The following is a 115,017-nucleotide window of genomic DNA, read 5'->3' on the forward strand; positions in this document are numbered from 1 at the left end:
GTGGGCTCGGGGCGGGTCATGCCCAGGTCCCACGTGACGGGGGCCTGGCCGTACGGGCACATCGCGGGGACGGTCCACCGGGCGGGGAGGGGCTGGGTGGCGAGGTAGCGCTCGATCTCACGGACGAGTTCGCCGCCGTCGGCCACGAACGCGAGGTCCGGCAGGGCGAGCAGCGTGGCGGTGCGGGTGCGGGTCATCGGTTCGGTCCTCTCGTTCAGTGCAGGCCGGGAAGGGAGCGGAAGACGTCCGCGAGTGCCTGGTTGACGGCGGGCGCGACGCCGGTGGCGGCGAGGTAGAAGCCGAAGAGGGCGGCGACGAGGGCGCCGCCGGCACTGACGGCGCGAAGGCGGAGCATGACGACCAGCAGGACGCCGAAGAAGGTGGCGGCGGAGACGGTGAGCAGCACGGACGGGTCCCCTTTCAGGGAGGGTGCTTTGGGATGGTTTGGGTAGGTCGGGGCGCCTTGGCGGACCTTCGCCGCGCCGGGATATCCGCAGGTCACAGGGGTGCCGGTGTCCGGGGCGCCTCTGCCGACCTCCGCCCGGATGGGGCCTGCGACGGCAGGGGGCGGCAGGGGTCGTGACCGGAGGGGCGAGGCTGTGACCTGCGGTTTCCCGGCGCTGGCAGGGGTCCGTCAGGGGGACGAAATCGGGCGAACGGGGGCGCGGGTCAGGCGGCGGAGGTCAGGTTCGCGGCGGCGGTGCGCAGGTCCGCCAGGGTGTAGCCGTTGGGCCGGGAGCCGTCGGCGAGGGTGATCCGCACCGCCTCCAACTCCGCTCCTAGGGTGGCTAGTTCATTGCGCAGGGCCTTGCCCGCGCGGGACAGCCAGGCGGCGTCGGTCTCCTTGCCGACACGGCCGAAGCGGTCGGCGTCGGTGCGGGCGAGGTGGGCGAGCAGGTCGGAGCTGCTGATGACGGCGCCGTCGGCGGCCTCGGCAGCGGCGATCATGTGGTCGAGGACGGTGCGGCGGATGACGGAGCCGAGGCCGTCGGTGCCGCCGGCGGAGGCGCTGACGCCGGTCTGGCGGAGCATGGCGGCCTCGATCGGGTCGTCGTAGTGGCCGGGCAGGCACCCGGCGGCCTTGCGCAGCTGCACGCCGATTTCGATGAGGGGGAGGATCTCGCCTGCGGCTTCGTCGATGAACAGGGAGCGGACCTCGATGACGCCGGTGTCGGGGGTGGTCAGCCAGGCGCGGCCCCGGCTGGTCTTCTCGATCGGGATCTTGGAGGCGTCGTAGCCCTGGCCGACCATGCCGTCCCCGAGGACGACGTTGGACGCGCCCGGCGACTCGACGCGCATGGCCATGCGGGCGGAGAGGTTGCCGCGCAGGCGGGGGGTGACGATCTCGGCCTCGGGGTACTGGGTGGCCAGCGCCAGGACGATGCCGACGGCGGCGCCGACGGCGGCGATCTGCGCGAGGAGTTCGGTGATCTCCTCGGCGTACTTGCCGGAGGGTCCGTTCTTGGCGGTGTAGGTGGCGAGTTCGTCGATGATGACCAGCTCGATGCCGCCGAGCTTGTCGATCAGCTTCTCGTTCGCCTTGGAGAGGCCGGCCTCGACGAGGATCTCGGTGCGGCGGTTCATCTCCTCGACCATGAGGCGCAGGAACTTGACGAGCCGTCCGGGGTTGCGGCGCACGAACGTGGCGAGGGCGCGGGCGTGGGGGACGTACTCGCCGGCGCCCTTGCCGTCGAAGAGCCGGATCCGCACGCGGGGGTCGAGCATGGCGGCGGCGAGGAGGTTGGCGAGTCCCATGCCCTTGCCGGAGCGGGTGGCGCCGGCGAACAGGAACGAGTAGTCGGACAGGGTGGGGCGCAGGACGTTGCCGCGCTTGTCGAAGGCGAGGGGGAAGCCGTCGCGCCAGGTGTTGACCTGCTTGGTGCGGCCGGCCGCGAGGGGGTTGCGGCGGGTGGCGAGGAAGGGGTCCTGGCCGCAGGCCCAGATCGCCATGCGGCGGCCGTTGGAGCCGACCTGGCGGATGTCGAGGTTGGTGCGGTCGATGCCCATCGCGGCGGCGATCTCGTCGGCCTTGTCGCGGGCCTTCTTGACGGTGATGTCGGGCAGGTCGATGACGGCGTGCCAGGCGTTGGGCACGGCGGGGTCGATGGCGCAGGGGGTGACCATGGTCAGGCGCTGGCTCTCGCCGATGACCTTGGCGGCCTTGAACGCCCGGTCGAGCATGGACTCGGTGAGCGGGTCGCCGTCGGACAGGGCCCGCACGTCGGCGTCCCAGACGGTCTCGCGGTCGGGGCGGCGGCCGAGGAACGCCTCGAAGCCGAGGACTGCGGTCGCTCCGAGGAACAGGCCGGTGGAGCCGAGGGCGATGTAGGCGGTGAGGACGGCGGCGGCGGGGATGCCGTAGGCGACGAGGGCGCGGGCGAAGCGGATCCGGCGCCGGTTGGACTTGGCCTTCTTGTGGGCGGCGACCGCGGCGACGGCGACGGCGAGGGCGGCCTCGGACTGCTTCTGGGCGAGTGCCCGGTCGCCGGGCAGGAGGGTGAAGCGGGCGCGGCGGGCCTTGTCGCGGGCCTCGCGGGCGGCGATGTGGGCCTGGTGGCCGGCGGCCTGCACGTGGGCGCCCTCGAACCCGGCGGTCCACTGGTGGGATCGCCGTATGCCGCGCCAGGCCTGGGCGGCGTGCCCGCGGGTGGTGCTCTGGCGGGCCAGCCACCGCCGTGCGGAGCGCCGTACCTGCTTGGCGCGGGCGCGGGTCATCGTGCGCCGCCCTTCGCGGGTGCGGATCCACGCCGGGACGAGCGGCCGGTCCCCGGCCGGATCCTCCCGCCCGCTTGCCACCACCACCGGCGGCAGGTCGAGCGCGTCGGCGTCTTGCGGCAGGTACACCGAATCGTCGGCCGGGCTCACGGCCGGGGCCGCCACGGGGGCGGGGGCCGGAACAGCGGACGGGGCGGGTTTGGCGAAGCGGTCCGGGAACGGCAGCACCGCGCCGCCGTCGGCGTTCGTGGCGGGGTCGGGCAGGCCGATCGGGTTGGGGTCCTCGTGATTCACTGAGGTTCCTTCCTCACTGCTCAGTGGTGCGGAGAAGGGGCCCGGGGCGGTCGCCTGGCCGGCAAGCTGTCGGCCGCCCCGGGGCGAAATCAGGCGGACGCGATGACGGCGGCGGCCGTCTCGAAGACGTGGTGCCAGGCCTGGTCCAGGGCGTACGCGCCGTTCATGCCGTGGTCGGCGAGGCGGACGAAGTTGGCCTTGCCGGTGGCGTCGGCGAGGCGGCGCAGGGGCTCGCGCCGGTCGGCGACGTAGTGGGTGACGGCGGACAGGGCGAGGGCGGCGGCCACCGGTCCGGGCCGCAGGCGCACCCCGAGGACACGGGAGCCGAGCAGCAGGGCGGCGCCCTGGGTGGCGGTGTAGGTGGCGACGTGCGCGGCGCAGGCACGGCGGCCGGCCGCGCTGGACTGTCCGTCGTTGTGGTCGTGCTGGCCCTTGTTGGACGCCTGGTGGTCGGTCTGGATCCAGTGGTCCGCCACGTCGGCGGCGGTCCGGAGCAGGGCGTAGGCGGTGGCGAATCGAGCGGCTCGGTTGGACAGGGCGTCGGACACGGTTGGCCTCCTGGTCGGGATGTGTCGGTGGGTCGTGCGCGAGGTGGATCCGGTCAGCTCGCGGTGCGGGCGGGCTGCTGCTTCTTGGCGGCCAGCGACATCGCGCGGCGGGCGATCGGCGAGTACTTCGGGTGGCTGCCGGGCTTCTGCCGGGGCGGGGTCCCGCCGTTGTTGCGGCGCCCGTCCACGCCGGTCTTGCGCGGGGCGGCCACTTGGGATTCGACCTGCGGCTTTTCCACCCTTTCGACCGGGTTCGTCTGGTCCCTGGCGGCTTCCTTGCTGGCGGCCTTGGCAGCCACGCGGGCGGCGATGGACTCGGCCGTGTCGCCCAGCGGCCCGCCGGCGGTGTCGTCCCACGCGCGCTTCCACGTGGTCTCGCTCGGGTGCAGTTCGCCGACCGCCGCCGCGAGCGCCACGGCGCGCTCCCACGCCTGCGGCCACTGCACGGAGCGGGAGACCTCGACGGCCTCGCGGTCGTCGGCGAGCTTCTGCTCGGCGGCCAGCTTCTCGGCCGTTTCGGCGGCGGCCTGGCGGGCCTCGGCACGGCGCTGGCGGCGGGTCTTGCGGCCGTCGCGCTTGCGGATGCGGCCGTGCTCGTGCAGGTCCCAGACCAGCGGTCCGGCCAGCGAGCAGAACGCCCCGCCCAGACCGGTGCCGAGGCCGAACGCCGAGCTGCCGTGCAGGAAGTTCACCGTGGCGGCGAACAGGGCCACGGCCCCGGCCAGCGCCCGGTAGTGCCAGGACGGCCGGTGGTCGTCGATCGCAGCCTCGGCGCCCTTGAGCAGCGCCCACGCCAGGCCTTCCAGGACCAGCGGAGCGGCCAGCAGGAACCAGGCCTTCGGGGACCAGAACGCCATCATCTGCAGCGGCAGGGAGACGACGACGCAGATGACCGCGATGGTCTTGGCGTAGGTGCGCCACTGGGCGGCTGACCGCTCCGCCTTCTCGCGGGCGGCCGCGGCGTCGGCTCGCTGGCGGGCGGCCTCGCGTTGCTTGTCGGCGGTGGCCTCGCGGATCTCCTGGGCGTGGGCCTCGCCAGCGGCGATCTCGGCGGCGGCCTTCGCCGCTTTCAGCTGGTTGGCGATGTCCGCCGCGGCCTTGGCGGTCGCGGTCTTCGCCCGCAGGGCCTCGGCCTCGGCGGCGTCCTTCGTGGCCGGCTTCGCGGCCGGCCGGGTGCGGCTGTTGGGCCGCAGCTCGGTGATGCTCATCGGTCCCCCACAAAAGTCAGTCGAGACGAGGTCAGGGCGCCGAAGCGGACGGCGCGGTGCAGGTGCCACCGGTGGCGGATGCGGGCGGTGCGGCGGCGCAGGGCGGGCAGCGTGCTCGCGAGCAGCAGCCCGGCGACGAGAGTGCACGTGGTGCTCGGGTGGGCCAGCAGGACGGCCGCCACGGCGGTGAGCGCGGCGAGGACCGTGCGGGCGGCTGAGGGGAAGGCGACGGCGAGCAGCAGCGCCGCCCACCCGAGCCGCTTGAGGCCGGTCATTCAGGCCACCCCCGCACTGTCGTCAGCGGAGTGGACAGTGGTGGCTAGTCCGGCGGCCTTCCGGTCCTGCTCGCGCCGGGAGTCGAGGACGGCCCGCTGTCGGCGGACCTGCTCGGTGAGTTCCTCGACGAACGCGTGCACCCGGTGCATCGCCTCGACGGCCTCGGCCGAGGGCTCGACCGCCGCCGGGGCCGGGCGGGCGCTCCGGGCGGCGTCGTCGGTGTTCTTCCTCTTGGGCATGCCGCGCTCCTCGGCGCTGAGGCCACCGAAGATGCCGTAGGGCTCGGAGCGGTCGAGGGCACCCGCCAGGCACATCGCACGGACGGGGCATCCGGCGCAGATCATCTTGGCGCGGCGCTCACTCCACGTGTCGCCGTCCTCGGGGAAGAACAGGTCCGGGTCGGCGGTGGTGCAGGCGGCGCCGCGCAGGTCGCCGTCGGAGGCGGTGCGCAGGTCGGCGATCGTGGCGACAGCCGGGCGGTCGGTCAGGTGCGGGGTGATGGTTCCGGTGAGCCGCCGGACCGGGGTGGGGGCCATCAGGCGGCCCTCCAGGTGAGCAGCCGGCGGCGGTCCGCCGTGCGCATCAGGGCCTTCGCGTACTTGGCGGACTCGGGCGCCAGGTCCCGCAGGACCTCGTTCGCGACGGCCAGCCGGGCCCGCCGGGAGAGGGCGGACTCGCCGAAGGTCCCGGCGAACAGTTCAACGTCGATGCCGAGCGCCAGCTCGGCGAACTCGGAGGCCGTGGTGGCCTCCTGTCCTGCAACAATCAGTTTCACGGGTCTGCCTCGTCTGGTAGGTGAGTGGGCCCGTGAGGGGCTGCCGCGCGATCCTTGCCGGGAGCGCGGCAGCCCGACTCAACGGGCCGGATGACAACAGCCGGTCAGCGCACGGGGCGCTCGCCGGCTGTTCGTGGACGGGGAGGGAGTCGCACCCTCACCCCCGCAGGGGCCCGCTACGGGCCGTCCGCCTTTGGTCTGCCTCCGCCTCTCCCCAGACACCTCCTCTCGCGGGGTTCTCGGCGGGACCTATTCAGTTCTCAAGGAACGAGCGCTTCCTTCGGGGGGCTGTCACCCCACCCCTCCAGGCGCGTCTTGCGCAGGTCCGAGCAGCCCAAAGAAGGGCTGCCAGTTCGCCAGCCCCGTCGTGCGAGACATGTTGAACATGTCTCTTACGATGACGCTGAAGCGACGCTCCGTCAAGTCCTTGGTTGATGGCGTCGAGGGTGCCCCCGACCGCGCATCACTAGATTCGCGCGTCAGGGCATGTCGAGATACGGCGTCAGTGGACGGCCGTGAACCGACTTCGCTACGGTCAAGTCGTCCCGCATCGTCCAAGTGCCACCGCATCGTCCAGGGGAGGGCGGCATGGCCAATGAGCGGCTTCGAGGAGCGATCCTCACAAGCAAACTGACGGTCGACCAGATCGCAGAACGAATCGGTGTCAGCGCGCGCACGGTGGAGCGGTGGGTGGAGGCCAAGGACCAGCGCCGGCCGTACCGGCGCTTCCAGTACGCCTTGGCGAACCTCCTGCAGCGTGACCTGTCTGATCTCTGGTCCGACGAGCAGAGCCTCAGCGAGACCGCTGAGGCTGGCCGTGCTGAGCTGGTCAAGCTCTACCCGCACCGTGCTGTGGTGCCAAAGGAGTTGTGGACCACGATCTACTCGGGTGCCGTCCGGCACTTCGACCTGGTCGTCTACGCGGGCTTCTGGCTCTCTGAGGACCCGCTCTTCTTCCGCCTGATCAGGGAGAAGGCGAACGCAGGCGTGCCCGTTCGGATGATGCTCGGCGACCCGGACTCACCACAGGTCGCCCAGCGCGGCGAGGACGAGGCGATCGGCCCGGCGATGGCCGGCAAGGTCCGCAACGCGCTGGCCAACTACGGACCGCTCTTCAACGTGCCCGGAGTTGAGTTCCGCCTGCACTCAACCACGCTCTACAACTCGCTCTACCGAGCTGACGACGAGATGCTCGTCAACGGCCATGTCTACGGTGTCGGCGCCTACCTCGCGCCCGTACTGCACCTCTCGCAGGTGCCCGGTGGTGAGCTGTTCAGTACGTACGCGGCGAGCATTGAGCGCATCTGGGAGAGTTCCCGAAGGATCACTTCCCCGAGACTTGAAGGTGAGGCGGCATGAGCCGGATCGACTACATCAACGACCCCAACGCACCGGCGGCGAACTCGGTGGTGCCCTCGGTCGTCGCGGTCGTGCAGGATGAAGCCGGGCGGGTCCTGCTGATCCACAAGACGGACAACGGGCTGTGGGCGCTCCCCGGTGGGGGCCACGATGTCGGCGAGTTCGTCGCCGACACGGTTGTGCGCGAGGTGCGCGAGGAGACTGGTATTGACGTCGAGGTGGTGACGGTCACCGGGCTGTATACCGACCCGGGGCACCTCATGGCGTACGACGACGGTGAGGTCCGGCAGCAGTTCTCCATCTGCTTCCGAGCAAGGCCGCTTGGCGGAGACCTTCGGACGAGCGAGGAATCGAAAGAGGTCCGCTGGGTGGCCCCGGCGGACCTCGGTGACCTCGACATCCATCCGTCCATGCGGCTCCGGATCAAGCATGCGCTCGACCCGGATCGCATTCAGCCGTACATCGGTTAGGCCGCAGGACCAGCCAGCGTCACCCTCTGCTCCACGCGCTGAGCCGCCGCGTGGATCTCCGGCTCCGCCCGGCGAATGAACCGCCCGACGATGCTGTCCGGCCCGTACCGGCCCACGATCTCGGCGATCCTCGCCGGCGTCGTGGTCGGCGTACCGTCCGGCGTGGTGGTCATGTCGCAGTAGATCAACGCATCGACCAACCCGGGCTCCTCAAGCGGGAACTCGGCCTCCAACTCCTCGCGCAGACCCCGCTCTTCCGCCTCCAGCAATGCACACGAGTGGTGGGCGACGAGCCGTACGATCCGCTCGTCCACCCGCTCCACGTTGCGAAGGAACCGCGCGCCGTCGAGCGGGTGAAAGCCGGTGTCGGTGAGGCGAGGGGAGTACCCGATGTCGTGCAGTACGGCGGCGGATTCGAGCAGTTCGGCATCCGGCCCGAGAACCGGCGCCAGCATGCGAGCCCGGCCGGCCACTCCCTGGGAGTGGGCCCAGCGGCGGGGAAGGTCGTCGGAGAGAAGCGCTTCAGCCAGGTCATAGGCCCACACGGTGGCGTCCATTCCTAGGAGGGGGATGGTGCGGTGCTCGGGCCCGGCAGCGCGCGGACAAAGCGTCCTTTGCCCTGCCTGACTTCCAACACGCCAGCGCCTTCGAGTTGAGCCAGCGCGCGGCGTACGGTGCCCCGGGACGCGTCGGTCAGCTTGCAGAGCTCGCTCTCCGACGGGAACTCGTCGCCCGGTGTCAGCCCTTCCTCGGTGATTACACCCGCGATCCGGTCGTAGACCGTGGGCCCTGCCACCGCGGCCGCCACGGTCCGGCGAGCGCCCTGCCGGGAGCGGATCAGGCCTTCGTCCGTCAGAATCTTGAGCGCGCGCCCGACGGTGCTCCGGGCCACGCCGTACTGCGCCATTAGCTCGGCCTCGGACGGTAGGGCTGACAGCCCGGAACCGTCGCCGATCTCGACACGCAACGCCTCGGCGATCTGCAGGTACGTGCCGCGCGGACTTCGCTCGCTCACTGGCCGCCCCTTCCTCGTCCTTTGGTCTCCAGTCACGATGAAGGATGCCGCAGTGCGAAAGCCATCATCGTGGGGCGTGGTCAGTATGGCCGAGGTTGTCAGGTGACCTCGCGAGCCTCCAAACAGCGATGGTCCATCTCCGATGGCTCCCGGCAGCCGAGATCGTCTGAGAGGCCAGGACAGCCAGCGCCCTGGGGTCTACTGTCCGGGCTGTCCGACTGTCCGGTTAGCGGCTCTGAACTGTGAAGATTGACCGTCCTAGGCCCGGACAGGTCGGGGTGTCTTGTCCGGGCCTAGTGTCCTCGCTGGAACATCCGGGGGTTTCAGTCGAAGCCGAAACCTGGAGCCTGGTGGGCCTCCGATCGAAACTCCTAGTTCTCAGGCCCAAGCGTCCTACGACCTGGCCTTACTGCTCTCCACCCAAGGGTTCCCGCCGGACACGTAGTTGGGTCCACTACGTACCTTCGGAGCTAGCCTTAGGTCGCTACGATGCTGGGGGTTGGGAACCAGTCGAGGGGAGATCATCATCAAGACCGCAGTACTGAAGGACTTGGATTTCGGGGCGCGGGTCGCCGAGGAGGAGGCTCAGATCCTGGCCTCGTACTTTGTCGAGACGGAGCAGTGGAACCAGGTCTGGAACGACGAAGTCGACATCGTCTACGGCGCCAAGGGGGCTGGCAAGAGCGCGATCTACGCGACGCTCGTTGCTCGGGAGCCGCAGCTCCTCGACCGTGACATCATCATCAGCCCGGCAGAGAACCCCCAGGGGTCCCCCGCCTTCTCCTCCCTTCCCCGGGACGAGCAGATCACCGAAGATCAGTTCATCTTCCTGTGGAAGTTGTACTTCCTCTCAGTGATCGTGGATAAGTTCCAGGACCAGGGAGTCAACAACGCCGACGTCCGCGAGCTGGTCAAGACGCTCTCTGACACGGGTGTCCTGCCCGGTCGAAGGCTCTCGCTCAGGAGGAAACTGGCCAACGCTTTGGCCTATGTTCGGCTAAACGTCAGCGAGGTCGAGCCGAGCATCGACGGCGCGGGCATGGTCGGAGCCGGTCTTCGCATCCAGTTCCGCGAGCCCACCCCAGGGCAGCGGTCCCAGGGCGCGGTAGCCGTGGACGACCTCCTGGAGAAGGCCGACAACGCGCTCCGACTGGCCGACCTGAACCTGTGGCTGCTGATCGACCGCCTAGACGTTGCCTTCGCCGGAGACCCTGAGCTTGAGCAGCGTGCGCTGCGCGCCCTCTTCAAGGTCTACCTTGACATTGGCAGCATCGATCGGATCAAGCTGAAGATCTTCTTGCGCTCCGACATCTGGAAGGCGATCACTGAGAGCGGCTTCCGAGAGGCCAGCCACATCACTCGCGAGTTGACTCTTCAGTGGGACTACGACTCGCTGCTCCAACTGACTACGCAGCGCCTCATCCGTAGTCCCAAGCTGCGGGCGTTCTACACGGTGCCCGAGGAGGCAGTGCTGCCGACCGACGAGCAGCACGACCTCTTCCTACGTGTCTGCCCTGCCCAGGTGGAGAACGGGCCCAACAAGCCGATGACGTTCGCTTGGTGCCTCTCCCGCACCTGCGACGCGAGCCAGCAGACCGCCCCCCGCGAGCTGATCCACCTTCTCTCTGAGACCCGACTTGTCCAACTCCGCCGTCAGGAACTTGGGCAGGAGGAGCCAGCAGGCAGCCAGCTCTTCGACGGGATCTCGTTCAAGGACGCGCTCCCGGCCGTGTCGGAGGTGCGGGTGACAAAAACGATCTATGCCGAACACCCTGACTTGCGGGAGTACATCAAGGCCTTGGAGGGGCACAAGACCCACCACAACGCGCAGAGCCTCGCTGGTATCTGGGAAATCCCGGAAGAGCAGGCGAAAGCCATCGCGATGCGGCTGGTCGAGATCGGGTTCTTTGAGAAGAAGCCCCAGCAGGAGTTCTGGGTGCCGTTCCTCTATCGGCCCGCGCTGAGCCTCGTGCAGGGCAGGGCCGAGGGTGTCGGCCTTGGGGTCGGTTCGGACGAGTAGCGGAGGCCGCGCGACCTGCCCTTGCCGGTTGGGTTTCTGGGCCGTTCCGGGGCCGTGCGACGGTAGCCAGGGTGGGCCGGCAATGACATTCGACGACCGCTGAGCCGCAGGTCAGATGTGGCGCCCCCGGTGCTATCGCAGGCTGGCACTGCAAGGTGTCAGTTCCTGCGCAACAAGCGCCAGGAGTGGGAGGAGTACCGCTCCGAGGTCACCCCGTTCGAGCTGCGCAAGAACCTCCAGGTGCTGTAGGTCCCGGCGCTCGCGCCCCGACGGGGCCCCTTCTCCCACCGGGGGAAGGGGCCCCGTCGCATGCCGCCGGTGCGCGCGGCTACGGCCGGAGGATGGTCAGGTGGTCGACGCCGAGGGTGACCGGCTCGTCGGAGGACGGCGCGGCGTGGAAGTTGCCGTTGTTGATGGAGAGTCCGAGGACGGGGTAGGCCGCGAAGTCCGGGCCGACGCCGACGTGGTCCTCGTACGCGACGGTGAGGTTGTCCGGGTCCGTGCCGACGAGCCAGCGGACGTTGTCGGCGCCGAGTTCCGCGCCCACCCAGACCCACTGGCCGGGGCCGATCTCGGGTGCGGAGTAGAGCACGTTGCTGTGGCCGAGGTGGTTGGCGAACTCCAGGCTGTCGGTGCGGTCGCTGTGCCACTCGAAGACGTCGAGTTCGTTGCCGCCGTCCCGCCAGGTCCACAGGCCGGGCCAGGCCCCGGAGCCGGTGTCCGGCAGGCGCACGTGGGCGAGCAGGGTGTCGCCGGTGCGGACCTCGGCGAGGTTGCCGCCGGAGTCGCAGGAGTCGCCGGTGGTCAGCAGCCCGGTGTCCCAGTAGCCGTCCGGCCGCCGGGTGGCGGTGATGGTCAGGTGCCCGTCGTCGGTGCTCAGCGCGTCGGTGGTGAGGTGGTCGAGCTTGGCGTCGTTCGGATTGGTGACGCACTGCGCGTAGGCGGCGGTCTGCCAGCCCCAGTCGCGGCCCGGGCCGACCGAGAGCGCGTCGAAGGCGTCGCTGAAGACGACGCCCGAGCGGTGGTGTCCGGTGGCGTGGGCGACCGAGCCGGCCTGTGCGGCGGCGGTCGCGCCGATCAGCGCGATGGTCAGCAGCGGGTGGGTGAGCTTCATGTTCGTCAACCCCCGGTGGAGGCCTCGACGGAGACCTCTGCGTGGTCGGAGCGGGCCGGCGGCGGCCGGCGCGCGCCTCTCACGATCCATGACCGGGCGGCCGCGCGCTCCCGGTCTGGTCCGTCAGGACGAACCGGGGTCGGAGGATCGTTCGGGCCCGAATTCTTCGGTGATTTCCCGGCGAGACGCTACCAGTAAACATTGCTTCGCCCCCGATTCGACCATTCGGACTGGTGTTCCGATCTGTGTCCGGCCGGCCGCTCATATGGTATTAACGACACGTCGTATCCCCCACCGGAGTGAGAACACGAATCGATGGGGTGCAAATACGCGCCGGAAATGGATACTCGTACCTGAATTTGCCACTCTGCTCTCGCGGTGCTTTCGGCGCGCTTCGCCCTGACGGCAATCCACGGCGGAGCAGCCCTGTCACCCAGGAGGTCGAGTCCCCCATGAATCCCGGTGGTCCGGTGGCCGTCGTGCTCGGTACGCGGCCCGAGATCGTCAAACTGGCCCGGGTGGTCCTCGGACTCGGAGACCGCGGTCGCCTCGTCTACACCGGACAGCACTACGACGACACACTCTCCGGAAGTCACTTCCGCGGCATGGGTCTGCCGGAGCCGCGGCTCCGGCTCGCCGGAATCGGCGGAATGTCGCGCGGGCGGCAGATCGGCGCCATGATTTCCGCGCTCACGCAGGCGTTCGAGGCCGATCCACCGCGTGCGGTAATCGTCCAGGGAGACACCAACTCGACCTCGGCCGGCGCCCAGGCCGCGCAGTACTGCGGCATTCCGGTGGTCCATGTGGAGGCCGGGCTGCGCTCCCGCGACCGGGCGATGCCGGAGGAGATCAACCGGCAGGTGACCGGCGCGCTCGCCGACCTGCACTGCGCGCCGACCGCCGTCGCGGCGGACAACCTCCGCGCCGAGGGTGTGCCCGAGGAGCGCATCGCACTCACCGGCAACACCATCGTCGAGGCGGTCGCCGACTCGCTGCCCCGCCCCGAGCACTCCCGGGCACTGCTGCGCCGGTACGGCCTCACCGACGGCGGCTTCGTGCTGGCGACCCTGCACCGGCCGGAGAACACCGACGACCCCGCCCGGCTGGGAGCGATCCTGACCGAACTCGGCGGCCTCGGCCTGCCGGTGCTCTTCCCGGTCCACCCGCGCACCCTGCACCGCGCCGAGGAGTACGGGCTGCGGCGCCGGCTCGCCGCCCTCGGCGCGGTGGACCCGGTCGACCACTCGACCTTCCTCGGCCTCGCCCGGCACGCCCGGCTGCTCGTCTCCGACTCCGGCGGTGTCCAGGAGGAGTGCACCGTGCTGAAGAAGCCGCTGATCGTGCTGCGCAACAGCACCGAGCGGCCGGAGGCCGTGGACGCGGGGTTCGCGACCCTGCTGCGCCCGGGCCCCCGTCTCGGGCCGGTGGCGCGCGCGCTGATCGCCGACACCACCCTCCCCGCGCGCCTGGCCACGCGCCCCTCGCCGTACGGGGACGGGCACGCCGCCGAGCGGATCGTGGAGCTGACGCTCGGCCTGGCCGGCCTGTCGGCTCCCGCGCCCCTCCGGGTGCCCGCCCCGCACACGTCGCCGGCACCGTCCGGCGTCCCCGCCCACCGGCGAGCGGCGGCCGGCGCCGCCGCTGCGGTGGCTACCCCCGTCCCAACCCCGTAACGGAGGCACATCCATGTACCGTCCCCACCACCACCACGCGGGCGGAGCCCTTGCCGCGACCGGCGCCGCGACCGGTAACCAGACCTTCCAGATCCTGCTGCTCGCGCTGCTGCTGCTGGTCGGCGGTGTCCTGTTGGTGCGCGTCTCCCACCTGCGCAGGAACGGCTGACACCGGCCGCCCGGCCGAGCCCCGGCGCCGCAGCACCGGACCGCGTGGTCACGCGGTCCGGTGCTGCGGCATCTCCGCTGACATCGAGGACCCCTTCGTGAACGACGGCAAGCACGCGCTGATCAGCCTGGCGATGGCGCTGACGCTTCTCTTCTCCACCATGTTCGTCTGCTACGTGGTGTGCCTGGTCATCCCCTTCCTGCGGCACCGGCCCCGCCCCACGGGTGACGCGGCCGACTTCCGGTGGCACTTCTTCATTCCCTGCCGGGACGAGGAGGCCGTGATCGGCGACACCCTCGCCTACCTGCGGGCCACCTTCCCGTCCACCCACGTCTGGGTGGTCGACGACGACTCGCAGGACGCCACCGGCCTGATCGCCGAGGCCCGTCAGGCCGAGGACCCGTACGTCCACCTGATCCGCCGCCGCCGTCCCGAGGCCCGGACCGGCAAGAGCGACGCGCTGAACGCGGCCTACCGGGCGCTGGTCGACTGGCTGCCCGCCGACGCGCCGTTCGAACGGATCGTGGTGGGCGTCTTCGACGCGGACGGCCACCCGGCGCCCGGCGGACTCGACGTGATGGCCGCCGATCACCTCTTCGGCGACCCCGCCATCGGCGCCGTGCAGTCCGAGGTCCGGATGCGCAACCGCGACGATCGCCGGCCCGTCGAGGACGGCGGCCGGCTGCGGAACCTGCTGGCACGGACCCTGGTGCGGATGCAGGACCTGGAGTTCCGCACCACCACCGCCGCCATCCAGCTCGCCCGCCGCTACACCCGCACGGTGGGCATGGGCGGCAACGGCCAGTTCACCCGGCTCTCGGCCATGCGCGGCCTCACCGCGGGCGGCACCGGGCCGTGGCGCGGAGCGCTGCTGGAGGACTTCGAACTCGGCCTGGACCTGATGCTGGACGGCTGGCGCACCGCCTACACCACGGACACCTCGGTCGACCAGGAAGGGCTGTGGAGCCTGCGCCGGCTGATCGCCCAGCGCACCCGCTGGGGCCAGGGGAACATGCAGTGCACCCGCTACCTGGCGAAGGTCTGGCGCTCGCCCAAACTGACCCACTCCGGCGTCATCGAGATCTCCTACTACCTGCTGCTGCCCTGGTTCCAGGTGTTCGCCTCGCTGGTCTTCCCGGTCGCGATGGTCTACTACGGCCGGTCCCTGCTGCTCAGCTGGGGTGACGACTTCTTCGCCAACGTGGGCTGGGGCGTCCTGGTGGGCGCGGTCCTCGGGCTCTCCCAGTTCGCGATCTGGGGGCCGATCTACCGCCGCCGCTGCGAGCCGCGGGCCGGGTTCTGGCGCAGCCTCGGCTGGGGCCTGGCCTACGCCTTCTACATCTACCTCTTCTACGTCACCGCCTGGCGGGCCCTGGCCCGGATCGTCACCGGCCGCAACCAGTGGGCCAAGACCAGGCGCAACGCCGAGGCGCTGGTCACCGGTCCGACCGCCGTCGAGTACTGACCGCCGCTCCGGGGCCGGCCCGCCGAGCGGTACGGCCGGCCCCGGACCGGTCCACCGGGTGGCCCGCTCCGGGCGCACGCCACCGGCGCCGCCCGTAAGCTGACAGGTCGTACGGGTGTTCACGGTGTGCGCGGACCGGAGGGGCGATGGCAGTGGAGGAACGGGCCGGCAGCCGGGTGAGCCGGCCGGAGATACGGCTGGTACGACGCGGCTTCACCGACCCCGGCACCGCGCTCAGGCTGCTGGCCGGCCCGGGGCCCGCGGGCCTCGCCGACGACCCGGTGCTGCTGGACGCGCTCGGCGCCACCGCCGACCCGGACCTGGCGCTGCTGGGCCTGGCCCGGCTGTTCGAGGCCCTGGACGCCTCCGAGCAGCACACCCTGCGGGACACCCTCACCACCTCCAAGCCGCTGCGCGACCGCCTGCTCGGCGTCCTCGGCGCCTCCGCGGCCCTCGCCGACCACCTCGCCAAGCACCCCGCGGACTGGCACGCCCTGGTCACCTTCGAGCAGCGCGACATGCACCCGGGCAGCGACGACTTCCTACAGGCGCTGTACGACGGCGTCTGGGGCCCCGGCCCCGGTGAGGGCACCCCGCCGCCCCGCGGCAGCCGGGCCGACCTGCTGCGGGTCGCCTACCGGCGCTGCCTGCTGGCGATCGCCGCCCGCGACCTCACCGGCACCACCGACCTCGCGCAGACCGCGGCCGAACTCGCCGACCTGGCCGGCGCCACCCTGCAGACCGCGCTGGACATCGCCGCCGGTGAGGACCCGAAGGCCGCGCACGCCTGCCGACTCGCCGTGATCGGCATGGGCAAGTGCGGCGGGCGGGAACTGAACTACGTCTCGGACGTCGACGTGATCTTCGTGGCCGAACCGCGCGAGGGCGTCGAGGAGCAGGCCGCCGTGCAGGCGGCCACCCGGCTCGCCGCCCACGCCATGCGGCTCTGCTCCGACACCACCGGCGAGGGCACCATCTGGCCGGTCGACGCCAACCTGCGCCCGGAGGGCCGCAACGGCCCGCTGGTGCGCACCCTGGCCAGCCACCTCGCGTACTACCAGCGATGGGCCAAGACCTGGGAGTTCCAGGCCCTGCTCAAGGCGCGCCCGGTGGCCGGCGACGCCGAGCTCGGCGCCGCGTACACCGAGGCGCTGGCCCCGCTGGTCTGGCAGGCCGCGGCCCGGGACAACTTCGTCGCGGACGTGCAGCAGATGCGCCGCCGGGTGATCGACTCGATCCCCGCGACCGAGATCGACCGCCAGCTCAAACTCGGCCCCGGCGGCCTGCGCGACGTCGAGTTCTCCGTCCAGCTGCTCCAGCTGGTGCACGGCCGCACCGACCGCACCCTGCGCGGCGCGAACACCCTGGAGGCGCTCGCCGCGCTCTCCGACGGCGGGTACGTCGGGCGCGCCGACGCCGCCTCGCTGGACGCCGCCTACCGCTTCCTGCGCACCCTGGAGCACCGGATCCAGCTGCACCGGCTGCGCCGCACCCACCTGATGCCCAAGGCCGAGGGCGACCAGCGCAGGCTCGCCCGCTCGCTCGCCCCGCTGATCAACGACGACACCCGGGCCGACCCGGTCGCCGCCCTCCAGCGGGAGTGGCGCCGGCACGCCGTGGAGGTGCGCCGGCTGCACGAGAAGCTCTTCTACCGGCCGCTGCTGGACGCCGTCGCCGAACTGCCGGTCGGCGCCACCGGGCTCAGCCCGCAGGCCGCCCGGGAGCGGCTGGAGGCGCTCGGCTACGCCGACCCGGCCGCCGCGCTGCGCCACCTCTCCGCGCTGGCCTCCGGGGTCAGCCGCAAGGCCGCCATCCAGCGGACCCTGCTGCCGGTGATGCTCGGCTGGTTCGCCGAGTCCGCCGATCCGGACGCCGGTCTGCTCAACTTCCGCCAGGTCTCCGACGCGCTCGGCCGCACGCCCTGGTACCTGCGGCTGCTGCGCGACGAGAGCGCCGCGGCCGAGCAGCTCGCCCGGGTCCTGTCGGCCGGGCGGCTCGCCCCCGACCTGCTGCTGCGCGCCCCCGAGGCGGTGGCCGTGCTGGGCGACCCGCAGGGCCTGGCGCCGCGCGGGCGGGCCGCGCTGGAGCAGGAGATCCTGGCGGCCGTCAGCCGGGCCGGATCGCCCGCCGCCGCCGTGGCCGCGGCCCGCTCGGTGCGCCGCCGCGAACTCTTCCGGACGTCGGCCGCGGACGTCCTCGGCCGGCTCGCCGACGACCCCGCCGAGGCCCTGGACACGGCGGGCGAGGCCCTCACCGCGCTGAACGCCGCCACCCTGCAGGGGGCGCTGCGGGCCTGCACGGCCGGCTGGGAGGCCCAGCACGGGGATCTGCCCACCCGGATCGCGGTGATCGCGATGGGCCGCTTCGGCGGTCACGAGCTCGGCTACGGCTCCGACGCGGACGTGCTGTTCGTCCACGAGCCCGTCCTCGGCTCGCTGGAGGAGGACGCCGCCCGGGCCGCCCGGGCGGTCTGCAACGAGCTGCGGACGCTGCTGGCCGCGCCCTCCACCGAGCCGCCGCTGCTGGTCGACGCCGACCTGCGCCCGGAGGGCCGGCAGGGTCCGCTGGTGCGCACGCTGGCCTCGTACGCGGCGTACTACCGGCGCTGGTCGCACGTCTGGGAGAGCCAGGCGCTGCTGCGGGCCGAGGTGGTCGCGGGGGACACCGGCCTGGGGGAGCGGTTCCGGCAGCTGATCGACCCGATGCGCTACCCAGGGGCGGGCGTGTCCGAGCGGGACCTGCTGGAGATCCGCCGGATCAAGGCCCGGATCGAGTCCGAGCGGCTGCCGCGCGGGGCCGACCCGACCACCCACTTCAAGATCGGCCGGGGCGGCCTGGCGGACGTCGAGTGGACCGTCCAGCTGTTCCAGCTCCAGCACGCTCACGAGCTTCCCGGGCTGCGCACCACCCGGACCAGGGCCGCGCTGGCGGCGGCCGCCGGGGCCGGCCTGCTGGAGGCGGAGGACGCCGCGGTGCTGGACGCGGCCTGGGTGCTGGCCTCCCGGGTGCGGGCGGCCGTGATGCTGGTACGCGGCCGGGCGGGCGACAGCTTCCCCGGGGACGCCAGGGAGCTGGCGGGGGTGGCCCGCTACCTCGGGTACGGGGCCGGCCACAGCGGCGAGCTGGTGGACGACTACCGGCGCGCGACCCGGCGGGCCCGGGCCGTGGTGGAGAAGGTCTTCTACGGCTGAGCGGCGGTACGCCGCCTGCGGTGGGCCCGGCGTCCGGGGGCGGTGCGTCCGGGGGAGTGCGTCCGGGGCGGTGCGTCCCTGGGAGTGCGTCCGGGCGCGGGAGCCGTCCGGTGGCGTCCGGTCAGTGGCGTCCGGCGCCGACGGCGGGCGAGGACCACTGCTCCGGCACGGTCACCGGGCGCCGGTCGTCCTCGCCGTCGGGCGTACGTGGTAGCCGGTAGACCCACTGGTGGTAGAGCAGGCGGGCGGCCACGAAGCCGACGGCCAGGCAGAGCAGACCGCCCACCGCGTCCATCCAGAAGTGGTTGGCCGTCGAGACGATCACGGTCAGGGTCGCCAGCGGATAGAGCACGCCGAGCGCCCGCACCCACGCGCGCCGGGCCAGGAAGAAGATCGCCAACCCGCACCAGGTCGACCAGCCGATGTGCATCGAGGGCATCGCGGCGTACTGGTTGGAGACGTGCGCGGCCGGGCCCGAGGCCATCGAGCCCCAGGTCTCGTGCACCTTGACGGTGTCGACGAACCCGAAGGCGGTCAGCCGGGGCGGGGCCAGCGGGAAGAAGTAGAAGCCGACCAGGGCGATGCCGGTGGTCACGAAGAGCACGGTGCGGGCCGCCGCGTAGCGGCCCGGATGCCATCGGTAGATCCAGACGAGCACGCCTATCGTCACGATGAAGTGCAGCGTGGCGTAGTAGTAGTTCATCCCGACGATCAGCCACGTGACCGAGTTGACCCAGTGGTTCACCGAGCGCTCGACGCCGACGCCGAGGGCACGCTCGAAGTGCCAGATCCAGGTGGAGTGCTTGAGGGCCGCCGCGGCCTGCTCCGGTACGGCGTTGCGCACCAGCGAGTACAGCCAGTAGCTGACGCCGATCAGCGCGAGTTCGAACCAGAGCCGGGGCCTGCCGGGCGAGCGGCGCTGTTCGCGGATCCGGCTGCGCAGCGCCGCGGAGCGGGTCTGCGCGGCGCGGGTGGCTCCGTCCGGCATCCGGCCCGGGAGGGCCGCGCCGTCGACGGAACCGTCGCGGGGTGCCCCGGTACGTGTGGCTCCGGGCGTCTGGATCTCGGTCGGTTCCCCCATGGACGAGAAGTCTGCCAGACGGCTTGTGGCCGTCTGCTCATCCTGTGGATGTGGATTCTTCACCGGATGTCCCCCCAGAGGCTTAGGGGATGTGTCCCACCGGGGTAGGAGAAGCGGGTGGGGCCCGTGCGGGCCGACGGGACGGACATACGTCCCATTGTTACGCGATCGCGATCAATGAGTCGACGCGGGGGGTGGCCGGTGAACGGGAGTGGCCCGCCGGATGCCGTTGGGCTCCGACGGGCGACCGGTCCCCACGCGGATTCTCCCGACCCTCACCGGGAGTCCGTGCGGCGCACGCTCCGCACCACGGGACCCGCTCCCCGGCGTGCAGGACGGCAGGGGCGGCGGGGCGGCCGAGGCGGTGTGTACAGCGGGCTGCGCGGTAACGACTCTGGGGCTTGCGCCCCGACGGGTCAAGGGGTGCGTGGAAACAATTTCAGCATCTTGCTGAAACATCTTTCAACCACTAGCGTCCTCGCCACTCGACGACTTCCCGCCTGCCCGCCCCAAGGGAGCCCTCAGTGGCCGCAGTCCAGCCCCGCCCGCACCGGAGCACGACCACCTATCGCAGACCCGGCCGCGCGGCCGTCCTGCTCGCCGCCTCGCTGATCGCCGCCACCCTCGGCAGCGCCGCCCCGCTCGCCGCCGCCGCCGCCGCGCCGCCGGCGCCCTCGGACGCCTCGCTGGCCGCCTCCGCCGCGCGTCACGACCTCACCCGCGAGCAGTTCTACTTCGTCCTGCCCGACCGCTTCGCCAACGGCGACACCGGCAACGACACCGGCGGCATCACGGGCACCCGGATGGACAACGGGCTCGACCCCACGGACAAGGGCTTCTACCACGGAGGCGACCTCCAGGGCCTGATCCAGAAGCTCGACTACATCCAGGACCTCGGCACCACCGCGATCTGGATGGCGCCGATCTTCAAGAACAAGCCCGTCCAGGGCACCGGCGCGGACGCCTCGGCCGGCTACCACGGCTACTGGGTCACCGACTTCACCCAGGTCGACCCGCACTTCGGCACCAACGACCAGCTCAAGGAGCTGATCGCCAAGGCCCACGCCAAGGGCATCAAGGTCTTCTTCGACGTCATCACCAACCACACCGCCGACGTCATCGACAACACGCAGAAGCAGTACGGCTACCGCTCCGAGGGCGCCTACCCCACCCTGGACCAGGACGGCGTGCCGGTCGACGAGACCGCGGCCGCGGCCGCCGCGGCCGCCGGCTCCACCGCCGCCTACCCGAAGCTGTCCAAGGACTCCTTCCCCTACTCGCCCACCTTCGCCTCCCCGGCCGACGCGAACGCCAAGACCCCCTCCTGGCTCAACGACCCGTCGCTCTACCACAACCGCGGCGACTCCACCTTCGTCGGCGAGTCCGCCACCGAGGGTGACTTCTCCGGCCTGGACGACCTCGACACCCAGAACCCCCAGGTGGTCAAGGGCTTCGAGAAGGTCTACGAGAACTGGGTCAAGGAGACCGGCGTCGACGGCTTCCGGATCGACACCGTCAAGCACGTCAACATGGCCTTCTGGCAGCAGTGGGCGCCCGCGCTCAAGGACTTCGCCACCAAGCAGGGCAACAAGAACTTCTTCATGTTCGGCGAGGTCTACTCCAGCGACCCCGGCATCACCGCCCCGTACGTCACCAAGGGCAAGCTGCAGTCGACGCTGGACTACCCCTTCCAGGACGCCGCGCGCACCTACGTCTCCAAGGGCGGCTCGGCCCAGGCCCTCTCCGGCGTCTACGGGCAGGACTACCGCTACACCAGCGCCGACGGCAACGCCTACGAGCTGCCGACCTTCCTCGGCAACCACGACATCGGCCGGTTCGGCGGATTCCTGGAGGCCGACAACCCGGGCGCCGACGCCGCCACCCTGCTCAAGCGCGACCAGCTCGCCAACGAGCTCCAGTTCCTCACCCGCGGCCAGCCGGTGATCTACTACGGCGACGAGCAGGGCTTCACCGGCGCGGGCGGCGACAAGGACGCCCGGCAGGACCAGTTCGCCTCGAAGACGCCGTCGTACAACACCGACCCGGTGATCGGCGGCACCAGCGGCTCCGCCGACCGCTACGGCACCGGCGGCGCCCTCTACACGGGTGTCGCCGACCTCGCCAAGCTGCGCCGGGCGAACCCGGCGCTGGCCGACGGCGCCCAGATCGAGCGGTACGCGGCGGACGGCGCGGGCGTCTACGCCTTCTCCCGGATCGACGCCGGGCAGCAGGTCGAGTACGTGGTCGCGGTGAACAACTCCACCGAGGCCAAGACCGTCACCCTGGACACCTTCTCGGCCGGCCAGGGCTTCGACCGGATCTACCCGGCCGCCGGCCAGAAGAGCGTCAGCGGCGCGGACAAGAAGATCACCGTCACCGTGCCGGCGCTCTCCTCGGTGGTCTACAAGGCCGCCGGCAGGCTCGCCCCGCTCGCGGCCGCGCCCGCCGTCACGCTCAGCACCCCCGCCGACGGCTCCACCGGCACCGTCACGATCGGCGCGAACGTCGACGGCGGCGGCTTCAACCGGGTCTCCTACGCGGCCCAGGTCGGCGACGGCCCCTGGCAGGTGCTCGGCACCTCCGACAACGGCGTGCACAAGGTCACCCAGGACCTGGGCGCCGTCGCCCCGGGCACCGTGGTCCGCTACAAGGCCGTGGTCCAGGACTCCAGCGGCCACCTGCGCTCGGTCACCGGCGGTTTCACCACCGGCACCCCGGCGCCGGCGCCCGTGCCCAGCGCCACCGCCCGGCCGTACGCGATCGTGCACTACCAGCGGGGCGACAAGAACTACGACGGCTGGAACCTCTACGCCTGGGGCGACATAGCCGACGGTGAGGCCACCACCTGGCCGGCCGGGCACGCCTTCACAGGCCGCGACGCCTACGGCGCGTTCGCCTACGTCAAGCTGAACAGCGGCGCCTCCGACGTCGGGTTCGTGGTCGAGAACAACGGCACCAAGGACGTGGACGGCGACCGCCACATCGACGTCGGCGCCACCGGCGAGGTCTGGATCAAGGAGGGCGACCCGACCGTCCGCACCGAGAACCCCGGCCCGGTCGACACCCAGGCCCCCGACACCGCCGTCATCCACTACTACCGCCCGGACGGCAAGTACGACGGCTGGGGCCTGCACGACTGGACGGGCGCGGCGAGCCCGACCGACTGGGGCAGCCCGCTGCTGCCGGCACGGATCGACGCCTACGGCGCGGTCTTCGAGGTGCCGCTCGCCGCCGGGGCCACCAGCCTCAACTACATCATCCACAACGGCGGCGACAAGGACCTGCCCTCCGACCAGACGCTGGACTTCTCGGTCAGCGGCCACGAGGTGTGGCTGATCGGCGGCCAGGAGGGCCACCTGCTGCCGCAGAGCTCCGCCACCAGCGCCCAGCTCGACCTGGGCTCGGCCAAGGCGCAGTGGATCGACGCGAGGACCGTGGTCGTCCCGGCCAACTTCGGCGCCGCCGACGGCGCCCTGGCCGGCGGCACCAGCGCCCAGCTGGTCTACGACCCCGCGGGTGGCCTCAAGATCGACAAGGGCGTCGTCAACGAGCCCGGCCACTGGCTGCGGCTGAGCCAGGTGGCGGGCGGCCTCACCGCCGGCCAGCAGGCCAAGTTCCCGCACCTGGCGGGCTACCGCGCCTTCACCGTCGACCCGCGCGACACCGGCCGGATCACCGCCGCGCTCCGCAGCCAGCTGGTCCTCACCGAGCACCTGCCCTCCGGCGCGGCACTGGCCGCCACCGGCGTGCAGATCCCCGGCGTACTGGACGACCTGTACGCGGCCAAGGCCGCCAAGGCCGACTTCGGCCCGCAGTACTACAACGGGAAGGTCGCGCTCTCGGTCTGGGCGCCGACCGCCACCGAGGTCTCCGTCCAGCTCTTCGACGGCCCCACCGGCGGCACCCCGAAGACCGTCCCGATGAAGCTGGACGAGGAGACGGGCGTCTGGGAGCTGGTCGGCAAGGCGGGTGACCTCAACGGCAAGTACTACCTGTACCAGGTCAAGGTCTGGGCGCCGAGCGTCCAGCAGATGGTCACCAACACGGTCACCGACCCCTACTCGGTGGCGCTGTCCACCGACTCCAGGCGCAGCCTGGTCGCCGACCTGGACTCCAAGGACCTCAAGCCCCAGGGCTGGGACAACCACCAGGTGCCGAAGGCGATCCCGGCCGGGCAGCAGCAGATCCAGGAGCTGCACGTCCGGGACTTCTCCTCGGAGGACGACAGCGTCCCGGTCGCCGAGCGGGGCACCTACCTGGCCTTCACCGAGTCGCAGTCCGCGGGCATGCAGCACCTGCGGGATCTGGCCAAGGCCGGCGTCACCACCATCCACCTGCTGCCGACCTTCGACATCGCGACCATCCGGGAGAACCGGGCCGACCAGAAGCTGCCCGCCTGCGACCTCGCCTCGCTCGCGGCCGACAGCGAGAAGCAGCAGGAGTGCGTGGCGGCCGTGCAGGCCGACGACGCGTACAACTGGGGCTACGACCCGCTGCACTACAACGTGCCGGAGGGCTCCTACGCGACCGACCCGAACGGGACCGCCCGGACGGTGCAGTTCCGGCAGATGGTGCAGGCGATGCACGAGGCCGGCCTGCGGGTCGTCCTGGACGTGGTCTACAACCACACCGCGGCCGCCGGGCAGGACGACAAGTCGGTGCTCGACAAGGTCGTCCCCGGCTACTACCAGCGGCTCGACGCGGCCGGCAAGGTCACCACGGACAGCTGCTGCGCGGACACCGCGCCGGAGCACGCCATGATGAACCGCCTGGTCGTCGACTCGGTCACGACCTGGGCCCGCGAGTACAAGGTGGACGGGTTCCGCTTCGACCTGATGGGCCTGGACCCGAAGTCCACCATGCTGGACGTGCAGTCCGCGCTGCGGAAGATGACGCCCGCCTCGGACGGCGTCGACGGCAAGAACATCTTCCTGTACGGCGAGGGCTGGAACTTCGGCGCCGTCGCCAACAACGCCCGCTTCGTGCAGGCCAGTCAGCTGAACATGGCCGGCACCGGCATCGCCACCTTCGACGACCGGGTCCGGGACGCGGCGCGCGGCGGCAACTACCAGCTCTCCTCGGCGCCCCAGCAGGGCTTCGCCTCGGGCCTGTTCACCGACCCGAACGGCTCGGCCGACAACGGCACCGCCGAGGAGCAGAAGGCCCGTCTGCTGCACGAGATGGACCAGATCAAGGTCGCACTGACCGGCAACCTGGCGGGCTACTCGTTCACCGACACCACCGGCAAGGCCGTCACCGGCGCGGGCGTCGACTACAACGGCTCCCCGACCGGCTACGCGGCCAAGCCGGGCGAGTCGGTGGAGTACGTCGACGCACACGACAACGCCGACCTGTTCGACGCGCTGGCGTTCAAGCTGCCGACCACCACCCCGCCGGCCGACCGGGCCCGGATGCAGGCCCTTGCGCTGTCCGTCACCGCCCTCACCCAGGGGCCCGGCTTCGCCCAGGCGGGCAGCGACCTGCTGCGCTCCAAGTCGCTGGACGCCAACTCCTTCGACTCCGGTGACTGGTACAACGCCATCCACTGGGACGCCTCGCAGGGCAACGGCTGGGGTCGCGGCGTGCCGCTCGCGGCCGACAACCAGTCGCTGTGGCCGGTCTCCAAGTCGCTGCTGGCCAACCCGAACCTGAAGGTGGGCAGCGCCGACATCCTCGCGGCGAGCGCGATCTACCAGCAGCTGCTGAAGATCAAGCAGTCCTCTCCGCTGTTCTCGCTGCCGACGGCCGCCGAGGTGCAGCAGCGCCTGTCGTACCCGCTCTCCGGCACGGCCGGCGAGACGCCCGGCGTGATCACGCTGCACCTGGACGGCACGGGCCTCAAGGGCGCGGAGAAGGGCATCACGGTGGTCTTCAACGCGACGCCGACCGCCCAGAGCCAGACCGTCACCGCGCTGAAGGGCTCCCAGCAGAGCCTGCACCCGGTGCAGGCGGGCGGTACGGATCCGGTGGTCAAGAAGGCCGGATTCGACGGCGGCACGGGGACCTTCACCGTGCCGGGCCGGACCGTGGCGGTGTTCGTCCAGCACTGACGGACCGGCAACCGCCGTCCCGCAGACGGGGGAGCCCCGCGTCGCACTCCGGTGCGACGCGGGGCGCTCCGTCGTTTCCGGCCGTCCGGAGTGTCGTCAGGGATGCCGTCCGGGCTGCCCACCCGGGGCGTCCCGGACCGCCCCGCGGCGCCCGTCCGGCGCCCGTCCGGCGGCCGTCCGGAGCCCGTCCGGCGCCCGTCCGGCGGCCGTCCGGAGCCCGTCCGGAGCCCGTCCGGCCGTCAGGACGTATGCGCCGAATGGCCGGATCCAGTCGTTGGCACCCGGCGACCGGTGACGTGCCGGGGGCGCCCGGCGCTGCGTGCCGGGCGGCGGGGCCGGTGCGGGCGTCGCCTGCTGGTCAGTGCTCTCCGCCGCTGACCGGCCCGTCCCGGAGTAATGAAACCCATCTCCAGAAGTGTCTTCTCCCGTAACACACTTGAGATCTGCGGCGGGCCGGCGGCAGGGTCGTGAACCGGCCAATCACTGGCATGCATCTGTCATTCATGAGGCGTTTGCTGCCACGATTCCCCCGGCTGCAGACGAGGGGTCCCCCACCTCCCGCTGGGGCCGTAACAGGTCAGGTAAGGCGCATCGCACTTCCTGCACCACTCCCGGATCACCGCACCCGCGCCGCGCACCGGCGGCGGGGGCCCCCACTGTGCCGCGACCCCGCGGCCAGGTTCTCTCCACCGTCCGCCAACCCGCGGCACGGTCGGAAAAGGAGTCCGAATGCCCCGCTACACCCATGCCCGGAAGGCCGCGGTTGTCATGGCCGCATCCACTGCGCTGCTCGTGACCGGCATGCCGGCCATCGCGCAGGCGGTCAGCCCCTCGCCGGCTGCCGCCGCTTCGCAGACGGTGGCCGGGCGGGCCGCGCTGATCGCCTCCGCCAACCAGCAGACCACCTCCCTCGCACAGCAGTTGGGCCTGGGCAGCCAGGAGAAGCTGGTCACCAAGGACGTCGTCCAGGACGCCAACGGCGTCCGGCACCTGCGCTACGAGCGGACCTACGGCGGGCTCCCCGTCCTCGGCGGTGACCTGATCGTCCACCAGAACGCCGCGGGCACCACCACCGGCGTCAGCCGGGCCAGCGAGGCCCAGCTCGCGGGCATCAGCACCACCCCCGCGCTGGCCGCGCCGAAGGCCCAGGCCGCCGCGCTCGCCGCCGAGGCCGGCTCCGCGCTGGACACCGCGCCCCGGCTGGTCGTCTGGGCCGCCTCCGGCACCCCGACGCTCGCCTGGGAGACCGTCGTCTCCGGCAAGGAGAGCGACGGCACCCCGAGCCGCCTGCACGTCATCACCGACGCCGCGACCGGCTCCGTGCTCGGCAAGACCGAGGGCATCCAGACCGGCACCGGCACCGGCGTCTTCGTCGGCAACGTGCCGCTGACCACCACGCTGAGCGGCTCCACGTACCAGCTCAAGGACGCCTCGCGCGGTGGGATGTACACCACCAACATGAACCACGGCACGTCCGGCAACGGCACGCTGTACACCAAGTCGACCGACACCTGGGGCAACGGGCAGGCCAGCAACTCGGAGTCCGCCGCCGTCGACGCCCAGTACGGCGTCGGTGCGACCTGGGACTTCTACAAGAACACCTTCGGCCGCAACGGCATCCGCAACGACGGTGTCGGCGCGTTCAGCCGCGTGCACTACGACAACAACTACACCAACGCGTTCTGGGACGACTCGTGCTTCTGCATGACGTACGGCGACGGCGCGAGCAACACCCACCCGCTCACCGAGATCGACGTGGCCGGCCACGAGATGAGCCACGGCGTCACCGCCGCCACCGCCAACCTGAACTACTCGGGTGAGTCCGGCGGCCTGAACGAGGCCACCTCCGACATCTTCGGCTCGATGGTCGAGTTCTACGCCAACCTGCCCACCGACAACCCGGACTACCTGATCGGCGAGGTCATCGACCTCAACGGCAACGGCACCCCGCTGCGCTACATGGACAAGCCCTCCAAGGACGGCAGCTCGGCCGACTCCTGGTACTCGGGTGTCGGCAACCTCGACGTCCACTACTCCTCGGGCGTCGCCAACCACTTCTTCTACCTGCTCTCCGAGGGCAGCGGCGCCAAGGTGGTCAACGGGGTCAGCTACAACAGCCCGACCGTGAACAGCATCGCGGTCGCCGGCATCGGCCGGGACAAGGCGGCGCAGGTCTGGTACAAGGCGCTCACCTCGTACATGACCTCCACCACCAACTACGCCTCGGCCCGCACCGCGACCCTCAGCGCCGCCTCCGACCTGTACGGCGCCGGCAGCACCGAGTACAACCAGGTCGCCACCGCATGGGCCGCCGTCAACGTCGGCTCGCTGCCGGCCGGCGGCGTGACCGTGACCAGCCCGGGCAACCAGTCCACCGCGCTGAACGGCACCGCCAACCTGCAGATCCAGGCCAGTGGCGGCACCGCCCCGCTGACCTTCACCGCCACCGGCCTGCCCACCGGCCTGTCGATCAGCTCCACCGGCAAGATCACCGGCACCGCCACCACCGCGGGCACCTACAACGTCACCGTCACCGCCAAGGACGCCGCCAACAAGACCGGCGCAGCCTCCTTCACCTGGACGGTCAGCACCGGCGGCGGCGGCACCTGCACCCCGGCCCAGCTGCTCGGCAACGCCGGCTTCGAGACCGGCACCGCCAGCCCCTGGACCGCCAGCAGCGGCGTCGTCGACAACAGCACCGGCGAGGCCGCCCACGCCGGCTCCTGGAAGGCCTGGCTGAACGGCTACGGCTCCACCCACACCGACAGCCTCTCGCAGACCGTCACCATCCCCGCCGGCTGCAAGGCCACCCTCAGCTTCTACCTCCACATCGACACCGCCGAGACCGGCACCACCGTCTACGACAAGCTCGCCGTCACGGTCAACGGCACCGCGCTGACCACCTACTCCAACGCCAACGCCGCAACCGGCTACCAGCTGCGCACCTTCGACCTCTCCGCCTACGCCGGCCAGAGCGTCACCCTCAAGTTCAACGGCACCGAGGACGCCTCCCTCCAGACCAGCTTCGTGATCGACGACACCTCGATCGCCACCAGCTGACCCACCACGGCCGGGTGACGGCCATCTGAGTGACGGCGGGGCCCGGCAGCACACGCTGCCGGGCCCCGTCCGCCGTCCCCCCGCTGCCCGGCCGCCCCACCGCACCGCCCCGCCCGCCCCGGTCCCGGCCGGCGCCCCGGCCCCTTTCGGCCGGGTCGTGCGGTGAGGGACCGGAAACCCCGCCGCAACACGAAACACGGCGGAAACACCCGTGTCTGCAACCAGAAATTTGGCCGGGTGACACTCTCCCATCCGACCTGCGCACCCTGACAGCCGCGCGGGCCGCCGCTTGGGAAGGCACCGATCCACATGCTCCTGGCTGAAACCAGCACCGGTCTCGACACCGGTGACACCGCCTGGCTGCTGGCCAGCACCGCTCTGGTCCTGCTGATGACCCCCGGCCTCGCGCTGTTCTACGGCGGCATGGTGCGGACCAAGAGCGTACTCAACATGATCATGATGAGCTTCGTCTCGATCGCCGTGGTCACGGTGGTCTGGCTGGTGGCCGGCTACTCGCTGGCGTTCGGCCGGGACGCGGGCGGGTTCGGCCTGATCGGGGGGCTCGGCCACCTCGGGATGGCCGGCATCACCCCGTCCTCGCTCACCGGCCACGTGCCGACCCTGCTCTTCGCGACCTTCCAGCTGACCTTCGCGATCATCACCGCCGCGCTGATCAGCGGCGCCATCGCGGACCGCGCCAAATTCGGCTCCTGGGTGGCCTTCGTCGCCGCCTGGACGCTGCTGGTGTACGTGCCGGTCGCGCACTGGGTCTTCGCCCCCGACGGCTGGATCCAGCACCGGCTCGGTGCGCTGGACTTCGCCGGCGGCACCGTGGTCGAGGTGAACTGCGGCGCCAGCGGCCTCGCCCTGGCCCTGCTGCTCGGGCCCCGGCTGGGCTTCAGGAAGGAGGCCATGCGCCCGCACAACCTGCCGCTGGTACTGCTCGGCGCCGGCCTGCTGTGGTTCGGCTGGTTCGGCTTCAACGGCGGCTCCGCGCTCGGTGCCAACGGCCTGGCCGCGGCCTCGATGCTGAACACCCAGGCGGCCGGCTGCACCGGCCTGCTCGGCTGGCTGCTGGTGGAGAAGCGCCGGGACGGCCACGCCACCACGCTGGGCGCCGCCTCCGGCGCGGTGGCCGGCCTGGTCGCCATCACGCCGGCCTGCGGCAGCGTGGACCTGCCCGGCGCGCTGGTGATCGGCCTGGCGGCCGGTGTGGTCTGCTCCTACGCCGTCAGCTGGAAGTTCCGCCTCGGCTTCGACGACTCGCTGGACGTGGTCGGCGTGCACTTCGTCGCGGGTGTCATCGGTACCGTGCTGATCGGCCTGTTCGCCACCGCCACCATGACCGGCGGCCCGGCCGGCCTGCTGCACGGCGGTGGCCTGGCGCAGAGCGGCAAGCAGCTGGTCGCGGTGCTGGCGGTCGCCGGGTACGCGTTCGCGATGACGTACGGGATCGGACGGGTGATCGACCGGGTGATGGGATTCCGCGCTCCGGAGGAGCACGAACTGACCGGCCTCGACCTCGCCGTGCACGCCGAGACCGCGTACGATCACGGCGTCCTGGGTCATGGAACGACGGCCCACGCCAGCGTGCTCACGCACTCGTCCGACAGGGCCTCCAAGGTATGAAGCTGATCACCGCGATCGTCAAGCCGTTCAAGCTGGACGAGGTCAAGAACGCGCTCCAGGCCATCGGCGTCCACGGACTCACCGTCACCGAGGCCAGCGGGTACGGACGCCAGCACGGCCACACCGAGGTGTACCGGGGCGCGGAGTACCGGATCGACCTCGTCCCCAAGGCCCGGATCGAGGTCGTGGTGGAGGACGAGGACGCCGAGCCGGTGATGGACGCCATCGTGGCGGCCGCCCGGACCGGCAAGATCGGCGACGGCAAGGTCTGGTCGGTGCCGGTCGAGGGCATCGTCCGGGTCCGCACCGGCGAGCGCGGCCCCGACGCGGTCTGATCCGTCCCGGCCCGGGCTCGTCGCGGCCCGGGCCGGGACGGTGCACCGGTCAGGACGGCGCCGACGAGAATCAGCCACCGGTCGGCCCGGCGCGGTGAATCGCCACCCCGCCGGGCTCGGTGGGGGACGGGCCGTCGGGCCGGGCCGACCGCCGTGGTGCGCCGGGACGGCCACCCGGGCGCCGCCGGAGCCGTGACGGGAGCAGCAGCGCGGTGGCGAGGGCGGACACGGCCGTGAGCACTCCGGTCGTCCGCAGTCGGCTGATCAGCAGCAGCAATCCGCGCGGGCCGGCGCCGGTCACGCCAGGTCGACCCCCGTGCGGTGGTGTCCCGTGCGGTGGTGTCCCGGCCGGGGCGATCCGCCTGAACCCCCCGGCCCGGCGCCGGGCGCCGCACCTCGTTCGTGGCGGCTGGAACACCGTGATGTGAGCCACCCGGCGCAGCCGTGTGGCCCGGCGGTCCCGAACTCCTCGAAGCCGGGCGCCTCGCCGGCCTTCGCCCCGGCCGCCGCGCACGGCCGGCCGGTCCTCCGTGTGCGTCGTCGCAGTGCCGTCCCGCCCGTCACCTGGCCGGATGCGCCGACGGCCGAAGAGGTCTCACGGAACTCTCAGGTGACCCTGCGGATCGTTGCCTTCCGGAGTCTTGACGCGACGTCGGGGCGGTCATAAGTTCGGCGCTGCAAGTTTCCTGAAAGTTTCAGCAAGCTTTCGCAAGCGGTCCTGCCCCCACCGTCCGTGCTCCCCGCACCCATGGACGGCGCCAGGCTGCCACCTCAGCCCCCAGGAGACACCGTGGTCACCCCAACCCCCGCCCCCACCCGTCGGCGCGCACGCGTCGCCGGCGCGCTCACCGCATCGGCGGCGCTCGCACTCTCGATCGGCACCGGGCTCACGCTCGCCCCCACCGCCCAGGCCACCCCGCCGGGCAGCAAGGACGTCACGGCCACTCTCTTCGAGTGGAAGTTCGACTCGGTCGCCAAGGCCTGCACCGACACGCTCGGCCCCAAGGGCTACGGCTTCGTCGAGGTCTCGCCCGCCCAGGAGACCATCCAGGGCGCCCAGTGGTGGACGGCCTACCAGCCGGTCAGCTACAAGATCGCCGGGCGCCTGGGCGACCGGACCTCCTTCCAGAACATGGTCAGCACCTGCCACGCGGCGGGCGTCAAGGTGATCGCCGACTCGGTGATCAACCACATGTCGGCCGGCTCGGGCACCGGCACCGGCGGCACCAACTACACCAAGTACAACTACCCCGGGTACTTCCAGGACCAGGACTTCCACTCCTGCCGGACGTCGATCAGCAACTACGCCGACCGCTCCAACGTGCAGAACTGCGAGCTGGTCGGCCTCGCCGACCTGAACACCGGCAGCAGCTACGTCCAGCAGACCATCGCCAACTACCTCAGCGACATGTCCTCGATGGGCGTCGACGGGTTCCGGATCGACGCGGCCAAGCACATCGCCGCCTCCGACCTGGCCGCCATCAAGGCCAAGATGAGCAACCCGAACGCCTTCTGGGTGCAGGAGGTGATCTACGGATCGGGCGAGGCCGTCCAGCCGTCCGAGTACACCGGTACCGGAGACGTGGACGAGTTCCGCTCCGCGACCTGGCTCAAGAGCGCCTTCAACGGCGGCAAGATCTCCGACCTGAGCACCTGGGGCAACGGCCTGCTGGGCAGCTCGCAGGCGCGCACCTTCGTCGACAACTGGGACACCGAGCGCAACGGCTCGACCCTCAACTACAAGTACGGCAGCGCCTACACGCTGGCCAACGTCTTCCTGCTGGCCAACTCGTACGGCTCGCCGAACGTCTACTCCGGCTACGCCTTCTCCTCCAACGACGACGGCCCGCCGAACGGCGGCACCGTCAACGCCTGCTACAGCGACGGCTGGAACTGCACGCACGCCTGGCGCCAGGTCGCCAACATGGTCGGCTTCCGCAACGCGGTCTCCGGCACCGGCATCACCAACTGGTGGTCCAACGGCAACAACGCGATCGGCTTCGGCCGCGGCAGCAAGGGCTACGTCGCGATCAACGACGAGTCCGGCTCGGTGACCCAGACCTTCCAGACCTCGCTGCCGGCGGGCACCTACTGCGACGTCCAGCACGGTGACCCGACCGCCGGCGGCGGCTGCACCGGCGCCACCTACACCGTCGGCTCCAACGGCCAGTTCACCGCCACCGTCGCGGCCGGCGAGGCCGTCGCGCTGTACGTCGGCGCAAGTGGCACCACCGCCAGCCCGAGCGCCACGCCGTCCGCCAGCGCCACGGCGACCAGCGGCACCAACAGCGCGACCGTGTTCTACAGCACCGACAAGAACTGGTCCGCGTACGACATCCACTACGCTCCCAACGGCGGCACCTGGACCACCTCACCCGGCGTCGCCATGGACGCGGCCTGCACCGGCTGGGTGAAGAAGACCGTCGCCCTGGGCAGTGCCACCGGCCTGGCCGCGACCTTCAACAACGGCTCCGGCACCTGGGACAACAACAACAGCGCCAACTACGCGCTGGGCACCGGCAACGTGACGGTCAAGGACGGCGTGGTCGGCAGCGGCGACCCGTGCGGCACCGCCACGGCCACCGCCACGGCCACCGCGACCGCCAGCCCCTCCGCGACGGCCACCTCGGCCACCAGCGGCGCCTCCTTCGCGGTGAACGCCACCACCACGGTCGGCCAGAACCTCTACGTGGTCGGCAGCATCGCCGCCCTCGGCACCTGGGACCCGAACAGCGCGCTGCTGCTCTCCTCCGCCGCGTACCCGGTCTGGAAGCTGGACGTCTCGCTGGCGGCCGGCACCTCCTTCGAGTACAAGTACGTCCGCAAGGACGCCGCCGGCACGGTGACCTGGGAGTCCGGTGCGAACCGCACCGCGACCGTCCCGGCCTCCGGTCGGGTCACGCTCAGCGACACCTGGCGCGCCTGACCCACCGCCGCACGGCCCGGGTGAACGCCCGGCCCGGTGAACGTCGGCCCGGGTGAACGCCCGCCGAACGTCGGCCCCGGGTGACCGGCCGCCCCGCCTCCCGCTCTCCGGTGAGGCGGGGCGACCGTCGGCGTGGGGCCCCGAGCGGGCCCCGGCTCACCCCTCCATCAGCCGGTTGGCGTCCCGGTAGGAGAGCGTCCCGGGGCCGAAGCCGAAGGTCCCCTCGTCCCGGATCTCCTGCGCGGCCCGTAGTACGGCGGTCATCGCGACCCTCGGCAGCGCCGATCCCAGGCTGATCCGGCGTACCCCCAGATCCCTCAACTCCCCGACGGAGAGCGTGAGACCGGCCGCCCCCGCCAGGACGTTGACCGGCCGCCCCACCGAGGCGCAGACCACGCGGACGGCCTCGGCGTCGGGCAGCGCCGGCGCGTACAGCACGTCGGCCCCGGCCTCCTCGAAGGCCTGCAGCCGCCGGACGGTGTCCTTGAGGTCGGGCCGGCCGAGGAAGAAGTTCTCCGCCCGCGCGGTCACGGTGAACGGGAAGTCCAGCGCCCGCGCCGCCTCGACGGCCGCGCGCACCCGCTCCACCGCGAGACCGAAGGGCAGCACCGGATCGCCGGGATCGTCCCCGGCGTCCTCGATCGAGCCGCCGACCAACCCGGCCTCGGCGGCGAGCCGGACGGTGGCGGCGACGTCCTCCGGGGTCGGGCCGAAGCCGCTCTCCAGGTCGGCGGTGACCGGCAGGTGGGTGGCCCCGACGACGTCGCGCGCGTTGGCGAGGGTCTCCTCGCGGCTGATCAGGTTCGCGCCGTCCGGCCGCCCCAGGGCCAGGGCCAGTCCGCCGCTGGTGGTCGCCAGGGCCTGGAAGCCGAGCCCGGTGAGCAGTCTGGCGGTCCCCGCGTCCCACGGGTTGGGGATGACGAACGCCCCCGGTCCGGTGTGGAGTTCGCGGAACTCGGTGCCACGGCGGTGCTGGTCGGCTGCGCTCGGGTGCATCGGAGGATCCCCTCTGGGGCGCCGGCCGGCGCCGCGCCCGTGTCCGGTGTGCTGCGTCCTGGATACCAGGAGATCCACCCGGCCGTACGCCGTCCCGGCCGTCCCGGTGCACGGCCGTCGCTCACCGTCCGCGTCGTCCGCGTCGTCCGCGCGTCGGCCCTCAGCCGCGTCCGATGTACGGCATGGCCGTGGCCATCACGGTCGCGAACTGGACGTTGGCCTCCAGCGGAAGATCCGCCATGTGCCGGACCGTCCTGGCCACGTCGGCCGCGTCCATGGTGGGCTCGGCGGCGATCCCGCCGTCGGCCTGGCGCACACCGGTGCTCATCGCGGCCGTCATGTCGGTGGCCGCGTTGCCGATGTCGATCTGCCCGCAGGCGATCCGGTACGGGCGCCCCTCCAGCGAGAGCGACCTCGTCAGACCGGTGACGGCGTGCTTGCTCGCGGTGTAGGCGACCGAATGGGGGCGCGGGACGTGCGCCGAGATCGAGCCGTTGTTGATGATGCGCCCGCCCTGCGGCTGCTGGGTCTTCATCAGCCGGAACGCCGCCTGCGCGCAGAGGAACGCGCCGGTCAGGTTGAGGTCGACCACCGCCCGCCACGCCTCGTGGCCGAGCTCCTCGATCGGGGCGGCGACGCCGAAGGTCCCGGCGTTGTTGAAGAGCAGGTCGACCCGGCCGAAGCGCTCGGCCGTGCGGGCGAAGAGCGCGTCCACGGCGGCCGGGTCGGTCACGTCGGTGGGCACGACGAGGGCGTGCGGCTGCCCGCCGAGCCGCGCCGTCTCTTGCAGCGGCTCGGCGCGCCGACCGGCCAGGACGAGCTGCCGGCCGGCGGCGGCGAGCTCCAGGGCGACCGCCCGCCCGATACCGGCGCCGGCTCCCGTGATGACGGCGATCTGCTGGGGCATGGCGGGCTCCTCGTCGGTGGCGCCGGTCGGCGGCCCGGTCGGCCGGGCCTCTCGATCATCGGTGACCGGCCGCCGGGCGTCACTGGTGGGAGGCACCGAATCGCCGCCTGCCGAGCCCGGACCGGTATGGCGAGACCTCCCGGCGGGGGGCGTGGCACGCGCCCTCCGACGGCGCCCCGAGGGCCCCGGGCCGCCCTCCCCGCCGTTCGGCGGGGGTGCGGCGGCACCACCCCCGCCGAACGGCAGGGGCGCCCCCCGCCACTTCACCCGATTGCGGCAAAACGTTGGCCCGGCACGGGTTCGCGCGCAACCGGGCCGCCCGGGATCACGTCATAGGATCGCGGGACGGCGCGCGGTTTCCTCCGGGGGGCGCGCAGAACCGGGCGTGTGCCACCCACCGCCCTGGTCCCGCCGTGGCCCCACCCGGGGGCCACCGCCTGCCCACGCCGGGCCGGCGTGACACCGGTCGGAGTTCTCACCGTGCAGCCGCAGTCTCCGCGTTTCCGTGCCGTCCTGACCGGCACCCTCTCCCTCGCCCTGGCCGCGGCGCTGGCGGCCTGCGGGAGTACGGACGGCGGCCCGAACGGCGACTCGGCGAAGTCGGGGAAGGGCGCGACGGGCGCTGCGAACGGCAGCGCCGCGCCGAAAGCCACCGGTACGCCGACCAGGCCCGGCAAGGTGCTGATGCCGACCGGCCCGGCCGCGAGCTTCGGCAAGGCCCGGGACACCGCCGCGGGCCAGATCCTGATCACCACCCTGACCGGTGCCAAGTCCGGCGTGTCGGGCAAGGTCTGGGTCTGGCTGCCACCGGAGTACAACGACCCCGCGTACGCGAAGACGGGTTTTCCCGTGCTCACCCTCTACGCGGGCGGGCAGAGCGCCGGTTACAACACCTGGACGGACAACCAGCTGCCGATCCAGGAGGTCGACGCCCAGCTGTCCAAGGCCGGCCGGGCCCACCCCTTCATCATGATCATGCCGGTGCAGAACCTGGACTCCAACGAGGCCAAGGCCATGGAGTGCAGTGACATCCCCGGCCAGCCCAGGATCGGCACCTGGATGGCCGAGGACATCCCGGATTTCGTCCGCGCCAACTTCCGCACCGTCAGGGGCCGGGACGGCTGGGGTCTGATGGGCGCCTCGACCGGTGCGTTCTGCAGTGCCAAGCTGGCCCTGCAGTTCCCCGACCGGTTCAAGGCGGCCGTCCCGATCGACGGCTACTTCAACCCCGACTCGCCGCTCTGGAAGGGCCACGAGGCCGAGCGGCTCGCCAACAGCCCGGGGGTGATGGTCGCCCAGGGCAAGGCCGACGTCCGGATGCTCGCGACGGCGGGCGGCGCCAACGGCTACGAGAAGAAGATCGTCACGGACTGGGTGGCCAGGGCCGCCGCTCCGCTGAAGGTCGAGTACTACGAGCAGCCCGGCGGCAAGCACCTCACCGCGGACTTCAAGAAGATGATCCCCGACGCCCTGGAGTGGCTCACCAAGAACCTCGCGGGCCCCGAGGCGGACTGAGCGGACGGCGCGGGGCCCGGCCTCCGACGACGGCCCCGCCGGTCCGCCCGCGCCCGTCCACCTCCTCGCGGGAGGGCCACACCCCGCTGACCTGCACGTCAATCGGACATTGATTCGCTCCTGATCGACTGTCACCACCCTGGTGATCCCAGATCCGGCCGTTGCGAAGAGAGCGTCATGCCCAGCCATCTGATGCCCGTCAAGTCCCCGCACATCCCGGCCGTGCCGGAACCCCGGCGAGAGCAGGACGCCGACGACCCGGACACCTCGCTGCGCTTCGCCGGGATCACCCTGGTGCACGCCGCGCTCCGCCGCGACCTGGCCAGGCTGCCCGACGCGCTGCGCCTGCTCCAGCCCGGCGACGACGTCCAGGGCGAGGCACTCCAGCGCCACTGGGACTTCCTCACCGCCATGCTCACCTGCCACCACGAGCAGCAGGACGGCAGGCTCTGGCCGATCCTGCGCCGCTTCGCGCCCGAGCTGCGGCTGCTGCTCAACTGGCTGGAGGACGACCACCACAACCTCGACCACTCCTTCACCCGGGTCACCACCCTGGTCCGGATCGCCACCCGGGACGCGGGCAGCGCCCGGCCGGTCGCCTACGCGGTCGAGGATCTCGCGGCCCGGCTGGAGACCCACCTTCGGATCGAGGAGCGCCAGCTGCTGCCCCGGATGGCGTCGGTCTTCCCTCGCACCTCACGGATCGGCACCCTGCCGGAGCTGCTGGACGTGCTGCGCTCCGCCGACGGGCCGGGCGTGGCCGACGCGCTGGCCTGGCTGCTGGACGGCGTCGAGGAGCGCCACGTCCAGGCGCTGCTGGCGGACTGCGACGACGCCGTGGCCCGGCACTGGCCGCACTGGCGCGCCACGTACGAGCGCTGCACCGACCCGCTCTGGGGCCCCACCGACTGACGGGCCGGCGCCACCGGCCCCACCGGCCGACGGGCCGGCGCCACCGGCGGCCGGGACATTCCGGGCGGGGTCAGGGGCGGGGTGCGCCCAGCCGCGCCAGGTACCCGGGCAGATCCGCCGGATCGTGCGTGGCCAGCCCGACGTACCCGTCCGGGCGGATCACGAACAGGCCGGGCCCGTACGCCTGCCGCGCGAGCCCGCCGGTGAGGCTCAGCGCGGCCACTCCGGCCGGGAGGACCGGCAGCTCGCAGTCCACCGCGAGCACCGAGAGGTGCGGCCCCCGGTAGAGGTCGAACAGCCGGTGCGACGCGCCGTCGCTCCCCGCGTACGGGGCGTCGGGAGCCCGGTCCCCGGCCCGCAGGGCGTCCTCGGCCAGGCCGTCACGGGCCTCGACCGTCAGCGGGCCGCCCCGGTAGCCGACGTTCATCTGGTCGGTGTCCCGGCCCCGGCGCGCCTGCCGGTCGTCGGTGCCCGAGCGCTCGGTGCGGTGCAGCCCGGTGCTGATCTCGATGACGGCGGCGGCGATCGGATACCGCTCCGCCTCGTAGCTGTCCAGCAGCGCTTCGTCGGCGCCGTCCCGCAGGATCCGGCCGAGCTTCCAGCCCAGGTTGTAGGCGTCCTGCACGCTGGTGTTGAGGCCCTGCCCGCCGGCGGGGGAGTGGATGTGCGCGGCGTCCCCCGCGAGCAGGACCCGGCCTTGCCGGAACCGCTCGGCCAGCGCCGCCCGCGGGCGGAAGTCCGAGGCCCAGCGCACCTCCCGCACCGCGCTCGTCGGCAGGTGGCTGCGCTCCGCGACGGCCCGGCGCACACCCTCCGCCGTGGTGTCGGGCACCTCGTTCTCGTTCTCGTACCGGGCGAACAGCTGGAAGTCCTCGGTGCCGGGCAGCGGGCAGAGCAGCATCGCGCCGGCGGGGGCCTTCGGCCAGATGTGCCAGTTGTCGCGGTCCAGTCCGTCGATCCGGAGGTCGGCGACCAGGGCGGGCCTCGGGTCGACCTGCTCGCCGTGCATCGTGATGCCCGCCGCCCGGCGTACCGTGCTGCGCCCGCCGTCGGCCGCGACCAGGTACCGGGCGGTGACTTCGCGGGCCCGGCCGGAGGCGTCCGTGAGCGTGGCCCGGACGTGCCCGGGGTCCTGCTCGAAGCCGGTCAGCGCGGTGCCGAAGGCGACCGCGCCGCCGAGCTCCAGCAGCCGCGCGTGCAGGATCTCCTGGGTACGCCACTGCGGGATCATCCACGCGTCGGCGTACGGGGCGAAGGGGCCCGGCGTGCCGCGCTCGATCAGATCCCAGGTGCCGAGCCGCTCGCCACCCTCCCAGGACAGCATCAGCGGGTAGGGCGCACCGGCCGCGCGGATCGCGCCGAGCACGCCGAGATCCTCGAAGACCTCCTGCGTACGGGGCTGCAGGCCCTTGCCGCGCGAGCCGGGGAACAGCGCCTCGGCCTGCTCCACCACCAGGGCGTCCACGCCCCGCCGGGCGAGGTCGCAGGCGAGGGTGAGGCCGGTCGGCCCGGCGCCGACGATCAGGACCTCGGTCTCGGCGGGGAGGCGGTCGGTGGCGCTGGCGCTGGCGGCGGTCGTGGCGGTGGCCGGAGCCATGGGGGTGCTCATGTCCATTCTCCTTAACGTCGTTAAGTTGCTGACGTCCACGAGCTTGGACTTAACGGTGTTAAATTGTCAAGGGGGGCGAAGCGGAGCGGACGAAAGGCCGACGTGGCACAGAAACTGGATCGGGCGCAGGTGGTCGACACGGCCCTGCGGCTCCTCAACGAGACCGGCCTGGAGGGCCTCACGCTGCGCCGGATCGCTACCGAACTCGACGTCAAGGCACCCGCGCTGTACTGGCACTTCGCCAACAAGCAGGCGTTGCTCGACGAGATGGCCACCGAGATGCTCCGCCGGATGAGCGCCGGCGCCGGCGCCGTACCGGCTGGGTGGCGGGACGCGCTCACCACCGCCTGCCGCACCCTGCGCCGCAGCCTGCTCGGCTACCGCGACGGCGCCAAGGTCTTCAGCGGGACCACCCTCACCGACACGGGCCACAGCGAGGCGCAGAACGTCCTGCTCGGCGCCTTCGCCGCCGACGGCTTCGAGCCCGACGACGCCGTCCAGGCCTTCTTCACCGCGTACGCCTACACCATCGGCTTCGTGATCGAGGAGCAGGCCGTCCGGCCGCTGCCGGGCGGGCCGCCCGCACCGGCGTACGACCTGGCGGCCCGCGCCGAGCGGATCGGCCCCGACCGGCCGCTCGCGGCGGCGGCGGGCAGCGGGCTCTTCACCGACCAGGAGCGGCGCTTCGAACAGGGCCTGGCCATCCTGGTGGCCGGCGTCGCGGCGCTCCTCGGGCCGGTCGGCTGACCCCCGCCACAGCACGAGGGGCGGTGGCCGCGGGCACCCGCCCGTTCGCCACCGCCCCTCGTCACCCGTTCGCGGCTACTCCGGCAACCGGTGCAGCCAGGTCAGCGGGGCCACCGTGATCACCTCGTCCGGCGAGCCGCTCCACTTCGCGTTCAGGCCCGCCTCCGCCAGGGCGGCGACGATCTCGCGGCCGATCTCGGCCGTCTCCTCCTCGGAGTGCCGGAACCCGCCGAAGCGCAGGGTCAGGCCCCCGCCGGCCGCCGCCCTCTCGGTGTCCTGCTCGTGGAAGAAGACGAACCCCCGCGATTCGTCGTCCGCCTCCCCGCCGATCTCGGCGTAGCCACAGCTGTTGCAGCAGGTGAAGTCCATCGCCGTGACGACGCCGTCGGACTCCAACTGGTCGAACGCCTCGACCAGCCGGTCGACGTCCGTGATCTCCGGCCAGCCGACCTGCTCGGTGAGCCGCTCCTCCCACAGCGGTGCGACGATCCGCTCCGCCTGGCCCTCCGTCAGGCCCTGTTCGTCCAGGTAGTCGACCAGCGCCTCGGCTATCTCGTCGGGCTCCTGGAAACCGCCGCGGATCAGCTCCCGGGCGCGCTCTCGGGCATCGTGCAGTACGTCGGGGGCGAGCGGCGATTCCTGGGTCATGCGCGAATCCTCGCACCCGCCGCCGACAACCCGCTGGCCGGGTGCCGTCCGCACTGTTAGCGTCCGGCGGATGACCTCCCTGTTCGAGCCTCCGCTGCTGTCCCGACTCAGGGCCGCCGAGCGCATCCTGATCGCCGGTGCGGGCGGCGGATTCGACGTCTACGCGGGACTTCCCCTCGCGCTCGAGACCGACAGTCTGTTCGTCAATCCGCTGATGACGCTGTACTTCGGCGTCACGGTCGAGGCGCTGGCCTCGGAGCACCTGTATCTGGATCGCATCGAGCACACCCGGCAGACCCGTCAGATCAGCTCGGTCATCGAGGACTTCCGCGAGAGCCTGCCGCGACAGCGGCCGCCCCGGCAGTTCCCGCACTGACGTGGCGCCGTCGCGGAGCAGGGTGTCCTCGCGGTGCGGGGTGTCTTCGCCGTGGCGGATGCCCGCGCGGTCGGCGGAGGTCGTGTCAGCCGGCGGCCAGCCGGAACTCCAGGTCGCCGAACCGCACCTGGTCGCCCGGCACGACCCGGACGGCGCCGGCCACCCGTCGCCCGTTGACGTGCGTCCCGTTGGTCGAGCCCAGGTCGTACAGCACCCAGCCGGCGCCCTCCCGCCGCAGCTCGGCGTGCGCGCGTGACACCGAGGCGTCGCTGAGCCGCAGACCGGATCCGGGAAGCCGGCCGATCGTCAGCAGGGCCGGTCCGGCCTGCGGCAGGTTCAGCCCCGGCAGTCGCTCGGCCCGCCAGGCGCCCCGCAGTCCGACCCCGAAGGCCGAGATCCGGCCGACCGTGCGCAGCACCAGGCCGGGGAACGTCGGGCCGGCCGGCAGGTCGGCCAGCACCGCGTCCAACTCGGCCCGGCTGCGTGCCTGGAGCACGATCTCCATCCGGGTCATGAAGGTGTGGTGCGACAGCCGCCCGCTCCCGGCGCCCTCGCGCAGCGCCCCGAGCGCCGAATCCCGCTCGGCCTCCGACGGGCGGGCCAACCCGGTCCGGTACTCAGCAGAGGTCATGGGCAGATTGTCGGGTCCGCCGGACGGGCCTGTCCAGAAGCCGGCCGCCGGTCACCCCCACCGCGAGGGGGCCGCCGCTCCCGTTCGTCCGGACCACCGCGTCACCGTCCTGCCCGGAAGCGCCGGCCCGGACGGGTGGTGCCCGACCCGCGCGGGCGCGGGCGCGGTCGGCCGTGTCGGGCAGGCCCTCGCTTCTCGGGCGGATCGGGCGCTCCGCGGACGGCTCTCGCTCCCGGACGGAGCCGTCAGGCCTTCCGGGCCGCGGCCAGGATCTTGTGCGTGGTGTGCAGGAACCGGCCGGTGCCCTGCCCGGGGTAGGACTTGCCGAACACCGCACCGGGGTTGGTGTTCATCCGTCCGCCCAGCAGGTGCATCACCACGTACGCGGTGCCCGGGTCGGCACCGATGATCTCGTAGTGGCCCTTGGGCGAGGTCTGCGGCAGCGGGAACCCGGTCGGCAGCGGCTCGGAGAGGAAGACCAGCACCAGGCGTACGTCCGGCCCGGCCTCGAACCCGGCGAACGGCTCGGCGGCGAGCAGCGACTCGACCTCCTCCACCGTGCGCAGCATGGCCGGTACGGGGTAGCCGAGGGCGGCGGCCAGATGCTCCTCGATCCGCCGGGTGAGGGCGGCGCGGTCCGTCTCGTCCGTGCGGAAGAAGACGTTGCCGCTCTGGATGTAGCTGCGTACACCGCTCAGCCCCAGTTCGGTGAACAGCTCGCGCAGCCGTTCCATCTTCACGGTGTGCCCGCCGACGTTGACGGCCCGGAGGAACGCGATGTACGTCGTCTCGGTCATCGGCCCAGTCTGGCACCGGGCACCGACAACCGCCCCGGACGGAGTCGGGCGTACGGGGCGGTTGTCGGTGCCCGGTGCCAGACTGACGGCATGGCTACCTGGCAGGATTTCGAGCACGAGGCACCGGATCTGGCGTCCGCGGTGCGGGCCCGTTTCGAGGCCAACAAGCACCATGTGCTGGCCACGGTGCGGGCCGGCGGCGCACCCAGGGTGAGCGGCACGGAGGTGGAGTTCATCGGCGCGGACCTGACGATCGGGTCGATGTACGGCGCGGTCAAGGCACGCGACCTGCAGCGGGACGCCCGCTTCGCGTTGCACAGCAACCCGGGGGATTCGTCGATGGAGGGCGGCGACGCCAAGGTCGCCGGCCGCGCGGTCGAGATCACCGACGCGGTCGAGCTGACCGCGTGGGAGTCGGAGCTGCCCGAGCCGCCGCCGCCCGGCCCGTTGCACGCCTTCCGGCTGGAGCTGGACCAGGTGGTGCTCACCAGCGTGGAGGAGGACCACCTGATGATCCTCTCCTGGCATCCGGGCGAGCCGGTGAAGACCGTCCAGCGCCACTGACCGTCCAGCGCCACTGACCGGCGGCCCGGCCGACCGGCCGTGCTCGGACCGGCCGTGCCCCGACCGCCCGTCCGCACAGGTGGCCGGGGGCTGTCGGGGGCTGTCGGGGGCCCCGGGGCCCCGGCGGCGCCTGCGGTCAGCGCTTCGGCGGCAGGATGGACTTCACGGCCTCCGGCGTCCGGGCGACGATCGCGTGGCCGTCGTCCGCCGTGATGATCGGCCGCTGGATCAGGACGGGGTGCTGGGCCAGCGCGGCGATCCAGCGCGGCCGGTCGTCCGCCTCGCGGGTCCACTGCTTCATACCGAGATCCTTGGCCGCCTGCTCGTCCAGGCGGGTGATGTCCCACGGTTCGAGAGCCAACCGCCCGAGCACCTGCTCCAGTTCGGCGGCGGTCGGCGGGTCCTCCAGGTACCGCCGCACGGTGTACTGGGCCCCGACGGCCTCCAGCTCGGTGAGTGCCGACCGGCATTTGCCGCAGCGAGGGTTGATCCAGATCTCCATCCGGCCAGAGTACCCACCGGCCGTGGCCCGGCGGCGCCACCGAGCCGCGCCGTCCTACCCGGGCCCGGCGCGGCGGACACCGGGGCCTAAGACCCGTCCCGGCGGGACCAAAGCAGGCGTCCACCGGCGGGATCCATACGCGACCATGAGAAGGCGGCCCCACGGCCGCCGGTCCGTGCCGTCGGTACGGCCCCTCCCGCCGCGAGAGGTTTCGCCCGTGCCCCCAGCCAGCCGTCCACCGCTCCGGAGCCCGGTCCTTCGGCCCGGAACCCCGACCTGGGTGCGCTGGCTGCCGGTGGTGCTGATCCTGCTCGACCTCGGTGCCGAGGCACTGTTCCCCTCGGCCGTCGCGGCGGGCTTCCTGCTCACCGCGCTCCCGGTGGTGGTCGCGTTCAGCTACGGCCCGGTGCTCGCCCTGCTGTCCACCGTCGGCGCCGTCGGCCTCCAGATCGCCCTGGCGGCGCGGGCCGGTCACCTGGACGAGCAGCACCACATCTGGGTCTACGTCGCCACCGTGCTCTCCGGCGTGATGGGGACGGCGCTGTCCTGGCAGCGGATGCGGCAGGAGCGGAACCTGGACGAGGCCCGGACCGTCGCCGAAACCCTGCAGCGCGCGGTGCTGCGTCCGGTGCCGGACCGGGCGGGCGGGCTGAGGATGGCCGGTCTGTACCGCGCCGCTCACACCGAGTCGGCGATCGGCGGCGACCTGTACGCGGTCTGCGACACCCGGTTCGGCGTCCGGATCCTGCTGGGGGACGTCCGGGGCAAGGGTCTGGAGGCCGTACGGACGGTGGCGGAGGTGCTCGGCGCGTTCCGGGCCGCCGCCCACGACACCGCCGACCTGGCCGAACTCGCCGAACAGCTGGACCGCACCGTCCGGCGCGAGGCGGTGGACCGGGAGGACGATGAACTGTTCGTCACGGCCGTGCTGCTCCAGCACCGGGCGGGCGCCGAGCACGTCGACGTCGTCAACCGGGGCCACCTCGCCCCGCTGCTGCTCTCCGGCTCCGCCGTGACCTCGGTGCGCTGCCCCGACGAACTGCCGCTGGGCCTGGGACATCTCGGGACGCCCGGGGGCCGGGCCGGGCTCACCCGGGTGGCCCTCCCGGCCGGGCACACGCTGCTCCTGCACACCGACGGTGTCAGCGAGGCCCGGGACGCCTCCGGCGAGTTCTATCCGCTGGCCGGGCGCCTCGGCGCGCTGGGCACAGCCCACCCGGAACACGTGGTCGCCTTCCTCGACCACGACGTGCACGCGTACGCGGGCCGGCTCTCCGACGACCTCGCCGTGCTGGCCGTCACCCCGCTCTGAGCCCGGGCGGCGGGTGGCCCGGCCTGTTCCGACTCCGGCCTGCTCCGCGTCCGGCGTGTTCCGAGCCGGGTCAGCTCCGAGCCCGGCCTGCCCGGGCTCAGGCCCGGCCGGCCTGCTTGAGCCGGTTGGCGGCGCGTTCGGCCGCGAGCTTGCGATGGAAGTCGAGCAGCCAGTCCGGCGGCCGGTGGAAGACGGCGTTCAGTTCGGCCACGGTGTCCACCCTGAGCCGGCGCTTGACGATGGTCGCGTGGGCGGTCTGCAGAGTCTTGGAGACGGTGCTGGGCTGCAAGCTGTCGTCGAGCGGCCGGGCCAGCACCTGCTCGGCCCTGGCCGACAGCAGCATCTCCGGGTGCGGCGGCCCGAGGACGGGCCCCGCCGGCGAGGCCGGCTCGGCCGCCGGAGCGCAGGGCTGCGAGGGCACGGCTCGGGCAGGCAAGGACTGCGACGGCGAGGACTGGGCGGGCACGGTGGCCCGGTTCGCCGGGTGGCGCAGTTGCCCGGCCCGGTCGGCCGCCCGCTGAGCGGCCAACCGGCGGTGGTGGTCGAGCAGCCAGTCGGGGGGCGCGGCGAAGACGGCCCGCAGGTCGCCGACGGTGCCGACGGCCAGGCCCCGGTCGGCCGGCGTGGGGGGCGCGAGCCGGAGGGCCTGGCCGACCTCCGTGACGGTCAGCGGCCGGTCCGCCGCCAGTGCGAGCAGCAGGAGGGCCTTGGGGGAGACGAGCAGCCCGGGGTGCGTCCCGCCGGGGACGTCACCGCGGCCGGTCGACGCCGGCGCCGGCGCGGGAGGACCGGCCGGGCGCCGCTGCTCGGCCAGCAGGACGAGCTTGCCGACCGCTGTTTCGGGGATGTGCAGCCAGCGCGGCTGCGGTCGCCGGTCGGGCCGGGCACGCGGCTCCTCGTACCGCAGGGGGAGCCGCCACCCCTGGTGGCGGGCCAGCGCGGCGGTGGCCCGGGCGGTCTCCTCGGGGACGCCGCCCTTGGTGAGCAGGACGTCCAGCAGCCGGGCCTCGGGGGTGTCGGGGCACCCGGCGCAGCGCGGGCAGATCCGCCAGACCCGTGCGCGGATCTCGATCTCCGGCGCGTCGACGCCCGCCGGGCCGCCGCAGTACGCGCAGGCCCAGTCCGCGTCCGGGCCGACGCTCCGGCGCACCGTGCGCGGGAGCGGCGCGACGGGCGGCAGGTCGGCCAGCAACCCGTCCAGCACCGCCATGCCGTCCCAGGGCTCCGGGCCGGCCGGGATCGGCGGGTCGGCCGGCCCCGCCTGTCCGGTCCCGGTGACCGCGCCGCGGGCCGGCGGCAGCGGCAGGCCGAGAGCGGCCCGCTTGGCCCGTACGCGGGTCTCGTCGGCGATCGGGTGCTCGGCCACGGTGCCGTACACCTGCGGGCGCTTCTCGGCGACGCACAGCGCGTCGACGGCCTCGGCGAGGTGCAGGGCGGGGATCCGGCGCTGCTGGGCGGCCACGGTGACGAGTGGGAGGATCCGGCGGATCTCGGGGCCGTCGGCGGCGAGCAGGATGTCGTGGGCGGCCAGTACCGCCTCCGGGCCGACCTCGGCGGTGCCCGGCCAGGTCCTCAGTGCTCCGCAGGCCGTGACCAGGTACGTGAAGGCTTCACGGCGGCACTGCGCCGCGAACCGGAGCCGGTCCGGACTGTGGCCGGCCCGTACCCGCCGCCGTGCGTCCTCCACCCGCCGCGCCCAGTGGATCAGTCCGGCGGCGATCTCCTTCGTCAGCACCGGACCATCATGGCGGCCGCTCCGCTCCGTACGCGGCCGGTCACGAAAAAGTAGCCCGTACGTGTGAGCGGACGGGCGGACCGCACGACGGTCGCGGCGAGCCGCCCCGCACGCGCGATCCCGGATCGAACGCCGCCTCCCCGGGGGCCGGCGCCGTCGTGCGGTCCGCCCTGCCTGCCGGCGAAGGTGCTCACCCGGTACCGGGGCGATCCCCGGTCGCGGCGCACGACCGACCGGAGCCGGGGGACTGGGGTCTTTCCTCGATGCGAGCGGACGGGCCCGATGGTGTGCTGCTGGGCGACAGTCATCGACGCAGCGGTCGTAGGAGAGCAGTGACATCCATGCCCGTGGCGGGCCTCGGAGCCGGAGCCGCCGGCCACCCCGCAGACCTGGTGGTTCGCAACGCGAAGATCCACACCGGAGATCCGAGGCGGCCGTCCGCCTCCGCCCTGACGGTGGTCGACGGCGTCGTCGGCGTCCTCGGGAACGACGCGGACGTCGCCGCTCACATCGGCCCTGGCACCCGGGTCGTGGACGCACTCGGCCGTCGGGTGATTCCAGGTCTCGACGACTCGCACTGCCACATCATCCGCGGCGGTCCGCACTACGTCCTCGAACTCCGATGGGACGGCGTCACCTCGCCGGCCCAGGGTCTCGGAATGCTGCGCGAGCAGGCCGCCCGGACCCCGGAGGGCCAGTGGGCCCGTGCTGACCGTGGCCGGCGGCCGGATCGTTCACGCGGTCGGCGAGTTCGAGGGACTGGCCGCGCCCCCGCCGGAGGTCGAGCCGCACTGGAGTCCGGTCGCCCACTTCGGGGGCTACCAGGCCGCTGCGCCTCGCGGCGGATCCGGGATCCGGCAGGCGGACCACCTCGCGCAGGCGGCCGCCGAGTCCAGGCTCCAGCACGCGTGGCGGGTGGCCCGCGGGGACGCCCCGGACAGCCCGCCGGCGCCTCACCCGGCCGACGCCTGTTTCGAGTGAGAGGGCTCTGCTGATGGACAGCGGCCTCCTGATCCCACGGATCGTCACCGGCCTCCTGCTGGTCGGGCACGGCGTGCAGGAGGTCAGCCACCGCCTCGGCGGCGCGGGGCTCGCCGGTGGCGTGGCCGGTCGGGTCGAACGCCGTCGCCGCCGTCCCGGGCGTCGTCGGGGCGCTGCTCACCCGGGTGCTCCTGCGCCGCGGCATGCCGGCGACGCCTCCACCCGGACCGCGTGAGGCAGCCGGCACGACGGCACCCTCGCTCACCACCTCGACCACCATGCCCGAACACCACTGTCGAACCCTGAAGCCTTGGAAAGGCCCGAATCATGAACGCAGGACCCATACCCTCGACCGCGGCGAACCGGCGGGCGTTTCTCAGGACCGCGGGCGCCGCCCTGACCGTGCCGGCAGCCGCGGCGCTCATCGGCGGGGTGTCCGCCGGCACGGCGGGCGCGGCTCCGGTGGCCGGGACGTCGGCGGAGGCGACCTCGCCGCTCGACCTGCCTGACTTCGCCCCGATCCCGCCCGCCGCGTCCGGGCCCGCACTCAACGCCGCCGGATACCACGTCGGCCGGATCAACGGCCACCTCTACTGGGTCACCGACGGGTCCTACCAGTCGATGTTCCTCAGTACGAAGGACGGCGTCGTCCTGGTCGACGCGCCGCCGACCATCGGGCACAACCTGCAACGCGCCATCGACGACGTGACGCTGGCCAACGGCCGCCCGAACCGGGTGACCCACCTGATCTACTCCCACTCCCACGCCGACCACGCCGGGGCGTCCTCGATCTTCGGCAAGGACGTCGTCCGGATCGGCCACAGCGAGTGCCGCCGCCTGCTCGTGCGCGACGCCGACCCGAACCGCCCGGCTCCGCGGGTCACCTTCGACGAGCGTTACACCCTGCACGTCGGGGGCGAGACGCTGGAACTGGCGTACCACGGCCCGAACCACTCGCCGGACAACATCTTCATCCACGCGCCCGCCCACGGCACCCTGATGCTGGTGGACGTGCTCTACCCCGGCTGGGTCCCGTTCAAGGGCCTCGCCGTCTCCCAGGACATCCCGGACTGGCTCCAGTCCCAGCACACCGCCATGGACTACCCGTGGCAGACCCTCGTCGGCGGGCACCTGGGACGGCTCGGCACGCGCGCCGACGCCGACCTGCAACTCGCCTACCTGGCCGACCTGGCGGCCGGTGTCCGAGGTGCGATGAACCTCGACCCGACGCCGTACTTCGCGAAGTACGGGCCGGCCGGCAACTCGTGGGCGGTCTTCCGGACCTACCTCGACGCGGTCGCCAAGAAGGCCGCCGACCCGGTCATCGCCAAGTACACGGGTGTCCTGGCCGCCGCCGACGTCTTCACCCAGGAGAACGCCGCCACCCTGGTCGAGTCGTTCCGGATCGACAGCGGGATCCTCGGCCCGTTCAGCACGCATCCGTAGGCCGGTTCCGCATCGACGGGTTCGGCTCCCGGCCGTCGGTCACCGGCCGGGAGCCGAACCCGGTTTCATCGTCCGGGACCCGCACGATGACGCGGCAGCCCCGGCCGTGCCCTGCGACCGAGGGCTTTCCCCCCTCGGTCAGGCGTTTCCCCCGAGCGCGGCGGTCAGTTTGCGCCGGGTGGTGATCCGGAGCTTCCGGAACACCTTGTTGAGGTGGTACTCGACCGTCGACGCCGTGATGAAGAGCCTGGCGGCGATCTCGGCGTTGGTGGCCCCACCAGCGGCGAGGGTCGCCACCTGCATCTCCTGGGGTGTCAGGTCGTGCTCGGTGTGCGCCACCCGCTTCCGGGCCCGCTCGCCGGTGGCCAGCAGTTCCACCCGGGCCCGTTCGGCGAAGGTGGCGGCTCCCATGGCGGTGAACATGTCGTGCGCGGTCCTGAGCCGGCCGCGCGCGTCGATCCGGCGCTTGCGGCGGCGCAGCCATTCGCCGTAGAGCAGATGGGTCCGGGCGAGCTCGGTGACGATCCGGGTCTGCCCGAGCCGGTCGACCGCCTCGGCGTACAGCGCCTCCGCGTGCTCGTCGCCGGCCATCAGGGCCCGGCACCTGGCCAGCAGGCCCAGCGCCCACTGCGTCCCGCTGGCCGACGCGCGCTCCTCCAGGCGTTCGAGGGCCGCCTTGGCCGCGCTCTCGTCCCCGGACCGCACGCCGGCTTCGACGATCTCGTGCAGGACACGGGCTCCCGAGGTGGGCTGGTCCTTCTCGAACGAGGGCAGCGCGCAGGCCAGCGCCTCGCTGTAGCGGCCGAGGCTGTTCTCCAGGACGGCCAGGCAGTTCATGACGTGGTCGCCGAAGTTGGTGTCCTCGAAGTGTTCGGTCCAGACGCTCCTGATGGTCTCCACGGTCTGGCGGGTCTCGGCCTCCCGGCCGCTCCAGGCCAGCAGTTCGACCCGGTGGACCGGGCCGTCGGGCCGGATGCCGATCGCGCCGGCGAGCTCGGTGGACTCGTCGAGGCAGGCCGAGGCGGCCGCGAACCGGCCGGCGCGGATCTCCCAGGTCGCCTGGACCATGAGGGTGGTGCGCAGTGCGCCCAGCGCGCCGGTGGCCCGGTCGTGGGCGTCGATCCGTCGGCAGGCCCCCCAACCGTGCTCGTCGTCCCAGATGTCGTCGGACGCGAACATGGCGATCACGGCGAGGGGCAGGCCGGCCTCGCTGAGTTCGCCGTCGGAGCTGATCGCGGTCAGTGCCCTGTGCAGCAGCGGCGCACCCGCCTCGTACCCGACGGCGAGGCGTACGGCGTAGGCGTTCAGCAGCAGTTCGGGGACCGTGGTACCCGTGGCGTCCATCGCGGGCGAGGCCAGGGCCGTGCGGGCGACGTCCTCCGGCGTGGTGCCCACGGCGCGGTGGTTGGCGATGAGCACCGTCGCCATCGCCTCGAACAGCATCCGCCGGGCCAGTGGGGCGTCGATGCCGGCGATCGAACCGGCGGCGTCCAGCAGGATCGCCGGGGCGGCGGTCACCCGGACGAAGTAGATCTCGACGGTCGCCCTGGCCTGCCGGGCCTTGGCGCGTACGACGGGATCGCCGAGCCCGGGCTCGGCCCGGTCGAGCACGGCTTGCGCGGCGGCCGGGTCGCCGAGGGTCAGGTAGGCGCCGGCGGACGTGACGAGCCGCGCCGAGCAGTCCCGGTCCTGGGGGGACAGTTCCGCGGCACGGACGAGAAAGGCGGCCTGCCCGGCGTAGCCGCCGCGGGCCCGCGCGCGCTCCGAGGCCGCCTCCAGCTCGACGGCCACGGCCTCGTCGAGGCCGATCGTCGCCTCGGCACGGTGCCAGGCACGCCGGTCCTGGTCCCGGACCGGGTCGCTGACGGCGGCCAGCGCCGCGTGGACCCGGCGGCGGTCCTCGGCCGCGGCACCGCGGTGGACGGCGGACCGGATCAGCGGGTGCCGGAATTCGACATGCCGACGGTGGGTCACGATGTCGGCGTTCAGCGCGGGGTCCGCCGCCTCGGGCGACAGTCCGAGGTGCCCGGCCGCACGCCACAGCAGGGCCGGGTCGTCGGGCGACGCCGCGGACAGGAGCAGCAGCAGCGCCTGCGTCTCGGCCGGCAGGGTCCGGACCTGGCGCAGGAAGTGTGCTTCCAGCAGGGGGCCGACCGGCAGCGGGGCGGGCAGCGGGGCCTTGCCGGCGAGCTGCTCCGCGGCCAGCTCTCCGGCCAGTTCGATCAACGCGAGCGGATTGCCGCCGGTGTCGGCGACGATCCGCTCGGCGACGCCCGCGTCGAGCCGCCCGGGCACGCCGACCGCGAGCAGGGCTCTGGCCTCGTCGTGCGCAAGACCGGCTATGCGGGCGGTGGGCACTCCGTCGAAGAGCGGCGCGGCGGTGGCGGCCTCGCGGCCGGCCAGCAGGATCCCCACCGCGTCGGCCCGCAGCCGCCGCCCGACGAAGGCCAGGGCCTCGGCCGACTCCCGGTCCAACCACTGCACGTCGTCGACCAGGCACAGGACCGGTTGCGCCGTGGCGGCGTCGGCGAGCAGCGTGAGCGTGGCCAGGCCCACCAGATAGCGGTCCGAGGGGCCCGCGGCGAGGAGGCCGAACGCCGAACCCAGCGCATCGCGCTGCGGGGCGGGGAGCCGGTCGACGCCGCCGAGCAGCGGGCGCAGCAGCCGGTGCAGCGCCGCGAAGCCCAGCCGCGCCTCGGATTCGACGCCGGCGATCCTCATGACGTTCAGGTCGGCGGCCTCGTGCGCGGCGTGGTCCAGTAGGCGGGTCTTGCCGATCCCGGCCTCACCGATCAGCAGGAGTGTGCCGCTGGCTCCGCCCTGGACCGACGCCAGCAGGGCGTCGAGTCTGAGGACCTCGGCGTGCCGTCCCAGGATCGGAGAGATGGTTGCGGGCGGGAACATGGTCGCTCCTCGTTGACGGAGAGGCCCCGGGGGCCCACTACGGATAACAGGCGCGGGTCGCGGCGACGTTGCAGAGCGAGGACAGGGAGGCGACGGCGTGGACGCTGCCGGTCGGTCGGCGCCTTCGCAGGTCGGGAAGGCCCGGTGGCCGGTACGCCCTGGCGGTTCCGGCGGATCCGCGGTGCGAAACTAGTCGGCCCCGGGGCGCCCTCGCGAGCGTCATGTGACGGTGCTGCCGCCGGGTGGGGCGGCCGACGGCCCGGGCCTAGCCGCCGGCCGCGCGCACGACCGAGGCCAGCTCGGAGCGGGAGGTGATGCCGAGCTTCGGGAAGATCCGGTGCAGGTGGGAGCTGACGGTGCGGTGAGACAGGTACAGCCGTTGGCCGATCTCGCGGTTGGTCAGTCCTTCGGCGGCCATCTGCACGATCTGGAGTTCCTGCGGCGTCAACCGGTCGCGTGCGTCGGGGCTGCGGCGCCTGCTGCGCTCGCCGGACGCCCGCAGTTCCTGGCGGGCCCGTTCGCTCCAGGGGATGGCTCCCAGCGCGTCGAACGTCTCCCTGGCCGCCCGCAGATGGGTCCGGGAGTCCACGGCCCGCCGTCGGCGCCGCAGCCATTCGCCGTAGGCCAGTTGGGTCCGCGCCCTGATGAAGGGCCAGCCGGTCAGATCCGCGCTCAGTGCCGCGGCGAACAAGGCGTCGGCGTCGTCGTCGGCCAGGACGGCGCGGGTGAAACGCAGTGCGGCGTGCAGCGCGGGCGAGGGCGTCCGGAGCGCGGTGGCCTCCATGTCCCGGACGATGCCCCGGATGGCCTCGCCCTGCCCGCAGTGGACCGCGGCGTCGGCGAGGTCGGCCAGGGCGTAGCAGCTCAGCGCGATCTGGTGCGAGTGATCGGCGCGGTCGTAGATCCGCCGTAGCTGGGCACACGCCTCCTCGAAGCGTCCCAGGGCCAGCGCGTTCATGCCCCTGGCCACCTGCACCCGGCACAGCACCGGTCGGGCGCCGACCGGCAGCGCCAGCAGTTCGGCCTCCTCGGCCAGGGACTCGGCCCGCCCGTGGTCGCCGCGCACGGCGGCGATCACCGCCTCGTTCGCCCGCAGCAGCCCGTAGAGGAACTGCTGGCCGGTCTCGCGCGCCAGCCTGCTCGACTCCTCGGCGACCGGGATCGCCACGTTCAGATCACCCGTCTGGACCGCCGCCCACGCCTCCGTGCCCAGGGCCCTGGTCAGCAGCCCGAGCCGGCCCTGCGACCTGAGATCCACGCTCGCGGAATCGCTGAACCTCTGCGCCAGGTCGAATGCCCCCACCATGAGCGCCGCGTTCCCCAGCAACCGTTCCGCCCGCGCGTCGACGCCGGCCTGGCGCTCCGCCACCCGCAGCCGGTCCATGACGGCGGCGCCGCGTTCGATCGGAGCCGCCCAGGCGAGGATCGCCACGAGCCACTGCTCCAGCGCGGCGTCGGCCGGCAGGGATTCGGCGACCGCGACCACCTGCCGCCGGGCCTCGGCTCCCGGCTCGGTCCAGAAGCAGAGTTGGGCGGCACTCCACAGGATGCGCACCGCCAGCTGAGGGTCCCCGGCGCCGGCCACCGTCTCGGCGAGCCCGGCCAGCGACCGCGCGTCAGCGGTCCGGTTGCGCAGGCCCTCGTCGAACGTGCCCCGGATCCACACCAGCCGGGCCCGCTGCTGCGATGACAGGTCGAGTCCCGAGGCCTGGCTCAGCAGGCCGGCCACCACCGTGCGGTCCCCGAGTTCACCGGCAAGGTCCGCCGCCCGCAGCAGTCGCTCGGCCCGCAGTGAGGGATTCTCGCTGAGCCTGGCCGCGTGCTCCAGCGCCGCCACCGCCGCCGCGACCGCTCCCCGCCGCTCCGCGCGCGCCGCCGTGGCCTGCAGTTCGGCGGCGACGCGTTCGTCCGGGCGCGAGGCGGCCGTGGCCAGGTGCCAGCTGCGGCGGTCGTCCTGGCCGGTGAGCACCTCGGCCAGGGCGGCGTGGACCGCGTGGCGCTGGGGCAGGCTCATGTTCTGGTGGATCGCCGAGCGCATGAGCGGATGGCGGAACCAGAGGTCGGTGGCGTTCATCTCGACCAGGTGCGCGCGGACGGCCGCCTCCAGGTCGGCGATCCCGACCCGGCCCGCGCCGCCGAGCAGGGCCTCCGCCGCGCTGAACACCTCCTCCAGCGAGCTGCCGTCGTTGAGGGCGGCGACCTGGAGCAGGGTGCGGGGCAGAGCGGGCAGGCCGGACAGCCGAGCGGTGAAGGCGCGTTCCAGACGGGTGGTCAGCGGCAGCCAGGTGGCGGCCGCGATGGCGCTCCCGCCGGAGTCCCGCGTGGCCCGGGGCAGTTCGGTCAGGGCGAGGGGATTGCCCGCGGACTCGGCCAGGAACCGCTGCCGCAGTTCGGGGGAGAGCTCCGGGGCGTGGGCGTCGAGGAGCTCGGCGGCATGCTCCGCGGTCAGCGGCGGCAGGGCGAGTTCGGGCAACTGCGCATCGTCCAGTCGGGAGTGGAAGCCGTCGCGGATCGACGCGAGCAGGACCACGGGCTCGGACTCCAGCCGGCGGGCCACGAACGCGAGCACGCTGACGGTGGAGTGGTCCAGCCACTGGGCGTCCTCGGCGACCAGCAGCACCGGGGCACCGGCGGCGGCGTCGGAGAGCAGGTTGAGCACCGCCAGGCCGACCAGGTAGATGTCCGGCACCGCCGAGTCGGCGCCGCCGACCGCCGCCGTGAGAGCGTGCCGCTGGTGGTCCGGTAGCGCGGAGGCGGCCGCCCGGACCGGATGCAGCAACTGCTGGAGTCCGGCGTAGGGGAGGTGCGACTCGCCCTCCACCCCGGACATCGTCAGGACCCGCATCCCCGCATCGGCGGCGTAGGCGCCGGCTTCGGAGAGCAGGGCGGACTTCCCGATGCCGGGTGCCCCGCGCACCGTCAGGGCGGCGCCGCACGTGCCGGCCCGGTCGATCAGGCCCCTGAGATGCTCGGTTTCCGTCGCGCGCCCGACGAGCGGCACCCGGCCTCCTAGGGGAAGTGCTGATCCGGTACGCCGCCGGACATCAGATGATCATATCGCGTCCGGTCGACGACATGGGGGTGTGACTACCGATCACAGGACCGCTCCCGAGGGACACTTGGCGACTGGGGTCTTTCCCCGGTGCGAGCGCCGCCGTCCTCGTGGTGTGCTGGAGATCCGAGCACGACCCGTCCCCGCCGAGAGGCAACCATGACGACACCGACACCCGTCATCTTCATCCACGGACTGTGGCTGCACGCCACATCCTGGGAGCCCTGGATCGAGCTCTTCGCCCGCGAGGGCTACGCGCCGTCCGCGCCTGGCTGGCCCGGCGACCCCGAGACCGTCGAGGACTCCCGCGACAACCCCGAGAGCATCGCCGACCACGGCATCGACGACGTCGTCGAGCACTACGCCGCGATCATCCGCGGCCTCGACACCGCTCCCATCCTGATCGGCCACTCCTTCGGCGGCATGATCGCGCAGAAGCTCCTCGGCCAGAATCTCGCCGCGGCCGCCGTCGCGATCGACGCCGCGCAGATCAAGGGGGTCCTGCCGCTTCCGCTGTCCGCGCTGCGGGCCACCCTGCCGGTGTTCAGGAACCCTGGGAACAAGCACCGCGCGGTGTCCCTGACCGCCGAGCAGTTCCGTTTCGCCTTCGGCAACGCGGTGTCCGAGGAGGAGTCGAACCTGCTCTTCGCACGCTGGACGATCCCCGCGCCGGGCAAGCCGTTGTTCGAGGCCGCCGCCGCGAACTTCAACCCGCACTCCCCGGCGAAGGTCGACACCGCCAACGGTCTGCGCGGACCGCTGCTGCTGATGACCGGCGGCAAGGACCACACCGTTCCCGAGGCCGTCACCCGGGCCACCCTCAAGCAGTACCGCCACTCCGACGCGGTCACCGACATCACCGACTTCCCCGACAAGGGTCACTCGCTGACCGTCGACAGCGGCTGGCGCGAGGTCGCGGACACCGCGCTGGCCTGGCTGCGCCGGCAGTCCCTGTAACCCTCCCCACCGAGATCGAAGGAGACCGCCGTGGAGCTCGGACTCTCTGGAAAGACCGCCGTCGTCACCGGCGCGGGACGCGGCATCGGCCTGGCGGTGGTGCGCGCACTGGCCGACGAGGGGGTCCGCGTCGTCGCCGGCGCCCGCCAGGTCTCCGCGCCGCTGACGGCGCTGGCCGCCGACGGCCGCGTCGTCCCCGTCGAGGTGGACCTCGCCGAGACCGACGGCCCCCAGAGGCTCATCGACGCAGCCGTCGAAGCCGTCGGCGCCCCGGACATCCTGGTCAACAACGTCGGCTCGGTCCGGCCCCGTGTCGGCGGCTTCCTGACGGTGACCGACGACGACTGGGCCGCGACACTGAACATCAACTTCCTGGCCGCCGTGCGCGCCACCCGGGCTGTCGTCCCGCTCATGCTGCGGCGCGGCACCGGCACCATCGTCACCGTCTGCTCGGTCAACGCCTTTCTGCCGGACCCGCTCGTCATCGACTACAGCGCCGCGAAAGCCGCCCTGGCCAACTTCACCAAGGCGCTGTCCAAGGAACTGGGACCGCAGGGCGTTCGCGTCAACAGCATCAGCCCCGGCCCCGTCGCCACCGGCCTGTGGCTGGCGGACGACGGAGTCGCCGCGACCGTCGCTCGCGCCTCGGGCAACACGGCCGCGGCCGTCGCCGAGCAGGCCGCCGCGGATGCCCCCACCGGCCGCTTCACCTCTGCCGAGGAAGTCGCCGACCTGGTGCTGCTCCTGGCCGGCGACCGGGCCGGAAACGTCAACGGCGCCGACTTCGTCATCGACGGCGGCCTCGTCAGCACGCTCTGACCGCTGCCCTCCTGACCACCCGCGGCGCTGGCCACCCGCGGCGCTGGCCGCCGCCCTCCTGATCACCCGCGGCCCTGGTCGCTGCATCCCTGACCAACCGCGCCCGTCTGTCCGGCGCACCGTAGCGCAGCACCCCACACCGTTTGGAGCCACTCATGGGACACCCCCATGCCCTTTTCCGGCGTCCCGGCCTGGCCCTGGGCGCCGCAGCGGCGGCCGTCCTGCTGACGGCCGCCGCCGTCAGCGCCACCCCGGCCCCCGCGCAGGCGACCGCGGCCCCCGCGCCCCCGGCGGCCGCCTCCAGTCGCCATGAGCAGATGCCGCCCGGATTCACCGAGCACCTGGCGCATGTCGGTTCCCTCGGCATCGACTACGTCGTCGGCGGCCATGGTCCGACCCTGGTCCTGCTCCACGGCTATCCGCAGACCTGGTACGAGTGGCGGCACATCATGCCGGCGCTCGCCGAGCACTACACCGTCATAGCACCGGACCTGCCCGGCGCCGGGCGCAGCGACGCCCCGGCGACCGGCTACGACAAGAAGTCGATGGCAGCCGATCTGCACGGACTCCTGGTGCAACTCGGCCGCGACAAGAACGTCAACATCGTCGGGCACGACATCGGCACCATGGTCGCCTACTCCTACGCCGCCGCACATCCGGCCGACGTCAGCAAGCTGGTGCTCAGCGAGGCACCGATCCCCGACCCGAGCATCTACTCCTTCCCGTCTCTGACCGACAGCGGCCCGGGAGCCTGGCACTTCGGCTTCTTCGCGCTCACCAACGGCCTCCCCGAGCAGCTGATCGAGGGGCGCGAGACGTTGTGGACCGACAAGTTCATCGCCGACCTCGAAGTCAACCAGGGCGCGGTCACCCCGGACGAGATCTCGGTGTTCGCCGGCTTCCTGAAGGACAGGGCGCACCTCGAAGCGAGCTTCGCGTGGTTCCGCACCCTGCCGCAGGACATGGTCGACAACGCCGTCTACCAGAAGAGCAAGCTCACGATGCCGGTCCTGGCGATCGGCGCCGACGGCAGCCTCGGATCCTTCGTGCCCGACCAGGTGCGGCAGTACGCGACCGACGTCACCGGCGTGGTGGTGAGGAACTCCGGTCACTGGCTGTACGAGGAACACCCCGCCGAGATGACCGGCATCCTGCTCGACTTCCTGAAGAGCTCGTCATGACCGCCTTCGCCGCCACGGGTGAACCGTTCTGGTTCCTCGGCGGACGGACCCGAGTCCTGGTACCCGGCCGGAGCACCGGTGGCTCCGTCAGCGTGCTGGAGTTCACCGACTCGGACGGACACGCGCCGCCGCTGCCCGTCCACGACAGCGAGGAAGACGGCCGAGGGTGTGTTGTGGCGGTTCAGGCCGCCAAGGGGTCCGGTGCCGAGATCGAACTCGGTTCGCGCTCATTCACATCGCGAGTCCTGAAGTGTTCGATGCGAAGTGGCCGGACCACGTTTCCGCAGGTCAGCGAGGTGCTGACCTGCGGAAACGGCGCGGGGCCGAACGGTGTTTCCGCAGGTCGGGGACCCTCTTACAGGTCGTAGTAGAGCTCGAACTCGTGCGGGTGCGGGCGCAGCGCGATCGGGGCGATCTCGTTGGTGCGCTTGTAGTCGATCCAGGTCTCGATCAGGTCCGGGGTGAAGACGCCGCCCGCGAGCAGGTACTCGTGGTCGGCCTCCAGGGCCTCCAGTACGGCCGGCAGTGAGGCCGGGACCTGCGGAACCGAGGCGTGCTCGTCGGGGGCCAGCTCGTAGAGGTCCTTGTCGACCGGCTCCAGCGGCTCGATCTTGTTCTTGATGCCGTCCAGGCCCGCCATCAGCATCGCGGCGAAGGCGAGGTAGGGGTTGGAGGACGGGTCGGGGGCGCGGAACTCGATGCGCTTGGCCTTGGCGTTGGAGCCCGTGATCGGGATCCGGATCGCGGCCGAGCGGTTGCGCTGCGAGTACACCAGGTTGACCGGCGCCTCGAAGCCGGGGACGAGGCGGTGGAAGGAGTTCACCGAGGGGTTGGTGAAGGCCAGCAGCGACGGTGCGTGCTTGAGCAGGCCGCCGATGTAGTAGCGGGCCGTGTCGGAGAGCCCGGCGTAGCCCTGCTCGTCGTAGAAGAGCGGCGAGCCGGACGTCCACAGCGACTGGTGGACGTGCATGCCGGAGCCGTTGTCGCCGAAGATCGGCTTCGGCATGAAGGTGGCGGTCTTGCCGTTGCGCCAGGCGACGTTCTTGATGATGTACTTGAACAGCATCAGGTCGTCGGCGGCGTGCAGCAGCGTGTTGAACTTGTAGTTGATCTCCGCTTGGCCGGCCGTGCCGACCTCGTGGTGCTGGCGTTCGACCTCCAGGCCGGCCGCGGCCAGCTCCAGGGACATCTCGGCGCGCAGGTCGGCGAAGTGGTCGACCGGCGGGATGGGGAAGTACCCGCCCTTGTACTTGACCTTGTAGCCGCGTGCGTCGCCCTCGGCGGAGCCGCTGTTCCAGGCGCCGGCCTCGGAGTCGATGTGGTAGTACGAGGCGTTCGCGCTGGTCTCGAAGCGGACCGAGTCGAAGACGTAGAACTCGGCCTCGGGCCCGAAGTACGCGGTGTCGGCGATCCCGGAGGAGGCGAGGTAGGCCTCGGCCTTCTTGGCGACGTTGCGCGGGTCGCGGCTGTAGGCCTCGCCGGTGATCGGATCCTGGATGAAGAAGTTGATGTTGAGGTGCTTCTCCTTGCGGAACGGGTCCAGGCGGGCCGTGGCAAGGTCGGGGACGAGCGCCATGTCCGACTCGTGGATGGCCTGGAAGCCGCGGATCGACGAGCCGTCGAACATCAGCGTCTCGGACGGGTCGAAGGTCGCCGCAGGCACGGAGAAGTGCTGCATGACGCCCGGCAGGTCGCAGAACCGTACATCGACGAACTTGACGTCATTGTCCGCGATGTACTGCTTGACCTCGGCGGCGTTGTTGAACATCCATCCTCCATCAGCGTGCGGATCGGGGCTCAACCCTAGGAATGGCCCGTTTCCTGTTGGTGGCTCTGCCGTTTCCTGCATGTTAACCGCCCTCGTCCGACGGGCGGCAAAGGTGGACGGTTCCGGGCAAAACGCTGCGCCCCCACGGGGAGTGCGCCGCAAGTGGTCCAGACCACTTGCGGCAAGTCGCCGAAGGGCGGTTCACCCTCCGGGGGAGGCGGTGGCGGCGCGTCGGAGCCGCCCGGTTAGTGTGGATTCGTGGACACCAGAGAAGCGTTGGGATCGTGGATCGACGGCCCGAAGGCGGCCGCCGAGAAGATGGGTGCCGATTTCGGCTACCGCGGCGAGCGCCTCGGACTGCCCCAGGAGGGCCCCGGCTCGATGGCCGGCCCCGGCCGCCGGCTCGGCGCGCTGTTCGTCGACGGCTGGCTGGTGGGCCTGGTCGCGTACGGACTGCTCGCGCGCGGAGACCAGGCGGAGGCCAATCTCTGGACCACCCCGCTCTTCTACGCCGTCACCGCCCTCCTGCTCGCCACCACGGGGACCACCGTCGGCAAGCGCCTGTTCGGCCTCCGGGTGGTCCGTCCGGACGGCAGTCGCGCCACCATCCCGCAGACCCTGCTGCGCACCCTGCTGCTCTGTCTCGTGGTGCCTGCCCTGGTTTGGGACCGTGACACCCGTGGGCTGCACGACAAGGCGGTCGGCACGGTCGAGGTCCGGATCTGAGTACCTCGCCGCTCGGGGAGACGGGCGCCTGAGCGCCGGGACGCCCCCGGGCGCCCGGCGCCGCGCCCGAGGAGCCCCGAGAAAAGCCCCCGGGGCCCTGCGAAGCCCCAGAAGCCCCCAGAAGCCCCGGGGCCCCCGGGGAACGAACGGAAGCGATCGGCACCGAAGGAACGCGGGAGTCAAACGGCCCCGCCGCGGGATGTCCGCGGCGGGGCCGTGTCGTGTGTCGGGGCGGTGGCGGTTCAGCGAACCTGGCCACCCTTGGGCATCCGGGCGCCCTTGGGCATCGGGCCCTTGGGGATCGGCGCCTTGGAGAGCAGGTCGCCCAGTGCGCGCAGCCGGTCGTTGGTCTCGGTGACCTGGGCCGGGGTGATCGCGCGCGGCAGCCGCATCAGGTGGACCTGCAGCTTCTTCAGCGGGACCTCACCCTCCCCGGTGCCGACCACGATGTCGTGGACCGGGATGTCCCCGACGACGCGCGACATCTTCTTCTTCTCGGCGGCCAGCAGCTGCCGGACCCGGTTGGGGTTGCCCTCGCCGATCAGCGCGATGCCGGGGCGGCCGACCGCCCGGTAGACCGCGTCCTGGCTGCGGGTCACCGCGACCGGGGTCTGGTTGGCGCTCCAGCCGCGCTTGATGTTGTTCAGCACGGCCGCGACCGCGCCGGGCTGGCCCTCCATCTGCCCGAAGGCGGCACGTTCGGCCCGGCGTCCGAAGACCACCGCCATGGCCAGAAAGGCCACGATGAAGCCCAGGATGCCCACGTACACCGGGTGGCCGATTGCGAAGCCGATGGCGAGGAACACGCCGAAGGTCAGCAGGCCGACGCCGGCGATGATCAGGCCGATCTTTGTGTCGACCTTCTTGGTCATTTGGTACGCCAGACGGATCTGCTTGAGTCGCCCGGTGTTCTCGGATGTTTCCCTCGCCATAACGCTCATGGTACGTGGCCGCAGCGCGGTATATCCAAGCCCGGTGCCTGTTAGGCCCGAACCGTGATCCCTCCGGCCGAGCGCAGGCCCTCCGGAAGGCCCGCGACCGCGGCCCGCGCACATCCCCGGTCGATACCCCGGGCCGGTATCCCGAGCCCGTGCCGGGCCCGGATCCGGCCACTGCCCGCACCGGTGGGAGGCCCGGTCAGCGGCGCCCGGCCTCCGTGGCGGCGCCCGCCGGGCGGGCCGGGCCGCCCCGGTCGGCGGCGAGCCGCCGGTTCTCGCAGACCGCCGCCCAGGCGTTCTGCCGGGCGTGCCGCTGGCCGCCCCCGAGCAGCACGCTCTCGGCCAGCCGCAGCGCGTTGCCGCCGACCGATCGAATCCTTGCCTGCATGCCGAACAGCTCCCCTCGGTGTCGAGAAGGTCCTGACAGTTCCACGGTCACCACTTGGTGTTACCAGGCCGTGACCGGGTCGTCAAAGCCTGATGAAGACCCGGCGCCCCTTTGGCGGAACGGAATACGGCAGACGTGCGCCGGAGCGCCGGACCGGCCGTCGGCGGCCCGCGGACGGGAGCGGACATGCGGACGGGAGGGGCGGGGCCGCCGTGGCCCCACCCCTCCCGTCCGCATGTCTCAGACCGTGGCCTTCGCGCGGTGCTCCAGCGCCTGGCGGTACAGCCGCCCGGCGCGGTACGAGGAGCGCACCAGCGGGCCGGACAGCACACCGGCGAAGCCGAGCTCCTCGGCCTCCTCCTGCAGCTCCACGAACTCGTGCGGCTTCACCCAGCGCTCGACGGGGTGGTGGCGCAGCGAGGGGCGCAGGTACTGGGTGATGGTGATCAGCTCGCAGCCGGCGCCCACCAGGTCGGCCAGCGCCTGGCTGACCTCCTCGCGGGTCTCGCCCATGCCCAGGATCAGGTTGGACTTGGTCACCAGGCCGGCGGCGCGCGCCTGGGTGATGACGTCCAGCGAGCGCTCGTAGCGGAACGCCGGACGGATCCGCTTGAAGATCCGCGGCACCGTCTCGACATTGTGCGCCAGCACCTGGGGCCGGGAGGAGAAGACCTCGGCCAGCTGCTCCGGCACCGCGTTGAAGTCGGGGATCAGCAGCTCGACGCCGGTGCGGCCGCCCTCGCGGCCGGCGGTCTGCGCGTGCACCTGGCGCACCGTCTCCGCGTACAGCCAGGCGCCGCCGTCCGGCAGGTCGTCGCGGGCGACGCCGGTGATGGTGGCGTAGTTCAGGTCCATCGTCACGATGGACTCGGCCACCCGGCGGGGCTCGTCACGGTCGAAGTCGGCGGGCTTGCCGGTGTCGATCTGGCAGAAGTCGCAACGGCGGGTGCACTGGTCACCGCCGATGAGGAAGGTCGCCTCGCGGTCCTCCCAGCACTCGAAGATGTTGGGACAGCCGGCCTCCTGGCAGACGGTGTGCAGCCCCTCCTTCTTCACCAGTGACTGGAGGGCGGTGTACTCCGGGCCCATCTTCGCCCGGGTCTTGATCCACTCAGGCTTCCGCTCGATGGGGGTCTCGCTGTTGCGGACCTCCAGGCGGAGCAGCTTCCTGCCGTCGGGTGCGACAGCGGACACGTGCGACTCCTAGAACTAGACGGGGTACCCCCAGGGTACGCCTGTGGTTGTACGGCCTTCGACCGGTCCGGCCCGGGGAATCCCAGGCGGTGGCCTCTTCGGGCAACGTCCGTCGCCCTGTGGGGATTCCGCTACCGGGCCGCTGCGGCGGCGGGCGCGGGTTCGGCGAGCTCGGCGAAGACCTCGGCGAGGTGTTTCTCGACCGCCGGCAGCGCCTCGCCGACCGGGAAGGCCCGGCCCAGCTCGGTGCTGACCGAGGCCACGCCGGCGTCCCGGATGCCGCAGGGCACGATCCGGTCGAACCAGGTCATGTCCGGGTTGCAGTTCAGCGCGAAGCCGTGCATGGTCACGCCCCGCGCGACCCGCACGCCGATCGCCGCGAGCTTGCGGTCGCCGCCGCGCTGGCCGGCGTTGGACGGCGCGTACTCCGGGCCGGCCAGGCGCGGGTCGATGCCGAGCGGCAGGCCCATCCGCAGGGTGAGGCTGCCGATGTCGATCACCTGTGCGGGGTCGACCACGGCGTCCGGGATGCTGTCGCCGAGCACCCACACCCCGCTGCGGCCCTCGACCCGGGCGGTCTCCACGCCGAACTCGGCGCAGGCGCGGATCAGCGCCTCCTCCAGCCGGCGGACGTAGGCGACCACGTCCATCGGCTCGGGCAGCTTGACGATCGGGTAGCCGATCAGCTGGCCCGGGCCGTGCCAGGTGATCTCCCCGCCCCGGTTGACCTCGACCACGGGAGTGCCGTCCAGCGGCCGGTCCTCGGGGTTGGTGCGGCGGCCCGCCGTGTAGACCGGCGGGTGCTCCAGCAGCAGCACGGTGTCGGGAATCTCGTCGGCGACCCGGAGGGCGTGCAGCCGCTGCTGCTCCTCCCAGGCCTCCTGGTAGGGCACCGACCCCTCGCCGACACCCATGCGTACGAACCGTACGTTCTCGCTCACCGCTGCTCCTTGCCCTGGCGTTCGAGACCAACCTCGCCACTGTACGCCCGACCGGGGGAGAGTCGTTCAGCTGTCCGAGAGCAGCCGCAGCCGCAGCGCCAGCTGAAGTTCCAGCGAGCGTTCGGGGCTGCTCCAGTCCCGGCCGAGCAGCGCCTCGACCCGGTCCAGCCGCTGGACCACCGTGTTCACGTGGACGTGCAGCTCGTCCTTCGCCCTGGTCAGACTGCCGCCGCAGTCGAAGTAGGCGCGCAGTGTACGGACCAGCTCGGTGCCCCGCCGGGAGTCGTAGTCGAGCAGCGGGCCCAGCGTCGAGGCGACGAAGCCCTCCACGTGGTGGCCGTCGCCGAGCAGCACCCCGAGGAAGCCCAGCGCCTGGGCCGAGGCGCCGTCGCCGGCCCGGCCGAGCACCCGCAGCGCCCGTACGCAGCGCAGCCCCTCGGCGTGGGCGGCGGCCAGCGCGAGCGGGCCGGCGGCGCTGCGGCCCACGCCGACCGTGACCGGCCCGCCGGTCAGCCACGCGAGCCGCTCGGCGGCCTGTTCGGCGGCCTCGCCCGGGGCGAGGGAACCGTCGTCCGGCAGCAGCAGCACCACGGCCTCGCCGTGTTCGGCGCTGACCCCCCGGGAACCGAACAGGTAGCGCCCGGCGGCTCCCGCCAGCCGCTCCCGGCCGGTCGGGGCGGCGGCCTCGGCGACCAGGACGAGGTGCGGGCGCCCCAGGTCGACGCCGAGCCGGCGCCCGCGGGCGATCAGGCCGGCCGGGTCGCGGTCGGGGGCGGCCAGCAGGTCGGCGAGCAGTTCGCCGCGGACCCTGTTCTCGGTCTCGGCGACCGAGCGGCGCAGCAGCAGGAGCAGCGCGGTCACCACGCTCGCCCGTTCGAACAGCCGGCGGTCCGCGTCGTCCAGGCCGGGCCGCCCGTGCAGCACCAGGCTGCCCAGCGGCTCCTGCCCGGCCAGCACCACGCAGACCCAGCTGTCCCCGCGCCGCACCGCCCTGCCCTCGGCGCGGGAGGCGGCGACCGCCTCGGCCAGCCCCTCGGCCCCGGCCGCCGGGCCGGCCAGGGTGTTTCCCTCGGCGTCGTGCACCGCTATCCCGCCGTCCAGCAGCGCGGCCACCTCGGCGGCCACGTCCGCGACCGCGGCGCCCCGCAGTACCAGGTCGGTGAGCCGGTCGTGGGCCTGCTCGGCGCGCTGCACGGCCGCGGAGTGGGCCCGGATCACCGCGTTGGCGCTGTTCAGCCCCGCCAGCGCGGCCCGGGTGTCGGCGAGCGCCTTGGCGGTGTCCAGGGCGATCGCGGCGTGCGCGGCGAGCGAGCAGAGCAGGGCCACCTCGTCGGGGGAGAAGGCCCTCGGCGTGCGGTCGGCGGCGAACAGCACCCCGATCACCCGGCCGCCCAGCAGCAGCGGCACGCCGATGATCGCGACCAGGCCCTCGTCCAGCACTCCCGCGTCGATCTGGCCGGTGTGGTGGAAGCGCTCGTCGGTGCGGTAGTCCGGCGTGGCGTACGGGCGGGCGGTCTGCGCCACCAGGCCGCCCAGGCCGTCGCCGAGGCTGAGCCGCAGGTTCTGGAAGAGCACCGAGACGGAGCCGTCGGTGACCCGCATGTAGGTGTCGCCGGCCGCCTCGTCCGGCAGCGTCAGGTACGCGGTGTCGGTGCCCAGCAGCATCCGGGCCCGGCGCACGATGGCCTGCAGCACGGCGTCCAGGTCCCGGGAGGCGGCGAGGTCGCCCGCGGTGTCGAAGAGCGCGGTCAGCTCGGCCTCCCGGCGCCGGTGCTGACGCAGTGTCCGGTGCACCCGCAGGGCCAGCCAGGTGGCGTCGTCGATCTCGGCGAGCACGGCCGCGGGCGCGCCCTGCAGCCGGGCCTCGGCGAGCACCTCGGCGAAGTCCTCGGTCGCGGCGCCCGAGGCGAGCAGGTCGAGCAGTCGGCGCAGGGCGGGTGCCGCGCCGGGGAGCGGGTCGTTCACGGTGCAGCCGCCAATCGGCAGAGTCTGGCCACAGGGGCGCAAGCGCGATGGTACGCCCCGCGACGGACGGCAGCCGGCGCCCCGGGCCGGGCGCCGGCTGCCGCCGTGAGGGCGGAGCGGTTCAGGCCGTGACGGTCTTCGCGTCCGCCACGCCGGCGGCGGCGACCTGCGGATCGCTCTCGACCTCGGCCAGATCCCGGCCACGGGTCTCCTTGGCGCAGAGCACCGCGAGGACGGTGATCACCGCCGCGATCGCCACGTACACCGATATCGGGGTCGAGCTGCCGTAGTCCTTGAGCAGCGCGGTGGCGATCAGCGGCGCCGGAGCACCGGCCGCGACCGAGGCGAACTGCGCGCCGATGGACGCGCCCGAGTACCGCATCCGGGTCGCGAACAGCTCGGAGAAGAACGCCGCCTGCGGGGCGTACATCGCGCTGTGGAAGACCAGACCGATCGTCACCGCGGCCAGCAGCGAGCCGAACGAGCGAGCGTCCACCACGGTGAAGAAGAAGAACGCCCAGACGCCCACCCCGACCGCGCCCACCAGGTAGACCGGCTTGCGCCCGACCCGGTCGGACAGCGCCCCGAAGAGCGGGATCAGCGCGAACTGGATCGCGGAGGCCACCAGGACGGCGTTCAGCGCGGTCTGCTTGGGCAGGTGGACGTGGGTGACGGCGTACGCGAGCACGAACGTGGTCATCACGTAGTACGAGATGTTCTCCGCCATCCGGGCGCCCATCGCCACCAGCACCTCGCGCCAGTGGTGGCGCAGCACGGCCACCAGCGGCGGCTGCTCGGGGGTCCGCTGCGCCGCCCGGCGTGCCTCGGCCTGCGCCAGCGCCTGCTTGAACAGCGGCGACTCGTCCACCGAGAGCCGGATCCACATGCCGACCATCACCAGCAGCGCGGAGAGCAGGAACGGCACCCGCCAGCCCCAGGCGAGGAAGGTCGCGTCCGACTGGACGGCCGTCAGCAGGGACAGCACGCCCGCCGCCAGCAGGTTGCCGGCCGGCGCTCCGCCCTGGGGCCAGGAGGCCCAGAAACCGCGCCGCCTCGGATCGCCGTGCTCGGAGACCAGCAGGACGGCGCCGCCCCACTCGCCGCCCAGCGCGAAGCCCTGGACCAGCCGCAGCGTGGTGAGCAGGACCGGTGCCAGCACGCCGACCTGGTGGTACGTCGGGAGCAGCCCGATCAGCGTGGTCGAACCGCCCATCAGCAGCAGGCTGACCACCAGCAGCTTCTTGCGCCCGATCCGGTCACCGAAGTGACCGAACACCAGGGCGCCGAGCGGGCGGGCGGCGAAGCCGATGGCGTAGGTCAGGAAGGCGAGCAGGGTGCCGGTCAGCGGGTCGCTGTTCGGGAAGAACACCTTGCCGAAGACGAGCGCCGCGGCGGTGCCGTAGAGGAAGTAGTCGTACCACTCGATCGTGGTGCCGATCAGGCTTGCGCCGACGACCTTCCAGAGGGGAGAGCTGGTTCTCGCTGCGTCGGGAGAACTGGCCATGGGTCCACCTGTCTTCTCTGAGGGGGTGGTGGTGCGGGGGCGGGGCGGGGGTGGCGTGCTGCGGGGTGCGCCGGGTCAGTGCGCGGTCCAGCCGCCGTCCACGGGCAGGCTGGCGCCGGTGATGTACGAGGCGTGCGGGGAGCAGAGCCACAGGGCGAGCTGGGCCACCTCCGCGGGCTCGATCAGCCGCTTCACCGCGGTGCGGTCGAGCATGATCCGCTCGACCACCTCCTCCTCGGGGATGCCGTGGGCGAGCGCCTGGGCGGTGATCTGCCGCTCCACCAGCGGCGTGCGGACGTAGCCCGGGTTCACGCAGTTGCTGGTGACCCCGTGCGGGGCGCCCTCCAGCGCCACCGTCTTGCTGAGGCCCTCCAGGCCGTGCTTGGCGGTGACGTACGCGGACTTGAAGGCGCTGGCCCGCAGGCCGTGCACCGAGGAGATGTTGACGACCCGTCCCCAGCCCTGGGCGTACATGTGCGGCAGGGTCCGGCGCAGGATGCGGAACGGGGCCTCGACCATGACCCGCTGGATCAGGCTGAAGCGCTCGGGCGGGAACTCGTGCAGCGGCGCGACGTGCTGGAGGCCGGCGTTGTTGACCACGATGTCGGCGTCGGCCGGCAGGGCGTCCACCGCGGCCGGGTCGGAGAGGTCCGCGACGCAGGCCACACCGTTGATCCGGTCGGCCAGCTCCTTGGCCGCTCCGGCCGCGACATCGACGACGTAGACCCGGGCGCCGGCCTCGGCGAGGGCCTCGGCGCAGGCCCGGCCGATGCCCGAGGCCGCGCCCGTGACCAGGGCGGTCCGGCCGGCGAGGCCGATTGCCGGGGGTCGGTCCGAAGAGGTGTCCATGGCCGAGAACGGTAGGAATCGCCGGGCCCGAGTCCTATGTTCCCCGTCGCCACAGTGTCCGGCCCGGCTATGGTGGCGGACCCCATGGGACACCCGTGGCGGCAGGGCGCCCGGCGAGCACCGGGAGCGCAAACCACGGCCTGGCCGCCTTCAACACAATGGGCGCGGTTGCTTCACCCGTTCGGAGGATTGCCGGGCCAGAACCGCACATAGCGCCCGAATGCTCGCTACATTCACGCCGATTCCCGATAGGGGGCGCCGCCCCAGGCACCGGGGGACTGGATTGTGCCGGTGCGGCGCTCGAGAGGTGTTGACTGACTATGCCCCAACGGCCTGCAACAGACAGCCCGGCGTACGGACCGCTCGACCCGCTCGACCCGCACGACCCGCACCAGGGGCCGGACGGGCGGGCCCTTCCGGTCGCCGCCGTCCTGCCCGACGGCGCGGCGCTGCCCGCCGCCGCCCCGCTCGACGGCTCCGTGCCGTCCGCCGTCCACCCGGTCGGCTCCGGGCACGACCCGGGCCCGCCCGGGGCGGCCACGGCCACCGGCCCGGCCGCCGCCACCGGCGCGGTGCCCGCCGCCTCGGGACCGCAGAACGGCCGGCTGGCCGTGCTGATCGACGAGGCCGGCTTCTCGCACGCCGGGCTGGCCCGCCGGGTGGACCAACTCGGTCTGGAGCACGGCCTCGACCTGCGCTACGACAAGACCTCGGTGACCCGCTGGCTGCGCGGCCAGCAACCACGCGGTGCGACCCCGGCGCTGATCGCCGAGGTCTTCACCCGCCGCCTCGGCCGCCGGCTCACCGCCCAGGACCTCGGCCTGGACGCCTGCGCCCCGGTCTACGCCGGGCTGGAGTTCGCCGAGACGCCGCAGGAGGCGGTGGACATCGTCGCCAGCATGTGGCGCAAGGACATCGGCCCGCAGTCGGAGCTGCGCCGGATCGCCTTCACCCCGGCCGGCCTGGTCGTCCCCAGCCGCGACTGGCTGATCGGCCGCACTGACGAGAGGGTGGCCCGGGACGGCTCCGTCCCCGGGCTTCGCGAGCCGGCCGCAGCCGGTCCCGGGGCGGCGCACGCGGCGCACGCGGCGCCTTCGGGCCCGGGCGCGGGCCCCGGCGGTGCGGCCGGGGCCGCCGCCCCGCCGGGGCCCGCCCAGCCCGCCGCGCCGGGGCACCGGACGCCGCCCCGGGCATCCGTCCGCCCGCCGGAGCGCGGTCAGGGCGCACCGGGCGGCCTCGGCCGGGTGCCGCTGCAGAGCCGCCGGCCGCCCACCGCCGTCGAGCCGGCGCCCACCGACCAGGCCGGCGAGCCCCGGCCGGCCATACGGGTGGGGCGCGGCGACATCGCCGCGGTGCGGGCCGTCGGTGACCTCTTCCGGGCCCTCGACCAGGCCTACGGCGGCGGGCACGCCCGGCAGGCGCTGGTGCGCTACCTGGAGAGCGAGGCCGAGCCGATGCTGCGCGGGCGCTACGGCGAGCAGATCGGCCGGGCGCTGTTCGCGGCGGTCGCCGACCTCACCCGGCTGGCCGGCTGGACGTCCTTCGACGTCGCCGCGCACGGCCTGGCCCAGCGCTACTTCGTGCAGGCCCTGCGGCTCTCCCAGGCCGCGGGGGACCGCGTGCTCGGCGGGTACGTCCTGGTCACCATGAGCCAGCAGGCGGTGCACCTGGGGCACGGCCGGGAGGCGGTGCAGCTGGCCCGGGTCGCGCAGCAGGGCGTGGGCACCTCCGGCCCGGCCGCCGTCCAGTCGCTGCTGCACGCCGCGGAGGCCCGCGGCCACGGTCTGCTGGGCGACGTGCGCGCCTGCACCACGGCGCTGGTGCGCTCCGAGCGGGCCCTCACCGCCGCCCGCCCGGGCGACGATCTGCCGTCCTGGGCCCGCTTCTTCGACGAGGCCCAGCTCGCCGACGAGTTCGCGCACTGCTACCGCGACCTCCAGCAGTGGCGCCCGGCCGCCCAGCACGCCGAGAAGTCGCTGCGGCTGCGCTCTCCCGCCTACGCCCGCAGCCGGATCTTCTGCCGGCTGGTGCTGGCCACCGCCCGGCTCGGCATGGGCGATCTGGACGAGGCCTGCACGATGGCCACCGACGCCCTGCGCGCGGCCGGCGAGATGCGCTCCACCCGCACACTGGAGTACGTGCGGGACTTCCACCGGCGGCTCACCCCGTACCGGGGCAGTCCGGTCGCCCGGGCCTTCGAGGAGGCCGCGCGCCAGGCGGGGGTGGTCTGACCGGCCCCGGGCGGCCGCCGCGCGGCGGCCGCCCGGGGGTGCGGGCCCTAGGCCGCCACCTCCGCCTCCCGCCCCGCCGCCGGGAGCCCGAGGTCCCGCAGCACGGACTGCGCCGCCCGGCGCCCGGAGACCAGCGCGCCCTGCACGCCGGCGGTGTCCCGGTGGTCGCCGCAGACGTACAGCCCCGCGAGCACCCGCACCGGGCGCCGGAAGTTGTGCGGCGGCGGCATCGCGGGCACCGCGTCCGGTACGTGGCGCACGCTCAGGAACTCCCACCCCGCGGTGGCCGTGCCGTACAGCTCCGCCAGCCGCGCCCGCACGGCGGGTTCGAGCCCGGCCGGGCCGCCCTGGTCGAAGGCGCGGCGGCCCAGCACGGTGGTGGCGATCAGGGCCTGCCCGGCGGGGGCGTACGAGGGGTGCAGCTCGCTCAGCACCAGCGAGTGCGAGACCAGGGGCGGGGCCCCGCCGGGCCGGTCGCCGTCCAGCAGCAGCACCGGCTCGGCCAGCGGCGGTCGGTCGGCCGCGTGGTAGTAGGTGGTGACCGGATGGAAGCCCGGGAGCCGCAGACCGGGCAGTAGTTCGGTGGCGGCCGACGCGTCGGTGGCGATCACCACGGCCTGCGCGCCGATCCGCCCGTGGGCGGCGGTCTCCACGCCGTCCGCCGCTATCGACTCGACCCGCACCCCGAGCCGGACGGTCCCGGTCGGCAGCGCGGCCGCCAACTGAGCCGGTACGGCGGCGATTCCGCCGGCGGGCAGGCACAGCCGCCCGCGCGCGTACGAGCGCAGCACCAGGTCGGCGACCCTGCTGCTGGTGCCCAGCGCCGGGTCGCTCAGCAGGGCGCCGAGCAGCGGGCGCAGGACGCCGTCCACCGTGCGGGCGGGCAGTCCGCGGTCGGCCAGCGCGCGGGCCGCGGTGGTCTCCGGCCTGGCGTGCAGCCGTCCGGTCGAAGTGGCGGCCAGCCGGCTCAGCCAGTTGCCGAGCCTGGCGCGGTCCAGCGGGCTGCCGAAGGGCGTGCGGGCGGCGGTCTGCCGGGTGCCGCCCGGCCGGGGGTCGCCGGTCCGGTGGCGACGGCCGGCGGCGTGCACCAGGACGCCCGGTGCCAGCGGACGAAGGTCCAGCCGGTCCAGGTCGAGCCGTCGGCGCAGCTCCGGGTAGGCGGTGTTGAGCAGGTGGCCGCCGTGGTCGAGGCGGAACCCGTCCACCTCGCGCGTGGCCATCCGGCCGCCGATCCGGTCGCTCGCCTCCAGGACCTGGACGTTCAGGCCGTGGCCGGTCAGTAGGCGGGCGGCGGCCAGACCGGCCAGACCGGCGCCCACCACCACGACGTCGGGGTCGGACGTGCGGCGAGCGCGGCGGGTGAAGTCGTATGCGGGCACTGGCGTGCTCCCTCCCTGGTCCCGGGGCTTCGGCCGACAGAGGCAGCGGGGTGCCGGGACACGGTCCGACCATGTGATGCCCCGTCACCGGTGAGATCAGACGGGCGGTTCGGGCCGGATCCGCCGACGCGGCGGGATTCGGTGGCACGGCCCGGGGCACGGTCACGGAGTGTGCGCCCGGCCGCCTCCTGGACGGGCCGACGGGCGCGCTCGGTCACCGGGGGCGTGCGGCGCGCCTGTTTTGTGCTCCCATGCGCCCCCTGCACCGGGCCGCCGCCACCGTCCGCACCGGGCGAACCGCCCGGCTGCGCCGCCCGTCGCCGCCACCGTCCGCACCGCTCCCCGGCGCCCACCGCTCCCCGGCGTCCGGCCCGGGCCCCCGCATCCGCTGCGCACCGGAGGCCGGAGCGGGCCCTCGGGGGCCCGGCAGCCCCTACAGGGCCGCCCGCAGCGCCGACTCGACGTCCGGGTGGCGGAACCGGAAGCCGGCCTCCAGCAGGCGGGTCGGGAGGACCCGGTGACTGCCGATCACCTCGACCGCGAACTCGCCCAGTGCCGCCTTCAGCGCCACCGCCGGCACCGGGAAGGGCGTCGGCCGCCCGAGCACCCGGCCGAGCGCCGCCGTCAGCTCACGGTTGGTCACCGGCTCGGGCGCGCTCAGGTTCACCGGTCCGTGGACGTCCCGATGGTCGATCAGGAAGCGCAGCGCCGCGACCTCGTCGGCCAGCGAGATGTAGCTCCAGTACTGGTCGCCCGATCCCAGACGGCCGCCGAGGCCCAGTTTGAACAGCGGGAAGAGCCGGGCACCGGCGCCGCCGTCCTGGGCGAGCACCAGTCCGGTGCGCGGGTGGACGACCCTGATCCCGGCGTCGGCGGCGGGCCGGGCGGCGGCCTCCCACTCCACGCAGACGTCGGCCAGGAAGTCGTCCCCGGCGGGCGCGTCCTCGTCGATCGACCGGTCGCCGGTCTGGCCGTAGTAGCCCACGGCCGAGGCGCTGACCAGCACCCGCGGTGGCCGCTCGGCCTCGGCCAGAGCCGCGGCCAGGGTCTCGGTGCCGAGCACCCGGCTCTCCCGGATCTCGCGCTTGTAGCCCTCCGTCCAGCGGTGGTCGCCCACCCCGGCGCCGGCCAGGTGCACGACGGCCTCCACACCGGCCAGGCCGGCCCGGTCGATCTGCATCCGAGCCGGGTTCCAGCCGATCGCCGTGGTGCCGTCGGCCTGCGGTCCGGTCCTCCCCCGATGCCGGACGAGCCGCACCACCTCGTGCCCGTCGGCGAGCAGTGATCGGACGAGGGCGGAGCCGATGAAGCCGGTGGAGCCGGTGACAGCGATGCGCATGGCGCCATCCTCGCAGCTGCGAGGCCCTGGGCCGGGGTGACCGGGCTGGCTAGCATGTCGCGCATGCGAGACGACGATCTGATCATCCGTACGGCACGCGTGCAGGACGAGCGACAGCTCGCCGATCTGAACCGCGCCGAGTGGTCCGTGCTGAGCGATGTCGGCCCCCGGCCCGCCGAGGGAACCGGTGTCTTCGACCGGCGGCACCCGCCGGAGCAGTACCTGCTGGCACTGCTGGGCGCCCAGGTCGTCGGCTACGTGCGCCAGGTGCCGCCCACCCCGCTGGCCGTGAACACGCACGTCCGGCAGATCCAGGGCCTCGCGGTGGACGGCTCCGTACGCGGCCGGGGCATCGGCCGGGCCCTGGTGGAGGCGGCCTGCGCCGCCGCCCGCGCCGAGGGTGCCCGGCGCATCACCCTGCGGGTGCTCGGCCACAACGCGCCCGCCCGTCGGCTGTACGAGCGCTGCGGCTTCCGGGTGGAGGGCCTGCTGAGCGAGGAGTTCCTGATCGACGGCCGGTACGTGGACGACGTCTGGATGGCACGCCGGCTCGACGGCTGACGCCCCGTACGCGCAACTGCCCGGTCCGCGGGCCGAACTGCCCGCTCCGCGGGCCGAACTGTCGGGGGCGTATCCCGACCGCCCCGCCCGCGCGCCGGGGCCGCGCCCCCGGCGCCACCCGAACCGTGACAACTGCTGCCGGATTGTCACAGACGGGCCCGCCTGCGACCGGCCTGCGCCGGGTAGCGTACGGCCGTGAGCAACTCGACGCCTCCCGGCTGGTACCCCGTGCCGGGCCCAGGACCGGACGGTTCGGCCTCCCAGGAGCGCTGGTGGGACGGCAACGCCTGGAGCAGTGAGGTCCGCCCGGCCGCCCCGGCCGCCCCGGTGGACCGCCCGCCCGCCGCCGCGCAGATCGCCGACGCGCCGACCCAGGCCTGGCAGAGCCCGGCCCCAGCGCCGCCCCAGCCGGGCTTCGGCCCGGCCGAGCCGCAGCCGGGCGCGGGCTACGGCTACCCGCCGGCCGGCGCACCCGGCTACGGGTACCCGCCCGGGGGAGCCCCCGGCGGTGCGCCCGGCTACGGCTACCCGGGGGCCCAGGGACAGCCCGGCTACCCGCCGGGCGCGATGTACCAGCCCGGGCCGCCGGCTCCGCGCCGGAACAACAACGCGGTGGTCATCGGGGTCGTGGTCGCCGTCCTGCTGGTCGGCGGGATCGCCGCCGCACTGGCCCTGAACAGCGGCGACAACCCCACGCCCCACCCCGGTCCGACGCTGGCCGGCCCCACCGGGTCGGACGGCCCGGCCACGCCCTCCGGCTCGCCGAGCCGTCGGCCGAGCCCGTCGGCGTCACCGCGCAGCAGCGCCCCGGCCGCCGTCACCGGTACCGCTCCGGACACCCAGCACGCCATCACCGTCCCGATCCTGGCGGGCTGGGCGCAGGAGACCCCGAGCAGCTCCACGACGGTCTTCCTGACCAGCGGGCACTACACCTGCCCGGGGGGCGGCGACTGCGTGCGCGGCCAGTTCGCGGTCAAGACGGACGCCGTCCAGGGGGCGACCGCCCGGGCGGCGGCCGAGGCGGCGATGCCCGACTACGCCGCGGCGATCTTCGACGGTCTCGTCTCGCACACCGACGCCGGCTCCGCCGCCACCTCCGTGGCCGGCGTCTCCGGCTACGCGGCACGCTGGCACGTGACGACCAAGGACGGGCTCAGCGGCTACGTCCTGCTGGCGGCGGTCCCGGCCGAGCACGGCGGCTACGTGGTCTTCCACGGCGGGGTGGACGACGACCCGCAGGCGCCCGGCCCGGCCGCGCTGGAGCAGATCCTCAAGAGCATCGCGCAGGACGGCAGCGCCGCCGCCAACGGCGCGTGACACCGACGGGCGGCCGGTGACGGCCACCGACGCGGCGAGGGCCGGACCCGACCGGTCCGGCCCTCGCCGCCTCGGCAGGCGCTGCGCGGCGGCGCCGCCCGCCCCTCCACGGCCTAGTCGCCGTAGCGCTCCCAGAGCCGGGGAAAGCGCTTCGCCATGGCCCCGGCGTCCGTGAAGTCCAACGCCGCTCCTTCGGGGCCGGCCGGCTGCTCCAGCCCGAGGTCGGGCAGCGGCAGCCCGGTCAGCTGCTCGTACGCCTCGTCGGCGGCGTAGCCGATGTCCTCGGCGTCGCCGTCCTCCTCCTCGTCGAAGTCGGGCAGCAGGTCCGCCAGGTCGTCGGGCTCCTGCAGGGCGCCCTCGAAGACCTCGCGGCCCTGTCCGATCAGCCAGCATCTGAAGTAGTCGAAGGCGTCCTCGGAGGCACCGTCCAGCAGCAGGTGCGCCGCGCCCCAGAGGTCGGTCCAGTACGCGCGCTGGAAGCGGGTCTCGAACAGCCGGGCGAAGTCGATGACGTCGTCAGGGGTCAGCTCCGCGAGCCGCTCCACCAGCCGATCGGCCTGTTCGTCCGGGTCGCCTTCGGCGGCGGCCCGGGTCTCGTCGATGATCTGCCAGAAGTCCGTCTCGTACATCACCGCTCCAGCATCCCTGTTCACTCGCGCAAACGCATGCGAAGGGGGTGTGAAACGCGGAGCACCCGCCCCGTCCGAGGACGGGGCGGGTGCTCCGGCAGCGAGGGACGGCCCCGCTGACGGTCCTACAGGCCGAGGTCGCCCTCGAAGGCGCCCTCTTCCAGACGGGCCTTGACGGTGCCCAGGTAACGGGCGGCGTCGGCGCCGTCGACGATCCGGTGGTCGTACGACAGGGCCAGGTAGACCATGTCGCGGACGGCGATGGTCTCGCCCAGGTCCGGGTGGTTGATCACGACCGGGCGGCGCACGGTGGCACCGATGCCCAGCATGCCGACCTGCGGCTGGTTGAGGATCGGGGTGTCGAACAGCGCACCGCGCGAGCCGGTGTTGGTCACCGTGAAGGTGCCGCCGGCCAGCTCGTCCGGCTTCAGGCCGCCGTCGCGGGTGCGGGTGGCCAGGTCGGCCACCTTCTTCGCGATGCCGGCGATGTTGAAGTCACCCGCGCCGTGGATCACCGGGACGAAGAGGCCCTTGTCGGTGTCCACCGCGACACCGATGTTCTCGACGTCGTGGTAGGTGATGGTGTCGTCGGCGTTGACCTTGGCGTTCAGGACCGGGTGGACCTTCAGCGCCTCGGTGGCGGCCTTGATGAAGAACGGCAGCGGCGACAGCTTGACGCCCTCGCGCTGCAGGAAGCCGTTCTTCGCCTTGTTGCGCAGCTGCATGATCCGGGTGACGTCCACCTCGACCACGGTGGTCAGCTGGGCCGACACCTTGAGCGAGTCGACCATGTGCTTGGCGATGGCCTTGCGCACGCGGGTCATCGGCACGGTCTGGCCGCGCAGCGGGGACGGCGCGGCAGCGGCCTTCGGCGCGGCGGCGGCCGGAGCCGGGGCCACGACCTTCGCGGCCTCGGCGGCGGCGATGACGTCCTGCTTGCGGATGCGGCCGCCGACACCGGTGCCGGTGACGTCGCCGAGGGCGACACCCTGCTCGGCGGCGAGCTTGCGCACCAGCGGCGTGACGTACGCGTCGGAGCTGTCGGCGACCGGGGCCGGAGCGGCCGGAGCCGGAGCGGCGACCGGCGCGGGAGCGGCCACGGGGGCCGGAGCGGCGGCCGGAGCCGGAGCGGCGACCGGGGCCGGAGCGGCGACCGGGGCGGGAGCCGCGGCGACGGGTGCCGGAGCAGCCGGGGCCGGGGCGGCGACGGGGGCGGGGGCGGGGGCGGCGACCGGGGCGGGAGCGGCGGCCGGGGCCGGGGCGGCGGCAACCGCACCGGGGGCGCCGATCAGCGCGAGCTGGGCGCCGACCTCGGCGACCTCGTCCTCGCCGACCAGGATCTTCACCAGCACGCCGGCGACCGGCGAGGGGATCTCGGTGTCGACCTTGTCGGTCGAGACCTCGAGCAGCGGCTCGTCGACCTCGACGGTGTCACCCTCGGCCTTGAGCCAGCGGGTGACGGTGCCCTCGGAAACGCTCTCGCCCAGGGCGGGGAGGAGCACCGGGGTGGCGTCGGCGGCGGGCGCGGCGGCGGCCGGCGCGGCCGGGGCCTCGGTGACGGGGGCCGGAGCGGCGACCGGGGCGGGAGCCTCGGCGACCGGGGCCGGAGCGGCCGGAGCCGCCTCGGCGGCCGGGGCCGCCTCGGCGGCCGGGGCCGCGGCGGGGGCGCCCGAGCCGTCGTCGATGACGGCGAGCTCGGTGCCGACCTCGACCGTCTCGTCCTCGGCGACCTTGATCGAGGCCAGGATGCCGGAGACCGGCGAGGGGATCTCGGTGTCGACCTTGTCGGTCGAGACCTCGAGCAGCGGCTCGTCGACCTCGACCCGCTCACCCTCGGCCTTCAGCCAACGGGTGACAGTGCCCTCGGAAACGCTCTCGCCCAGCGCGGGCAGTGTTACTGAGACCGCCATGGTTTCAGCGACTCCTATCAAGTCTTGCGTACGGGATGGGGGAAGGAGATGGGGAGCGCGATCAGTCGTGCGCGTGCAGCGGCTTGCCGGCCAGCGCCAGGTGCGCCTCGCCAAGGGCCTCGGACTGCGTCGGGTGCGCGTGGATCAGCTGCGCGACCTCGGAGGGCAGGGCCTCCCAGTTGTAGATCAGCTGAGCTTCGCCGACCTGCTCACCCATGCGGGCACCGACCATGTGGACACCCACCACGGCGCCGTCCTTGACCTGGACGAGCTTGATCTCGCCGGCGGTCTTCAGGATCTTGCTCTTGCCGTTGCCGGCCAGGTTGTACTTGAGCGTGACGACCTTGTCCTTGCCGTACAGCTCGACGGCCTTGGCCTCGGAGATGCCGACCGAGGCGACCTCGGGGTTGGAGTAGGTCACGCGGGGCACGCCGTCGTAGTCGATCGGCACGGCCTTGAGGCCGGCCAGGCGCTCGGCGACGAGGATGCCCTCGGCGAAGCCGACGTGGGCCAGCTGCAGGGTCGGGACGAGGTCGCCGACCGCCGAGATGGTGGGCACGTTGGTGCGCATGTACTCGTCGACGAGGACGTAGCCGCGGTCGAGCGCGACGCCGTTCTCCTCGTAGCCGAGGCCGGCCGAGACCGGGCCGCGGCCGATGGCGACGAGCAGCAGGTCGGCGTCGATCTGCTTGCCGTTCTCGGTCGAGACGCGCACGCCGTCGGCGGTGTACTCGACGCCGGAGAAGCGGGCCTTGAGCTCGAACTTGATGCCGCGCTTGCGGAACGCGCGCTCCAGCAGCTTGGAGGAGTTCTCGTCCTCCAGCGGCACCAGGTGCGGCAGCGCCTCGACGATGGTGACGTCGACGCCGAAGGACTTCCAGACGGACGCGAACTCGACACCGATGACGCCGCCGCCGAGGATCACGGCGGACTTCGGGATGCGGTCGAGCTTGAGCGCGTGGTCCGAGGAGATCACGCGGTCGCCGTCGATGTTCAGGCCCGGGAGCGACTTCGGCACGGAGCCGGTCGCCAGGAGGATGTGGCGGCCCTCGACGCGCTGGCCGTTGACGTCCACGGAAGTCTGCGAGGAGAGCTTGCCCTCGCCGGTGATGTAGTGGACCTTGCGGGAGGCCACCAGGCCCTGCAGGCCCTTGTACAGACCGGAGACGACGTCGTCCTTGTACTTGTGGACGCCCTTGATGTCGATGCCCTGGAAGGTCGCGAGGACGCCGAACTCGGCCGCCTCGCGGGTCTCGTCCGCGACCTCGGCGGCGTGCAGGAGAGCCTTGGTCGGGATGCAACCACGGTGCAGGCAGGTACCGCCCAGCTCGCCCTTCTCGATCAGGGCCACGCTCAGGCCGAGCTGAGCGGCGCGGAGCGCCGCGGCGTAACCGCCGCTTCCGCCTCCGAGAATGACAACGTCGAAAACGGTGCTGGCGTCGTTCGCCACGTCACGTCCTCCATGCAAAGGGGTGCGGATCGCCGGGCCGGTCGCGGTCCGGTGGGTCGGGATGCCCTTGTAAGGCGCCCAGTCATGCCGGAAATACATCTTCGCACTTGTTCGCGGCGGCTGATGTCCCGGCCCGCCTCGGGGGGTGGAGCACGGCCGGTCGCGCAGCTGTGAGAGTCCTGTACGTCAGGGTATCTCCGCAGCTCACAGCGGTGTCCGCGCGGTGGTGAGCGGGGCCGGGCAGGGGGGCGGAGCGGGGGAGTTCCGCCCTGTGGAACAAAGTTTCGCCCGCAGCGAACACGGGTGCGGGCGGTGATCCGGCTTATTACCGTCAGGTAATAGGAAATGGGAATGAAAAGGGCCCGGCGCCTGTTGAGGCGCCGGGCCCGATCGGCTCACGGGAGCCGGTGGAGACGGTGGAACGGGTCAGCCCTTGGCACCCGCGGCCCGCTGCTCGGCGAATCGCACGAGCGTGCGGACGGCGCTGGCGGTGCCGCCCTTGGGGGTGTAGCCGTAGGGCGCGCCCTCGTGGAAGGCCGGTCCGGCGATGTCGAGGTGGGCCCAGTCGGTGCCCTCGGCGACGAACTCCTTCAGGAAGAGGCCGGCCACCAGGCCGCCGCCCATCCGCTCGCCCATGTTCGCCAGGTCGGCGATGGTCGACTCGGTCATGCCCTTGCGCAGGTCCGCCGGCAGCGGCATCGGCCAGGACAGCTCGCCGGCCGCCTGCGCGGTGGCGTGCAGGCTCTCGCGCAGTTCGTCGCTGTTGGACATCACACCGAAGGTGCGGGTGCCCAGGGCCAGCACCATCGCGCCGGTCAGCGTCGCCACGTCGACGATGACGTCCGGGTTCTCCTCGCCGGCCCGGACGATGGCGTCGGCGAGCACCAGGCGGCCCTCGGCGTCGGTGTTCAGCACCTCGACGGTCTTGCCGCCGTACATCCGCAGCACGTCGCCGGGGCGGGTGGCCGAGCCCGACGGCATGTTCTCGGCCAGCGCCAGCCAGCCGGTGACGTTGACGGCAAGGCCCAGGCGCTTGGCGCTGACCACGGCGGCGAAGACCGCGGCCGCGCCCGACATGTCGCACTTCATGGTCTCGTTGTGGCCCGCCGGCTTGAGCGAGATGCCGCCCGAGTCGTAGGTGATGCCCTTGCCGATGAAGGCCAGCGTCGCCGTCGCCTTCGGGTGGGTGTAGGCCACCTTCACCAGCCGGGGCGGGTTCGCCGAGCCGACGCCGACGCCGAGGATGCCGCCGAAGCCGCCCTTGGCGAGCGCCTTCTCGTCCAGCACCTCGACCTTGAGGCCGTGCTCCTTGCCGGCGGCCTGGGCGATCGCGGCGAAGGCCCTCGGGTTGAGGTCGTTGGGCGCCATGTTGATCAGGTCGCGGGCGCGGTTCATCTCCTCGCCGACGGCCGTGGCGCGCTCGACCGCGGCCTTGGCGTCCTTGCTGCCCTTGCGGCTCGTCAGCAGGACCAGCTCGGCGACCGGCTCCTTGCCGTTGCCGTTGCTCTTGTAGGTGCCGTACGAGTACGAGCCGAGCAGGGCGCCCAGCGCGACCGCGCCGGCGTCCTCGGCCGACTCGGCGGGCAGCGCCAGCGCGACCTTCTTCGCGCCGGCCAGGGTCCGGGCGGCCACGCCGGCGGCGCGGCGCAGCGCCTCCTCGGAGAAGCCCTCCTCGGCGTCGCCGAGGCCGACCGCGAGTACGAGGGGTGCCTTCAGGCCGGCGGGGGACGGGAGCTTGACGGCCTCCCCTTCGCCGCCGCTCGCTCCCAGGGTGGTGAGGACCTCGGCCAGCTTGCCCTCGAACGCCTCGGCCACGGCCTCGGCACCGGGGGCCACCACGATGCCCTTGGGGCCCTTTGCCACGCCGACCACCAGGGCGTCCGCACGCAGCGAGGCGGCGGAGGAGGTGCTCACAGACAATGCAGTCACGTATTCGCGTCCTGTTCTTTATGCGGTCCACGGCCGGCCGCGGCGGTGCTGCCGGGTCGGCGTACCCCCGCCTCGCCGGGGCCGCCCGCCCACTCGGCTCCGGGCCCGGAGCCGCCGGCGCGTGCGCCGCCACCGGCGGCCGCACACACCAGGGGCCCGGGCTCCTCGGCGGGAGCGGCCGGGCGGAACCTGCGACGATGCAGAGCTACGGTGCTCCCCGCATGGTAGTCCGCATGCTGGGATCACGCCGCCCCCGGTCCGGTCCGGTCTTCGGCCACCGGCCCGCCGCCGCCCGGGGCGCCGGTGCCGGTGGCCCCGGCCGGGGCCACAGGGACTCCTGGACCAGCGGTGATTGAAGCCGCGTCAGGTGAGGGGCGCGGGCGGGCCGCGCTCCCCGCCGGGCCCCGCGCCCCGGTCCGGGGCCGCGCGGACACCGGTCGCCGGGTGCCGGTCAGCGGGTATCGGCGGGGCCCGGATCGCCGGCGCCGACGCAGACGACCCCGTCGGTCAGCAGCACCAGCAGCCGTCCGGCCCCGTCCAGCTGGACGGCGGTGACCGGGGAGCCGAGCCGCAGCTCCAGCGAATCCTGCCGCCCGGGCCCGGCGTCCTCGCCGTCGAGCCGCCGCAGGCGCACCACGCCGTCGGTCCAGGCCGCCGCGGTCAGCGGGCCGTCGCCCTCCCGGACCGGCAGGGCGACGGCGACCGAGACCACCGGTCCGGATCCTTCGTGCACCGGGTCAGCGGCCGGTGCGAAGCCGGGCCGCCAGACCCGGACGCGTCCGTCCAGGCCGCCGCTGAGCACCAGCGGCAGCGGGTCCGCATCCGGCCGCGCGGGCGCCGGCAGGACCGCGCCGACCGCGGTCACCGGGCCGTCGTGCAGCCGCTCGCCGACCGCCCGCCCGGGCGCGAGCCAGTGCACCGCGCCGCCCGGATCCCCACTGGCGGGCAGCCCCGCCAGTGCGCTGATCCCGCCGCCGGGCAGGACGTGCGGCGCGGGGCCGTCCAGCAGCAGGGGCATCCCCGTCGCGGTCAGCCCGAGCACGCCGCCCTCGGGTGTGCAGACCAGTGCCCGAAGTTGCGCGGGCGCCTCGAACGGCGCCGGGCCGAGAGCCTGGCCGTCCGTCAGGTCGATCTGTTCGACGGCGCCCTTGGCGTCCACCACCAGGAGCCGGCCGGCGTACCGGCCCTCGCCCACGGCGGCCGCCACCAGCGGCGCGTCCAGCGCCGGCCAGTGGGCCCACTCGGCGCGCCACCGCACCGGCGCCGCCGCCGGTCCGGGTCCGGCCTGCTCGGCGCCCCACAGCCGGGCGCGCAGCAGTTCGCCCCGTACCCCGGGCGCCCGCTCACCGATCAGCGCGGGGCCCGCGGCCCGCCAGCAGCCGGCGTACCGGCCGTCCGGGACAGCCGCGAAGGCGGCCGTGACGGCGAGCGGGTCCGCGTGGGCCAGGAAGCCCACATCGTCGAGGAGTTGACCGGCCGTGCCCACCCGGACGGCCTGGCCGAGCACCAGCCCCAGCAGGCCCTGCGCGGTGCGCGGCAGGTCGGGGCCGCCGTCGGCGGTGCAGGGCATCGCACTCACCAGGGCCCAGAGCACGGCATGCGGATCGGAGGCCGGGGCCGCCGCGGTCACGGCCTCGCGCAGGGGCCCGGGCGGCAGCCACCAGGTCTCCCCGGCGGGGCGGCCGTCGTCGGACCGGGGCGACGGGTCGGTGGGCAGCAGTTCCCCGGCCCGGTGCACGGCGCCGGGTTCGGCGAGCAGGGCCCACTCCTCCCGGGTCAGCGGCCGGGGGGCGTCGGCGAGCGCGGTCACGGCCGGCCGCAGTTCCTCGGGCAGGGCCGCCCACCAGGCCGCCGCCGGTCCGTCGGCCGGTCCGTCGGTCGGCCGGTCGGCAGCTGCCCGCGGCGGGCCCTCGGCCGAGGGCCCGGCAGGCGCCGGTATCCGGGCGGCGAGCCGGGCCAGGCCGGGGCTGGGGTAGACGTGGGCGGCCTCGAACGGCGAGGCGCCGCCCAGCCGCCGGTACCAGGACGCGAACCGCTCGGCATCCGTCCACAGCGGGTCGTCCAGTTCCAGGACGGCCTGCGGGCCGGTGGCCGCCAGCGCGTCGCCCTCCGGGCTGCCGGTGGCGGCCTCGACGACCGCGCGCAGGCCCGCCACCGCCAGCAGCGGGACGAGCAACTCCGAGGTGACGGCGCCGGGTATGACGGCCCGGTCGAGGTCCCGCACCAGCAGCAGCAGGGGCCGGCCGTCCTCGCGCACCGCGGCGAGGAGTTCGGCGGGGGTGCGGGCGGCCAGGCCCAGTAGGCCGGCCAAGGTCCAGGTGGCGCCGTCCACGGTGAGCCCGGCGGCGTTCAGGACGGCGTCCGGCCGCCGGCCGGCGAGGGCGCCGGGGGAGTCGCCCGCGGTGGCGAGCCAGGCCAGCAGGTGGGTCTTGCCGATGCCCGGCGGGCCCGACACCCGGCACAGCCTCGGCGCGCGCCGGTCGTCCAGCCAGTCCAGCAGCGCCCGCCCGGCGGGCTGTCGCCCGGCCCGCAGCGGTGGTATCCCGTGCTCGCGCCCGTTCACTCGCCCCCCTTGTCGTGATCATCGCCGATTCTACGAGCCCGCCGGGCCGGTCGTGGGCGAGCGGTCCGGCGGCGGCAGGGCGCCCGCCGAGCCGAGCGGGGACGGGCAGCGGGCGGGCGGTGGCCGGGCGAAGGGCTTTCGGCGGCCGGGCGCGGGCCGGGCGGTGGCCGGGTGGAGGACGAGCGGGCGCCGGGTGCTATCCGGCCAGGGCCAGCGTGAGCAGGCTGCCGGTCGCCGCGCACTCCGCCATCGCGCCCAGCACGTCGCCGGTGATCCCGCCGAAGCGGCGAACGCAGCGCCGCAGCAGCAGCCGGGCGCAGACCAGGCCCACGAGGAGTGCCACCGGCAGCCACAGGGCCGAGCCGCCGTCGGTCAGGCCGAGCAGGCCCAGCAGCAGCGCGGCGCCGGCCGAGACCGCGAGGGCGCCGCCGGTCCCCACCGTGCTCGCGACCGTCGCGCCGAGCCCGCCGGGGCGGGCGGCCGGCACCGAGCGCAGGCAGCCCCAGGCGAGCGCGCAGCGCGCCGCCGTCGCGGCGGCGAGCACGGCGAGTGCCCCGCGCCAGGGTGAGGCGTCGAACCGGCCCGCCAGAGCGGCGATCTGGGCGAGCAGGGTGAGCAGCAGGGTCAGCACCCCGAACGGGCCGATGTCGGACTGCTTCATGATCCGCAGGGCGTCCTCGGCGGGCTTTCCGCTGCCGAGGCCGTCCGCGACGTCCGCGAGGCCGTCCAGGTGCAGACCCCGGGTGAGGGCGGCCTGCACGGCGACCGCCGCGACCGCGCCGAGCAGCCCGCCGGCGCGCCAGGCGACCAACGCGCCGACCAGCGCCGCGAGAGCCCCCAGGACGACCCCGACCACCGGCGCGCAGAGCATCGCCCGACCCGCCGTCGGCCGGTCCCAGCGCTCGACCCGGACCCGCAGGACCGACAGCGTGCCGAACGCGAACCTCAGCGCCTCCGACACCGAGGGCGCGCCGGCCGGCGGGCCCTCGGTGGGCGGACCGCCGCCGGGCACGTCGGACACCGCGTCAGATCCGGCCGAGCAGATCCGCCGCCGAGGGCAGCTTCGGCTGCTCCCGGGGCTCCTCGGGCAGCGCGGGGGCGAGGGAGGTCGGCTCGGCGAGCGTGTCGGCCGCGGCCTGGAGCAGCGGGAGCGACATCAGCGCGCCCACCCCCTCGCCCATGGTGATCATCTGGTCCTGCAGGGGGAGCAGGGTCAGCCGGTCGTACGCCTTCGCCTGGGCGGGCTCGCCGCTGGCCTGCCCGGCCCGCCACCACTCCGGCGCCCGGAAGGCGATCCGCTGCGCGACCAGGGCGCAGGCCGCCGAGACGACGCCGTCCAGCACCACCGGCAGCCGGCGCACGGCGGCCTGCAGCAGGAAGCCGGTGATCGCGGCGAAGTCCGCGCCGCCGGTGGCCGCCAGCAGCGCCAACTGGTCGCCGAGGACCGGGCGGGCCCGCCGCAGCGAATCCCGGACGGTGGCGCACTTGACCATCCAGAGCCGGTCGTCGATGCCCGAGCCGCGCCCGGTCACCGCCGCCGCGTCCGTCCCGCACAGGGCGCCCACCAGCACCGCCGCGACGGTGGTCGAGCCGACCCCGAGGTCGCCCAGCACCACCAGGTCGGTGCCGGCGTCGGCCTCCTCGTCGGCGACGGCCATACCCGCGCGGAAGGCCCGGGCGGTCTCCTCCGGGCTCAGCGCGTCCTCGACGTCGATCCGGCCGGAGCCGCGCCGCACCCGGTGCCGGACCACCTCGTCGGGAAAGTCGGACGGATCGGCGTCCACGGCCACGTCGACGACCCGGATCCGGGCGCCGAAGCGGCGCGCGAGCACGGCGACCGGCGCGGTGCCGTCCAGGACGGCCCGGACCCGCGCGGCCGTGCCGCCGTCGGCCGCCAGCTCGGAGACCCCGAGCGCGGCCACCCCGTGGTCACCCGCGAACAGCAGCACCTTGGGCGCCGCCAACGGCCGTACGGGGGAGTGCCCCTGTACGGACGCCAGCCAACTGCCCAGCTCCTCCAGCCGGCCGAGCCCGCCATGAGGCCGGTCGAGCGCCTTCCAGCGCTCGTCGGCGGCCCTGCGGGCGCTCTCGTCGGGGCGCTCGACGAGCGAGGAGAACGTATCGAGATCCACGGTCGTGTCCATCGCCTCGAAGGCTACACGGCGCCGGCCCGGGCCCGGTGGCGGCCCTTGGCCACCGGCCGTCACCGGTCAGCCACCGGCCGGTTTGACCGTGATCACCTGCCCGGCCACCACCAGCAGCACCCGCTCCGAGGCGTCCGCCATCGCCATGTTCAGCCGGCCCAGGGTGTCCCGGAACCGCCGTCCCGCGGCCGTGCCGGGCACCACCCCCATCCCGACCTCGTTGCTCACCGCGACCACCTGACGGCCGGTCGCCCCCCACGCCGCGGCGAGCGCCCCGCACCTCTCCTGCACCGCCCGTTCGCCGCCCGCCGCCCAGGTGTCGTCGTCCCAGGCCCCGCACCCGTCCATCACCGCGGTCAGCCACAGCGCCAGACAGTCGATCAGCACCGGCGCCGGGTCCGCCGCGTCCGCCAGCACGCCCTCCAGCTCACAGGTCTCCGCGGTCCGCCAGCTCGCGGGGCGCCGCTCCCGGTGCAGGTCGACCCGCCGGGCCCACTCGGGGTCGCCCTCCCGGGCGCCGCTCGTCGCCACGTACAACACGTCGTCGTACGCGCCGAGCAACTGCTCGGCCCGGGTGGACTTGCCGGAGCGGGCGCCGCCGAGAATCAGGGTTCGGGGGAGTGACATGCCGTTCATCCTGCCCGACGAGGCGTAGGGACGACCGGGCCGGGCAGGCTAGTGTGCGCAGCACGACAAGCGGCACGTCGGGCTGAGCCGGCAGCGCCGCCGGCGGCAGTGGTCATCGGGAGGAGCCGGGCATGGTCTGGACGTGGCGGTACGAGAAGACGGACGGCACCCTGGTCGACCCGGTCGGCGGCCAGGAGGAGTTCCCTGGGCAGGGCGATGCGGAGTCCTGGATCGGCGAGTCCTGGAAGCAGCTGGTGGAGGACGGTGTCGACACCGCCGTCCTGCTGGACGACGACCGCGTCATCTACTCGATGAGCCTGCACGAGGCCTGATCCGCGCGGCGCCCGGGACGTCCGGCACCCGGCCCGCTCCGCGCGGTGCCTGATCACCACAGGCCCGGTGGGCGGTGCTACTTGCCGCCCACCACGTGCAGCAGCGCGGCTATCTGCCGGTACGGATCCGTGCGGCCGGCGCGTTCCTCGGCGTCCAGCAGCTGGGCGAGCCGGCGGCCGTCCACCGGCGGCGCCGCGTCGTCCGGCGCGTTGTCGGTGAAGACCCGTACGCCGTACCAGTGCTTGAGCGGTACGGACACCTCGGACAGCGTGACGGCCAGGTCGCAGAGGCGGTCGGCGCGGGCACTGAGGCCGAGCCGGTTGTAGTAGCGGTCGCTCTCGAAGGCGTGCAGGGCCGCGCGCCAGTCGCCCTCCGCGCCCGGGCGCATGGCCAGCGCGTCGCGGTTGCGGACGACCAGCGAGAGGATCCCGCCGGGGGCGAGCAGCCGGGCCAGTGAGGCGATCATCGGATCCGGGTCGGGCAGGTAGGTCAGCACGCCGTGGCAGAGCACCACGTCGAAGCTGCGGGCGCCGAACCAGCGCCCGCACTGGTGCCCGTCCCCGCTGAGCAGCTGGACCCGCCCGCGGACCTCGTCCGGCTCGTGGGCGAGCGCGCCCTGGGCGGCGCCGAGGGTGACGGGGTCGGAGTCGATGCCGGTGACGAAGTGGCCGGCCCGGGCCAGGCGCAGCGCCTGGGTGCCCTGGCCGCAGCCGACGTCCAGCACGCGCTGCTCGGTCCGGCCGGCCAGCTGCTCGGCGAGCTGGCGGGCCACCAGCTCCTGGCGGACGAGGTTGCGCAGCCCGCCCTGGCGCTCCAGCCAGGGTCCGGCGCCGCCGGCGAACGAGCCGCTGCGCGAGGGGAGCCGGTCGTGGCCCCCGCCGCCCTGGCCCGGCAACGCGTACAGGCCGGGTCCCTCCCAGGTGGGAGGTACCCGGCCCGAGTTCACCGGCTCGGCGGTCAGGGCTTGGCCCCGCGCTGGATCTGCGGCTTGGGCAGCCGCAGGCGGCGCATCTGCAGGATGCGCATGAGGCCGTACGCGACGGCGCCCTTGCTGTTCTGCCCGGCGAAGCGCTCGCCGAGCTGCTTGCGCAGTCCGAGGCCGAGCCGGACGAAGTCCAGCACCACCAGGACGAAGAAGAGCAGGAAGAGCACGGTGGAGAGCAGCTGAAGGGTCGGCACCCGCACCACGCTGAGGATCAGGATGACCACGGCGGCGGGCAGGAAGAACTCGGCCAGCGACCAGCGGGCGTCCACGTAGTCGCGGGCGAACTTGCGCACCGGGCCCTTGTCACGGGCCGGAAGGTAGCGCTCGTCCCCCTCCAGCAGCGCGGTGCGCTGCTTCTCCCGCGCGGAGCGTGCCCGCTCGCGCGACTGGCGGGCGGCCTCCTTGCGGTCCTTGGGGACGACCACCCGGGTCTTCCGGTGGGCCTCGGCCTCACTGCGCTTGGGCGTGGGCCGGCCCTTCTTCGCCTGCGGGTCGCGGGCCTGGCTCGTATCGTCCTGCTTCTCCAGCACTACGGCGGAGGCAGAGGCATCGTCTGAACGGCGTCGGAACACACCCCCAGCGTACGGGGTGCCCGGCCGCTTCTTCCCGTGCCCTTGGACCCAAACAGATATCGATCAACCGCCCGGGGTTTTCCGGCCTCGTTCCGGCGCGTCCAGTACGGGCTCCCCCCGTTCTGCCGGATCATGAAATCGGGGTCGGCTCCACCCCCGGGATGAGGCATCGGCACGTATGGCTGTAGCAGTCTTGTTGCAGGCAGGTGCACTGCGGCGACCGCCTCGCTGCACATACACTCGTCGTGTCTGGTAACGAGATACAGTCCGCAGGCCGGAGAAGGGGGCACCCGAGGCCCATGAGCGACGGAATCATGAAGCGTATGGGGCTGATCTTCAAGTCCAAGGCCAACAAGGCCCTGGACCGTGCAGAAGATCCGCGTGAAACGCTCGACTACTCGTACCAGAAGCAGCTCGAACTGCTGCAGAAGGTGCGCAGGGGAGTGGCCGACGTGGCCACCTCGCGCAAGCGCCTGGAGCTCCAGCTGACCCAGCTGCAGCAGCAGTCCGCCAAGTACGAGGACCAGGGGCGCAAGGCACTCTCGCTCGGCCGGGAGGATCTCGCGCGCGAGGCGCTGACCCGCAAGGCCGGCATGCAGACGCAGATCACCGACCTGGAGACGCAGTACCAGCAGCTCCAGGCCGAGGAGGAGAAGCTCACGCTCGCCTCCCAGCGGCTGCAGGCCAAGGTGGACGCCTTCCGGACGAAGAAGGAGACCATCAAGGCCACCTACACCGCCGCCCAGGCGCAGACCCGGATCGCGGAGTCCTTCTCCGGGATCTCGGAGGAGATGGGCGACGTGGGCCTGGCGATCCAGCGGGCCGAGGACAAGACGGCCCAGATGCAGGCCCGTGCGGGCGCGATCGACGAGCTGCTGGCCTCCGGCGCGCTCGACGACTCGAGCGGCCTCGGTCGCAAGGACGACATCGAGGCCGAGCTGGAGCGGGTGGCCGGCGGCTCCGACGTCGAGCTCGAACTGGCCAGGATGAAGGCCGAGCTCACCGGCGGCAGCCCGGCCGCGCAGCCGGCGATCGAGCCGGGCAAGCCCGGGGCCCAGGCCCCGCAGGACACGAAGAACAACCCCGGGACGATCAACTACAACAAGTGATCCCCACTCCTACGGCGGCGGCCGCACGGCCGCTGCCACGACCGCAGGGAGACGCAGCAGCATGATCATGAGGGTCATGGGGGAAGGGCAGTTCCAGGTGGCCGACGATCACCTGAACCGGCTCAACGCGTTGGACGACGAACTGCTGCGCGCACTGGAGTCGGGGAGCGACGAGAAGTTCCGGGCCGCCCTGAACGGCCTGCTGGTGGCCGTGAAGCAGTACGGCACCCCGCTGCCGGACGACTCCCTGGAGCCGTCCGACCTGATCCTGCCGAACGTCGAGGCGACCATCGACGAGGTCCGGCAGCTGCTGCGGGCGGAGGGTGACGGGCTGATCCCCGGCATCCCCGAGTACGAGTAGGCGAAGGCGACGCGTGAGGGCGGGCACCCCGGCCGGGGTGCCCGCCCTCACGCGTACCGCCTCGCCTACGGCAGGGCCAGCATCCGGTCCAGCGCCGCCCTGGCGTACTTCTCGGTCTCCGGATCCACGGTGATCACGTTCGGGACCCGGCCCTCGACCAGCGACTCCAGCGTCCAGACCAGGTGCGGGAGGTCGATCCGGTTCATGGTCGAGCAGAAGCAGACCGCCCGGTCCAGGAAGACGACCTCCTTGTCGGGGTGCGCCTTGGCGAGCCGGCGTACGAGGTTGAGCTCCGTGCCGATGGCCCACTTGGAGCCGGGCTCCGCCGCGTCCAGCGCCTTGATGATGTACTCGGTCGAGCCCACCATGTCGGCGGCCGAGACGACCTCGTGCTTGCACTCGGGGTGCACCAGCACGTTGACGCCGGGGATCCGCGCGCGGACGTCGTTCACCGAGTCCACCGAGAACCGCCCGTGCACCGAGCAGTGGCCGCGCCAGAGGATCATCTTGGCGTCGCGCAGCTGCTCGACGGTGAGGCCGCCGTTCGGCTTGTGCGGGTTGTAGAGGACACAGTCGTCCAGCGACAGGCCCATGTCCCGCACCGCGGTGTTGCGGCCCAGGTGCTGGTCCGGCAGGAAGAGCACCTTCTGGCCCTGCTCGAACGCCCACTGCAGCGCGCGCTCGGCGTTGGAGGAGGTGCAGATGGTGCCGCCGTGCTTGCCGGTGAAGGCCTTGATGTCGGCGGAGGAGTTCATGTACGAGACCGGGACGGTCACGTCGGCTATGCCGGCGTCGGTGAGGACGTCCCAGCACTCGGCGACCTGCTCGGCGGTGGCCATGTCGGCCATCGAACAGCCGGCCGCGAGGTCCGGCAGGATGACCTGCTGGGTCGCGCCGGTCAGGATGTCCGCCGACTCGGCCATGAAGTGCACGCCGCAGAAGACGATGAACTCGGCCTCCGGGCGGGCGGCGGCGTCGCGGGCGAGCTTGAAGGAGTCGCCGGTGACGTCCGCGAACTCGATGACCTCGTCCCGCTGGTAGTGGTGGCCGAGGATGAAGACACGCTCGCCGAGGGCCTCCTTGGCCGCGCGGGCGCGCTCGACCAGGTCGGGGTCGGAGGCGGCGGGCAGGTCGCCGGGGCACTCGACGCCGCGCTCGCTGTTCGGGTCGGCCTCGCGGCCGAGGAGCAGCAGGGCGAGCGGCGTCGGAGTGGGATCGACGCCGTAGGTCTCAGTGGTCGTGGTCACGGGCGGGTGCCCTCCTGGTGCGGCCGGGTCCGTCGAAGCGGCCTTCTCGTCTATCTGACGTTATCTATCATAACCCGGTTAGCGTCAGATTGACGATGGACACCGTGTCGATGTGACGAGCACCGCTCGCCCGAGCGGCGTCTTCCCCGCCCCCTTCCGGTGCCCGCGGGGCGTGCCGGAGCGCGGTCGGGCCCCGCTGCTGGTTGGCTGGCGGGATGAAGGCAATCGCGATCAGGCGGTACGGCGGCCCCGAGGTCGTCGAGTTCACCGACCTCCCCGACCCCCGGGTCGGGCCGGACTCCGTGCTCGTCCGGACCAGGGCGGTCGGCGTGAACCCGGTGGACCGGAAGATCCGGGAAGGACACCTCGACGGCGTCCTGGACGCGCACTTCCCGCTCGTCATGGGCTGGGACCTGGCCGGTGTCGTGCGGGCCGTCGGCGGTGGGGTCACCGAGTTCGCCCCCGGCGACGAGGTGATCGGCTACGTCCGCAAGGACTCCGTCGAGCACGGCACGTACGCCGAGCTGGTCGCGGCTCCCGTCCGCACCCTCGCCAGGAAGCCCGCGGCGCTGAGCTGGGCCCAGGCCGGCGGCCTGCCGCTGGCCGGGCTGACCGCCCACCAGGGGCTGGTCGGGGCGCTGAAGATCCGGGAGGGCGAGACGGTGCTGATCCACGCGGCCGCGGGCGGCGTGGGCCACCTCGCGGTCCAGATCGCCCGCTCACTGGGAGCCCGGGTGATCGGCACGGCGGGGCCGCGCAACCACGACTACCTGCGCGAGCTCGGCGCGGAGCCGGTGGCGCACGGGGAGGGCCTGGCCGATCGGGTCCGCCGGCTGGCCCCCGACGGGGTGGACGCCGCGCTGGACCTGGTCGGCGGCGACGCCGTGGAGGTCTCCGCCGGACTGGTCGCCGACTCGGCCCGGATCGCCTCGGTCGCCGACTACGGCGTGGTGGCCCGGGGCGGCCACTACGTGTGGTGCCGTCCGGACGCCGCCGCGCTCGCCGCGCTCGCCCGGCTGGCCGACGAGGGACGGCTCACCGTGACGGTCGCCTCCACCTTTCCGCTGGCGCAGGCCGCCTCCGCGCAGGAGCTCGGCGCGGAGGGCCGGACCCGGGGCAAGATCGTACTGCTGGCCGGCTGAACCGGCCCTGCCCCGTGCTGTCCGGCCCTGCCCCGTGCCGTCCGCGCCGAGCTCCGCGCCGTTCGGCCCTGGTCCGCGCGGGCGGGCGGCTCCGGGCGGGGGTGGCCCGCGCCCGCGATCCGCCAGAATGGGCGGTGAACCGTTTTTGCGGATCACCGCCCGTTCCGCACCCCGTACGACCCGTGGAGCCCCGCACCGATGAGCACCAGCCGACCGCCCGAGCCCGGCGGGGCCGCCCTGGACGTCTCGCTGGACGAGACCGACCGGCTGCTGCTGGCCCAGCTCGGCCGCGACGGGCGCGCCTCGTACGCCGAGATCGGCCTGCTGGTGAACCTCTCCGCGACCGCAGTCCGGCGCCGGATCGACCGGCTGCGCGCCCGGGGGGTGGTCCGCGGCTTCACCGTCGTGCTCGATCCGGCGCTGCTCGGCTGGCACACCGAGGCCTTCGTCGAGGTCTACTGCCGGGAGCGGACCGCGCCGGAGGAGATCCTCGCCAGTCTGCGGCAGTTCCCCGAGGTGGTCGCCGCCTGGACGGTCACCGGCGACCCGGACGCCCTGGTCCACCTGCGCGCCTCCGACACCCGGCACCTGGAGGCCGTGATCGAGCGGATCCGCAAGGAGCCGGGCGTCCAGCGAAGCCGCAGTTCGGTGGTGCTCTCCCGGCTGATCGGCTGACCTGCCGACCGGCCCCCGGCCGCCCGGCGCCCGACCGGCCCCCGGCCGGGTGCCTCGCCGCCGCCCGCCGTCGGGGTGCCGAACCGCCGGCCGAGCCCCGTCGGCCCCACCGACCGCACCCGTCGCATCCGCCACGCAGGAATCCTGCGCGGACCCGTCCGAACACGCCCGAAAGCTGCCTGACCGGCCGGGTTCCGACGCGCGGCCGGGGCCGCCCGCTGCCTAGGCTGATCATGTCGGTCCGCCCCGCCCCTCCAGCCCCGCGGCCCGGCCTCCCCGACACCCGAAGCCGAGAGGGACACCCGTGTCCGCAGCTCCCCACCGCATGCACCGGCCCGACAACGAGCTGGTCGACCTGGTGTTCGACTACATGCGTGAGCGGCTGCAGTACGACCCCGTACCGCTCGACCACCCCGGCGACGGCGACCACCTGCGCGCCTCGCTGGCCGGCCTGCTGAACGCCACCGGCAACAGCCCCGCCGACGTGCTCAAGCTCTACGACCACGAGCTGTCCCGCGCGGTCATCTCCGCCGACAGCCCGCGCTACCTCTCCTTCATCCCCTGCGCGCCGACCAAGGCCGCGCTGCTCTTCGACATGGTGGTCTCCTGCGCCTCGCTGCAGGGCATCTCCTGGCTGGAGGCGGCCGGTGCGATCGCCGCCGAGAACCAGGTGCTGCGGCTGATCGCGGACCGCGCCGGCCTGCCCGACCAGGCCGGCGGAACCTTCGTCTCCGGCGGCTCGGCGGGCAACCTCTCCGCCCTGGTGGTCGCCCGCGACACCGCACGCCGAAGGCTCGGCGTCGGCCGGGAGACCACGCTGCGGATCGCCGTCGCCGATCAGGTGCACTCCTCGGTCAAGAACACCTTCAACATCATCGGCGTCGAGGCCTTCGTGGTCCCGACCGTGGACCGCCGCTTCACCGGCGAGGCGCTGCGCGCCGCCCTGGCCGCCGACCCGAACCCCGAGACCGTCGTCGCGGTGGTCGGCACCGCCGGTACCACCAACGAGGGCATCGTCGACGACCTCCAGGGCCTGTCCGAGGTCACCCGCGAGCGCGGCCTCTGGTTCCACGTGGACGGCGCCTACGGCGGCGCGGGCCTGTTCGCCCCCTCGGTCCGCGAGCGCTACAACGGCATCGAGCACGCCGACTCCTTCGTCGTGGACCCCCACAAGTGGCTCTTCGCGCCGTTCGACTGCGCCGCCCTGCTCTACCGCAACCCGCAGCTGGCCCGCGCCGTGCACACCCAGGACGCCTCCTACCTGGACGTCCTGCACACCGAGGGCGACGAGTGGAACCCCACCGACTACGCCTACCACCTCACCCGCCGCGCCCGCGGCCTGCCGCTCTGGTTCTCGCTCGCGGTGCACGGCACCCAGGCGTACACCGACGCGATCGAGGAGGGCCTGCGGCTGGCCAGGGAGAGCGCGCAGGTCATCCGGGACACCGAGCACCTGGAACTGCTGCACGACCCGCAGCTGTCCGCCGTCTGCTTCCGCCGCAGGGGCTGGAGCTCCGAGGACTACTACCGCTGGTCGCAGCGGCTGCTCGCGGACCAGATCGGCTTCGTCACCCCCACCGGCTGGGACGGCGAGACCGTCGCCCGCTTCGCCTTCCTGCACCCGGGCACCACGATGGAGATGGTCCGGGAGATCCTCGACACCATGGTGTGAGGGCCGATCCCCTCGGGGCGCCCCTGGCCGGGGCGCCCCTGCCACGACCGGCTAGAGGAAGCCGCCGCTGGGCAGGTAGGGCGTCGGCGGCCGCATCCCGCGCACCGCGAGATATCCCCGGTTCTCCAGGGTGAGACCGACCTCCAGACCGACGTCCACCGCCCACTCCTGCTCGGCGGTGAGGAACTGCACCACGGCCTCCTCGCCGTCGGGCACCCGGGCCAGGGCCTCCCGCAGCAGCCGGGTGGCGATCCGCTTGGAGGTCGCGGCGAGCAGCTTGACCTCGCCGCCGTCTCGGTAGCAGTAGCCGCTGCCGGCGAGGGTGTCGGCGACCAGCAGATCCTCGTAGTGGGCCAGCATGAAGTCGTGGTCCGGCCCGTGCGCGGCGCCCCGCGCCCGGCGGTCCACCGAGTCCAGCAGATGCCGGTGCACGGGGCCGCCGGGGTGCACCGGGATGTCGCCCGGGTCCAGCAGCCCGGCGCGGTCCACCGGACCGCGCAGCCCCATCGTGGGGTGCAGCGTGAACCCCGCCCGCCGGTAGCGCCGGGCCGCGGCGGGGGAGGGCGAGGCACAGAGCATCCCGCGCAGACAGCCCCGCCCGTACGCCGCCGCCCGCTCCAGCAGCAACCGCCCGACGCCCTTGCCCTGGGCGCCCGGCAGCACCACGAACAGTGCCAGGATCCACACGCCCTCCCGCCGCAGCGAGAGCGCCGCGCCCACCGCCTCCCCGTCGTGCTCGGCGATCCAGCAGCCCTCCGGGTCGGTCCGGACCAGGTGCCTGGTCCGGGCGAGCTGCTGGACGAGGCGGGGCCCCTCAGCGGGTGGGGTGGCCGCTCCCGGGAGGCCCGCGAAGGCCGATCGGGCGATCTGCCGGACGGTCTCGGCATCGGCGGCAGTGTCCTTCACCTGGCGCAGGATCATGGGTCCATCCTGGCCGCCGACCCCTGCCGGGGTGACCGTTTTGCCAGGATCGGACGGTGACCAGGTCTCCCGGGTGTGCGAGCATGGGAAGCGCGGGGAGCGGGCGAGGAGCCCTTTCACCGGCAGGAACCGAGACAGAACCTCCGCCCGGGAATTGAATCCGGGTGGCCGCTGGTTGGCACTGGCGGCACATTGTCGTCAACGACCGGGAGTACCGAGATGACCGTCCAGGACGAGACCACCGTCGAGAGTGGTCTGCTCCTTACCGATGCCGCCGCGGCCAAGGTGAAGGGCCTGTTGGAGCAGGAAGGCCGCGAGGACCTGGCGCTGCGCGTCGCCGTCCAGCCCGGCGGTTGCTCCGGCCTGCGCTACCAGCTCTTCTTCGACGAGCGCTCGCTCGACGGCGACGTGCTCAAGGACTTCAACGGTGTCAAGGTCGTCACCGACCGCATGAGCGCCCCCTACCTCGGCGGCGCCACCGTGGACTTCGTGGACACCATCGAGAAGCAGGGCTTCACGATCGACAACCCGAACGCCACCGGCTCCTGCGCCTGCGGCGACTCGTTCAGCTAGGCCCCAGCAGCACCCAGAAGGCGGCCCCCGGGATCACCCGGGGGCCGCCTTCGGCGTTGCCGTCTGCCGTGCGCCGTGCGCCGTCCGCCGTCTGCCGTGCGCCGTCTGCCGTTCGCCGTCCGTTCGTCCGGCGTCGGCTGCGCCCTACTGGTCCGCCGGGACGGGGCCGCCGTGGTACTCGGACTCCAGCGGCACCTCCGCGCCGCGGTCGGTGTCCACCACGGTGCGGCCCATCAGCGGCTTGGCGAGGTCCCCGGTCACCGACTGCCGCTTGGCGATCGCCGGGCAGGCCTGACCGGCCGGCGCGGGGGTGGTCACCACGATCCGGATGCCGACCTGGCCGGGCTTGCTCTCGTCCACCTTCAGGCCGTACTTCTCGCAGACGCCGCCGTAGAACCAGACGGTCAGCCGGTTGCCGCTCAGCTGGTAGCTGATCGTCTGCCGGCCGCCCGGCACCGGGGCGGGCTCACCGGGGGCGATCCCGGGGCGGCTCGGGCCGCCGGGGCCGGGCTCGGTCGTCGCGCCGGTGCCGGGGCTCGGCGCGGAACTCGCCGAGGGGCTCGCCGTCGGGCCGCCGGCCGCCGGATCCGACGCGGCAGGCGAGGGTGAGGCCGTCGGGGCGGTGCTGCCCGCCACGGCCGAGGGCTGCGCCGTGGCCCCGTCCGCGCCGGGCGCGCCGCCGCTGCCGCAGCCGGCCACCGCGCCGAGCGCCAGGGCCAACCCGGCCACCGCCACCGCCGCCCGCCGTCCGCGCGGGCGGCGCACCGGCCGGGCCTTCGTCTGCATCTCCATCACGACTTCCTCCCGAGGGTCGGTGCGGCGCCGCCTCCCCGGCGGCACCGCGCCGGTTTGACGTGCTCCGGAGGAGTCCGGTTCCATCCGGTGCCGCCGGGAGTGCCCGGCGGCACCGCGCCGGACGCTGGTGGTCACTACGGCTAGGCCCCGTACTCGGTCATCGCGGCGACCAGCTGCTGGGCCCCGGAGGACACCGCGAAGCCCGATCCGGCCGGCGTCGCGGGCTCCACCCCGACCGCCATCGGGGGCCAGAACCGGCCGAGGTACCGGGACGAACTCACCAGCGCGTCAAGGGTGTCCGGGTCGGCGTCCGGCCGCAGGGCGGGGGAGACGCGCGGGGAGTGCTGGGTGGGGTTCATCGGCCATCGCTCCGATCAGCATGCCGCGGCGACGTTGCCGCGGACGTGGACGGGGCCGCACACGGGCCCCTGCCCGTGACCCTAGGGTGCGCTCCGGAAGGCGGCCAGAGCTACCCGAAGGTAGTACCTGTTCGAGCCAAACCCGGCGGTCTTGCAGCCGGGCCGTCCGCGCCGGGTACCGTGAGGAGGTTCGTCCGCCGTCTTCCCATCATGCCGTCACCCAGAGGAGACCCCGTGCGTATCGCCGTCGCCGGCTCGATCGCCACCGACCATCTGATGACCTTCCCCGGCCGCTTCGCCGACCAGCTGGTCGCGGAGCAACTGCACACGGTTTCGCTGTCCTTCCTGGTCGACACCCTCGACATCCGGCGTGGGGGCGTCGCCCCGAACATCGCGTTCGGCATGGGCGTCCTCGGCCTGCGCCCGATCCTGGTCGGCGCGGCCGGCGCGGACTTCGACGAGTACCGGAGCTGGCTGGAGCGCAACAACGTCGACTGTCAGTCGGTGCACATCTCGCAGACCCGGCACACCGCCCGGTTCATGTGCACCACGGACGAGGACCACAACCAGATCGCCTCCTTCTACACCGGTGCGATGGCCGAGGCCCGCAGCATCGAGCTGAAGCCGGTCGCGGACCGGACCGGCGGCCTGGAACTGGTCCTGATCGGCGCCGACGACCCGCAGGCGATGGTCCGCCACACCCAGGAGTGCCGGACCAGGGGCTACGCCTTCGCCGCCGACCCCTCCCAGCAGCTGGCCCGCCTGGAGGGCGACGACATCCGCGAGATCGTCGACGGCGCCGCCTACCTGTTCACCAACGAGTACGAGGCCGCGCTCATCGAGAGCAAGACCGGCTGGGGCTCGGAGGAGATCCTCACCCGGGTCGGCACCCGGATCACCACCCTGGGCAGCAAGGGCGTCCGGATCGACCGCAAGGGCGAGGAGACCATCACCGTCGGCTGCGCGCCCGAGGAGCGCAAGACCGACCCGACCGGCGTCGGCGACGCCTTCCGGGCCGGCTTCCTGGCGGGCCTGTCCTGGGAGCTCGGGCTGGAGCGCTCGGCCCAGCTCGGCTGCATGATGGCGACCCTGGTCATCGAGACGGTCGGCACCCAGGAGTACGAGCTGCGCCCCACCGCCTTCCTGCAGCGCTTCGAGGACGCGTACGGAGCGGGCGCGGCCGCCGACATCCGGGCCCACCTGATCAAGTAGTCCCGGGCGGCCGGCCGCTCACGAGGTCCTGCGCACCAGATGGGCACGGCCCCGGTCGCCGCCGTAGTCGGCGGCCGGAGCCGTGCCGAGGTACTCCTGCCCGCGCATGGCGCACCAGGCCGGGATGTCGAGCACGGCCGCCTCGTCGTCGGCCAGCACCACCACGGTGCCGCCCGGGGGGACCTCACCGATCCGCCGGGCCAGCTCGATCACCGGCAGCGGACACCGCTTGCCCAGCGCGTCGAGCACCACGGCCGGCCCGCCCGTCCCCGGCCGGTCCGCCCCGGCCTCCCCGTCCGACCCGGTCTTCCCGTCCGACCCGGCCGCCGCAGGCGCCGGCAGGTCCAGCCCGAGCGGCGCCCGGACGCCGGCCACGATCCCCGGCAGCACGGCGAGGAAGCGCTCGACGTCCGCCTCGGCCGTCCCGTACGGCAGCGACACCCGGACGTTGCCCTCGGTCAGCACGCCCATCGCGGCCAGCACATGGCTCGGGGTCAGGGTCGAGGAGGTGCAGGAGGAGCCGGAGGAGACGGCGAAGCCGGCCCGGTCCAGCTCGGTCAGCAGCACCTCGCCGTCCACGTACAGGCAGGAGAAGGTGACCAGGTGCGGCAGCCGGTGGACGGGGTCGCCGACCACCTCGACCTCGGGCACCAGCTGCGGCACCCTGGCCCTGATCCGCTCCACCAGCCCGTGCAGGCGGGCGTTCTCCCGCTCGGCGTCGGCCCGGACGGCGCGCAGCGAGGCGGCGGCGGCCACCACGGCCGGCACGTTGACGTACCCGGGCACCCGGCCCCGTTCGCGCTCGTCGGCGGGCAGCGGCGAGGCGTAGCGGACGCCCTTGCGCACGGCGAGCACCCCGACCCCGGCCGGGCCGCCCCACTTGTGCGCGCTGGCGGTCAGCAGTGACCAGCCGGCCGGGACGGCCGCCCGCCCGGTGCTCTGCGCGGCGTCCACCAGGAGCGGGATCTCGCCGCAGCGGGCCGCCGTCTCCGTGACCGGCTGGACGGTACCGACCTCGTGGTTGGCGGACTGCAGTACGGCCAGCGCGGTGTCCGGGCGCAGCGCGGCGGCGAACCCCTCGGGAGCCGCCCGGCCGAGCCGGTCCACCGGCACGACGGTGACCTCGCCCCCGGCTGCCTCGTGCCGCTCGGCGGCGTGCAGCACGGCGGAGTGCTCGACCGCGGAGTGGACCAGGTGCGCGCCCCGGCGGCGGTTGCCCGCCAGCGCGCCGAGCACCCCCAGGTGCAGGGCCTGGGTGCCGCTGGCGGTGAAGGAGACCTCGTCCGGGCGGGCGCCCAGCACCTCGGCGACGCTCTCGCGCGCCGCGTCCAGCAGCATCCGTGCCTGCCGGCCGGAGCGGTAGAGCCGGGCCGGGTCGGCCCAGCCCTCGTCCAGTGCGGCGGTCAGTGCCTGCCGGGCGACGGGGTGGAGCGGGGCGGTCGAGGCGACGTCGAAATACACGGTTGCCATTCAACTACAGAGCCGACCGCGCTCCACGGTCTCACCACCCGTCAGTCGATCATCCTCTTTGTCCGTTTCGTCCGTACTCGACGGGTCGTCACCCGGGTGGTGCCGAGCCGTCCCCCGATCGGGCGTACGGTCCTCGAAAGCCTGCCGTGACCTGGGAATCCACCCCTGCGGGGCCTGATCGGGCGACCGGGCGGCGCGTTACCGGGACCTGCCCGTCAGCAGCGCATAAGGCTGGAGTAGGGTTTGGCCCGCATAAGCATTCAAACCGTGCCCGTGGACGGGTCGCCGGGGAGGGTCACCTCCTCCCCGGAGCGACGCGAAGGCGGGCGAGACTTCGGGAAGGCGCTACGTGAGTCCCAACGGCTCCGACCGCTCGCCGCGGCGCACGATGCGGCGGAAGCTGCCTCAGGCGCTGGCACTGGGCCTCGTCATCGCGACCGCTACCGGCTGCTCGGCCAACGACCTCCCCAGGCTTGGCCTCCCGAGCCCCGTCACGCAGGAAGGGCCCCTGGTCCTTCACATGTGGCAGGGCTCCTGGATCGCGGCGCTGGCAGTGGGCGCACTGATGTGGGGTCTGATCATCTGGAGCGTGATCTTCCACCGGCGCAGCCGCACCGGTATCCAGATCCCTCCGCAGACCCGGTACAACGTGCCCATCGAGGCGCTTTACACCGCGGTCCCCATCGTCATCGTCTCGGTGCTCTTCTACTTCGTCGCCCGCGACGAGACGAGGCTGACCTCGGTCAGCGCGAAGCCGGACCACACGGTCAACGTGGTCGGCTTCCAGTGGAGCTGGGCGTTCAACTACGAGAACACCGAGACCCCGGACCCGACCAGCACCACGGCCGCGTACGACGTGGGCACGCCGGAGCAGGAGCCCACGCTCTGGCTCCCGGTCAACGAGTCGGTGAAGTTCGTCCTCACCTCGCGGGACGTCATCCACGACTTCTGGCCCGTCAACTTCTTGATGAAGATGGACGTCGTGCCGGGCGTGGTCAACAGGTTCGAGGTCACCCCGACCGTCAAGGGCACCTACCGGGGCAAGTGCGCCGAGCTCTGCGGCGAGGACCACTCGCGGATGCTCTTCAACGTGAAGGTCGTCGACCGCGCGGAGTACGACAAGCACCTGGCGGACCTCCGGGCCAAGGGCCAGACCGGCGCGTTGCCTTCCGGCATCTTCAGGACCACGGGAAGTGAAAACAAGTGACCATCCTCAACGAGCCCGCCGCGGCCGGCGGGGGCGCCGGGGCCGTCACGGTCGGCGGGGGCCAGCGCACCCGCAAGCCGGGTTCCACCATCATCAAGTGGCTGACCACCACCGACCACAAGACGATCGGCACCCTCTACCTGGGGACGTCCTTCGCCTTCTTCCTGATCGGTGGCATCCTCGCCCTGGTCATGCGCGCCGAGCTGGCTCGTCCCGGGACCCAGATCCTGTCGAACGAGCAGTTCAACCAGGCGTTCACGATGCACGGCACGATCATGCTGCTGATGTTCGCGACGCCGCTCTTCGCGGGCTTCGCGAACTGGATCATGCCGCTGCAGATCGGCGCGCCTGACGTGGCGTTCCCCCGGCTGAACATGTTCGCCTACTGGCTCTACCTGTTCGGCTCGACCATCGCGGTGGCCGGCTTCGTCACCCCGCAGGGCGCCGCCGACTTCGGCTGGTTCGCCTACTCGCCGCTCTCCGACGCCGTCCGCTCGCCGGGCGTCGGCGCCGACATGTGGATCATGGGCCTGGCCTTCTCCGGCTTCGGCACGATCCTCGGCGCGGTCAACTTCATCACCACCATCATCTGCATGCGCGCGCCCGGCATGACGATGTTCCGGATGTCGATCTTCGTCTGGAACGTCCTGCTGACCGCCGTGCTGGTCCTGCTGGCCTTCCCCGTGCTCGCCGCCGCGCTGTTCGCGCTGGAGGCGGATCGGAAATTCGGGGCACACGTCTTCGATCCGGCGAACGGCGGGGCCCTGCTCTGGCAGCACCTCTTCTGGTTCTTCGGCCACCCCGAGGTGTACATCATCGCGCTGCCGTTCTTCGGCATCGTGTCGGAGATCATCCCGGTCTTCAGCCGCAAGCCGATGTTCGGCTACTCCGGCCTGATCGCGGCCACCATCGCGATCGCCGGCCTGTCCGTGACGGTGTGGGCGCACCACATGTACGTCACCGGCCAGGTGCTGCTGCCGTTCTTCTCCTTCATGACCTTCCTGATCGCGGTCCCGACCGGGGTGAAGTTCTTCAACTGGGTCGGCACCATGTGGAAGGGCTCCCTGAGCTTCGAGACGCCGATGCTCTGGACGGTCGGCTTCCTGGTGACCTTCCTCTTCGGTGGTCTGACGGGCGTGCTGCTCGCCTCCCCGCCGATCGACTTCCACGTCTCGGACTCGTACTTCGTCGTCGCCCACTTCCACTACGTGGTCTTCGGCACCGTCGTCTTCGCGATGTTCGCCGGCTTCCACTTCTGGTGGCCGAAGATGACCGGCAAGATGCTCGACGAGCGCCTTGGCAAGATCACCTTCTGGACGCTGTTCATCGGCTTCCACGCCACCTTCCTGGTCCAGCACTGGCTCGGCGCCGAGGGCATGCCCCGCCGCTACGCCGACTACCTGGCCTCGGACGGCTTCACCACCCTGAACACCGTCTCCACCATCGGCTCCTTCCTGCTCGGCCTGTCGATCCTGCCGTTCCTCTACAACGTCTGGAAGACCGCCAAGTACGGCGAGAAGGTGGAGGTCGACGACCCGTGGGGCTACGGCCGCTCGCTGGAGTGGGCGACCTCCTGCCCGCCGCCGCGGCACAACTTCCTCACGCTGCCGCGTATCCGCTCGGAATCCCCGGCGTTCGACCTGCACCACCCGGAGATCGCCGCGCTGGACTACCTGGAGGCTCACGGTGAGCCCGCCAAGCACTTCGCCGGTGTGACCCCGGCGAAGTACGACAACCCGCAGCTCACCAAGGGCAAGAAGGAGGGCGACGCCTGATGAGGGAACAGGGCAAGATCTTCCTCGGCTTCGCGGTCTTCATCCTCGCGATGGCCATCACCTACGGCCTCTGGACCTCGCACAGCGACCACGGCACGGAGGCGGCCGGTACCACCGCGCTGTTCCTGGCCTTCGGTCTCTGCGCGTTCATCGGGTACTACCTCGCCTTCACCGCCCGCCGGGTGGACAGTGGCGCGGGTGACAACCCCGAGGCCGAGGTGGCGGACGACGCCGGCGAGCAGGGCTTCTTCGCCCCGCACAGCTGGCAGCCGCTCTCGCTGGGGATCGGTGGCGCGCTCGCCTTCCTCGGCGTGATCTTCGGCTGGTGGCTGCTCTACTGGTCGATCCCGATCATCCTGATCGGCCTGTACGGCTGGGTGTTCGAGTTCTACCGGGGCGAGGACCAGAACCAGTAGTCCCGCCGCCCCTCACCGGGCACCGCACAGGGCCGGGTCTCCCGCAAGGGGGGCCCGGCCCCGCTGCGTCCGGGCGGGTGCGACGTCACTCCGCCGGCGCAGTCGCGGGCCTTTCGGATGTCGCCATCCGCACGGGTGTTCCTACGATCTGATCAATCGTGCGACCCCTCGGAGGCGGGCATGACCGGCAGGCGCGGAATCTCAGGTATAGGCAGCATCTCCCTCGCACTCGCGTGCATGACCCCCTTGGCCGCCTGCTCCTCGGGCGGCGGCGGGGACCAGGCCACGGTGGAGCCGGCCCGGGCGGTGGACGCGGCGGCCCTGGTGCACATCTCGGCCACCGGCCAGGTGGACCCGTCCAAGCCCTTCACCGTCACGGCCGAGCCCGGCAGCCGGCTCACCGACGTCACCGTCGCCGGCCCGGACGGGCGGCTGGTGGCCGGAAAGCTCGCGGACGACCAGCGCAGCTGGCAGAGCACCGGGCACCTGAAGGCGGCCACCAGCTACGCGGTGCGGGTCGCCGCGGACGACGGCAAGGGCGGCCGGGGCGAGACCAGCTCCTCGTTCAGCACCGTCGCCGCGCAGCGCCTGCTGACCGCCAAGCTCGGCCCGGACTCCTCCGGCAGCGGCGTCTACGGCGTCGGCCAGCCGCTCACCGTCCAGCTCTCCGAGCCGGTCAAGGACCCGGCGGCCCGCCAGGAGGTCGAGCGGTCCCTGGCGGTCACCTCCCAGCCCGCCGTGGTCGGCGCCTGGTACTGGGTGGACGACAGCAACCTGCACTTCCGGCCGAAGGACTACTGGCCGGCCGACGCGAAGGTCTCGCTCGCCTTCGACGGCGAGGGCAGCCGGATCTCGGACGGCCTCTACGGCGGCGCGCCCGCCACACTCGCCCTGCGCACCGGCGACCGGGTGGAGAGCCTGGTGGACGCGGCCACCCACGAGCTCACGCTCAGCCGCAACGGGGTACCGGTGCGGACCATCCCGGTGACCACCGGCAAGCCCGGCTTCTCCACCCGCAACGGCACCAAGGTGGTGCTGGGACAGGAGCGCGTGGTGCGGATGAGCGGCGAGACGATCGGCATAGCCGCGGGCAGCCAGGAGTCCTACGACCTCCAGGTCGAGTGGGCCACCCGGGTGACCTGGAGCGGCGAGTACGTGCACGCCGCTCCCTGGTCGGTGGCCTCGCAGGGGGTCGACAACGTCAGCCACGGCTGCACGGGCATGAGCACCGAGAACGCCAAGTGGTTCTACGACCAGACCCGGGTCGGTGACATCGTCCGGGTCGTGAACAGCCTGGGCGCCGGCATGGAGCCGTTCGGCAACGGCTTCGGCGACTGGAACGTCTCCTGGGACGACTGGCTCAAGCACAGCGCCACCGGACAGCCCGTCAGCACCGCCGCCCGGAGCGGCCAGGGCCAGGTCGCGTCGGTGGCCCTGCCGCAGCTCTAGCCGTCTGACCCGGGGCGCAGGTCAGGCCCCGTACGCGAGCCCCAGGGCCGTCTGCACGGCGGCCAGGGCGTCCGCCCGGGTGACACCGAGGCGCCGGGCCCGCTCGGCGTACTCGGTGGCGGCGGCGGCCGTCAGGCGGTGTGCGGTGTCGCCGGTGGCGGCGATCAGGGTGCCGCGCCGGCCGTGCGTCTCCACGACGCCGTCCGCCTCCAGCTCCCGGTAGGCCCGGGCCACCGTGTTGGCGGCCAGCCCCAGCTGCTCGGCCAGGGCCCGGACGGTGGGCAGCTTCAACCCGGTGGGCAGGTCGCCGCTGCGGGCCCGGTCGGCGATCTGGGTGCGGATCTGCTCGTACGGGGGAGTGGCGGCGTCGTGGTCGACGGACAGGTGCACGGGTACTCCTGACGAGTGGTCGGTGCCGGGCGCCGTGCGGGGCGGCCGGGGCGGAAACGGGAGAGAGGGCCCCCGTCCGGCGGATGCCGGGCAGGGGCCCTCTCGTGTGGAGTACGGGATCAGTGGTGGCCGTGGCCGCTGGTGATCTCGTGGTGCTCCTCGGCCGTGGGCTTGGCGATCTGGCTGCCTTCGCCGTAGAAGCTCTCGGAGAGCTTCGCGCGGGTCTTGGTGACCACGCCGACCTTGGCGGCCACGCCGTTCTCGTCCACCTCGGCCGGCAGCTCCACCGGCTGCACCTGCTCGTGGGCGGTGAGGGTGTGCAGCTTGGCGGGCGGGAGCTGGGCGTGCACCTCGACGAACTCGCCGTGCGGCAGGCGCTTGATGACGCCGGTCTCGCGGCCGTGCAGCACCTTGTCCTTGTCGCGGCGCTGGAGGCCGAGGCACCAGCGCTTGGTGATGAAGAAGGTGATGATCGGGACCACGAAGAAGCCGACCCGCACGAAGTACGTGATGTCGTTGATCGACAGGTGCAGGTGGGTCGCGAACAGGTCGTTGCCACCACCGACCAGCAGCACCAGGTACAGGCTGATCCAGGCCGCGCCCAGGCCGGTACGGACCGGGGCGTTGCGCGGCCGGTCCAGGATGTGGTGCTCGCGCTTGTCGCCGGTGATCCAGCCCTCGATGAACGGGTAGACCGCGATGGCGGCGAGCACCATCGGGAAGATCGCCAGCGGGACCATCACACCCATGTTCAGGGTGTGGCCCCAGGCGCGGATCTCCCAGCCCGGCATGATGCGGATCAGGCCCTCGGAGAAGCCCATGTACCAGTCCGGCTGGGCGTCCGTGGACACCTGGTCGGGACGGTAGGGGCCGTACGCCCAGATCGGGTTGATCGTGGCGATCGCCGACATCGCGGAGATGATGCCGAACACGAGGAAGAAGAAGCCGCCGGCCTTCGCCATGTAGACCGGCATCAGCGGCATGCCGACGACGTTCTGCTCGGTCTTGCCGGGCCCGGCCCACTGGGTGTGCTTGTGGTAGAAGACCAGGATCAGGTGCGCGACCAGCAGGCCCAGCATGATGCCCGGGATGAGCAGCACGTGGATGGTGAAGAACCGCGGCACGATGTCGGTGCCGGGGAACTGCCCGCCGAACAGGAACATCTGGATGTACGTGCCGACCAGCGGGACGGCCAGGATCGCGCCCTCCATGAACCGGATACCGGTGCCGGAGAGCAGGTCGTCGGGCAGCGAGTAGCCGAAGAACCCGTCGAACATGCCCAGGACCAGCAGCAGGAAGCCGAAGACCCAGTTGATCTCACGCGGCTTGCGGAACGCGCCCGTGAAGAACACGCGCATCATGTGCACGAGCATCGCGGCCACGAAGACCAGGGCGGCCCAGTGGTGGATCTGCCGGATCAGCAGGCCGCCGCGGACCTCGAAGCTGATGTTCATCGTGGAGGCGTACGCCTCCGACATCCGGATGCCGTTGAGCGGGGCGTAGGAGCCGTGGTAGACGACCTCGCCCATGCTCGGCTTGAAGAAGAGCGTCAGGTAGACGCCCGTCAGGATGATGATCACGAAGGTGTAGAGGCAGATCTCACCGAGCATGAAGGACCAGTGGTCCGGGAAGATCTTGCGCAGGTTGGCCTTGGCCAGGGAGTAGATCCCCAGCCGGCCGTCCACCCAGTCCGCCGCCGACTCCGCCTTGTTGGCGGGCTTGGCACGCGTGCTGGCCGGCTTGGACGCGCCACTGCTGGCGCTGCTCGCGGAACTCATGCGGAGCGCTCCCAGAAGCTCGGGCCGACGGGCTCCGCGAAGTCGCCGGTGGCGACCAGGAAGCCCTCTTGGTTGGTGGTGATCTTCAGCTGCGGCAGCGGGTGGCCGGCCGGGCCGAAGATCACGCGGGCGCCGTCGGCCAGGTCGAAGGTCGACTGGTGGCAGGGGCACAGTGCGTGGTGCGTCTGCTGCTCGTACAGGCTGATCGGGCAGCCGACGTGGGTGCAGATCTTGGAGTAGGCCAGGATGCCCTCGAAGCCGAGCTCGCGGGAGTCGTTGTCCTTGATGTCCTCCGGCGCGATCCGGACGAGCATCAGCGCGTCCTTGGCGATCTGCTGCTGGAAGTCCTCGTCGTCCTCCTCCAGGCCCTCGGGCTTGGCGAAGGTGAGCGAGCCGACCGCGATGTCCTCGGCCTTCATCGGCTTGTTGGTGTTCATGTTGATCAGCGGCAGCGGCTTGGCCTCGGTGGCCACCCGCCAGCCGGTGTGGTCCAGCTTGTCCTCGGGCAGCGGCCCCAGGTCGCGCAGCAGGACGACACCCGACAGCGGGACGAGCGCCATCGAGCCGATCAGGGTGTTGCGGATCATCTTGCGACGGCCGAAGCCGGACTCCGCGGCACCGGTCGTGAACTGCTCGATGACGTCCGCGCGGACGTCGTCGTCGGCCTCGATCGCGTGGCGCTCGGCGGGGAGCTCGTGGTCGGACATCAGGGTGCGGGCCCAGTGGACCGCGCCCGCGCCGATGCAGAACAGCGCGACCCCGAGGGTCAGGCCGAGCGCGAAGTTGAGCGCGCTGACGTGCCCCAGCGGGAAGATGTAGACGATCTTGTCGGGGTCGATCGCCACGTAGGAGGCGATGAAGCCCACGGTGGCGAGCATCGACACGACGAACATCAGGGAGACCTGGCGCTCGGCGCGCTTGGCGGCCCGCTCGTCGATGTCGGTACGGCGCGGCGCGTGGGCCGGCAGGCCCGGGTCGGCGAAGGGGTCGCCGTGTCCGGCTACCTCGTGCCCTTCGGAGCCGTGGGACTCCGGAAGCTTCTCAGCTGACATGTCGTGGCTCATGACTTCTTGGCCTTGGTGGTGTGGGCGGCGACCCAGATCGCGATCGCGATGAGTGCGCCGAGACCGAAGATCCAACCGAACAGGCCCTCGGTCACCGGACCGAGGCTGCCGAGCGCGAGGCCGCCGGGGCTGGGCTCCTCGTTGGTGTGGCGGACGAAGGCCACGATCTGGCGCTTCTGCTCCTCGGGCATGGTGGTGTCGGGGAACGCCGGCATGTTCTGCGGGCCGGTCTGCATGGCCTCGTAGATGTGCTTGGCGTCCACGCCCTCCAGCGAGGGGGCGTACTTGCCCTGGGTGAGGGCACCGCCCTTGCCGGCGAAGTTGTGGCACTGGGAGCAGTTGGTGCGGAACAGCTCGCCGCCCGCGGCCACGTCGTCCGGGTTGGTCGACTTGTACTGCTCCTCCGTGGGCGTCACCGGGCCGGGGCCGAGCGATGCCACGAAGGCCGCGAGCTGGTCGATCTCGGGCTGGGTGTAGATGACCTTCTTCTTCGGCACCTGGGCGCCGGGCTGCTGCGCGGGCATCCGGCCGGTGCCGACCTGGAAGTCGACCGCGGCGGAGCCGACGCCGACCAGGCTCGGGCCGTCACTGCTGCCCTGGCCGTTGAGGCCGTGGCAGGAGGAGCAGCCGACGGCGAAGAGCTTCTTGCCCTCATCGATCGCGAGCGACTGCGCGGAGGTGTCGGCCTGGGCCTTCTCGGCGGGCGCGAACGCGGCGTACAGCCCCCCGGTGGCCGCCAGGGCGAGAAGTAGAACGACCAGCGCCGCCAGTGGGTGGCGCCGTCGTGCGGAGAGCTTTTTCACGGAATAACCCCGGTGTCAGGATCTGGTCGACTGGTGGGTGCGCCCGGCGGCCGGTCTGGCCGGTACGGCAGGCGGCCTGCTAGGGCTGCGCGCGCGGTCGGTCGGTGGGAGCGTCGTTCACCGGCAGCAGGGTCGTCTTCGGTGAGGGCGCCCCTCGCGGCCGGCAGCCAGCGACCTGATCAGCTGGTTACTTGATCAGGTAGATGGTCGCGAACAGGCCGATCCACACGACGTCGACGAAGTGCCAGTAGTACGACACGACGATCGCGGCCGTGGCCTGCTCGTGCGTGAAGCGCTTGGCTGCGTACGTCCGTCCCAGGACCAGCAGGAAGGCGATCAGACCACCCGTCACGTGCATACCGTGGAAGCCGGTGGTCAGGTAGAACACCGTGCCGTACGGGTCGGAGGACAGCGACAGGCCGTCCTTCTTGACCAGCTCGGTGTACTCGAAGATCTGCCCGCCGATGAAGATCGCGCCCATCACGAAGGTGATGGTGAACCACGAGCGGAGCTTCTTCACGTCCCCGCGCTCGGCGGCGAAGACGCCGAGCTGGCAGGTCAGCGAGGAGAGCACCAGGATCGTGGTGTTGACGGAGGAGAAGGGCACGTTGAGCGCGTGCGCCTTCTCGCTCCAGAACTCCGGCCCCTTGACGGAGCGGAGAGTGAAGTACATCGCGAAGAGCGCCGCGAAGAACATCAACTCGGAACTCAGCCAGACGATCGTTCCGACGCTGACCATGTTCGGCCGGTTGACCGATCCGTGCGCGTGCCCGGTTTCTACTGCTGTTGCTGTCGCCACGACGGACATTATGTCGGTCCCTTATTCCGTCTTCACGCCGGGGGGTGTCCCTCGGAGTGTCCGGTGCGTGCGGTATGCCCCCCCGGGGGCCGACGGCGCCCCGAAGCGGTCGGTCGGCGAGGCTATGTCCGTTTTCTGACGGTTGTTCGGTGCGGCATCCGGGCGCCCGGGAGCTTCGAGCACTCCTTTGCCCTGCGTGTCGCGGAGCCCGTCGGCCCTCGCGGCGGCTAGCGGGTCCGCCGTACGGGTGGACTGTGATCGGGAGGGTGACGCCGCGCCCCCCGAACGGGTGAGGGGCGGGCGGGCCGCCCCGGAGCACAGCGCGGCGGGGAGCGCGAGCGGGGCCCGGTCCGCCCGCCCGCCGGACGCAGTTCGGCGGGATCACGCCGGAGGGGCTCGGGGGCGGGTGATCGGGAGTAGCATCCGGAACAGGTGGACGTGGTCCGGATCACATCTGAGGGAGCAGGGCCCCATGGCGCACACGACCGACGAGACGCTCACCGTCCTCGTCTACAGCGATGACCGCAACACCCGCGAGCAGGTGCGGACGGCCCTCGGCCGGCGCCCCGCCGCGGATCTCCCCGAGCTCGACTACCTGGAGTGCGCGACCACGCCCGCCGTGCTGCGCGCGCTGGAGAAGGGCGGGGTGGACCTCTGCGTCCTGGACGGCGAGGCCGTGCCGGTCGGCGGTCTGGGCCTGGGCCGCCAGCTCAAGGACGAGATCTACGGCTGCCCGCCCGTCCTGGTGCTGATCGGCCGGCCGCAGGACTCCTGGCTCGCCGCCTGGAGCCGGGCGGACGCCGCGATCTCCCGGCCGGTGGACCCGGTGGCGCTCGCCGAGGCCGCGGCCACCCTGCTCCGCAGCCGTACCGCGGGCCGGGCCCCGGCCACCCGCTGACGCCGGCGCCGCCGCCCGGCCGCCCCCGTCCGCTCCCCTTCTCTCTCCCGCCGTCTCAACAGGAGAGAAGAGGGGAACGGGCGGGGGCGGCCGCGAGGCGGCGCTCGATAGGCTGACCTCAAGGTTCCGGAGCTCCTCCGGTGACACCCACGAGAGCTGGAGTCAGCCATGGTGAACGTGCACCCTGCGAACGGCGGCAACGACCCCGTGCAGGTGGTCCGCGCCTGGCCGGATCTCCTGTCCGCGCTGTTGAGGGGCGAGGACCTCACCCAGGCCGACACCGCCTGGGCGATGGACTGCATCATGAGCGGCGAGGCGAGCCCCGCCCAGGTGGCCGGCTTCGCGGTGGCCCTGCGGGCCAAGGGCGAGACCGTGGAGGAGATCTCCGGCATGGTGGACGCGATGTACGCGCACGCCGAGCCGCTGCACATCCCCGGCCCGGCGGTGGACATCGTCGGCACCGGCGGCGACCGCGCCAAGACCGTCAACATCTCCACCATGTCGGCGATCGTCGCGGCGGCCGCGGGCGCGAAGGTGGTCAAGCACGGCAACCGGGCCGCCTCCTCGGCGAGCGGGTCCTCGGAGGTGCTGGAGAAGCTGGGCATCAGACTGGACCTCGGTGCGCAGCGGGTCGCGGAGGTGGCCGAGGAGGTGGGCCTGACCTTCTGCTTCGCGGCCAAGTTCCACCCGGCGATGCGGCACACCGCGCTGGCCCGCCGGGATCTCGGCGTACCGACCGCCTTCAACATCCTCGGCCCGCTGACCAACCCCGCCAAGGTCACCTCGCACGCCATCGGCTGCTTCGACACCCGGCTGGCCGGGCTGATCGCCGGAGTGCTGGCCCGGCGCGGCGCCACCGCCCTGGTCTTCCGCGGCGACGACGGCCTGGACGAGCTCACCATCTCCACCACGTCCCGGATCTGGACGGTCAAGGACGGCACCGTCACCGAGAGCACCTTCGACCCGCGCGAGGTCGGCATCGAGCTGGCCGGCATCGAGTCGCTGCGCGGCGGGGACCCCGAGCACAACGCCGGGGTGGCGCGCCGGCTGCTGGCCGGCGAGCGGGGGCCGGTGCGCGACGCCGTCCTGCTGAACACCGCGACCGCGCTGGCGGCCCTGGACCTGACCGACGCGCCGCTGGCCGGTCAGCTCGCCGCGGGCATCGAGCGGGCCGCCGCCGCCATCGACTCCGGCGCGGCGCAGGCGCTGCTGAAGCAGTGGACCGAGGCCACCGCCCGCTCCTGAACTCCCTCAAGGCCCGGGGTGGTCCGCGATCCGCCCCGGGCTCCGGCGGAGCCGTGCGGTCCGGATGGCGGACACCTGTTTGACCACCGGGTGGCTCCTCCGTAGAGTCTGGGCCAGGTCATGAGTGGCAGCGACAAGCCCCAGCTTGCTGTCCGGCAACCCTCCGTCCGTGGCGGGGTGCCCTGGGTGAGGACCGGGCTTCGCGGCGATCCGTCCGCGCGGCAAGCGCGGACCACCGGCATTTCTGCACTCCCGGGGTCCAGACCTCAGAGGAGTGCATTCCGATGTCCGTGATCTCCACCGAAATCTGCGCCCCGCTCGCCGTCCTCGGCCACGACGTCCAGGTCCCGCTCGCCAGCGGCGAGAAGGTCGGTTACGCCGCCCTCGACTACGCCGCCAGCTCGCCGGCGCTCCAGCGGGTCTGGGACGACGTCGCCGCGTACGCCCCGTACTACGGCAGCGTGCACCGCGGCGCCGGCTACCTCTCGCAGCTCTCCACCGACCTGTTCGAGCAGAGCCGCCGCACCGTCGAGGAGTTCCTCGACCTGCGCGAGGACGACCAGGTGGTCTTCACCCGCGCCACCACCGACTCGCTGAACCTGCTGGCGGGCGCACTGCCGGCCGGCACCCGGATCTTCGTCTTCGAGACCGAGCACCACGCCTCGCTGCTGCCGTGGCGCCGTGAGGGCCTGACGGTCGACTACCTGCGCGCCCCCCGCTCGCACGCCGAGGCCGTCGCCGCGCTGGACGAGGCGCTGGCCGGCGCGGGCGAGGGCCCGAAGCTGTTCTGCGTCACCGGCGCCTCCAACGTGACCGGCGAGCTGTGGCCGGTCGCCGAGCTCGCCGCCACCGCCCACCGGCACGGCGCCCGGATCGTCCTGGACGCCGCCCAGCTCGCGCCGCACCACCGGGTCTCGGTCCGTGAGCTCGACGTGGACTGGGTCGCCTTCTCCGGTCACAAGCTCTACGCCCCGTTCGGCGCCGGCGTGCTGGCCGGGCGCAGCGACTGGCTGGACGCGGCCGAGCCCTACCTGGCCGGCGGTGGCGCCACCCGGACGGTCGCCCGTGAGGCGGACGGCTCGGTCGCCGTCGAGTGGAACTCCGGCCCGGCCCGGCACGAGGCCGGCTCCCCGAACGTCATCGGCGCCTACGCCGTCGCCTCGGCCTGCCGGGCGCTGACCGAGGCGGGCTTCGACGCCCTGGAGGCCCGCGAGCAGCAGCTGATCGGCCGGCTCACGGCCGGGCTGGCCGAGATCCCCGAGGTCAAGGTGCTCAGCCTGTTCGGCGCCGACTCCGCGCGGGTGGGCGTGCTCTCCTTCGTGGTGCAGGGCTGGAACAGCTCGCACTTCTCCGCCGCGCTCTCCGCCGAGTACGGCATCGGCGTGCGCGACGGCCTGTTCTGCGCCCACCCGCTGGTGCGCACCCTGCTGGGCGGCGAGGACACGGAGCCGTCCGAGTGCGGTGCGCCCGAGCCGTCCCTGCCCGGCGAGCGCAGCCTGAACGCGATCCGGGTCAGCTTCGGGGCCGGCACCCCGGACGAGCACCTGGAGCGCTTCCTGACCGCCGTCCGCGAGCTGGTCACGGACGGCGCCGCCTGGAGCTACCGCAGCGAGGGCGGCCGGTGCGTCGTGGACACCCGCCGGGACGGCTGACTACTCGTCCAGCCCCAGGTCGAAGGCGGCCTCCAGGTCGTGCTGGGAGTACGTGCGGAAGGCGATCTGGGTCTCGGTGTGCGCCACACCCGGCACCTTGTTGAGCCGGCCGGGGATCACGTCGGCGAGGTCGTCGTGCCGACGCACCCGGACCATCGCCACCAGGTCGTAGCCACCGGTCACCGAGTAGACCTCGCTGACGCCCTCGATGGCCGCGATCGCCTCGGCGATCTCGGGGATGCGGTCGACGCTGGTCTTGATCAGGACGATGGCGGTGATCACGCTGATGCTCCTTCGTGGGGTGTCGTCAGCCTAGCCGCCGGGGGCGGTGGTGGGCGGCCCAGGTGAAGGCGAAGCCCACCGTGAAGCCGATGACGTGCACGAGGTACGCCACCCCGGTGCCGCCCGAGCGCACCGACCACCACTGCAGTGCGAACCACAGGCCCAGCACCAGCCAGGCCGGGAAGCGCAGCGGCAGGAAGAGCAGGACCGGGACGAGCGTGGTGACCCGGGCCCGGGGGTACAGCCGCAGGTACCCGCCGAGGACGGCCGCGATCGCTCCCGAGGCGCCGATCAGCACCCGGGTCGAGTCCGCCGAGTGCGACTCGGCGAGCGCGTACCCGTACGTGGCGACGGCGCCGGCCACCAGATAGAAGAGGAGGAAGCGGGAGCGTCCCAGCCGTTCCTCCACCCCGGCGCCGAAGACGTACAGGAACAGCATGTTCCCCAGCAGGTGCAGCCAGCCGGCGTGCACGAACAGGGAGCTGAGCACGGAGAGGGCCGGCGTCTTGCCGGGGGTGGGAGCGGGCGGGCAGCCGGCCCCGCCCTGCGGCTGCTCGATCCGGTCGGCGGTCAGCGGCCGGTGGTCGAGCAGTTCGGCCGGAATCGCCCCCCAGCGCTGCTCGTACCGCTGTTCGGCGCAGACCCGGGCCGGGCCGGTGCCGTACAGCGGGTTCAGCCCGGCGGCCGGGCCCAGCAGGAAGACCAGCACGTTGAGGGCGATCAGGGCATAGGTGACGGCGGGCACGGGCACGGCGGGGCCGCCGTCCTGCGCGCCGGTGTGGTCCAGGACCGGGATCGCCATGCCCCGGAGCATTCCTCGGCCCGGCCCCGGCGACACCGCGGCGTACTGCGTGCGGGTGACGGCGGCGGAGCGCCACCGGTGCTCCACGGAGAGAGATCAGGACCGGTGGCCGGTGCGCGGGACCCAGGCAATAGGCTTGGGGCGGGCATTCCCCGCCTCCCGCCGTCGACGCCGGGACACCGGGGGGAGCGCCTCCCGCCCAGACAGGGAACAGCCGAGAGGACCCCCCGATGACCGTCCCCGCCCTGACCGCAGAGACCCGCTGGCGCTGCACGCTGTGCGGCAACCTGACCCGCTTCGACGTCACCCGTTCCGCGAGGGTCGTCGAGTACCTGCACTTCGATCTGGCGGGCGAGTCCAAGGTCGAGGAGACCGAGGTGCTGGCCGAGACGGTCGAGTCGGTGCGCTGCCGCTGGTGCAACGCGGTGGACCAGATCGAACTGGTGGACCGGCCGGGTGCCGAGAGCGCCGAGGCCGGCGGCGCGCAGGCCTGACCCGCGGCCTGGCCGGCGGCGCCCGGCCGGGGCGCCGCCGGGCCCGGGGGAGTGTGGCGCGGCGCGGTGTGGGGCACGGTAGACGGGACAATTGCAGAGAGCGGTGAGTTTCGGGGCAGCGGCAGCCGGCCGTGAGCACCCCGCGCGAGAGGATCGGAGCCGAGGACGTGGTGGACGCAGCGAGGGAGCCCGCCGAGTCGCAGGGGCAGCCGCCCGCTGTG

97 protein-coding genes, 3 pseudogenes and 1 riboswitch (1 of these 101 only partly in view) are annotated in these 115,017 nt (G+C 72.8%); of the genes and pseudogenes, 46 read left to right on the forward strand and 54 right to left on the reverse strand.

All coding sequences use genetic code 11. The annotated features are described in order from the left end of the window. The 8 genes from OG823_RS24850 to OG823_RS24885 all read right to left on the reverse strand — a co-directional run. Window positions 1-197, reverse strand: the 5' end (the start) of a protein-coding gene (locus OG823_RS24850) for a hypothetical protein (protein ID WP_371481973.1). The gene continues 346 nt to the left of window position 1, outside the view; only the first 197 of its 543 coding nucleotides appear in the window; its start codon is at window positions 195-197; the stop codon falls past the left edge of the window. 17 nt (window positions 198-214) lie between these two features. After that, window positions 215-406: a hypothetical protein gene (locus tag OG823_RS24855; protein ID WP_371481975.1), complete on the reverse strand. Its 192-nt coding sequence runs from the start codon at window positions 404-406 to the stop codon at window positions 215-217. 263 nt (window positions 407-669) lie between these two features. Next, complete coding sequence (locus OG823_RS24860; protein ID WP_371481976.1) at window positions 670-3,009, reverse strand: FtsK/SpoIIIE domain-containing protein; 2,340 nt, start codon at window positions 3,007-3,009, stop codon at window positions 670-672. Window positions 3,010-3,098: 89 nt separating this feature from the next. After that, window positions 3,099-3,557, reverse strand: coding sequence for a hypothetical protein (locus tag OG823_RS24865; RefSeq protein ID WP_371481977.1), 459 nt, complete (start codon window positions 3,555-3,557; stop codon window positions 3,099-3,101). A 53-nt stretch (window positions 3,558-3,610) separates the two neighbouring features. After that, window positions 3,611-4,765 carry a hypothetical protein gene (locus OG823_RS24870; RefSeq protein WP_371481978.1) on the reverse strand — a complete coding sequence of 385 codons (1,155 nt, stop codon included), beginning with the start codon at window positions 4,763-4,765 and terminating at the stop codon, window positions 3,611-3,613. Beyond that, on the reverse strand, window positions 4,762-5,040 hold the full coding sequence (locus tag OG823_RS24875; protein ID WP_371481979.1) for a hypothetical protein: 279 nt from the start codon (window positions 5,038-5,040) through the stop codon (window positions 4,762-4,764). The genes OG823_RS24870 and OG823_RS24875 overlap by 4 nt, the downstream gene beginning before the upstream one ends. After that, entirely contained in the window at window positions 5,041-5,577 is a 537-nt protein-coding gene (locus OG823_RS24880; RefSeq protein WP_371481981.1) for a WhiB family transcriptional regulator, read from the reverse strand. Further along, window positions 5,577-5,816 (reverse strand): hypothetical protein, encoded by a 240-nt coding sequence (locus OG823_RS24885; protein ID WP_371481983.1) that lies wholly within the window; start codon window positions 5,814-5,816, stop codon window positions 5,577-5,579. The genes OG823_RS24880 and OG823_RS24885 overlap by 1 nt, the downstream gene beginning before the upstream one ends. A gap of 588 nt (window positions 5,817-6,404) precedes the next feature. Here OG823_RS24885 and OG823_RS24890 point away from each other — a divergent pair. Next, a complete protein-coding gene (locus OG823_RS24890) occupies window positions 6,405-7,175 on the forward strand; it encodes a helix-turn-helix domain-containing protein (RefSeq protein WP_371481985.1) in 771 nt (256 codons plus the stop codon). Next, window positions 7,172-7,645, forward strand: a complete 474-nt coding sequence (locus tag OG823_RS24895) for an NUDIX domain-containing protein (protein ID WP_371481987.1) — start codon at window positions 7,172-7,174, stop codon at window positions 7,643-7,645. The genes OG823_RS24890 and OG823_RS24895 overlap by 4 nt, the downstream gene beginning before the upstream one ends. On the opposite strand, the gene OG823_RS24900 is transcribed toward OG823_RS24895, so the two are convergent. Further along, window positions 7,642-8,202 carry an HD domain-containing protein gene (locus OG823_RS24900; protein WP_371481988.1) on the reverse strand — a complete coding sequence of 187 codons (561 nt, stop codon included), beginning with the start codon at window positions 8,200-8,202 and terminating at the stop codon, window positions 7,642-7,644. The two genes, OG823_RS24895 and OG823_RS24900, sit on opposite strands and share 4 nt — an antisense overlap. Before the next feature lie 2 nt (window positions 8,203-8,204). Continuing rightward, window positions 8,205-8,660, reverse strand: coding sequence for a GntR family transcriptional regulator (locus OG823_RS24905; protein WP_371481990.1), 456 nt, complete (start codon window positions 8,658-8,660; stop codon window positions 8,205-8,207). 499 nt (window positions 8,661-9,159) lie between these two features. On the opposite strand from OG823_RS24905, the gene OG823_RS24910 reads away from it, so the two are divergent. Both OG823_RS24910 and OG823_RS24915 read left to right on the forward strand, forming a co-directional pair. Continuing rightward, entirely contained in the window at window positions 9,160-10,680 is a 1,521-nt protein-coding gene (locus OG823_RS24910) for a P-loop ATPase, Sll1717 family (RefSeq protein WP_371481991.1), read from the forward strand. Between the two features lie 99 nt (window positions 10,681-10,779). Beyond that, window positions 10,780-10,929 (forward strand): annotated as a pseudogene (locus tag OG823_RS24915) (glutamine synthetase); the annotation flags it as partial. A gap of 79 nt (window positions 10,930-11,008) precedes the next feature. Here the strand turns inward: OG823_RS24915 and OG823_RS24920 are convergent. Continuing rightward, window positions 11,009-11,794 (reverse strand): beta-glucanase, encoded by a 786-nt coding sequence (locus tag OG823_RS24920; protein WP_371481992.1) that lies wholly within the window; start codon window positions 11,792-11,794, stop codon window positions 11,009-11,011. Window positions 11,795-12,246: 452 nt separating this feature from the next. Here OG823_RS24920 and wecB point away from each other — a divergent pair, with 452 nt between their 5' ends. The 4 genes from wecB to OG823_RS24940 all read left to right on the forward strand — a co-directional run bounded on the left by wecB (window position 12,247) and on the right by OG823_RS24940 (window position 18,292). After that, a complete protein-coding gene (gene wecB, locus OG823_RS24925) occupies window positions 12,247-13,467 on the forward strand; it encodes a non-hydrolyzing UDP-N-acetylglucosamine 2-epimerase (RefSeq protein WP_371481994.1) in 1,221 nt (406 codons plus the stop codon). 13 nt (window positions 13,468-13,480) lie between these two features. After that, the gene (locus OG823_RS24930; RefSeq protein ID WP_371481995.1) at window positions 13,481-13,636 is read left to right on the forward strand and encodes a hypothetical protein; all 156 of its coding nucleotides are present in this window, start codon (window positions 13,481-13,483) and stop codon (window positions 13,634-13,636) included. A 97-nt stretch (window positions 13,637-13,733) separates the two neighbouring features. Next, a complete protein-coding gene (locus OG823_RS24935) occupies window positions 13,734-15,101 on the forward strand; it encodes a glycosyltransferase family 2 protein (RefSeq protein WP_371481996.1) in 1,368 nt (455 codons plus the stop codon). Between the two features lie 146 nt (window positions 15,102-15,247). Then, a complete protein-coding gene (locus OG823_RS24940) occupies window positions 15,248-18,292 on the forward strand; it encodes a bifunctional [glutamine synthetase] adenylyltransferase/[glutamine synthetase]-adenylyl-L-tyrosine phosphorylase (protein ID WP_371481998.1) in 3,045 nt (1,014 codons plus the stop codon). Window positions 18,293-18,413: 121 nt separating this feature from the next. Here the strand turns inward: OG823_RS24940 and OG823_RS24945 are convergent, their stop codons facing one another. Next, complete coding sequence (locus OG823_RS24945) at window positions 18,414-19,373, reverse strand: phosphatase PAP2 family protein (protein ID WP_371482000.1); 960 nt, start codon at window positions 19,371-19,373, stop codon at window positions 18,414-18,416. 524 nt (window positions 19,374-19,897) lie between these two features. Here OG823_RS24945 and pulA point away from each other — a divergent pair. From pulA to OG823_RS24970, 5 genes are all read left to right on the forward strand, one after another. Then, window positions 19,898-25,423 carry a pullulanase-type alpha-1,6-glucosidase gene (gene pulA, locus OG823_RS24950; RefSeq protein ID WP_371482001.1) on the forward strand — a complete coding sequence of 1,842 codons (5,526 nt, stop codon included), beginning with the start codon at window positions 19,898-19,900 and terminating at the stop codon, window positions 25,421-25,423. A 768-nt stretch (window positions 25,424-26,191) separates the two neighbouring features. Continuing rightward, window positions 26,192-28,483, forward strand: coding sequence for a M4 family metallopeptidase (locus tag OG823_RS24955; RefSeq protein ID WP_371482003.1), 2,292 nt, complete (start codon window positions 26,192-26,194; stop codon window positions 28,481-28,483). A gap of 309 nt (window positions 28,484-28,792) precedes the next feature. Further along, complete coding sequence (locus OG823_RS24960) at window positions 28,793-30,112, forward strand: ammonium transporter (RefSeq protein WP_371482005.1); 1,320 nt, start codon at window positions 28,793-28,795, stop codon at window positions 30,110-30,112. After that, on the forward strand, window positions 30,109-30,447 hold the full coding sequence (locus OG823_RS24965) for a P-II family nitrogen regulator (RefSeq protein WP_371482007.1): 339 nt from the start codon (window positions 30,109-30,111) through the stop codon (window positions 30,445-30,447). The genes OG823_RS24960 and OG823_RS24965 overlap by 4 nt, the downstream gene beginning before the upstream one ends. A 790-nt stretch (window positions 30,448-31,237) precedes the next feature. Next, complete coding sequence (locus OG823_RS24970) at window positions 31,238-33,373, forward strand: carbohydrate-binding module family 20 domain-containing protein (RefSeq protein WP_371482008.1); 2,136 nt, start codon at window positions 31,238-31,240, stop codon at window positions 33,371-33,373. Window positions 33,374-33,529: 156 nt separating this feature from the next. On the opposite strand, the gene OG823_RS24975 is transcribed toward OG823_RS24970, so the two are convergent. Continuing rightward, window positions 33,530-34,369: an isocitrate lyase/phosphoenolpyruvate mutase family protein gene (locus OG823_RS24975; RefSeq protein WP_371482009.1), complete on the reverse strand. Its 840-nt coding sequence runs from the start codon at window positions 34,367-34,369 to the stop codon at window positions 33,530-33,532. Between the two features lie 160 nt (window positions 34,370-34,529). Then, a complete protein-coding gene (locus OG823_RS24980; RefSeq protein ID WP_371482011.1) occupies window positions 34,530-35,276 on the reverse strand; it encodes an SDR family oxidoreductase in 747 nt (248 codons plus the stop codon). 480 nt (window positions 35,277-35,756) lie between these two features. Between OG823_RS24980 and OG823_RS24985 the strand changes: the two genes are divergently transcribed. Together OG823_RS24985 and OG823_RS24990 are read left to right on the forward strand one after the other, a co-directional pair. Beyond that, on the forward strand, window positions 35,757-36,791 hold the full coding sequence (locus OG823_RS24985) for an alpha/beta hydrolase (protein ID WP_371482013.1): 1,035 nt from the start codon (window positions 35,757-35,759) through the stop codon (window positions 36,789-36,791). 177 nt (window positions 36,792-36,968) lie between these two features. Then, complete coding sequence (locus tag OG823_RS24990; RefSeq protein ID WP_371482014.1) at window positions 36,969-37,703, forward strand: hemerythrin domain-containing protein; 735 nt, start codon at window positions 36,969-36,971, stop codon at window positions 37,701-37,703. 70 nt (window positions 37,704-37,773) lie between these two features. Here the strand turns inward: OG823_RS24990 and OG823_RS24995 are convergent, their stop codons facing one another. After that, on the reverse strand, window positions 37,774-39,300 hold the full coding sequence (locus OG823_RS24995; protein WP_371484643.1) for an FAD-dependent monooxygenase: 1,527 nt from the start codon (window positions 39,298-39,300) through the stop codon (window positions 37,774-37,776). A gap of 114 nt (window positions 39,301-39,414) precedes the next feature. On the opposite strand from OG823_RS24995, the gene OG823_RS25000 reads away from it, so the two are divergent. Continuing rightward, window positions 39,415-40,059, forward strand: coding sequence for a TetR/AcrR family transcriptional regulator C-terminal domain-containing protein (locus OG823_RS25000; protein ID WP_371482016.1), 645 nt, complete (start codon window positions 39,415-39,417; stop codon window positions 40,057-40,059). A gap of 75 nt (window positions 40,060-40,134) precedes the next feature. On the opposite strand, the gene OG823_RS25005 is transcribed toward OG823_RS25000, so the two are convergent. After that, the gene (locus OG823_RS25005; protein ID WP_371482018.1) at window positions 40,135-40,707 is read right to left on the reverse strand and encodes a hypothetical protein; all 573 of its coding nucleotides are present in this window, start codon (window positions 40,705-40,707) and stop codon (window positions 40,135-40,137) included. Between the two features lie 70 nt (window positions 40,708-40,777). On the opposite strand from OG823_RS25005, the gene OG823_RS25010 reads away from it, so the two are divergent. After that, on the forward strand, window positions 40,778-41,083 hold the full coding sequence (locus OG823_RS25010) for a hypothetical protein (protein ID WP_371482019.1): 306 nt from the start codon (window positions 40,778-40,780) through the stop codon (window positions 41,081-41,083). Window positions 41,084-41,168: 85 nt separating this feature from the next. Here OG823_RS25010 and OG823_RS25015 read toward each other — a convergent pair whose 3' ends face one another. Together OG823_RS25015 and OG823_RS25020 are read right to left on the reverse strand one after the other, a co-directional pair. Continuing rightward, entirely contained in the window at window positions 41,169-41,714 is a 546-nt protein-coding gene (locus tag OG823_RS25015) for an FHA domain-containing protein (protein ID WP_371482020.1), read from the reverse strand. Window positions 41,715-41,959: 245 nt separating this feature from the next. Then, window positions 41,960-42,511: a DUF1697 domain-containing protein gene (locus OG823_RS25020; protein ID WP_371482022.1), complete on the reverse strand. Its 552-nt coding sequence runs from the start codon at window positions 42,509-42,511 to the stop codon at window positions 41,960-41,962. A gap of 90 nt (window positions 42,512-42,601) precedes the next feature. On the opposite strand from OG823_RS25020, the gene OG823_RS25025 reads away from it, so the two are divergent. After that, entirely contained in the window at window positions 42,602-43,075 is a 474-nt protein-coding gene (locus tag OG823_RS25025; protein WP_371482024.1) for a pyridoxamine 5'-phosphate oxidase family protein, read from the forward strand. 136 nt (window positions 43,076-43,211) lie between these two features. On the opposite strand, the gene OG823_RS25030 is transcribed toward OG823_RS25025, so the two are convergent. Next, entirely contained in the window at window positions 43,212-43,577 is a 366-nt protein-coding gene (locus OG823_RS25030; RefSeq protein ID WP_371482025.1) for an ArsC/Spx/MgsR family protein, read from the reverse strand. Between the two features lie 280 nt (window positions 43,578-43,857). On the opposite strand from OG823_RS25030, the gene OG823_RS25035 reads away from it, so the two are divergent. Next, entirely contained in the window at window positions 43,858-44,889 is a 1,032-nt protein-coding gene (locus tag OG823_RS25035; RefSeq protein WP_371482026.1) for a PP2C family protein-serine/threonine phosphatase, read from the forward strand. A 97-nt stretch (window positions 44,890-44,986) separates the two neighbouring features. Here the strand turns inward: OG823_RS25035 and OG823_RS25040 are convergent, their stop codons facing one another. Next, entirely contained in the window at window positions 44,987-46,624 is a 1,638-nt protein-coding gene (locus tag OG823_RS25040) for a hypothetical protein (protein ID WP_371482027.1), read from the reverse strand. 341 nt (window positions 46,625-46,965) lie between these two features. Between OG823_RS25040 and OG823_RS25045 the strand changes: the two are divergent. From OG823_RS25045 to OG823_RS25055, 3 genes and pseudogenes are all read left to right on the forward strand, one after another. Beyond that, window positions 46,966-47,316, forward strand: a pseudogene (locus OG823_RS25045) (amidohydrolase family protein); the annotation flags it as partial. A gap of 13 nt (window positions 47,317-47,329) precedes the next feature. Further along, entirely contained in the window at window positions 47,330-47,605 is a 276-nt protein-coding gene (locus OG823_RS25050; protein WP_371484760.1) for a hypothetical protein, read from the forward strand. A gap of 327 nt (window positions 47,606-47,932) precedes the next feature. Further along, a complete protein-coding gene (locus tag OG823_RS25055) occupies window positions 47,933-49,051 on the forward strand; it encodes an MBL fold metallo-hydrolase (protein WP_371482028.1) in 1,119 nt (372 codons plus the stop codon). A 138-nt stretch (window positions 49,052-49,189) separates the two neighbouring features. On the opposite strand, the gene OG823_RS25060 is transcribed toward OG823_RS25055, so the two are convergent. Beyond that, on the reverse strand, window positions 49,190-51,955 hold the full coding sequence (locus OG823_RS25060; RefSeq protein WP_371482030.1) for an AAA family ATPase: 2,766 nt from the start codon (window positions 51,953-51,955) through the stop codon (window positions 49,190-49,192). A 265-nt stretch (window positions 51,956-52,220) separates the two neighbouring features. Continuing rightward, window positions 52,221-54,956, reverse strand: coding sequence for an AAA family ATPase (locus OG823_RS25065; RefSeq protein WP_371482031.1), 2,736 nt, complete (start codon window positions 54,954-54,956; stop codon window positions 52,221-52,223). Window positions 54,957-55,166: 210 nt separating this feature from the next. On the opposite strand from OG823_RS25065, the gene OG823_RS25070 reads away from it, so the two are divergent. From OG823_RS25070 to OG823_RS25085, 4 genes are all read left to right on the forward strand, one after another. Beyond that, the gene (locus OG823_RS25070) at window positions 55,167-55,964 is read left to right on the forward strand and encodes an alpha/beta hydrolase (RefSeq protein ID WP_371482032.1); all 798 of its coding nucleotides are present in this window, start codon (window positions 55,167-55,169) and stop codon (window positions 55,962-55,964) included. A 30-nt stretch (window positions 55,965-55,994) separates the two neighbouring features. Continuing rightward, complete coding sequence (locus OG823_RS25075; protein WP_371482034.1) at window positions 55,995-56,783, forward strand: SDR family NAD(P)-dependent oxidoreductase; 789 nt, start codon at window positions 55,995-55,997, stop codon at window positions 56,781-56,783. A gap of 155 nt (window positions 56,784-56,938) precedes the next feature. After that, window positions 56,939-57,964: an alpha/beta fold hydrolase gene (locus OG823_RS25080; protein ID WP_371482036.1), complete on the forward strand. Its 1,026-nt coding sequence runs from the start codon at window positions 56,939-56,941 to the stop codon at window positions 57,962-57,964. Further along, window positions 57,961-58,332, forward strand: coding sequence for a hypothetical protein (locus OG823_RS25085; RefSeq protein ID WP_371482038.1), 372 nt, complete (start codon window positions 57,961-57,963; stop codon window positions 58,330-58,332). Before OG823_RS25080 ends, OG823_RS25085 begins: the two co-directional genes overlap by 4 nt. On the opposite strand, the gene glnA is transcribed toward OG823_RS25085, so the two are convergent. After that, the gene (gene glnA, locus OG823_RS25090) at window positions 58,320-59,732 is read right to left on the reverse strand and encodes a type I glutamate--ammonia ligase (RefSeq protein WP_371482039.1); all 1,413 of its coding nucleotides are present in this window, start codon (window positions 59,730-59,732) and stop codon (window positions 58,320-58,322) included. The two genes, OG823_RS25085 and glnA, sit on opposite strands and share 13 nt — an antisense overlap. Before the next feature lie 258 nt (window positions 59,733-59,990). Here glnA and OG823_RS25095 point away from each other — a divergent pair, with 258 nt between their 5' ends. Then, window positions 59,991-60,458, forward strand: coding sequence for an RDD family protein (locus OG823_RS25095; RefSeq protein ID WP_371482041.1), 468 nt, complete (start codon window positions 59,991-59,993; stop codon window positions 60,456-60,458). Between the two features lie 242 nt (window positions 60,459-60,700). Here OG823_RS25095 and OG823_RS25100 read toward each other — a convergent pair whose 3' ends face one another. From OG823_RS25100 to OG823_RS25130, 7 genes are all read right to left on the reverse strand, one after another. Then, window positions 60,701-61,399: a DUF4191 domain-containing protein gene (locus OG823_RS25100; protein ID WP_371482042.1), complete on the reverse strand. Its 699-nt coding sequence runs from the start codon at window positions 61,397-61,399 to the stop codon at window positions 60,701-60,703. A 196-nt stretch (window positions 61,400-61,595) separates the two neighbouring features. Continuing rightward, window positions 61,596-61,784: a hypothetical protein gene (locus OG823_RS25105; RefSeq protein WP_371482043.1), complete on the reverse strand. Its 189-nt coding sequence runs from the start codon at window positions 61,782-61,784 to the stop codon at window positions 61,596-61,598. 240 nt (window positions 61,785-62,024) lie between these two features. Then, window positions 62,025-62,978, reverse strand: coding sequence for a lipoyl synthase (locus OG823_RS25110; RefSeq protein WP_371482045.1), 954 nt, complete (start codon window positions 62,976-62,978; stop codon window positions 62,025-62,027). Between the two features lie 131 nt (window positions 62,979-63,109). Further along, a complete protein-coding gene (gene lipB / locus OG823_RS25115; RefSeq protein WP_371484644.1) occupies window positions 63,110-63,892 on the reverse strand; it encodes a lipoyl(octanoyl) transferase LipB in 783 nt (260 codons plus the stop codon). Between the two features lie 93 nt (window positions 63,893-63,985). Further along, on the reverse strand, window positions 63,986-65,884 hold the full coding sequence (locus OG823_RS25120) for a helix-turn-helix domain-containing protein (protein WP_371482047.1): 1,899 nt from the start codon (window positions 65,882-65,884) through the stop codon (window positions 63,986-63,988). A gap of 121 nt (window positions 65,885-66,005) precedes the next feature. Further along, a complete protein-coding gene (locus OG823_RS25125; protein WP_371482048.1) occupies window positions 66,006-67,388 on the reverse strand; it encodes an MFS transporter in 1,383 nt (460 codons plus the stop codon). Between the two features lie 75 nt (window positions 67,389-67,463). Beyond that, entirely contained in the window at window positions 67,464-68,237 is a 774-nt protein-coding gene (locus tag OG823_RS25130; protein WP_371482050.1) for a 3-hydroxybutyrate dehydrogenase, read from the reverse strand. A 320-nt stretch (window positions 68,238-68,557) separates the two neighbouring features. On the opposite strand from OG823_RS25130, the gene OG823_RS25135 reads away from it, so the two are divergent. Next, window positions 68,558-70,468, forward strand: coding sequence for a regulator (locus OG823_RS25135; protein ID WP_371482052.1), 1,911 nt, complete (start codon window positions 68,558-68,560; stop codon window positions 70,466-70,468). Window positions 70,469-70,515: 47 nt separating this feature from the next. Here the strand turns inward: OG823_RS25135 and OG823_RS25140 are convergent, their stop codons facing one another. Both OG823_RS25140 and OG823_RS25145 read right to left on the reverse strand, forming a co-directional pair. Further along, window positions 70,516-71,847, reverse strand: coding sequence for an FAD-dependent oxidoreductase (locus OG823_RS25140; RefSeq protein WP_371482054.1), 1,332 nt, complete (start codon window positions 71,845-71,847; stop codon window positions 70,516-70,518). 433 nt (window positions 71,848-72,280) lie between these two features. Further along, the gene (locus tag OG823_RS25145) at window positions 72,281-73,186 is read right to left on the reverse strand and encodes a TIGR01777 family oxidoreductase (protein ID WP_371482056.1); all 906 of its coding nucleotides are present in this window, start codon (window positions 73,184-73,186) and stop codon (window positions 72,281-72,283) included. A 54-nt stretch (window positions 73,187-73,240) separates the two neighbouring features. On the opposite strand from OG823_RS25145, the gene OG823_RS25150 reads away from it, so the two are divergent. Together OG823_RS25150 and OG823_RS25155 are read left to right on the forward strand one after the other, a co-directional pair. Continuing rightward, on the forward strand, window positions 73,241-73,747 hold the full coding sequence (locus OG823_RS25150; protein ID WP_371482058.1) for an N-acetyltransferase family protein: 507 nt from the start codon (window positions 73,241-73,243) through the stop codon (window positions 73,745-73,747). A gap of 195 nt (window positions 73,748-73,942) precedes the next feature. Then, on the forward strand, window positions 73,943-75,064 hold the full coding sequence (locus tag OG823_RS25155; protein WP_371482060.1) for a DUF2510 domain-containing protein: 1,122 nt from the start codon (window positions 73,943-73,945) through the stop codon (window positions 75,062-75,064). A 113-nt stretch (window positions 75,065-75,177) separates the two neighbouring features. Here the strand turns inward: OG823_RS25155 and OG823_RS25160 are convergent, their stop codons facing one another. The 8 genes and pseudogenes from OG823_RS25160 to cobU form a co-directional block, all read right to left on the reverse strand. Beyond that, the gene (locus OG823_RS25160; protein ID WP_371484645.1) at window positions 75,178-75,693 is read right to left on the reverse strand and encodes a DUF4240 domain-containing protein; all 516 of its coding nucleotides are present in this window, start codon (window positions 75,691-75,693) and stop codon (window positions 75,178-75,180) included. Window positions 75,694-75,818: 125 nt separating this feature from the next. Then, entirely contained in the window at window positions 75,819-77,603 is a 1,785-nt protein-coding gene (gene sucB / locus OG823_RS25165) for a 2-oxoglutarate dehydrogenase, E2 component, dihydrolipoamide succinyltransferase (RefSeq protein ID WP_371482062.1), read from the reverse strand. A gap of 61 nt (window positions 77,604-77,664) precedes the next feature. After that, window positions 77,665-79,053, reverse strand: coding sequence for a dihydrolipoyl dehydrogenase (gene lpdA / locus OG823_RS25170; RefSeq protein ID WP_371482064.1), 1,389 nt, complete (start codon window positions 79,051-79,053; stop codon window positions 77,665-77,667). A 426-nt stretch (window positions 79,054-79,479) separates the two neighbouring features. Next, the gene (locus OG823_RS25175) at window positions 79,480-80,982 is read right to left on the reverse strand and encodes a leucyl aminopeptidase (RefSeq protein ID WP_371482065.1); all 1,503 of its coding nucleotides are present in this window, start codon (window positions 80,980-80,982) and stop codon (window positions 79,480-79,482) included. 451 nt (window positions 80,983-81,433) lie between these two features. After that, window positions 81,434-83,545 (reverse strand): hypothetical protein, encoded by a 2,112-nt coding sequence (locus OG823_RS25180; protein ID WP_371482067.1) that lies wholly within the window; start codon window positions 83,543-83,545, stop codon window positions 81,434-81,436. Between the two features lie 196 nt (window positions 83,546-83,741). Further along, window positions 83,742-84,557 (reverse strand): adenosylcobinamide-GDP ribazoletransferase, encoded by an 816-nt coding sequence (locus OG823_RS25185; RefSeq protein WP_371484646.1) that lies wholly within the window; start codon window positions 84,555-84,557, stop codon window positions 83,742-83,744. 13 nt (window positions 84,558-84,570) lie between these two features. Further along, complete coding sequence (locus OG823_RS25190) at window positions 84,571-85,689, reverse strand: nicotinate-nucleotide--dimethylbenzimidazole phosphoribosyltransferase (protein ID WP_371482068.1); 1,119 nt, start codon at window positions 85,687-85,689, stop codon at window positions 84,571-84,573. 66 nt (window positions 85,690-85,755) lie between these two features. Next, window positions 85,756-86,304 (reverse strand): annotated as a pseudogene (gene cobU, locus OG823_RS25195) (bifunctional adenosylcobinamide kinase/adenosylcobinamide-phosphate guanylyltransferase); the annotation flags it as partial. A 143-nt stretch (window positions 86,305-86,447) separates the two neighbouring features. Here cobU and OG823_RS25200 point away from each other — a divergent pair. After that, a complete protein-coding gene (locus OG823_RS25200) occupies window positions 86,448-86,648 on the forward strand; it encodes a hypothetical protein (RefSeq protein ID WP_371482069.1) in 201 nt (66 codons plus the stop codon). Between the two features lie 77 nt (window positions 86,649-86,725). On the opposite strand, the gene OG823_RS25205 is transcribed toward OG823_RS25200, so the two are convergent. Together OG823_RS25205 and OG823_RS25210 are read right to left on the reverse strand one after the other, a co-directional pair. Continuing rightward, window positions 86,726-87,421: a class I SAM-dependent methyltransferase gene (locus OG823_RS25205; RefSeq protein ID WP_371484647.1), complete on the reverse strand. Its 696-nt coding sequence runs from the start codon at window positions 87,419-87,421 to the stop codon at window positions 86,726-86,728. A 185-nt stretch (window positions 87,422-87,606) separates the two neighbouring features. Beyond that, a complete protein-coding gene (locus OG823_RS25210; RefSeq protein ID WP_371482070.1) occupies window positions 87,607-88,206 on the reverse strand; it encodes a DUF3043 domain-containing protein in 600 nt (199 codons plus the stop codon). A 299-nt stretch (window positions 88,207-88,505) separates the two neighbouring features. On the opposite strand from OG823_RS25210, the gene OG823_RS25215 reads away from it, so the two are divergent. Both OG823_RS25215 and OG823_RS25220 read left to right on the forward strand, forming a co-directional pair. Beyond that, a complete protein-coding gene (locus OG823_RS25215) occupies window positions 88,506-89,315 on the forward strand; it encodes a PspA/IM30 family protein (protein ID WP_371482071.1) in 810 nt (269 codons plus the stop codon). 61 nt (window positions 89,316-89,376) lie between these two features. Continuing rightward, the gene (locus OG823_RS25220) at window positions 89,377-89,676 is read left to right on the forward strand and encodes a hypothetical protein (RefSeq protein WP_371482072.1); all 300 of its coding nucleotides are present in this window, start codon (window positions 89,377-89,379) and stop codon (window positions 89,674-89,676) included. A gap of 65 nt (window positions 89,677-89,741) precedes the next feature. Here OG823_RS25220 and nadA read toward each other — a convergent pair whose 3' ends face one another. Next, a complete protein-coding gene (gene nadA, locus OG823_RS25225; RefSeq protein WP_371482073.1) occupies window positions 89,742-90,923 on the reverse strand; it encodes a quinolinate synthase NadA in 1,182 nt (393 codons plus the stop codon). A 215-nt stretch (window positions 90,924-91,138) separates the two neighbouring features. Between nadA and OG823_RS25230 the strand changes: the two genes are divergently transcribed. From OG823_RS25230 to OG823_RS25240, 3 genes are all read left to right on the forward strand, one after another. After that, window positions 91,139-92,065, forward strand: a complete 927-nt coding sequence (locus OG823_RS25230) for an NADP-dependent oxidoreductase (RefSeq protein WP_371482074.1) — start codon at window positions 91,139-91,141, stop codon at window positions 92,063-92,065. Between the two features lie 198 nt (window positions 92,066-92,263). Next, on the forward strand, window positions 92,264-92,740 hold the full coding sequence (locus tag OG823_RS25235; protein WP_371482075.1) for an Lrp/AsnC family transcriptional regulator: 477 nt from the start codon (window positions 92,264-92,266) through the stop codon (window positions 92,738-92,740). A gap of 304 nt (window positions 92,741-93,044) precedes the next feature. Then, on the forward strand, window positions 93,045-94,412 hold the full coding sequence (locus OG823_RS25240) for an aspartate aminotransferase family protein (protein ID WP_371482076.1): 1,368 nt from the start codon (window positions 93,045-93,047) through the stop codon (window positions 94,410-94,412). 51 nt (window positions 94,413-94,463) lie between these two features. Here OG823_RS25240 and OG823_RS25245 read toward each other — a convergent pair whose 3' ends face one another. After that, entirely contained in the window at window positions 94,464-95,333 is an 870-nt protein-coding gene (locus OG823_RS25245; RefSeq protein ID WP_371482078.1) for a GNAT family N-acetyltransferase, read from the reverse strand. A 219-nt stretch (window positions 95,334-95,552) separates the two neighbouring features. On the opposite strand from OG823_RS25245, the gene erpA reads away from it, so the two are divergent. Then, window positions 95,553-95,906 (forward strand): iron-sulfur cluster insertion protein ErpA, encoded by a 354-nt coding sequence (erpA, locus tag OG823_RS25250; protein WP_073923267.1) that lies wholly within the window; start codon window positions 95,553-95,555, stop codon window positions 95,904-95,906. A gap of 144 nt (window positions 95,907-96,050) precedes the next feature. Here erpA and OG823_RS25255 read toward each other — a convergent pair whose 3' ends face one another. Next, entirely contained in the window at window positions 96,051-96,698 is a 648-nt protein-coding gene (locus tag OG823_RS25255) for a hypothetical protein (RefSeq protein ID WP_371482080.1), read from the reverse strand. A 143-nt stretch (window positions 96,699-96,841) separates the two neighbouring features. After that, the gene (locus OG823_RS25260) at window positions 96,842-97,060 is read right to left on the reverse strand and encodes a hypothetical protein (protein WP_371482082.1); all 219 of its coding nucleotides are present in this window, start codon (window positions 97,058-97,060) and stop codon (window positions 96,842-96,844) included. Between the two features lie 234 nt (window positions 97,061-97,294). Between OG823_RS25260 and OG823_RS25265 the strand changes: the two genes are divergently transcribed. Beyond that, window positions 97,295-98,272 carry a carbohydrate kinase family protein gene (locus OG823_RS25265; RefSeq protein WP_371482083.1) on the forward strand — a complete coding sequence of 326 codons (978 nt, stop codon included), beginning with the start codon at window positions 97,295-97,297 and terminating at the stop codon, window positions 98,270-98,272. An 18-nt stretch (window positions 98,273-98,290) separates the two neighbouring features. Here OG823_RS25265 and OG823_RS25270 read toward each other — a convergent pair whose 3' ends face one another. Then, window positions 98,291-99,742 carry a cysteine desulfurase/sulfurtransferase TusA family protein gene (locus OG823_RS25270; protein WP_371482085.1) on the reverse strand — a complete coding sequence of 484 codons (1,452 nt, stop codon included), beginning with the start codon at window positions 99,740-99,742 and terminating at the stop codon, window positions 98,291-98,293. 349 nt (window positions 99,743-100,091) lie between these two features. Between OG823_RS25270 and coxB the strand changes: the two genes are divergently transcribed. From coxB to OG823_RS25290, 4 genes are all read left to right on the forward strand, one after another. After that, window positions 100,092-100,949 (forward strand): cytochrome c oxidase subunit II, encoded by an 858-nt coding sequence (coxB, locus tag OG823_RS25275; protein WP_371482086.1) that lies wholly within the window; start codon window positions 100,092-100,094, stop codon window positions 100,947-100,949. Then, the gene (gene ctaD / locus OG823_RS25280; RefSeq protein WP_371482088.1) at window positions 100,946-102,724 is read left to right on the forward strand and encodes a cytochrome c oxidase subunit I; all 1,779 of its coding nucleotides are present in this window, start codon (window positions 100,946-100,948) and stop codon (window positions 102,722-102,724) included. The genes coxB and ctaD overlap by 4 nt, the downstream gene beginning before the upstream one ends. Next, window positions 102,724-103,140 carry a cytochrome c oxidase subunit 4 gene (locus OG823_RS25285; RefSeq protein WP_371482089.1) on the forward strand — a complete coding sequence of 139 codons (417 nt, stop codon included), beginning with the start codon at window positions 102,724-102,726 and terminating at the stop codon, window positions 103,138-103,140. Before ctaD ends, OG823_RS25285 begins: the two co-directional genes overlap by 1 nt. 237 nt (window positions 103,141-103,377) lie before the next feature. Further along, the gene (locus OG823_RS25290) at window positions 103,378-104,589 is read left to right on the forward strand and encodes an Ig-like domain-containing protein (RefSeq protein WP_371482090.1); all 1,212 of its coding nucleotides are present in this window, start codon (window positions 103,378-103,380) and stop codon (window positions 104,587-104,589) included. Between the two features lie 21 nt (window positions 104,590-104,610). Here the strand turns inward: OG823_RS25290 and OG823_RS25295 are convergent, their stop codons facing one another. The 5 genes from OG823_RS25295 to OG823_RS25315 form a co-directional block, all read right to left on the reverse strand. Further along, window positions 104,611-104,979, reverse strand: a complete 369-nt coding sequence (locus tag OG823_RS25295) for a GntR family transcriptional regulator (protein ID WP_371482092.1) — start codon at window positions 104,977-104,979, stop codon at window positions 104,611-104,613. Between the two features lie 119 nt (window positions 104,980-105,098). After that, a complete protein-coding gene (locus tag OG823_RS25300; protein WP_371482094.1) occupies window positions 105,099-106,757 on the reverse strand; it encodes a cytochrome bc complex cytochrome b subunit in 1,659 nt (552 codons plus the stop codon). Further along, complete coding sequence (locus OG823_RS25305) at window positions 106,754-107,809, reverse strand: Rieske 2Fe-2S domain-containing protein (RefSeq protein WP_371482095.1); 1,056 nt, start codon at window positions 107,807-107,809, stop codon at window positions 106,754-106,756. Before OG823_RS25305 ends, OG823_RS25300 begins: the two co-directional genes overlap by 4 nt. A gap of 8 nt (window positions 107,810-107,817) precedes the next feature. Next, window positions 107,818-108,624 (reverse strand): c-type cytochrome, encoded by an 807-nt coding sequence (locus OG823_RS25310; protein ID WP_371482096.1) that lies wholly within the window; start codon window positions 108,622-108,624, stop codon window positions 107,818-107,820. A gap of 187 nt (window positions 108,625-108,811) precedes the next feature. Continuing rightward, window positions 108,812-109,432, reverse strand: a complete 621-nt coding sequence (locus OG823_RS25315) for a heme-copper oxidase subunit III (protein ID WP_371482098.1) — start codon at window positions 109,430-109,432, stop codon at window positions 108,812-108,814. A 463-nt stretch (window positions 109,433-109,895) separates the two neighbouring features. Between OG823_RS25315 and OG823_RS25320 the strand changes: the two genes are divergently transcribed. The 3 genes from OG823_RS25320 to OG823_RS25330 all read left to right on the forward strand — a co-directional run bounded on the left by OG823_RS25320 (window position 109,896) and on the right by OG823_RS25330 (window position 113,218). Then, entirely contained in the window at window positions 109,896-110,321 is a 426-nt protein-coding gene (locus tag OG823_RS25320; protein ID WP_371482099.1) for a hypothetical protein, read from the forward strand. Between the two features lie 168 nt (window positions 110,322-110,489). Next, a complete protein-coding gene (trpD, locus tag OG823_RS25325) occupies window positions 110,490-111,566 on the forward strand; it encodes an anthranilate phosphoribosyltransferase (RefSeq protein WP_371482101.1) in 1,077 nt (358 codons plus the stop codon). Window positions 111,567-111,682: 116 nt separating this feature from the next. Then, window positions 111,683-111,800, forward strand: a riboswitch (SAM riboswitch). 50 nt (window positions 111,801-111,850) lie between these two features. Then, window positions 111,851-113,218: an aminotransferase class V-fold PLP-dependent enzyme gene (locus OG823_RS25330; protein WP_371482102.1), complete on the forward strand. Its 1,368-nt coding sequence runs from the start codon at window positions 111,851-111,853 to the stop codon at window positions 113,216-113,218. Here OG823_RS25330 and OG823_RS25335 read toward each other — a convergent pair whose 3' ends face one another. Beyond that, window positions 113,219-113,500 carry an Lrp/AsnC ligand binding domain-containing protein gene (locus OG823_RS25335; RefSeq protein WP_371482103.1) on the reverse strand — a complete coding sequence of 94 codons (282 nt, stop codon included), beginning with the start codon at window positions 113,498-113,500 and terminating at the stop codon, window positions 113,219-113,221. A 25-nt stretch (window positions 113,501-113,525) separates the two neighbouring features. Then, complete coding sequence (locus OG823_RS25340) at window positions 113,526-114,302, reverse strand: rhomboid family intramembrane serine protease (RefSeq protein ID WP_371482104.1); 777 nt, start codon at window positions 114,300-114,302, stop codon at window positions 113,526-113,528. Between the two features lie 230 nt (window positions 114,303-114,532). On the opposite strand from OG823_RS25340, the gene OG823_RS25345 reads away from it, so the two are divergent. After that, complete coding sequence (locus tag OG823_RS25345; protein ID WP_371482105.1) at window positions 114,533-114,796, forward strand: hypothetical protein; 264 nt, start codon at window positions 114,533-114,535, stop codon at window positions 114,794-114,796. Window positions 114,797-115,017: the final 221 nt, after the last annotated feature.

The organism is Kitasatospora sp. NBC_00315 (genome assembly GCF_041435095.1).
Classification (GTDB): Bacteria; Actinomycetota; Actinomycetes; order Streptomycetales; family Streptomycetaceae; genus Kitasatospora.

What these genes read in the sequence shown, in the direction of transcription:
- OG823_RS24940 (WP_371481998.1), top strand. Translation starts at nt 15,248, where the DNA reads ATGGCAGTGGAGGAACGGGCCGGCAGCCGGGTGAGCCGGCCGGAGATA.
- erpA (WP_073923267.1), top strand. Translation starts at nt 95,553, where the DNA reads ATGACCGTCCAGGACGAGACCACCGTCGAGAGTGGTCTGCTCCTTACC.
- OG823_RS25320 (WP_371482099.1), top strand. Translation starts at nt 109,896, where the DNA reads ATGGCGCACACGACCGACGAGACGCTCACCGTCCTCGTCTACAGCGAT.
- OG823_RS25130 (WP_371482050.1), bottom strand. Translation starts at nt 68,237, where the DNA reads ATGGACACCTCTTCGGACCGACCCCCGGCAATCGGCCTCGCCGGCCGG.
- OG823_RS25220 (WP_371482072.1), top strand. Translation starts at nt 89,377, where the DNA reads ATGATCATGAGGGTCATGGGGGAAGGGCAGTTCCAGGTGGCCGACGAT.
- OG823_RS25340 (WP_371482104.1), bottom strand. Translation starts at nt 114,302, where the DNA reads ATGGCGATCCCGGTCCTGGACCACACCGGCGCGCAGGACGGCGGCCCC.
- OG823_RS24900 (WP_371481988.1), bottom strand. Translation starts at nt 8,202, where the DNA reads ATGGACGCCACCGTGTGGGCCTATGACCTGGCTGAAGCGCTTCTCTCC.
- OG823_RS24995 (WP_371484643.1), bottom strand. Translation starts at nt 39,300, where the DNA reads ATGGCTCCGGCCACCGCCACGACCGCCGCCAGCGCCAGCGCCACCGAC.
- OG823_RS25285 (WP_371482089.1), top strand. Translation starts at nt 102,724, where the DNA reads ATGAGGGAACAGGGCAAGATCTTCCTCGGCTTCGCGGTCTTCATCCTC.
- OG823_RS25305 (WP_371482095.1), bottom strand. Translation starts at nt 107,809, where the DNA reads ATGTCAGCTGAGAAGCTTCCGGAGTCCCACGGCTCCGAAGGGCACGAG.
- OG823_RS25020 (WP_371482022.1), bottom strand. Translation starts at nt 42,511, where the DNA reads ATGACCGAGACGACGTACATCGCGTTCCTCCGGGCCGTCAACGTCGGC.
- OG823_RS25010 (WP_371482019.1), top strand. Translation starts at nt 40,778, where the DNA reads ATGACCTCCCTGTTCGAGCCTCCGCTGCTGTCCCGACTCAGGGCCGCC.
- OG823_RS24980 (WP_371482011.1), bottom strand. Translation starts at nt 35,276, where the DNA reads ATGCCCCAGCAGATCGCCGTCATCACGGGAGCCGGCGCCGGTATCGGG.
- OG823_RS25270 (WP_371482085.1), bottom strand. Translation starts at nt 99,742, where the DNA reads ATGGCAACCGTGTATTTCGACGTCGCCTCGACCGCCCCGCTCCACCCC.
- OG823_RS25105 (WP_371482043.1), bottom strand. Translation starts at nt 61,784, where the DNA reads ATGCAGGCAAGGATTCGATCGGTCGGCGGCAACGCGCTGCGGCTGGCC.
- sucB (WP_371482062.1), bottom strand. Translation starts at nt 77,603, where the DNA reads ATGGCGGTCTCAGTAACACTGCCCGCGCTGGGCGAGAGCGTTTCCGAG.
- OG823_RS25345 (WP_371482105.1), top strand. Translation starts at nt 114,533, where the DNA reads ATGACCGTCCCCGCCCTGACCGCAGAGACCCGCTGGCGCTGCACGCTG.
- OG823_RS24890 (WP_371481985.1), top strand. Translation starts at nt 6,405, where the DNA reads ATGGCCAATGAGCGGCTTCGAGGAGCGATCCTCACAAGCAAACTGACG.
- OG823_RS25015 (WP_371482020.1), bottom strand. Translation starts at nt 41,714, where the DNA reads ATGACCTCTGCTGAGTACCGGACCGGGTTGGCCCGCCCGTCGGAGGCC.
- OG823_RS24920 (WP_371481992.1), bottom strand. Translation starts at nt 11,794, where the DNA reads ATGAAGCTCACCCACCCGCTGCTGACCATCGCGCTGATCGGCGCGACC.
- OG823_RS25145 (WP_371482056.1), bottom strand. Translation starts at nt 73,186, where the DNA reads ATGCGCATCGCTGTCACCGGCTCCACCGGCTTCATCGGCTCCGCCCTC.
- OG823_RS25315 (WP_371482098.1), bottom strand. Translation starts at nt 109,432, where the DNA reads ATGTCCGTCGTGGCGACAGCAACAGCAGTAGAAACCGGGCACGCGCAC.
- OG823_RS24880 (WP_371481981.1), bottom strand. Translation starts at nt 5,577, where the DNA reads ATGGCCCCCACCCCGGTCCGGCGGCTCACCGGAACCATCACCCCGCAC.
- OG823_RS24960 (WP_371482005.1), top strand. Translation starts at nt 28,793, where the DNA reads ATGCTCCTGGCTGAAACCAGCACCGGTCTCGACACCGGTGACACCGCC.
- trpD (WP_371482101.1), top strand. Translation starts at nt 110,490, where the DNA reads ATGGTGAACGTGCACCCTGCGAACGGCGGCAACGACCCCGTGCAGGTG.
- OG823_RS25300 (WP_371482094.1), bottom strand. Translation starts at nt 106,757, where the DNA reads ATGAGTTCCGCGAGCAGCGCCAGCAGTGGCGCGTCCAAGCCGGCCAGC.
- OG823_RS24955 (WP_371482003.1), top strand. Translation starts at nt 26,192, where the DNA reads ATGGCCGCATCCACTGCGCTGCTCGTGACCGGCATGCCGGCCATCGCG.
- OG823_RS25135 (WP_371482052.1), top strand. Translation starts at nt 68,558, where the DNA reads ATGCCCCAACGGCCTGCAACAGACAGCCCGGCGTACGGACCGCTCGAC.
- OG823_RS25245 (WP_371482078.1), bottom strand. Translation starts at nt 95,333, where the DNA reads ATGATCCTGCGCCAGGTGAAGGACACTGCCGCCGATGCCGAGACCGTC.
- OG823_RS24870 (WP_371481978.1), bottom strand. Translation starts at nt 4,765, where the DNA reads ATGAGCATCACCGAGCTGCGGCCCAACAGCCGCACCCGGCCGGCCGCG.
- OG823_RS24965 (WP_371482007.1), top strand. Translation starts at nt 30,109, where the DNA reads ATGAAGCTGATCACCGCGATCGTCAAGCCGTTCAAGCTGGACGAGGTC.
- OG823_RS25100 (WP_371482042.1), bottom strand. Translation starts at nt 61,399, where the DNA reads ATGAGCGTTATGGCGAGGGAAACATCCGAGAACACCGGGCGACTCAAG.
- OG823_RS25060 (WP_371482030.1), bottom strand. Translation starts at nt 51,955, where the DNA reads ATGTTCCCGCCCGCAACCATCTCTCCGATCCTGGGACGGCACGCCGAG.
- OG823_RS24895 (WP_371481987.1), top strand. Translation starts at nt 7,172, where the DNA reads ATGAGCCGGATCGACTACATCAACGACCCCAACGCACCGGCGGCGAAC.
- OG823_RS25150 (WP_371482058.1), top strand. Translation starts at nt 73,241, where the DNA reads ATGTCGCGCATGCGAGACGACGATCTGATCATCCGTACGGCACGCGTG.
- OG823_RS25190 (WP_371482068.1), bottom strand. Translation starts at nt 85,689, where the DNA reads ATGGACACGACCGTGGATCTCGATACGTTCTCCTCGCTCGTCGAGCGC.
- OG823_RS24945 (WP_371482000.1), bottom strand. Translation starts at nt 19,373, where the DNA reads ATGGGGGAACCGACCGAGATCCAGACGCCCGGAGCCACACGTACCGGG.
- OG823_RS25030 (WP_371482025.1), bottom strand. Translation starts at nt 43,577, where the DNA reads ATGGAGATCTGGATCAACCCTCGCTGCGGCAAATGCCGGTCGGCACTC.
- lipB (WP_371484644.1), bottom strand. Translation starts at nt 63,892, where the DNA reads ATGGGTGTCGGCGAGGGGTCGGTGCCCTACCAGGAGGCCTGGGAGGAG.
- OG823_RS25080 (WP_371482036.1), top strand. Translation starts at nt 56,939, where the DNA reads ATGGGACACCCCCATGCCCTTTTCCGGCGTCCCGGCCTGGCCCTGGGC.
- OG823_RS24875 (WP_371481979.1), bottom strand. Translation starts at nt 5,040, where the DNA reads ATGACCGGCCTCAAGCGGCTCGGGTGGGCGGCGCTGCTGCTCGCCGTC.
- OG823_RS25200 (WP_371482069.1), top strand. Translation starts at nt 86,448, where the DNA reads ATGGTCTGGACGTGGCGGTACGAGAAGACGGACGGCACCCTGGTCGAC.
- OG823_RS25070 (WP_371482032.1), top strand. Translation starts at nt 55,167, where the DNA reads ATGACGACACCGACACCCGTCATCTTCATCCACGGACTGTGGCTGCAC.
- OG823_RS25235 (WP_371482075.1), top strand. Translation starts at nt 92,264, where the DNA reads ATGAGCACCAGCCGACCGCCCGAGCCCGGCGGGGCCGCCCTGGACGTC.
- OG823_RS25230 (WP_371482074.1), top strand. Translation starts at nt 91,139, where the DNA reads ATGAAGGCAATCGCGATCAGGCGGTACGGCGGCCCCGAGGTCGTCGAG.
- OG823_RS24975 (WP_371482009.1), bottom strand. Translation starts at nt 34,369, where the DNA reads ATGCACCCGAGCGCAGCCGACCAGCACCGCCGTGGCACCGAGTTCCGC.
- OG823_RS25055 (WP_371482028.1), top strand. Translation starts at nt 47,933, where the DNA reads ATGAACGCAGGACCCATACCCTCGACCGCGGCGAACCGGCGGGCGTTT.
- OG823_RS24990 (WP_371482014.1), top strand. Translation starts at nt 36,969, where the DNA reads ATGCCCAGCCATCTGATGCCCGTCAAGTCCCCGCACATCCCGGCCGTG.
- OG823_RS24930 (WP_371481995.1), top strand. Translation starts at nt 13,481, where the DNA reads ATGTACCGTCCCCACCACCACCACGCGGGCGGAGCCCTTGCCGCGACC.
- glnA (WP_371482039.1), bottom strand. Translation starts at nt 59,732, where the DNA reads ATGTTCAACAACGCCGCCGAGGTCAAGCAGTACATCGCGGACAATGAC.
- OG823_RS25005 (WP_371482018.1), bottom strand. Translation starts at nt 40,707, where the DNA reads ATGACCCAGGAATCGCCGCTCGCCCCCGACGTACTGCACGATGCCCGA.
- OG823_RS25160 (WP_371484645.1), bottom strand. Translation starts at nt 75,693, where the DNA reads ATGTACGAGACGGACTTCTGGCAGATCATCGACGAGACCCGGGCCGCC.
- OG823_RS25255 (WP_371482080.1), bottom strand. Translation starts at nt 96,698, where the DNA reads ATGGAGATGCAGACGAAGGCCCGGCCGGTGCGCCGCCCGCGCGGACGG.
- OG823_RS25025 (WP_371482024.1), top strand. Translation starts at nt 42,602, where the DNA reads ATGGCTACCTGGCAGGATTTCGAGCACGAGGCACCGGATCTGGCGTCC.
- OG823_RS25330 (WP_371482102.1), top strand. Translation starts at nt 111,851, where the DNA reads ATGTCCGTGATCTCCACCGAAATCTGCGCCCCGCTCGCCGTCCTCGGC.
- OG823_RS25260 (WP_371482082.1), bottom strand. Translation starts at nt 97,060, where the DNA reads ATGAACCCCACCCAGCACTCCCCGCGCGTCTCCCCCGCCCTGCGGCCG.
- OG823_RS25215 (WP_371482071.1), top strand. Translation starts at nt 88,506, where the DNA reads ATGAGCGACGGAATCATGAAGCGTATGGGGCTGATCTTCAAGTCCAAG.
- wecB (WP_371481994.1), top strand. Translation starts at nt 12,247, where the DNA reads ATGAATCCCGGTGGTCCGGTGGCCGTCGTGCTCGGTACGCGGCCCGAG.
- OG823_RS25085 (WP_371482038.1), top strand. Translation starts at nt 57,961, where the DNA reads ATGACCGCCTTCGCCGCCACGGGTGAACCGTTCTGGTTCCTCGGCGGA.
- OG823_RS25125 (WP_371482048.1), bottom strand. Translation starts at nt 67,388, where the DNA reads ATGGCCAGTTCTCCCGACGCAGCGAGAACCAGCTCTCCCCTCTGGAAG.
- OG823_RS25290 (WP_371482090.1), top strand. Translation starts at nt 103,378, where the DNA reads ATGACCCCCTTGGCCGCCTGCTCCTCGGGCGGCGGCGGGGACCAGGCC.